This is a genomic window from Pseudoalteromonas sp. A601 (assembly GCF_002165575.1).
Lineage (GTDB): Bacteria > Pseudomonadota > Gammaproteobacteria > Enterobacterales > Alteromonadaceae > Pseudoalteromonas.
This window is the reverse complement of sequence record NZ_MXQF01000001.1, coordinates 57,672-173,014: the sequence shown is the minus strand read 5'-3', so window position 1 is coordinate 173,014 and position 115,343 is coordinate 57,672. Positions and strand designations below refer to the sequence as shown.

At 40.9% G+C, this 115,343-nt stretch carries 103 protein-coding genes and 8 tRNA genes (2 of these 111 cut by a window edge); 69 read left to right on the top strand and 42 right to left on the bottom strand.

The annotated features are described in order from the left end of the window. The 3 genes from B5G52_RS00810 to B5G52_RS00800 all read left to right on the top strand — a co-directional run. Window positions 1–1,273, top strand: partial view of a fused response regulator/phosphatase gene (locus B5G52_RS00810; RefSeq protein ID WP_087530798.1) — the 3' portion only. Its footprint begins 371 nt before the window's first position; only the last 1,273 of its 1,644 coding nucleotides appear in the window; its start codon lies beyond the left edge, outside the window; the stop codon is at window positions 1,271–1,273. 68 nt (window positions 1,274–1,341) lie between these two features. Next, window positions 1,342–2,001 carry a GAF domain-containing protein gene (locus tag B5G52_RS00805; RefSeq protein WP_087530797.1) on the top strand — a complete coding sequence of 220 codons (660 nt, stop codon included), beginning with the start codon at window positions 1,342–1,344 and terminating at the stop codon, window positions 1,999–2,001. Window positions 2,002–2,081: 80 nt separating this feature from the next. Then, the gene (locus tag B5G52_RS00800; RefSeq protein ID WP_087530796.1) at window positions 2,082–3,272 is read left to right on the top strand and encodes an amino acid aminotransferase; all 1,191 of its coding nucleotides are present in this window, start codon (window positions 2,082–2,084) and stop codon (window positions 3,270–3,272) included. Between the two features lie 90 nt (window positions 3,273–3,362). On the opposite strand, the gene folD is transcribed toward B5G52_RS00800, so the two are convergent. Then, entirely contained in the window at window positions 3,363–4,217 is an 855-nt protein-coding gene (gene folD / locus B5G52_RS00795; RefSeq protein WP_087530795.1) for a bifunctional methylenetetrahydrofolate dehydrogenase/methenyltetrahydrofolate cyclohydrolase FolD, read from the bottom strand. Between the two features lie 345 nt (window positions 4,218–4,562). Between folD and B5G52_RS00790 the strand changes: the two genes are divergently transcribed. The 11 genes from B5G52_RS00790 to ppiD all read left to right on the top strand — a co-directional run bounded on the left by B5G52_RS00790 (window position 4,563) and on the right by ppiD (window position 14,118). Further along, window positions 4,563–4,639, top strand: a tRNA-Pro gene (locus tag B5G52_RS00790). Between the two features lie 59 nt (window positions 4,640–4,698). Then, window positions 4,699–4,775 (top strand) — tRNA-Arg (locus B5G52_RS00785). A 24-nt stretch (window positions 4,776–4,799) separates the two neighbouring features. Beyond that, window positions 4,800–4,875, top strand: a tRNA-His gene (locus tag B5G52_RS00780). 17 nt (window positions 4,876–4,892) lie between these two features. Next, window positions 4,893–4,969: transfer RNA gene (locus tag B5G52_RS00775), tRNA-Pro, on the top strand. Window positions 4,970–5,041: 72 nt separating this feature from the next. Continuing rightward, window positions 5,042–5,118, top strand: a tRNA-Pro gene (locus tag B5G52_RS00770). Between the two features lie 416 nt (window positions 5,119–5,534). Next, window positions 5,535–6,839, top strand: coding sequence for a trigger factor (tig, locus tag B5G52_RS00765; protein WP_087530794.1), 1,305 nt, complete (start codon window positions 5,535–5,537; stop codon window positions 6,837–6,839). A gap of 166 nt (window positions 6,840–7,005) precedes the next feature. Further along, on the top strand, window positions 7,006–7,626 hold the full coding sequence (gene clpP / locus B5G52_RS00760) for an ATP-dependent Clp endopeptidase proteolytic subunit ClpP (RefSeq protein WP_087530793.1): 621 nt from the start codon (window positions 7,006–7,008) through the stop codon (window positions 7,624–7,626). Window positions 7,627–7,760: 134 nt separating this feature from the next. Then, window positions 7,761–9,044, top strand: a complete 1,284-nt coding sequence (gene clpX / locus B5G52_RS00755; protein WP_087530792.1) for an ATP-dependent protease ATP-binding subunit ClpX — start codon at window positions 7,761–7,763, stop codon at window positions 9,042–9,044. 150 nt (window positions 9,045–9,194) lie between these two features. Beyond that, window positions 9,195–11,555: an endopeptidase La gene (gene lon, locus B5G52_RS00750; RefSeq protein ID WP_087530791.1), complete on the top strand. Its 2,361-nt coding sequence runs from the start codon at window positions 9,195–9,197 to the stop codon at window positions 11,553–11,555. Between the two features lie 185 nt (window positions 11,556–11,740). Beyond that, the gene (locus B5G52_RS00745) at window positions 11,741–12,043 is read left to right on the top strand and encodes an HU family DNA-binding protein (RefSeq protein ID WP_290209683.1); all 303 of its coding nucleotides are present in this window, start codon (window positions 11,741–11,743) and stop codon (window positions 12,041–12,043) included. Between the two features lie 170 nt (window positions 12,044–12,213). After that, complete coding sequence (ppiD, locus tag B5G52_RS00740; RefSeq protein ID WP_087530790.1) at window positions 12,214–14,118, top strand: peptidylprolyl isomerase; 1,905 nt, start codon at window positions 12,214–12,216, stop codon at window positions 14,116–14,118. Window positions 14,119–14,512: 394 nt separating this feature from the next. Here the strand turns inward: ppiD and B5G52_RS00735 are convergent, their stop codons facing one another. From B5G52_RS00735 to B5G52_RS00720, 5 genes are all read right to left on the bottom strand, one after another. Then, complete coding sequence (locus B5G52_RS00735) at window positions 14,513–15,883, bottom strand: serine hydrolase (protein ID WP_087530789.1); 1,371 nt, start codon at window positions 15,881–15,883, stop codon at window positions 14,513–14,515. Between the two features lie 599 nt (window positions 15,884–16,482). Continuing rightward, the gene (locus B5G52_RS00730; protein ID WP_087530788.1) at window positions 16,483–17,340 is read right to left on the bottom strand and encodes an acyl-CoA thioester hydrolase/BAAT C-terminal domain-containing protein; all 858 of its coding nucleotides are present in this window, start codon (window positions 17,338–17,340) and stop codon (window positions 16,483–16,485) included. 18 nt (window positions 17,341–17,358) lie between these two features. Then, window positions 17,359–18,069 (bottom strand): LytTR family DNA-binding domain-containing protein, encoded by a 711-nt coding sequence (locus B5G52_RS00725; RefSeq protein ID WP_087530787.1) that lies wholly within the window; start codon window positions 18,067–18,069, stop codon window positions 17,359–17,361. Then, the gene (locus B5G52_RS22490) at window positions 18,063–18,338 is read right to left on the bottom strand and encodes an ATP-binding protein (RefSeq protein ID WP_369679909.1); all 276 of its coding nucleotides are present in this window, start codon (window positions 18,336–18,338) and stop codon (window positions 18,063–18,065) included. The genes B5G52_RS00725 and B5G52_RS22490 overlap by 7 nt, the downstream gene beginning before the upstream one ends. Beyond that, window positions 18,323–19,003, bottom strand: a complete 681-nt coding sequence (locus B5G52_RS00720) for a histidine kinase (protein ID WP_254911126.1) — start codon at window positions 19,001–19,003, stop codon at window positions 18,323–18,325. The genes B5G52_RS22490 and B5G52_RS00720 overlap by 16 nt, the downstream gene beginning before the upstream one ends. Window positions 19,004–19,690: 687 nt before the next feature. On the opposite strand from B5G52_RS00720, the gene B5G52_RS00715 reads away from it, so the two are divergent. Next, the gene (locus B5G52_RS00715) at window positions 19,691–21,013 is read left to right on the top strand and encodes a Fic family protein (RefSeq protein ID WP_087530786.1); all 1,323 of its coding nucleotides are present in this window, start codon (window positions 19,691–19,693) and stop codon (window positions 21,011–21,013) included. A 386-nt stretch (window positions 21,014–21,399) separates the two neighbouring features. On the opposite strand, the gene B5G52_RS00710 is transcribed toward B5G52_RS00715, so the two are convergent. The 6 genes from B5G52_RS00710 to pspF are packed head-to-tail and all read right to left on the bottom strand — an operon-like array spanning window position 21,400 to window position 27,749. Next, on the bottom strand, window positions 21,400–22,161 hold the full coding sequence (locus tag B5G52_RS00710) for an ATP-binding cassette domain-containing protein (RefSeq protein WP_087530785.1): 762 nt from the start codon (window positions 22,159–22,161) through the stop codon (window positions 21,400–21,402). Further along, window positions 22,161–23,153 (bottom strand): oligopeptide/dipeptide ABC transporter ATP-binding protein, encoded by a 993-nt coding sequence (locus B5G52_RS00705; protein WP_087530784.1) that lies wholly within the window; start codon window positions 23,151–23,153, stop codon window positions 22,161–22,163. The genes B5G52_RS00710 and B5G52_RS00705 overlap by 1 nt, the downstream gene beginning before the upstream one ends. After that, window positions 23,154–24,047, bottom strand: a complete 894-nt coding sequence (locus B5G52_RS00700) for an ABC transporter permease subunit (protein ID WP_087530783.1) — start codon at window positions 24,045–24,047, stop codon at window positions 23,154–23,156. It lies immediately after the preceding gene. After that, on the bottom strand, window positions 24,034–25,068 hold the full coding sequence (locus tag B5G52_RS00695) for an ABC transporter permease subunit (protein WP_087530782.1): 1,035 nt from the start codon (window positions 25,066–25,068) through the stop codon (window positions 24,034–24,036). The genes B5G52_RS00700 and B5G52_RS00695 overlap by 14 nt, the downstream gene beginning before the upstream one ends. Next, window positions 25,068–26,675 (bottom strand): ABC transporter substrate-binding protein, encoded by a 1,608-nt coding sequence (locus B5G52_RS00690; RefSeq protein ID WP_087530781.1) that lies wholly within the window; start codon window positions 26,673–26,675, stop codon window positions 25,068–25,070. Before B5G52_RS00690 ends, B5G52_RS00695 begins: the two co-directional genes overlap by 1 nt. Window positions 26,676–26,690: 15 nt before the next feature. After that, window positions 26,691–27,749, bottom strand: a complete 1,059-nt coding sequence (gene pspF, locus B5G52_RS00685; protein ID WP_087530780.1) for a phage shock protein operon transcriptional activator — start codon at window positions 27,747–27,749, stop codon at window positions 26,691–26,693. A 187-nt stretch (window positions 27,750–27,936) separates the two neighbouring features. On the opposite strand from pspF, the gene pspA reads away from it, so the two are divergent. The 8 genes from pspA (at window position 27,937) to B5G52_RS00645 (ending at window position 34,483) form a co-directional block, all read left to right on the top strand. Continuing rightward, window positions 27,937–28,596, top strand: a complete 660-nt coding sequence (gene pspA / locus B5G52_RS00680; RefSeq protein WP_087530779.1) for a phage shock protein PspA — start codon at window positions 27,937–27,939, stop codon at window positions 28,594–28,596. A 69-nt stretch (window positions 28,597–28,665) separates the two neighbouring features. Beyond that, on the top strand, window positions 28,666–28,899 hold the full coding sequence (gene pspB / locus B5G52_RS00675; RefSeq protein ID WP_087530778.1) for an envelope stress response membrane protein PspB: 234 nt from the start codon (window positions 28,666–28,668) through the stop codon (window positions 28,897–28,899). Next, window positions 28,896–29,297: an envelope stress response membrane protein PspC gene (gene pspC, locus B5G52_RS00670; RefSeq protein ID WP_087530777.1), complete on the top strand. Its 402-nt coding sequence runs from the start codon at window positions 28,896–28,898 to the stop codon at window positions 29,295–29,297. The genes pspB and pspC overlap by 4 nt, the downstream gene beginning before the upstream one ends. Before the next feature lie 58 nt (window positions 29,298–29,355). Further along, window positions 29,356–30,771 carry a YcjX family protein gene (locus B5G52_RS00665; RefSeq protein WP_176372476.1) on the top strand — a complete coding sequence of 472 codons (1,416 nt, stop codon included), beginning with the start codon at window positions 29,356–29,358 and terminating at the stop codon, window positions 30,769–30,771. Beyond that, window positions 30,768–31,799: a TIGR01620 family protein gene (locus tag B5G52_RS00660; RefSeq protein ID WP_087530776.1), complete on the top strand. Its 1,032-nt coding sequence runs from the start codon at window positions 30,768–30,770 to the stop codon at window positions 31,797–31,799. Before B5G52_RS00665 ends, B5G52_RS00660 begins: the two co-directional genes overlap by 4 nt. A gap of 137 nt (window positions 31,800–31,936) precedes the next feature. Continuing rightward, window positions 31,937–33,118 carry a methionine gamma-lyase gene (gene megL / locus B5G52_RS00655; protein ID WP_087530775.1) on the top strand — a complete coding sequence of 394 codons (1,182 nt, stop codon included), beginning with the start codon at window positions 31,937–31,939 and terminating at the stop codon, window positions 33,116–33,118. Window positions 33,119–33,331: 213 nt separating this feature from the next. Then, window positions 33,332–34,129, top strand: coding sequence for a phenylalanine 4-monooxygenase (phhA, locus tag B5G52_RS00650; RefSeq protein WP_087530774.1), 798 nt, complete (start codon window positions 33,332–33,334; stop codon window positions 34,127–34,129). Window positions 34,130–34,138: 9 nt separating this feature from the next. Continuing rightward, window positions 34,139–34,483: a 4a-hydroxytetrahydrobiopterin dehydratase gene (locus tag B5G52_RS00645; RefSeq protein WP_087530773.1), complete on the top strand. Its 345-nt coding sequence runs from the start codon at window positions 34,139–34,141 to the stop codon at window positions 34,481–34,483. Between the two features lie 52 nt (window positions 34,484–34,535). On the opposite strand, the gene B5G52_RS00640 is transcribed toward B5G52_RS00645, so the two are convergent. Next, entirely contained in the window at window positions 34,536–35,441 is a 906-nt protein-coding gene (locus tag B5G52_RS00640) for a DMT family transporter (RefSeq protein ID WP_087530772.1), read from the bottom strand. Between the two features lie 147 nt (window positions 35,442–35,588). On the opposite strand from B5G52_RS00640, the gene hrpA reads away from it, so the two are divergent. From hrpA to B5G52_RS00625, 3 genes are read left to right on the top strand one after another with little or no spacing between them, the layout of a single operon-like run. Next, on the top strand, window positions 35,589–39,476 hold the full coding sequence (gene hrpA, locus B5G52_RS00635) for an ATP-dependent RNA helicase HrpA (RefSeq protein WP_087530771.1): 3,888 nt from the start codon (window positions 35,589–35,591) through the stop codon (window positions 39,474–39,476). Window positions 39,477–39,509: 33 nt separating this feature from the next. After that, complete coding sequence (locus B5G52_RS00630; protein WP_087530770.1) at window positions 39,510–39,887, top strand: PleD family two-component system response regulator; 378 nt, start codon at window positions 39,510–39,512, stop codon at window positions 39,885–39,887. 8 nt (window positions 39,888–39,895) lie between these two features. Continuing rightward, entirely contained in the window at window positions 39,896–40,192 is a 297-nt protein-coding gene (locus B5G52_RS00625) for a PilZ domain-containing protein (RefSeq protein WP_087530769.1), read from the top strand. On the opposite strand, the gene B5G52_RS00620 is transcribed toward B5G52_RS00625, so the two are convergent. Further along, window positions 40,193–41,383 carry a class I SAM-dependent methyltransferase gene (locus B5G52_RS00620; protein ID WP_087530936.1) on the bottom strand — a complete coding sequence of 397 codons (1,191 nt, stop codon included), beginning with the start codon at window positions 41,381–41,383 and terminating at the stop codon, window positions 40,193–40,195. 137 nt (window positions 41,384–41,520) lie between these two features. On the opposite strand from B5G52_RS00620, the gene B5G52_RS00615 reads away from it, so the two are divergent. Beyond that, on the top strand, window positions 41,521–42,180 hold the full coding sequence (locus B5G52_RS00615; RefSeq protein WP_087530768.1) for an HD domain-containing protein: 660 nt from the start codon (window positions 41,521–41,523) through the stop codon (window positions 42,178–42,180). A gap of 1 nt (window position 42,181) precedes the next feature. Further along, the gene (locus B5G52_RS00610) at window positions 42,182–42,592 is read left to right on the top strand and encodes a VOC family protein (RefSeq protein WP_087530767.1); all 411 of its coding nucleotides are present in this window, start codon (window positions 42,182–42,184) and stop codon (window positions 42,590–42,592) included. On the opposite strand, the gene B5G52_RS00605 is transcribed toward B5G52_RS00610, so the two are convergent. Both B5G52_RS00605 and B5G52_RS00600 read right to left on the bottom strand, forming a co-directional pair. Beyond that, window positions 42,575–43,564 (bottom strand): two-component system response regulator, encoded by a 990-nt coding sequence (locus B5G52_RS00605; RefSeq protein WP_087530766.1) that lies wholly within the window; start codon window positions 43,562–43,564, stop codon window positions 42,575–42,577. The two genes, B5G52_RS00610 and B5G52_RS00605, sit on opposite strands and share 18 nt — an antisense overlap. After that, a complete protein-coding gene (locus tag B5G52_RS00600) occupies window positions 43,564–46,908 on the bottom strand; it encodes an MHYT domain-containing protein (RefSeq protein ID WP_087530765.1) in 3,345 nt (1,114 codons plus the stop codon). The genes B5G52_RS00605 and B5G52_RS00600 overlap by 1 nt, the downstream gene beginning before the upstream one ends. Window positions 46,909–47,260: 352 nt before the next feature. Between B5G52_RS00600 and B5G52_RS00595 the strand changes: the two genes are divergently transcribed. The 3 genes from B5G52_RS00595 (at window position 47,261) to tyrA (ending at window position 50,563) form a co-directional block, all read left to right on the top strand. Continuing rightward, a complete protein-coding gene (locus B5G52_RS00595) occupies window positions 47,261–47,959 on the top strand; it encodes a M48 family metallopeptidase (RefSeq protein WP_087530935.1) in 699 nt (232 codons plus the stop codon). 361 nt (window positions 47,960–48,320) lie between these two features. Next, window positions 48,321–49,190: an MYG1 family protein gene (locus B5G52_RS00590; RefSeq protein ID WP_087530764.1), complete on the top strand. Its 870-nt coding sequence runs from the start codon at window positions 48,321–48,323 to the stop codon at window positions 49,188–49,190. A 239-nt stretch (window positions 49,191–49,429) separates the two neighbouring features. Beyond that, complete coding sequence (gene tyrA / locus B5G52_RS00585) at window positions 49,430–50,563, top strand: bifunctional chorismate mutase/prephenate dehydrogenase (protein WP_087530763.1); 1,134 nt, start codon at window positions 49,430–49,432, stop codon at window positions 50,561–50,563. 68 nt (window positions 50,564–50,631) lie between these two features. On the opposite strand, the gene B5G52_RS00580 is transcribed toward tyrA, so the two are convergent. Continuing rightward, complete coding sequence (locus tag B5G52_RS00580) at window positions 50,632–52,179, bottom strand: PAS domain-containing methyl-accepting chemotaxis protein (RefSeq protein ID WP_087530762.1); 1,548 nt, start codon at window positions 52,177–52,179, stop codon at window positions 50,632–50,634. A gap of 461 nt (window positions 52,180–52,640) precedes the next feature. Between B5G52_RS00580 and gshA the strand changes: the two genes are divergently transcribed. Beyond that, on the top strand, window positions 52,641–54,218 hold the full coding sequence (gene gshA / locus B5G52_RS00575; RefSeq protein WP_087530761.1) for a glutamate--cysteine ligase: 1,578 nt from the start codon (window positions 52,641–52,643) through the stop codon (window positions 54,216–54,218). Between the two features lie 124 nt (window positions 54,219–54,342). Next, the gene (locus B5G52_RS00570; protein WP_087530760.1) at window positions 54,343–54,951 is read left to right on the top strand and encodes a transglycosylase SLT domain-containing protein; all 609 of its coding nucleotides are present in this window, start codon (window positions 54,343–54,345) and stop codon (window positions 54,949–54,951) included. A gap of 62 nt (window positions 54,952–55,013) precedes the next feature. Here B5G52_RS00570 and B5G52_RS00565 read toward each other — a convergent pair whose 3' ends face one another. From B5G52_RS00565 to B5G52_RS00555, 3 genes are all read right to left on the bottom strand, one after another. Then, entirely contained in the window at window positions 55,014–55,850 is an 837-nt protein-coding gene (locus tag B5G52_RS00565; RefSeq protein WP_087530759.1) for a mechanosensitive ion channel family protein, read from the bottom strand. A gap of 143 nt (window positions 55,851–55,993) precedes the next feature. Continuing rightward, a complete protein-coding gene (locus B5G52_RS00560; RefSeq protein WP_140394288.1) occupies window positions 55,994–57,262 on the bottom strand; it encodes an HlyC/CorC family transporter in 1,269 nt (422 codons plus the stop codon). A gap of 61 nt (window positions 57,263–57,323) precedes the next feature. Continuing rightward, complete coding sequence (locus B5G52_RS00555) at window positions 57,324–58,130, bottom strand: inner membrane protein YpjD (RefSeq protein ID WP_087530758.1); 807 nt, start codon at window positions 58,128–58,130, stop codon at window positions 57,324–57,326. 256 nt (window positions 58,131–58,386) lie between these two features. On the opposite strand from B5G52_RS00555, the gene ffh reads away from it, so the two are divergent. The 5 genes from ffh to rplS all read left to right on the top strand — a co-directional run bounded on the left by ffh (window position 58,387) and on the right by rplS (window position 61,988). Continuing rightward, window positions 58,387–59,766: a signal recognition particle protein gene (gene ffh / locus B5G52_RS00550; protein WP_087530757.1), complete on the top strand. Its 1,380-nt coding sequence runs from the start codon at window positions 58,387–58,389 to the stop codon at window positions 59,764–59,766. Window positions 59,767–60,025: 259 nt separating this feature from the next. Continuing rightward, window positions 60,026–60,274, top strand: coding sequence for a 30S ribosomal protein S16 (rpsP, locus tag B5G52_RS00545; RefSeq protein WP_058561214.1), 249 nt, complete (start codon window positions 60,026–60,028; stop codon window positions 60,272–60,274). A 17-nt stretch (window positions 60,275–60,291) separates the two neighbouring features. Then, entirely contained in the window at window positions 60,292–60,828 is a 537-nt protein-coding gene (rimM, locus tag B5G52_RS00540; protein WP_087530756.1) for a ribosome maturation factor RimM, read from the top strand. Further along, the gene (gene trmD, locus B5G52_RS00535) at window positions 60,828–61,595 is read left to right on the top strand and encodes a tRNA (guanosine(37)-N1)-methyltransferase TrmD (protein WP_087530755.1); all 768 of its coding nucleotides are present in this window, start codon (window positions 60,828–60,830) and stop codon (window positions 61,593–61,595) included. The genes rimM and trmD overlap by 1 nt, the downstream gene beginning before the upstream one ends. A 33-nt stretch (window positions 61,596–61,628) precedes the next feature. Next, window positions 61,629–61,988, top strand: a complete 360-nt coding sequence (gene rplS / locus B5G52_RS00530; protein ID WP_087530754.1) for a 50S ribosomal protein L19 — start codon at window positions 61,629–61,631, stop codon at window positions 61,986–61,988. Between the two features lie 634 nt (window positions 61,989–62,622). On the opposite strand, the gene B5G52_RS00525 is transcribed toward rplS, so the two are convergent. Beyond that, window positions 62,623–62,707: transfer RNA gene (locus B5G52_RS00525), tRNA-Tyr, on the bottom strand. A 49-nt stretch (window positions 62,708–62,756) separates the two neighbouring features. Further along, a tRNA-Tyr gene (locus tag B5G52_RS00520) sits at window positions 62,757–62,841 on the bottom strand. A gap of 112 nt (window positions 62,842–62,953) precedes the next feature. Here B5G52_RS00520 and B5G52_RS00515 point away from each other — a divergent pair. From B5G52_RS00515 to B5G52_RS00500, 4 genes are all read left to right on the top strand, one after another. Continuing rightward, a complete protein-coding gene (locus tag B5G52_RS00515; RefSeq protein WP_087530753.1) occupies window positions 62,954–63,475 on the top strand; it encodes a VC2046/SO_2500 family protein in 522 nt (173 codons plus the stop codon). Between the two features lie 145 nt (window positions 63,476–63,620). Then, window positions 63,621–63,929, top strand: a complete 309-nt coding sequence (locus B5G52_RS00510; RefSeq protein WP_087530752.1) for a DUF6172 family protein — start codon at window positions 63,621–63,623, stop codon at window positions 63,927–63,929. Between the two features lie 108 nt (window positions 63,930–64,037). Beyond that, entirely contained in the window at window positions 64,038–64,628 is a 591-nt protein-coding gene (locus B5G52_RS00505) for a hypothetical protein (protein WP_087530751.1), read from the top strand. 154 nt (window positions 64,629–64,782) lie between these two features. Further along, the gene (locus B5G52_RS00500) at window positions 64,783–65,727 is read left to right on the top strand and encodes a general glycosylation pathway protein (RefSeq protein WP_087530750.1); all 945 of its coding nucleotides are present in this window, start codon (window positions 64,783–64,785) and stop codon (window positions 65,725–65,727) included. A 180-nt stretch (window positions 65,728–65,907) separates the two neighbouring features. On the opposite strand, the gene B5G52_RS00495 is transcribed toward B5G52_RS00500, so the two are convergent. Next, on the bottom strand, window positions 65,908–66,147 hold the full coding sequence (locus B5G52_RS00495; protein ID WP_087530749.1) for an RNA recognition motif containing protein: 240 nt from the start codon (window positions 66,145–66,147) through the stop codon (window positions 65,908–65,910). Window positions 66,148–66,358: 211 nt separating this feature from the next. Between B5G52_RS00495 and B5G52_RS00490 the strand changes: the two genes are divergently transcribed. Next, window positions 66,359–67,639 carry a VCBS domain-containing protein gene (locus B5G52_RS00490; protein WP_087530748.1) on the top strand — a complete coding sequence of 427 codons (1,281 nt, stop codon included), beginning with the start codon at window positions 66,359–66,361 and terminating at the stop codon, window positions 67,637–67,639. Between the two features lie 70 nt (window positions 67,640–67,709). Continuing rightward, the gene (locus B5G52_RS00485) at window positions 67,710–68,429 is read left to right on the top strand and encodes a hypothetical protein (RefSeq protein WP_087530747.1); all 720 of its coding nucleotides are present in this window, start codon (window positions 67,710–67,712) and stop codon (window positions 68,427–68,429) included. A 4-nt stretch (window positions 68,430–68,433) separates the two neighbouring features. Here the strand turns inward: B5G52_RS00485 and B5G52_RS00480 are convergent, their stop codons facing one another. The 14 genes from B5G52_RS00480 to leuS form a co-directional block, all read right to left on the bottom strand. Beyond that, window positions 68,434–69,156 (bottom strand): hypothetical protein, encoded by a 723-nt coding sequence (locus B5G52_RS00480; protein WP_140394287.1) that lies wholly within the window; start codon window positions 69,154–69,156, stop codon window positions 68,434–68,436. 422 nt (window positions 69,157–69,578) lie between these two features. After that, complete coding sequence (gene lipA / locus B5G52_RS00475) at window positions 69,579–70,544, bottom strand: lipoyl synthase (protein WP_087530745.1); 966 nt, start codon at window positions 70,542–70,544, stop codon at window positions 69,579–69,581. Beyond that, window positions 70,541–71,194 (bottom strand): lipoyl(octanoyl) transferase LipB, encoded by a 654-nt coding sequence (gene lipB / locus B5G52_RS00470; RefSeq protein WP_087530744.1) that lies wholly within the window; start codon window positions 71,192–71,194, stop codon window positions 70,541–70,543. Before lipB ends, lipA begins: the two co-directional genes overlap by 4 nt. Before the next feature lie 19 nt (window positions 71,195–71,213). Beyond that, a complete protein-coding gene (gene ybeD, locus B5G52_RS00465; protein ID WP_087530743.1) occupies window positions 71,214–71,492 on the bottom strand; it encodes a DUF493 family protein YbeD in 279 nt (92 codons plus the stop codon). A 407-nt stretch (window positions 71,493–71,899) separates the two neighbouring features. Beyond that, a complete protein-coding gene (locus B5G52_RS00460; protein ID WP_087530933.1) occupies window positions 71,900–73,060 on the bottom strand; it encodes a serine hydrolase in 1,161 nt (386 codons plus the stop codon). 53 nt (window positions 73,061–73,113) lie between these two features. After that, window positions 73,114–73,893 carry a septal ring lytic transglycosylase RlpA family protein gene (locus B5G52_RS00455; RefSeq protein ID WP_087530742.1) on the bottom strand — a complete coding sequence of 260 codons (780 nt, stop codon included), beginning with the start codon at window positions 73,891–73,893 and terminating at the stop codon, window positions 73,114–73,116. Then, window positions 73,893–74,999, bottom strand: a complete 1,107-nt coding sequence (gene rodA / locus B5G52_RS00450) for a rod shape-determining protein RodA (protein ID WP_087530741.1) — start codon at window positions 74,997–74,999, stop codon at window positions 73,893–73,895. Before rodA ends, B5G52_RS00455 begins: the two co-directional genes overlap by 1 nt. Beyond that, window positions 74,996–76,876, bottom strand: coding sequence for a penicillin-binding protein 2 (gene mrdA, locus B5G52_RS00445; RefSeq protein ID WP_087530740.1), 1,881 nt, complete (start codon window positions 76,874–76,876; stop codon window positions 74,996–74,998). Before mrdA ends, rodA begins: the two co-directional genes overlap by 4 nt. A 6-nt stretch (window positions 76,877–76,882) precedes the next feature. After that, window positions 76,883–77,353, bottom strand: a complete 471-nt coding sequence (gene rlmH / locus B5G52_RS00440) for a 23S rRNA (pseudouridine(1915)-N(3))-methyltransferase RlmH (RefSeq protein ID WP_087530739.1) — start codon at window positions 77,351–77,353, stop codon at window positions 76,883–76,885. 36 nt (window positions 77,354–77,389) lie between these two features. After that, window positions 77,390–77,707 carry a ribosome silencing factor gene (gene rsfS / locus B5G52_RS00435; protein ID WP_087530738.1) on the bottom strand — a complete coding sequence of 106 codons (318 nt, stop codon included), beginning with the start codon at window positions 77,705–77,707 and terminating at the stop codon, window positions 77,390–77,392. 54 nt (window positions 77,708–77,761) lie between these two features. Next, window positions 77,762–78,397, bottom strand: coding sequence for a nicotinate-nucleotide adenylyltransferase (gene nadD / locus B5G52_RS00430; protein ID WP_087530737.1), 636 nt, complete (start codon window positions 78,395–78,397; stop codon window positions 77,762–77,764). A 13-nt stretch (window positions 78,398–78,410) separates the two neighbouring features. Beyond that, the gene (gene holA, locus B5G52_RS00425; protein WP_087530736.1) at window positions 78,411–79,451 is read right to left on the bottom strand and encodes a DNA polymerase III subunit delta; all 1,041 of its coding nucleotides are present in this window, start codon (window positions 79,449–79,451) and stop codon (window positions 78,411–78,413) included. After that, window positions 79,451–79,945: an LPS assembly lipoprotein LptE gene (lptE, locus tag B5G52_RS00420; protein WP_087530735.1), complete on the bottom strand. Its 495-nt coding sequence runs from the start codon at window positions 79,943–79,945 to the stop codon at window positions 79,451–79,453. Before lptE ends, holA begins: the two co-directional genes overlap by 1 nt. Window position 79,946: 1 nt before the next feature. Beyond that, window positions 79,947–82,535 carry a leucine--tRNA ligase gene (leuS, locus tag B5G52_RS00415; RefSeq protein WP_087530734.1) on the bottom strand — a complete coding sequence of 863 codons (2,589 nt, stop codon included), beginning with the start codon at window positions 82,533–82,535 and terminating at the stop codon, window positions 79,947–79,949. Window positions 82,536–82,721: 186 nt separating this feature from the next. On the opposite strand from leuS, the gene B5G52_RS00410 reads away from it, so the two are divergent. The 5 genes from B5G52_RS00410 to B5G52_RS00390 all read left to right on the top strand — a co-directional run bounded on the left by B5G52_RS00410 (window position 82,722) and on the right by B5G52_RS00390 (window position 90,154). Further along, a complete protein-coding gene (locus B5G52_RS00410; protein ID WP_087530733.1) occupies window positions 82,722–83,180 on the top strand; it encodes a hypothetical protein in 459 nt (152 codons plus the stop codon). A 72-nt stretch (window positions 83,181–83,252) separates the two neighbouring features. Further along, window positions 83,253–85,673 (top strand): Lon protease family protein, encoded by a 2,421-nt coding sequence (locus B5G52_RS00405; protein WP_087530732.1) that lies wholly within the window; start codon window positions 83,253–83,255, stop codon window positions 85,671–85,673. Next, window positions 85,670–86,146, top strand: a complete 477-nt coding sequence (locus B5G52_RS00400) for an FKBP-type peptidyl-prolyl cis-trans isomerase (protein WP_087530731.1) — start codon at window positions 85,670–85,672, stop codon at window positions 86,144–86,146. The genes B5G52_RS00405 and B5G52_RS00400 overlap by 4 nt, the downstream gene beginning before the upstream one ends. Before the next feature lie 125 nt (window positions 86,147–86,271). After that, on the top strand, window positions 86,272–86,784 hold the full coding sequence (locus tag B5G52_RS00395) for a hypothetical protein (RefSeq protein ID WP_087530730.1): 513 nt from the start codon (window positions 86,272–86,274) through the stop codon (window positions 86,782–86,784). Window positions 86,785–86,902: 118 nt separating this feature from the next. After that, the gene (locus B5G52_RS00390; protein WP_087530729.1) at window positions 86,903–90,154 is read left to right on the top strand and encodes a S41 family peptidase; all 3,252 of its coding nucleotides are present in this window, start codon (window positions 86,903–86,905) and stop codon (window positions 90,152–90,154) included. A gap of 194 nt (window positions 90,155–90,348) precedes the next feature. Here B5G52_RS00390 and B5G52_RS00385 read toward each other — a convergent pair whose 3' ends face one another. From B5G52_RS00385 to B5G52_RS00375, 3 genes are all read right to left on the bottom strand, one after another. Next, window positions 90,349–92,169, bottom strand: coding sequence for a DEAD/DEAH box helicase (locus B5G52_RS00385; protein ID WP_087530728.1), 1,821 nt, complete (start codon window positions 92,167–92,169; stop codon window positions 90,349–90,351). Window positions 92,170–92,330: 161 nt separating this feature from the next. Further along, window positions 92,331–92,594, bottom strand: a complete 264-nt coding sequence (locus B5G52_RS00380) for a GrxA family glutaredoxin (RefSeq protein ID WP_087530727.1) — start codon at window positions 92,592–92,594, stop codon at window positions 92,331–92,333. Window positions 92,595–92,690: 96 nt separating this feature from the next. Continuing rightward, window positions 92,691–93,185, bottom strand: a complete 495-nt coding sequence (locus B5G52_RS00375; protein WP_087530726.1) for a TlpA disulfide reductase family protein — start codon at window positions 93,183–93,185, stop codon at window positions 92,691–92,693. Window positions 93,186–93,302: 117 nt separating this feature from the next. On the opposite strand from B5G52_RS00375, the gene B5G52_RS00370 reads away from it, so the two are divergent. Continuing rightward, window positions 93,303–93,830: a peroxiredoxin-like family protein gene (locus tag B5G52_RS00370; protein ID WP_087530725.1), complete on the top strand. Its 528-nt coding sequence runs from the start codon at window positions 93,303–93,305 to the stop codon at window positions 93,828–93,830. Between the two features lie 225 nt (window positions 93,831–94,055). Next, complete coding sequence (locus B5G52_RS00365; RefSeq protein ID WP_087530724.1) at window positions 94,056–94,502, top strand: Hsp20 family protein; 447 nt, start codon at window positions 94,056–94,058, stop codon at window positions 94,500–94,502. 99 nt (window positions 94,503–94,601) lie between these two features. Here B5G52_RS00365 and B5G52_RS00360 read toward each other — a convergent pair whose 3' ends face one another. Continuing rightward, window positions 94,602–96,155, bottom strand: coding sequence for a cryptochrome/photolyase family protein (locus B5G52_RS00360; RefSeq protein ID WP_087530723.1), 1,554 nt, complete (start codon window positions 96,153–96,155; stop codon window positions 94,602–94,604). Window positions 96,156–96,267: 112 nt separating this feature from the next. Here B5G52_RS00360 and B5G52_RS00355 point away from each other — a divergent pair, with 112 nt between their 5' ends. Continuing rightward, entirely contained in the window at window positions 96,268–97,083 is an 816-nt protein-coding gene (locus tag B5G52_RS00355; protein WP_087530722.1) for a hypothetical protein, read from the top strand. A 3-nt stretch (window positions 97,084–97,086) separates the two neighbouring features. Here the strand turns inward: B5G52_RS00355 and B5G52_RS00350 are convergent, their stop codons facing one another. Then, window positions 97,087–97,551: a globin gene (locus B5G52_RS00350; RefSeq protein ID WP_087530721.1), complete on the bottom strand. Its 465-nt coding sequence runs from the start codon at window positions 97,549–97,551 to the stop codon at window positions 97,087–97,089. A gap of 402 nt (window positions 97,552–97,953) precedes the next feature. On the opposite strand from B5G52_RS00350, the gene B5G52_RS00345 reads away from it, so the two are divergent. The 17 genes from B5G52_RS00345 to B5G52_RS00270 form a co-directional block, all read left to right on the top strand. After that, window positions 97,954–98,030, top strand: a tRNA-Met gene (locus B5G52_RS00345). Between the two features lie 168 nt (window positions 98,031–98,198). Then, window positions 98,199–98,345 (top strand): hypothetical protein, encoded by a 147-nt coding sequence (locus tag B5G52_RS21985; RefSeq protein WP_176372475.1) that lies wholly within the window; start codon window positions 98,199–98,201, stop codon window positions 98,343–98,345. 30 nt (window positions 98,346–98,375) lie between these two features. Beyond that, window positions 98,376–98,831, top strand: coding sequence for a ribosome maturation factor RimP (gene rimP, locus B5G52_RS00340; protein WP_058561276.1), 456 nt, complete (start codon window positions 98,376–98,378; stop codon window positions 98,829–98,831). A 38-nt stretch (window positions 98,832–98,869) separates the two neighbouring features. Then, a complete protein-coding gene (gene nusA / locus B5G52_RS00335) occupies window positions 98,870–100,369 on the top strand; it encodes a transcription termination factor NusA (protein ID WP_087530720.1) in 1,500 nt (499 codons plus the stop codon). Window positions 100,370–100,394: 25 nt separating this feature from the next. After that, window positions 100,395–103,052: a translation initiation factor IF-2 gene (gene infB / locus B5G52_RS00330; RefSeq protein ID WP_087530719.1), complete on the top strand. Its 2,658-nt coding sequence runs from the start codon at window positions 100,395–100,397 to the stop codon at window positions 103,050–103,052. Between the two features lie 110 nt (window positions 103,053–103,162). Continuing rightward, complete coding sequence (gene rbfA, locus B5G52_RS00325) at window positions 103,163–103,570, top strand: 30S ribosome-binding factor RbfA (protein ID WP_087530718.1); 408 nt, start codon at window positions 103,163–103,165, stop codon at window positions 103,568–103,570. Continuing rightward, window positions 103,570–104,520, top strand: a complete 951-nt coding sequence (gene truB / locus B5G52_RS00320; protein ID WP_087530717.1) for a tRNA pseudouridine(55) synthase TruB — start codon at window positions 103,570–103,572, stop codon at window positions 104,518–104,520. The genes rbfA and truB overlap by 1 nt, the downstream gene beginning before the upstream one ends. 107 nt (window positions 104,521–104,627) lie before the next feature. Next, window positions 104,628–104,897: a 30S ribosomal protein S15 gene (gene rpsO, locus B5G52_RS00315; protein ID WP_016707659.1), complete on the top strand. Its 270-nt coding sequence runs from the start codon at window positions 104,628–104,630 to the stop codon at window positions 104,895–104,897. A 350-nt stretch (window positions 104,898–105,247) separates the two neighbouring features. Next, on the top strand, window positions 105,248–107,374 hold the full coding sequence (gene pnp / locus B5G52_RS00310) for a polyribonucleotide nucleotidyltransferase (protein ID WP_087530716.1): 2,127 nt from the start codon (window positions 105,248–105,250) through the stop codon (window positions 107,372–107,374). Window positions 107,375–107,508: 134 nt separating this feature from the next. Then, complete coding sequence (nlpI, locus tag B5G52_RS00305) at window positions 107,509–108,387, top strand: lipoprotein NlpI (protein ID WP_087530715.1); 879 nt, start codon at window positions 107,509–107,511, stop codon at window positions 108,385–108,387. 52 nt (window positions 108,388–108,439) lie between these two features. After that, the gene (locus B5G52_RS00300) at window positions 108,440–109,582 is read left to right on the top strand and encodes a tetratricopeptide repeat protein (RefSeq protein WP_087530714.1); all 1,143 of its coding nucleotides are present in this window, start codon (window positions 108,440–108,442) and stop codon (window positions 109,580–109,582) included. A gap of 212 nt (window positions 109,583–109,794) precedes the next feature. Continuing rightward, window positions 109,795–112,587, top strand: a complete 2,793-nt coding sequence (locus tag B5G52_RS00295) for a monovalent cation/H+ antiporter subunit A (RefSeq protein WP_087530713.1) — start codon at window positions 109,795–109,797, stop codon at window positions 112,585–112,587. Then, window positions 112,587–112,934: a Na+/H+ antiporter subunit C gene (locus B5G52_RS00290; RefSeq protein WP_064667620.1), complete on the top strand. Its 348-nt coding sequence runs from the start codon at window positions 112,587–112,589 to the stop codon at window positions 112,932–112,934. Before B5G52_RS00295 ends, B5G52_RS00290 begins: the two co-directional genes overlap by 1 nt. Beyond that, window positions 112,931–114,448 (top strand): monovalent cation/H+ antiporter subunit D, encoded by a 1,518-nt coding sequence (locus B5G52_RS00285; protein WP_087530712.1) that lies wholly within the window; start codon window positions 112,931–112,933, stop codon window positions 114,446–114,448. The genes B5G52_RS00290 and B5G52_RS00285 overlap by 4 nt, the downstream gene beginning before the upstream one ends. Next, complete coding sequence (locus tag B5G52_RS00280) at window positions 114,448–114,984, top strand: Na+/H+ antiporter subunit E (protein ID WP_087530711.1); 537 nt, start codon at window positions 114,448–114,450, stop codon at window positions 114,982–114,984. Before B5G52_RS00285 ends, B5G52_RS00280 begins: the two co-directional genes overlap by 1 nt. Next, window positions 114,978–115,247 carry a K+/H+ antiporter subunit F gene (locus B5G52_RS00275; RefSeq protein ID WP_087530710.1) on the top strand — a complete coding sequence of 90 codons (270 nt, stop codon included), beginning with the start codon at window positions 114,978–114,980 and terminating at the stop codon, window positions 115,245–115,247. Before B5G52_RS00280 ends, B5G52_RS00275 begins: the two co-directional genes overlap by 7 nt. A gap of 9 nt (window positions 115,248–115,256) precedes the next feature. Continuing rightward, on the top strand, window positions 115,257–115,343 hold the beginning of the coding sequence (locus B5G52_RS00270) for a Na+/H+ antiporter subunit G (RefSeq protein ID WP_087530709.1). It continues 246 nt past the right edge of the window; the window shows 87 of its 333 coding nt (coding positions 1–87); it begins with the start codon at window positions 115,257–115,259; the stop codon falls past the right edge of the window.

The following is a 115,343-nucleotide window of genomic DNA, read 5'->3' as shown; positions in this document are numbered from 1 at the left end:
TCTAAAAGCTCACGAACAAAATGCACAGCTAGAATACCATTACAATCAAACTGAGCGTGAACACGAAATTGTTGAACATATTTTTAATAATGCGTTAGAAAACCAAAATGAATTTAGTAACAACATCGACTTTCATCTCTCTCCTGCCTCTATGTTTAATGGTGATATGTTATTAGTTGCGCAAAGCCCAATTGGTAGTTTGTATTGTATGCTTGGTGATTTTACCGGCCATGGGCTTGCTGCTGCTGTTGGCGCGCTGCCTGCATCTAAAGTGTTCTACACCATGGTCAATAAAGGCATGGCGGTTAACGATATCGCTCATGAAGTCAACACGGTATTAGCCAAGTTACTGCCTGGTCATATGTTTTGCGCGGCGACCATCATTGAATTAAGTAGCTCAGGAAAAAGCATCTCAGCTTGGCTTGGCGGTTTACCCGATGCGTATGTGATTGATCAGCAAGGTAAGGTGCTAAAAACATTAGAATCACAGCATATGGCGCTCGGGATTTTGGATGCTGATGAATTCGAGCGAGAGTTAATTCATTTTGAAGTGGATAATACAACGCGAATTGTTTTAGCGACAGACGGCATAATTGAAACCGCTAATGACGAAGATGAATACTTTGGTGAGCAACGATTTATTCAAGTGCTAGGCAGCAAAACGCAAGTAAGCTGTCATGATATAATTGAACAAGTTACTAAGTTTGCTAAAGGCTCGAAACAACAAGATGACTTAAGTTTGGTGCTTTTTAATTGTTTACCCGTTCCATCAAGCAAAGCCGAAGCTGAAACTTACTCGCCGCTCCCTTTTAATTTCTCACTGAGCTTAAACTCTGCGCAAATCAAACAAACAGACCCTGTACTTGAAGTTGTTGATGTTATTACCCGGGTCAGTGGTTTAAAAGCACATCGCTCGGATATTTTTTTACTTTTATCAGAAGCGTATAATAATGCTGTTGATCATGGCTTACTTGGGCTTGATTCTGATATAAAAAATCATGACGATGGCTTTTTTGAGTTTTACCAGCAAAGAGAAGCGGCCCTGGCGAGCTTACAAGGAGCAATGATCATTATTGAGATTCGCTATTGCCCAGAAACATTATGCTTATATTTTACTATTTGCGATTCAGGCAATGGCTTTACATCAAATAATCGCGGCCACAGTTTAGCGCGTGAACATGGAAGAGGGCTTTCGTTACTGGAGGAAATAGCCGATTATGTAAGCTATAACGCTTCTGGTAACCAAATTGAAATGCGTTATAAGCTAACTTAGATTCAACACTAGTAGAGTGATTAATGACATGCTATTATTTCGCTTTATTTAGATGTTTGGACGGCTAGATGGTTTTTTCTTATTTATTACTTGCACAACTTGATGTGCCGCAGCAATTAGTGTCTTCAGAGCTTACCAAGCTTGAGAGTTATTTATCAAACAATGATCGCCCAGCAATAAACTGGGAATATCAAATACCTGAGTTAGGTGAAGGCGGCGCCTGCAGTTTATTTGGTTATCTTCAAGAAACACCATTTAAGTTAACTGATTATTTAAAGCAAGACTCACATACCACTGAAAAACTGACACAGTTACAGCGCATTGTTGACTATGTGGTTGAGAAGACGGAAGTGGATTGGTACGGCATCTATCAAAATACGGCAACCAATGAAGGTGAGCAGCTACTAAAATTGGTTTATTTTGGCGCACCTAGCAGACCATTATTTCCATTAACTCAAGAGTTTGCCGCAGGCAGTAATAATGTACAAGTGGCACTGAGTGCTAAAGGTCGAGTGATTAATAATGTTGAGCAGTATCTTGCTGCTGGTGGAGAATATTACACTTGCGATCCAAAAGTAAAATCTGAGGCATGTTTACCGTTGTTCGATCAGCAAAATAATTGCATTGGTATTGTTGATGGAGAGGCGTTTAACAACGACTTTTTTGATCAACACACATTAGCACTCTTAATTGCATGCTGTATTAAAATTCCTCACTTTTTAGTGTAAATAACACTAGCCATGCTAGTCACCTTTTATGTTAAGCTAAGTGTAACAGCTAACCCCTAAATAATGATAAGAGATAGTCAATGTTCTCAGTATTAAAACCATTACCAACAGATCCTATTCTTGGCCTTATGGCGGCCTATAAGCAAGACACCAACCCAAATAAGATTGACTTAGGGGTTGGTGTTTATAAAGACGAACAAGGTAATACACCGGTATTAAGCGCCGTTAAAAAGGCAGAAGCATTCCGCCTAGAAAATGAAACCAGCAAATCATACATTGGTTTGGCAGGTAACTTAGATTTTTGTCAAAAAATGGAAAACCTGTTATTAGGTGAGCACCAAGCACTTCTTGCAAACCGTGTTCGTACTGCGCAAGCACCTGGTGGTACAGGCGCACTTCGTGTTGCGGCTGAGTTTATTGCTCGTTGTAACCCAAGCGCCACTATTTGGGTAACAAACCCAACATGGGCAAATCACATTAGCTTATTTGAGGCGGCAGGCCTTACCGTTAAAGAATACCCGTATTACGATTATGAAAACAAAGATCTGCTATTTGATGACATGATCAATACACTTAAGCAAGTACCAAAAGGTGACGTTGTTCTTGTTCATGCGTGTTGCCATAACCCAAGTGGTATGGACTTAAACGAAACACAGTGGAATACAGTAGCAGAGCTTGCAAAAGAAGTTGGTTTTACACCACTTGTTGATATTGCTTACCAAGGTTTTGGTTCAAGCCTTGAGCAAGATGCTAACGGCTTGCGTATTTTAGCTAACGCAGTTGAAGAGCTAATCATCTGTTCTTCTTGTTCTAAAAACTTTGGTTTATACCGTGAGCGTATTGGTGCATGTTCAATTATTGCCAAAGATAGCGCGACTGCTGATATCTCTAACTCAGTAATGTTAAGTGTAGTACGTAGTATTTACTCTATGCCGCCAGCACATGGTGCCGATATTGTAAACACTATTTTAGGCAGCGCAGAGCTTACGCAAGAGTGGCACAGTGAGCTTGATGAAATGCGTAATCGTATTAATGGTCTTCGTACGTTAATCAAAGACAGCTTAGCAGCGAAAGACATTGCACAAGACTTCTCATTTATTGACCGTCAAAATGGCATGTTCTCATTCCTTGGCATTAATAAAGAGCAAATAGCGCGCTTACAAAAAGAGTATGGTATTTATATTGTTGGTTCTAGCCGTGTGAACGTAGCGGGTATTAGTCAAGCAAATATCGAATACTTCTCAAACGCTGTTGCAGACGTTTGTAAGTAATTAGGCAGTTAAAAGCAAACAATAAAAAACCGCACTAACATCAGTTGTGCGGTTTTTTTGTAACTTAAATACTTTTTGAGAATACAGTGATTAACTGTGGTATTTCTCACAGGCTTCTAGGGTGTTTTCAATTAAGCTTGCTACCGTCATTGGGCCAACACCGCCCGGTACTGGTGTAATGAAATGTGCTTTTTGCTCAGCAATGTCATACTGTACATCGCCCACTAATTTACCCGTATCTAAACGGTTAATGCCCACATCGATAACCATCGCGCCTTCTTTTACCCAGTCACCCGGAATAAATTCAGGTTTACCCACTGCAACAACTAGTAAGTCAGCTCGACGTACATGAGTTTCTAAATCTTGGGTAAACTTGTGGCACACTGTTGTTGTACAGCCAGCAAGGAGTAACTCGAGTGCCATTGGGCGACCAACGATATTAGATGCACCGACCACAACCGCGTGCATGCCTTTATATTTAACGCCGGTTGAGTTCAGTAGTGTGATAATACCTTTTGGTGTGCAAGGGCGAAGAGCTGGCATGCGTTGTGCCAAACGGCCGATATTATAAGGGTGGAAACCATCGACATCTTTTAATGGTGTAATACGCTCAAGAATTTTTTCTGCGTCAAGCCCCTCAGGTAATGGTAACTGAACTAAAATACCATCGACTGTTTGGTCGTTATTCAGTTCATCTACTAGGTCGAGTAGTGCTTGCTCTGAGGTATCTGCAGGTAAATCAAATGATTTTGATACAAAACCAACTTCCTCGCAGGCTTTACGCTTTGAACCAACATAAACTTGGCTTGCAGGGTCTTGTCCTACAAGCACAACTGCAAGTCCTGGTGCACGTAAGCCCTTGGCTACGCGTTCACTTACTTTTTCTGCTACAGCACTTCGTACTTGTTTAGCTATTGCCTTACCATCGATGATGTTTGCCGTCATGGGTGACCTTTAATTGGGGTTAGTTAACTTGAAACTGATACTTAGCAAGAGATTATCGTTTTAAAAGGGGTAAACGTGACTGATTTTACTCAGCCTAATTTTGCCTTGCTATATAGTTGTGCTATTTTCGCAGAAAAGCGCCAAAGCGCCAAGTTGCTTTTTTTATATAAACCACACTATTATAAAAAACGGTCGAATTTCAGCTTATATTTACAATATTTAGACATTGTGAACTAAAAATGACCGATTGATTTATTTTCTTAAAAAAAGGTTTGACCTAACCCAGTCAAATCACTATTATGCACCCCGTTGTCAACGAGGTCACTCGCAGACAATAGTAAGCATCGGCGATTAGCGCAGTTTGGTAGCGCACTTGGTTTGGGTCCAAGGGGTCGCAGGTTCAAATCCTGCATCGCCGACCACTTTCTTTTATAATTTTTTATAATAGAGTGGCTTATTGGTAAACTATGAAGTTTTCGATGCGCCCATAGCTCAGCTGGATAGAGCAACGCCCTTCTAAGGCGTCGGTCGAAGGTTCGAATCCTTCTGGGTGCGCCATTTCGAAAACATGTAAATGCCGTGGTGATTGTAGCTCAGTTGGTAGAGCCCCGGATTGTGATTCCGGTTGTCGTGGGTTCGAGCCCCATCAGTCACCCCAATTTACAAAAAGAATATCGGCGATTAGCGCAGTTTGGTAGCGCACTTGGTTTGGGTCCAAGGGGTCGCAGGTTCAAATCCTGCATCGCCGACCACTTTCTTTAAAGTGGTCTTAAACTCACCGTTTAAGTGTTCAAAATAGAAAACGAAGTTTCATACTTCAATATCGGCGATTAGCGCAGTTTGGTAGCGCACTTGGTTTGGGTCCAAGGGGTCGCAGGTTCAAATCCTGCATCGCCGACCACTTCTAAAAAAATTCAAAACTAATATTGCAAAACTTAATTCTAAAGCTAAAATTTTGCTAACTTGCTAACTTGCTAACTTGCTAACTTGCTAACTTGCTAACTTGCTAACTTGCTAACTTGCTAACTTGCTAACTTGCTAACTTGCAGTTGAACCGCCTACTTTTCACTCATTTACCCGCTATAATCCGTGATCTAACCAAATAATTTCCCCCTAGACTCGACTATCATAAATATTAGGTTATAATGCCGCGTCTATTGTTTAACATAGTGCCCGAAGGGCAGAGCAGCATTGGTATCGTATAGTGAAGATGGAGTTTAAACGCCCCTAAGTGGCTTTTAACGTATCAAGCGTATAGTGATCACCGTGTTTGTAAGGAAGGCGAACAGTCGCCAAAATTGAAGATTGAGGTATATCATGCAAGTTTCTGTTGAGACGACTCAAGGCCTTGAGCGCCGTCTGACTATCACCGTTCCTGCAGAGAACGTTGAGACCGAAGTAAAAAAACGCTTACAACAACTGTCTAAAACCCAGCGTATTGATGGTTTCCGTCCTGGTAAAGTACCAACGTCTGTAATCAACAAACGTTACGGTGGCGCAGTTCGTCAAGAAGTTGCTGGCGAATTAATGCAACGTAACTTCTACGAAGCAATCGTAGCTGAAAAAATCAACCCAGCGGGTACACCTACTTTCGCTCCTAAAGCGCTTGAAGCTGGTAAAGATTTAGAATTCTCTGCAACGTTTGAAGTTTACCCTGAAGTTGAAGTTCAAGGTTTAGACAAAATCACTGTAGAAAAGCCTGCTGTAACAGTTACTGACGAAGATTTAGCTAACATGCTAGAAACGCTACGCAAGCAACATGCATCATGGGCTGAAGTAGACACTGCTGCTGGCGAGAACGATCGCGTAACAGTTGACTTCGAAGGCACTATCGACGGTGAAGTATTTGAAGGCGGTAAAGCTGAAGACTTCCCATTAGAACTTGGCCAAGGTCGTATGATCCCAGGTTTTGAAGATAACATCGTAGGTAAAAAAGCAGGCGAAGAAGTAGTTGCTGATGTAACGTTCCCTGACGATTACCACGCTGAAAACCTTAAAGGTAAAGCTGCTCAATTCACTATCTCTGTGAAGAAAGTTGAAGCACAAGAGCTACCTGAACTAAGCGAAGAATTCGCAACTAAGTTCGGTGTAACTGAAGGTGGCGTTGACGCACTTAAAGAAGAAGTGAAAAAGAACATGACACGTGAGCTTGACCAAGCGGTTAAAGCTAACGTGAAAGACCAAGCAATCAAAGGTCTTTTAGCTAACAACGAAATCGAGGTGCCTAAAGCGCTAGTAGATCAAGAAATTGATGCACTACGTCAGCAAGCTGCACAACGTTTTGGTGGTGACGCTAAAAACATGCCTGAGCTTCCAGCTGAGTTGTTCCACGAGCAAGCAGTAACTCGCGTTAAAACTGGCCTATTACTAGGTGAAGTAATTAAAGCGAACGAGATCAAAGTTGATGACGCTAAAGTTGAAGCATTAATTGCTACAGTTGCTTCTGCATACGAAGATCCAACTGAAGTAGTAGAATACTACAAAGCAAATGATCAACTTATGCAGCAAATGCGTAATGTTGCAATGGAAGAGCAAGCTGTAGAAGCTATTTTAGCTAAAGCAGACGTTTCTGATGTTGAAAAAGCATTTGATGACATCATGAATCCACAGCAAGGTGCTTAATAAGTCATTGACTTAAGCCCTCGCTAACGATTAAATGGCTCGTGTTACTCTGTATTTTGCAGTGTGCCCGAGCCATTTTAGTTTGTGGCCTTCAATTTTGCCAAAAAGATAACTATGCTTTTCTTATATTCAGGATAAGTATAAGCGCATAAGGAATAAAATAAGTATGAACAACACTGGTATGACAGATCCTCTAAATGCATTAGTCCCAATGGTTGTTGAACAAACAGCGAAAGGCGAGCGCTCGTATGATATATATTCGAGACTATTAAAAGAGAGAATCATTTTTTTAACTGGTCAAGTTGAAGACAACATGGCGAACTTAATTTTAGCGCAAATGCTATTTTTAGAATCAGAAAACCCAGAAAAAGATATCTTTTTATATATCAATTCACCAGGTGGTTCTGTAACAGCGGGTATGGCAATTTACGATACCATGAACTTTATTAAACCAGATGTAAGTACTATTTGTGTTGGCCAAGCGGCGAGCATGGGTGCATTCTTACTAACAGCTGGTGCAAAAGGCAAGCGTTACTGTTTGCCTAATTCACGCGTGATGATTCACCAACCTTTAGGTGGTTTCCAAGGTCAAGCATCTGATTTTGAAATTCATGCTAAAGAAATCCTGTCTATTAAAGACAAGCTTAATCGTTTAATGGCAGAGCATACTGGCCAACCATTAGATGTGATTTCACGCGATACAGACCGCGACAACTTTATGAGCGCAAGCCAAGCCGTTGACTACGGCCTAGTTGACTCGGTATTTACTAATCGCGACAGTAAGTAAAAAGACTAAGTGAGTGCTAACGGTACTCACTTGAATTGTTTACACTGTGAAAGCCAATAATTTTTGGTATAGTTAAGCGTATTGAAATAGCTGCTAAGAAGTTTAGCAGCCAACGTATAAGATGAGGTAGCTGAATGTCTGACACTCCTACAGACGGCGACAAAAGTAATAAATTGTTATACTGCTCTTTTTGTGGCAAAAGCCAGCATGAAGTTCGTAAACTCATTGCAGGGCCTTCAGTATACATTTGTGATGAATGTGTTGAGCTGTGTAACGACATTATCAGGGAAGAGATCAAAGACATTGCGCCAAAGCACAATACGTCTGATAAACTGCCTGCACCTAAAGAAATTCGTAACCATTTAGATGATTATGTAATTGGCCAAGATCACGCCAAAAAAGTATTGTCGGTAGCGGTTTATAACCACTATAAGCGCCTACGTAATCAAAGCACTAAAGTTGATATTGAACTTGGTAAAAGTAATATCTTGTTAATTGGTCCAACGGGTAGTGGTAAAACATTACTTGCAGAGACGCTTGCACGTTTACTTGATGTACCATTTACAATGGCTGATGCAACCACACTGACCGAAGCCGGTTATGTAGGTGAAGATGTTGAAAACATCATTCAAAAGCTGCTGCAAAAGTGTGACTACGACGTAGAAAAAGCACAACGTGGTATTGTTTATATTGATGAAATTGACAAAATTTCACGTAAATCAGACAATCCATCAATCACCCGAGACGTATCAGGCGAAGGCGTACAGCAAGCCTTATTAAAACTGATCGAAGGCACCGTTGCATCAGTACCACCACAAGGTGGTCGTAAACACCCACAACAAGAGTTTTTGCAGGTTGATACCTCTAAAATCTTATTTATCTGTGGTGGTGCATTCGCAGGGCTTGATAAAGTGATTGAGCAACGCAGCCATAAAAACACCGGTATTGGTTTTGGTGTTAGCGTTAAAGAATCTGCATCAAGTCGCTCTTTAAGTGAAACATTTAAAGATGTAGAGCCAGAAGATTTAGTAAAATACGGCCTCATCCCTGAGTTTATTGGTCGTTTACCTGTTGTTGCTACGTTAACTGAGCTAGACGAAGCTGCGTTAGTGCAAATCTTAGATGAGCCTAAAAACGCACTGACTAAGCAGTACAGCGCACTATTTGGTATGGAAGACGTTGAGCTTGAGTTCCGTGAAGATGCATTACGTGCAATTGCCCACAAAGCAATGGAGCGTAAAACAGGTGCACGTGGCTTACGTTCAATTGTTGAAGCTGTATTACTTGATACCATGTATGAACTTCCATCGATGGAAGAAGTCAGCAAAGTGGTTATCGATGAAACAGTGATCAAAGGTGAATCAGACCCAATTTTGATTTATCAAAGTGCCAGCCAAGATAAAGCGGCATCAGAATAAATTTTAATCACTGATATTACAAAGAGGAGCCAATGGCTCCTTTTTTTATAATTTATTTCTTACAAATGACATAAATTGTTGAACTTTACTCAGGTTATCCCCATATACTTGAGTAATCTTTAAAATAAATGAAGAGCGAAGAGAAATATAATGACGCTTGAGAGAACAGATCGAGTCGAAATCCCCGTGCTGGCATTGCGCGATGTGGTGGTGTACCCGCACATGGTGATCCCGCTTTTTGTAGGCCGCGAAAAATCTATTAAATGCCTCGAAGCGGCAATGGATAAAGACAAACAAATTTTTCTTGTTGCGCAAAAAGACGCGACAGTCGATGAGCCAGAGCAAGACGATATTTACCGCGTAGGTACTATTGCAACTGTGCTGCAACTATTAAAACTTCCTGATGGCACTGTAAAAGTGTTAGTCGAAGGTATTCAACGCGCAAAACTTGAAAGCTTTGTTGATAACGATGATTTTTTTGTCGCAAATGCCGAGTTTATTAGTTCTGAAGAAATTGATGAGCAAGAGCAAGATATCTTTATCCGTAGCGCAGTTAGCCAGTTTGAAGGATATGTAAAGCTTAATAAAAAAATTCCACCTGAGGTACTCACCTCGGTCAGTGGTATTGATGAAGCACCGCGTTTAGCAGATACAATGGCAGCTCACATGCCATTAAAAGTACCTGAGAAACAAAAAGTACTTGAGATCGCAAACGTAACCGAACGTCTTGAATACTTAATGGCGTTAATGGAAGGCGAAATCGATTTACTGCAAGTTGAGAAAAAGATTCGTACCCGCGTTAAAAAGCAGATGGAAAAATCGCAGCGTGAGTATTACCTCAACGAGCAAATGAAAGCCATTCAAAAAGAATTAGGCGAGCTTGACGACGTACCTGACGAATTCGAAGCGCTGAAAAAGCGTATTGAAGAATCAGGCATGAGCAACGATGCACAAGAAAAAGCCAATTCAGAATTAGCTAAATTAAAAATGATGTCGCCCATGTCGGCTGAAGCCACCGTTGTACGCTCATACATAGATACGCTGATCAATGTACCGTGGAAAAAGCGCTCAAAAGTGAAGAAAGACTTAGCCGGTGCGCAAAAGATTTTAGATAGCGATCACCACGGCTTAGATAAAGTGAAAGAGCGCATTATTGAATATCTCGCGGTTCAACAACGTACTAATAAGCTTAAAGGCCCAATCTTATGTTTAGTCGGTCCTCCTGGTGTTGGTAAAACCTCACTAGGGCAATCGATTGCTCGCTCAACGGGTCGTAAGTATATTCGTATGGCACTAGGTGGCGTACGTGATGAAGCTGAAATCCGTGGTCATCGTCGTACTTACATTGGCTCTATGCCAGGTAAACTGATTCAAAACATGAGTAAAGTGGGCGTTAAAAACCCATTATTCTTATTAGATGAAATCGATAAAATGTCATCAGATATGCGTGGCGATCCTGCATCAGCATTACTTGAAGTACTTGATCCTGAGCAAAACAGTCACTTTGCGGATCATTACTTAGAAGTTGATTATGACTTATCTGATGTTATGTTTGTTGCAACATCGAACAGCTTTAATATTCCAGGTCCGTTATTAGACCGGATGGAAGTGATTCGTTTATCGGGTTACACCGAAGATGAAAAACTCAATATTGCTAAACAGCATTTAATTCCTAAGCAAGTTAAGCGTAATGGCTTAAAAGATGGCGAAGTGGTTATCGAAGACAGCGCAATTGTCGGTATTATTCGTTATTACACCCGCGAAGCCGGAGTACGTAACTTAGAGCGTGAAGTGTCTAAGTTATGCCGTAAAGCGGTGAAAAACATCTTGCTTGAGAAAGAAACAAAAGTAGTCACTATTAATGAGCAAAACCTAGAAGAGTTCTTAGGTGTGCAGCGTTTTGATTACGGCAAAGCTGAGGATGGTGATCGCATTGGTCAAGTGACCGGTCTAGCATGGACAGAGGTGGGCGGCGATTTATTAACAATCGAGTGCGCAGCTGTACCAGGTAAAGGCAAGTTAAGCTACACCGGCTCATTGGGCGATGTAATGCAAGAGTCGATTCAAGCAGCGATGACGGTAGTACGTAACCGTGCGGACACGTTCCGTATTAATAACGATTTTTACGAAAAACGTGATATTCACGTGCACGTGCCAGAAGGTGCTACGCCAAAAGATGGCCCAAGTGCAGGTGCGGCGATGGTAACGGGCTTAGTGTCTAGTTTAACAGGTAATCCTGTACGCGCAGATGTTGCCATGACAGGTGAAATTACGCTACGTGGAGAAGTACTGCCAATTGGTGGTTTAAAAGAAAAGCTATTAGCTGCGCATCGTGGTGGCATTAAAACCGTTATTATTCCAAAAATTAACGAGCGTGACTTAAAAGAGATCCCTGACAATGTATTAGCAGGCCTTGATATTCACCCAGTTACTTGGATTGATGAGGTTTTAGAACTGGCGTTAGTACACCCAGTTGAGAGTTTTTCAGTCGAAACGGCGAAAAAGCACTAAAAAACCGAAAAAAAGTGCTTTAAAGGGCTTTTCAAATCTAGATGGTATGATAAGTTAAGCACTGGTTTTCAAGCCTAGGCCTTATGTGGCCTAGGCTGAAGAAAAATTACAATCGTACGAGCATGAAATAGTTTGCTCTAAAATTTTCAAAATAGTGATGTTAGTTTAAAAAACAATCGCTCTTGATAATAACAATGAAAGAGGATGATATTGTGAATAAATCTCAATTAATCGATCAAATCGCAGCTGACGCTGACATTTCTAAAGCGGCTGCAGGTCGTGCACTAGATTCATTCATCGAGTCTGTATCGGGCGCTCTTAAAGACGGCGATTCAGTTGCACTAGTAGGTTTCGGTACTTTCTCAGTACGCGAGCGTGCAGCACGTTCAGGCCGTAACCCACAAACTGGCGAAACAATTCAAATCGCTGCTGCGACCATCCCTGCTTTCAAAGCTGGTAAAGCGCTTAAAGATGCATGTAATAGCTAATCACTGTTTTATGTGAATTAGTTTTGGCAGTGTAAGAAGCTCGTTGCTTTTTAGCACAAATAGCTATCTTTATCGCCAATTGCTTCAACAAAAAAAGCGTATCTGGTAAGATACGCTTTTTTTACATTAGCAAGGCGATTTCTGCCTCCGAATAGAATAGAGATAAATAAATGCTTGAGAAAATCAGAGAAGGTTCGCAAGGGCCGGTAGCCAAAGTTATTTTAGGCGCGGTGATTTTATCTTTTGCTTTAGCAGGGATCGGTGGTTACTTAGGTCAAACCACAGAGCAGCCTGTTGCTGAAGTAAATGGAGTTAAAATTAGCCAAACCGAATTTAACCGCGCATACCAAAATGAGCGTAACCGCTTAGAACAACAATTTGGTGAATACTTTGCACAAATTACTGCAGATCCAAATTACATGGCACAAATTCGCCAAGGTGTCGTTGACCGTCTAGTACAACAAGAACTGCAAACTCAACTAGCACACGAACTTGGTTTACGCGTAAGCGATGAAAGTGTTAAAAAAGCAATTTTAGAATTGCCATACTTCCAAATCGGTGGGCAATTTAATAACGACCGCTACTTACAAGTTATTCGTCAAATGAACTTCCAACCGGATGCATTTCGTGAATACTTACGTGAAGAAATGACTCGTAGCCAGCTAATTTCAGCAGTTGCAGGCACTGACTTTGCCCTTGATAACGAATTAACAAGCGCAGTGGCTTTACAGCAACAAACGCGTAGCATTGATTACGTGGTAGTAAATAAAGAGTCGTTACAAGAAGGGGTTGAAGTAACTGAGCAAGAAATTGCTGATTATTACGACCTAAACACGTCACAGTTTTTAGCGCCTGAACAAGTATCGGTAAGCTACATTGATTTAAATGCAGTTGACCTAGACTTACAGAGCAATGTAAGCGAAGAAGAAGTAAAAGCTTACTACGAGCAAAACAGTGCACAATACGTAGAGCCTGAGAAACGCCGTGTATCACATATCTTAATAGATAATAGCGAAGACGACGATGCTGCGAAAAGCAAAGCTGAAGACTTGTTAGCGCAATTGCAACAAGGTAGTGACTTTGCAGCATTAGCTGAATCATCATCAGATGATATCGTCAGTGCTGAAATGGGCGGTGATCTAGATTGGATTGAACGCGACATGATGGATCCAGCTTTTGAAGAAGCTGCATTTGCACTTAATGAAAAAGGTGACTTTTCTGACGTTGTTGAATCTGAGTTTGGTTATCACATCATTCAACTAACTGATGTTCAAAGCCAGCAAACAAAACCATACGATGATGTTAAAGCTGACTTACGTGCTGAACTAGAACGTACTGAAAAAGTGAATGCTTTTTATGAAAAGCAAACACAAATGAGCGAAGTTGCATTTGAAATGTCTGACAACTTAGTTGATGCAGCAGAGACTGTAGGCGTTGAAGTAACGACCACGCCACTTGTTGCTCGCAATGAATTACCAGCACCGCTTAATACGCCAGCTGTTGTCAGCGCAATCTTCTCACCAGATGTACTTGAAGATGGCATGAACTCAGAAGTTGTTGAAGTAGGTGACGAGCACGTTGTAATTGTACGTGTAAGCGAGCATAAGCCTGCGAGCACGAAACCACTTGCGGACGTATCTGAGCAAATTAAAACACGCCTAGTAAGTCAAAAAGCTTCTGAGCTGGCAAAAGAAAAAGCAACAACATTATTTGCTGAAATCTCAGCAGGTAAAAGCTTAACTGAACTTGCAACTGAGCAAGGCTTAGAGCTACGTCAAGAAGCATCATTAACGCGCCAAGCGTATGCGGTGTCTCCTGCAATCGTACAGCAAGTGTTTAAAATGGCTCACCCTACTGACACGCCAGTGGTTGATAAAGTAGAGCTGAGCAATGGTGACGCAGCAATCGTCGCACTTAAGTCTGTTACTAACGCATCAGTTGAAGGCGAGCTTGAAGCACAGCAAAAGCAAAACATCACAATGGCCCAAGTAAATAAAAACTACATGGTGTTCATCGATGCATTAAAAGCCAAAGCAGAGTTAAACTTACCAGCACAAGCAACACCTGCTGAGTAAGCTTAATTAAGCAAACTAAAAAGCGCCTAATGGCGCTTTTTTTGTGAGCGGGAGATAAAGGGTAAAGGTGCTAGGTAACTAGGTTCTAGGGGAGTGTAGCTTGTAGGCTTGAGTTTATCTCGCGCTGCTTTTATGTAACACGCGTAGGTTGGGTAGAGTGAAACGAAACCCAACCCAACGAAAAAACACCCTGTCAGTCTGCACCAATGCACTGCATTATCGAGTGTTTTATTTCTTAGGTGTATTCTGAATGTTGGCAAAGCCCATTAAGTGATTTATTCACAAAGAGATTAAGAGGCGCTGCGCTTATGAGAAAATATTAAAAACATCAATATAGAGATGCAAAATAGAGCCCATAGTGTTGTGAGGTGCCGTTGAGAACCTTAGTCAATTTTCATAACTCTAATTTAACAAGTGCATCTTGCTCACCTTGATATAAATACACTGGGACGATTTCATGCTTCCCATTGTTTTCTCTAAGCTGAAAGTAATTTTCAGTACATTCATAAGAATACGAGTTGTTTTCCCGGGGTATGATTTTTAGTTTATTCTCACCTTCATATTGAGAGTAAAGAGTACCTTCTTTGAACGAAATGGTTAAAATTTTCGAATCAGAAGAACGATAACTGCCAACTAAAGATGCTGCTATAACCTTTGCTTTTTGACTATTTACTGGCTTAGGGGATATATTTAGTTGTAGTGCTATCATGTCTAATAAAGCGGGGCCTGGGTGTTTTGTGTCTATGTTGGTTAACGCTGTAGCGGTTAAATCTTCATTTGGAAAATAGACATGCCAAGCAAAAAATCCGGGAACCTGACCTTGGTGGCTAAAGCTATCTAATCCACTTATTTTGTATATATCTAAGCCATATCCATAATCCACATGCGCATTATTATTTAATAATGCCTTGGAAGTCATTAGTTTATAGTTTTCTTTTGAAATTACATTCCCTGACTTTAATGCATTTTGCCAAAGGTGCATATCAGCAAGCGTAGAAGCAATAGCGCCCGCAGAATAGATCCAACTACGATCAACATTCCATCGTCTTTCAGTTGAATCTTCCGGGTTAATATATTTTTTAGGCTCTTTACGACTAGTAGTGTAGCCGTTTACTTTCCCAGCAGATGTTCCTTTAGTAATAACAAAAGTATTATCCATTTTCAGAGGTTTAAAAAATGTGTTTAACATGAACTGGTCATACGGAGTACCCGAAGAAACTTCAATGACTTTTCCCAGAAAGACATAACCCAAATTTGAATAACTATATTTTTTACCGGGTTCTGAGTTAAGAGGTTGTTTACTTATACTTTGTATAACTTGATCGATAGAAGCATATTTATCATAAATTTTACTTACTGAAGGGTCCCCTAAGTAATCTGGTAGACCAGAAGTATGGCTTAAAATTCTATCAATCGTTAAATACTTAAATTCAGGGTTAATATCAGGAATAAATTTCGCTAATGTATCTTGTAACGATAGTTTTTTTTCTTCCGATAGTTTCAAGATTGCTGCAGCAGTAAATGTTTTCGTGACAGAACCTATTTGAAATATATCATCTACATTGAGAGGCCTCTGTGTATTAATATTTGCCAAACCAACCGCACCACTATAAACATGCTTACCTGATTGTTCTAACCTAACAACCATGCCAGGATCTTCTGAAGAGTTATGGCATTGCATTAATTCAGTAAAGTTGTGTTGTTGTGCAATAGCTTTTATTCCATACAATCCTATACAAAGACAAAAAAATATATTTTTTCCCATAAACTATGTTCCCTTAATCATCCAGCAAAGCTGTAAATAAAAAATACGCATCGATTACGTTTGTAGTCAGTAATATTGCATATATCACTGGTGTTTGCAATTTAATAAAGAAAATCAATATTATTCAATGGTTTATTTTATGTTTTAATGAAGGCATATTTGCTCACAATTGCTAAGTGAGCGTAACAGCTTTATTAGAGAACATTTTCTATTAATAGTAGAAGGGAAAGTTCTTGCTAATTATAAGTATTATTAAAAGGGGAGGGTGTTTTTATACAAAACTATAAAGTACTATTTATCATGAACTTAGGTAGTGCGAGTTAAATCAACTAGCCACTCAATGTCTAATTTGTCGGGAGCAGTCCAGTTTCTAACCACTCGACGGAACACAAGTTAATAAGCACAAAAAGAGAAAAAAGAACGACCTAACCTCCGTCATTATTACTAGATTGTGGCTACGCTGATCAATCCCATCATATTAGAGAGTTTAATACTACCTTTCAGGTCACACCGGTAAAATACAAAAAGCTGCAGGCACAAGGCTACCTGCAGTTCAATAAACTTTGCAACGACAAAAAAAATAAAACTGGGTTAACTCATTACTGCTTATTCGCGCATCGTGCTACCAAGGTTTCGCTTAAAAATTGATTTACCTCAGTTTTCACTTTTTTGTTAAAACTGTAGTGACCCGAATTAAGTGCGATATGTTTAAATGGATGAGAGAAACGAGCTTCGTGTAAACCAGCTTCTATATATCCGGCCATTCTGTACGATGGCCAAATTTCATCGTGTTTGGCAGAGACCAGTAGCACTGGCCCATTGGTTTTTTCAACCGGGATACGGGCGGCTGCAATTGCTTCAGGAGTTGCCTCAGCCAATGCAGACTCAAAGGCAGGTGTAAACTCACCCGTTACATTCCCTTTTTGCATTTTCCATGACAATAGTGGTGCATCAATGTAGTCCAGGGCATTGCCACTGAGCGTCCAACTCGAGCGAGAAGACAAGGTCTTAACAGCATTCCAGCTTACGTGACTAGGCATGATAGACACAACATGGTTTATCTCATCAAAGTGCGCACCGAGTAACGATGCAAGCTCCGCTCCTTTAGAAAAGCCATATACCGCCACGCAGTTTTGGTTTATCTTTGGGTCTTCACTCAATGTTTTTATCCGTTTGGCTATGTCATCCAAAGATAGTTCAGCTGCACTGTTCGGTGTATTATTAGTACCATAATAACCAAGTGCCGCGATTGAGACACCAATATCATTAAAGCCATCTAAAAATGGTTGCCACTGAGGATTAGCGAGTGTATTGCCCCCTTCGCTGCCACCTAACACCACAACCAGTGGGTGAGTCTGACCGTCGTCGATAAACTGGCGCTTAACATCAGGAATAGTCGCGTTTGAACAGGCCGCAAGAAGCCCTACCAAAGAAAGTGGCATCATAGTTTTCATCATTTTCTTACCTTTTTTGAGTTAGCTGAGCCCTGTATTGCTCAGTTGTTGTTTGAGTAGTTTTGCACCGCCCCGGCTGGTCACAACTTGCAAATTGCTATCACGCAATTTGACAAGGTATCCCCCAGTAACCCAACGTTCAAACGCAGTTATCGCACTTTGGTTTACAATGGCATTACGGTGAACTCTTAAGAAATGTGTTGGCAATTGGAGCTGGATCTCCTCAAGAGAGCCATTAATGGGATACTGCTGCCCATTGCTAAACGCGATGGCTTGACCGTATTCCAACTTTATAAGTTCGATACTACTGACATCAACGAGTGATGTTTTCCCCGCCACCTTACTCGTTAAAGTAGCGACCGACCCTGTCGTTATAGCACGATTGATTCTCGATAGAGCTAACGCTAGGCGTTCAGTACTATAGGGTTTGAGCAGATAATCAACCGCGCCGAGCGTAAAGGCCTCAACCGCAAACTCACTGTAAGCCGTGGTAAAAATTACCTCACCTGAAAAGCCCACCCCTTGTAGTTCTTCGACCAAAGTGACACCACTGCATTCGGGCAAGTTAATATCGACAAACACAATATCTATCGCAAGTTCTTTATGTGAATCAAGAAATGCTAATGCCGTATTACAAGTTAGTATTAGATTGTGTTTGGTGATCTGGCCAAGTTGTTCAGTTAACTTATCAATGGCAGGTTGCTCATCTTCCACAATCGCAATGTTCAACATTCCTTTGTTCCTCGTGTCAGTGAAAAGCTGACAACTGCACCGCCAGTGTGCATGTCGTTACAAAGCCTAAACTCGGCATTTTCTTCCAACTTTAACCGTGAGCGCGTGATCGAAAGACCGAGTCCCACGTTTGACGAACCCACTATGTCCAGCTCCTTAAAGCCCATCCCGTTGTCACTAATTTTAAACTCTAACTGGTTCGCTAACTTTTTGATTAATACATCAATGTGAAGTGGCCTGCTGTTGCCATGTTTTACTGCATTTTCCAAAATCGGCTTTGCTCTATCTCACACCATTGATTTAGTGCGATAAGCTCATCAGCAACGGATACTTTGCTCGGTATTTTTCCGCTTGTCACTGAATGCGTTAATGAATACCTTAATACCGCAGCGAGATTATGAACCAAAGACTGTGCTGCTTCTGAGTGTTTTGGTACAAAGGCTGCGATTGTGTTGAGGCTATTGAACATAAAGTGCGGGTTTAACTGACTGTGTAATAACTTAATTTCAGCAAGCTGGCGAAGCTGTTTTTCTTGTTTTAGTAACTTTTGGGAAAGGTAGAACTTAATCACCACAAAAATACCGCTAGACCAAGGCAGTGCGATGGTTAGCGCCTCAAACAGTGAAAATGCATGGGTATTTAACATTTCACTTCTAAGTGCACCCCAACATAAGCAGCCCATTACCATCAACCCGTAAAAACCAATATATTGCAGCGGCCAATTGCCTATTTTGAAACGGATGATAAGTAGGTAACTTATCATCATAGGTAGCCAGTAGAGCAGCACAACAGCCAAAATGGAAGAGAGCGCGATATTCGCCGACAACAGCATGCCCCGCTGCACCCAGTCAGTAAGGCTGATAGCAAAGCTTATGGCGGCAACGATAGCTAAAATTGCGAATTGTTCATTTCGCTGCAATGTGAGATTGGCCATGATCAGTACAAGTAGTTAATGAATATGTTCATGGTACGCATTTAGCATCGAAAAGCACCCTGAATATTGCTGAATGGTCGCTTTTCAATGCTCAGTGGTTATTTGCTTTAGTCGCACTGTTACATCCAAGTAAGCGCTAAAAAAAGAAGTCACTCACTTTAAATTGTAAACACAGCAGCCTGATTGACTGGAGCCTTCTAATGGGTGGCCCCACGTTCTCTTCAAGGTTAATGGTGCTAGGTATCTAGGGGAGTTGGTTTGGAGGCTCGAGTTTACCTCGCGCTGCTTTTATGTCACACGCGTAGGTTGGGTAGAGTGAAACGAAACCCAACGAAAAAATATCCTGTCAGTCTGCACTAATGCACTGCATTATCGAGTGTTTTATTTCTTAGGTGTATTCTGAATTTTGGCAAAGCCCTTTTAGTGATTTATTCACAAAGAGATTAAGAGGCGCTGCGTTTATTAGAAAACAGAAAAAATATCAATATTAGAGGTGGAAATTAAACCGTAAAGTTAGCGTGATGCGGTCATTCGAAAAGGAGGTGGCAAAAGCAAGACGTGATCCCACATCCCTGACGTATCTTCACTTTATAAATTAAAACTGCTCTCCATGTGATTCATAAAATATGGATTTTTAAATCAAAATTTGATATATACTGATTTATAATTATCAAAGGTTTAAATCACATGTATCATTGGCAACAAAAAAATTGGCCTAAATTTGAATATGATGTGACACGCTTTGAGGCAAGTGTCAGCGAGTATTCAAATAAAGCCTACAGCATTGAAGGGGCATTATCGCAAATACCGTCGAATGACCATAACGATGCATTTGTCCACTTACTGGTGGAAGAAGCATTAAGCACCAGTGCCATTGAAGGTGAAAAACTTAACCGTGAAGAGGTGCGCTCATCGGTTGCTCGTTTCCTAGGGTTAAAAGAGCCAGAGCGTGGTGGTTACTTCCCTAAAGAAAAAGGCATTGCGGCGATGCTTGTTGATGTGCGTAAAAGCATTAAAAGCGCTATGTCTAAAACCTTACTTTGTCATTGGCACACACTGCTATTACACGGTAGTGAAGATTATTATGTAAAGCCTATTACTAAAGGCGATTATCGAGACTCGCCCATTGATATAATAAGAGAAGACTTATACGGCGACAGTGAAATCATCTACAAAGCACCAGGTAATAACCGCATTGAGGTTGAACATGAAATGGATGCTTTCATACAGTGGTATAACAGCGCCAATTGTTCAAGTCCTATAAAAGCAGCAGTTGCTCATTTATGGTTTGTCGCTATTCATCCGTTTCAAGATGGTAATGGCCGTGTTGGTAGAGCCATAGCCGAGCATGCGTTATTTCAAGACTTTTCGAGACCTCCGCTTTTTAGTATGTCGAGCATGATTAATACTAATCGAATGGATTATTATCAAAAGCTTAGAGATACTAATTATGGTTTACAAATTAATGAGTGGATAGCGTGGTTTGTTGAGCTAGTTAGAACTTCTCAAGACAAGTCGCTTGAGTCTGTTGAATTTGTTTTGCAAAAATCAAAATTTTGGGCAGAATATGAAGAGGTCAAACTCAACCAACGCCAAGAGAAGGTGATGAAAAAAATCTTCACCGTAGGCTCTGACGGCTTTGTGCGTGATGGTTTAACTAATGAAAAATATCGAGCTATTACCGGGGCGCCACCAGCAACCGCAACGAGGGATTTAAAGTCATTAGTTGATAATGGCTTACTTTACCCGTCAGGTGAAGGTAAACGTGGTTTACGTTACTTTGTGAACTTCCCGCAAGAGAAAAACCTATTTGCTGACAAAGAAGAGGTTTCTCTAGTTAATGATGTTAGCCTAATTAAGATCTTGAAGAAAATCGAACGTAATATTGAATATTTTCGTGGTGAAAAAAATTCAGGTTTAACAAAGCTTATTGATGAATATAAGGCTCTATCATTAGATGATAAAGTAGCGGAGCAAAAGTTAGAAAAGCTTTTAGGACGAAACAGATAAATATGTTTTAAATCGGCTATTCATTGCCTGATTTGATTCAACTCTAGAAATCAAATCTGGCAGTTCAAGTTAGGACTTATTCAAACTAGCTTGTCATTTTTAATTGCAAACGGCGCAATAAAACAGCCAAGCTGTTTTACCGATTAATCAGGAGTTAGCCCATAAAATTTTTATACGAAATTCACCTAATATAGCCGACGACCTAAAACGTTTTGTCCAAAAACGAGTTTACCCGACCGCCAGTTTTTCGCTCTAGAGCATCGCTCAGATCTCACACTAAATGTTGAGTTTCGTTGCTCTCAACCACAACCTACGGTGATAAGTTTAACGCCGAGCTGCTCTGGCTTTTCCTAGAACCTTTCACCTAGCACCTAGAACCTTTATCTTTAACAACTCAACAATTTCTGGGTTACGTTAGATTGTGGATCTTGGAAAATATCCTCGGTTTTGCCGTATTCGACTATTTCACCGTGATCGAGTACCACTAGCTGGTCGCTGATGTGGCGTACTAGGCTTAGGTGATGGGTGATCAAGATATAACTTAAGCCGGTGTCTTGTTGTAGCTTTAGTAATAAGTTGACTGTTTGCGCCCGTACTGATGGGTCTAGTGATGATAGCGCTTCGTCGAGTACCACTACTTTTGGATCAAGAATTAATGCACGGGCGAGGGCAATACGTTGTAATTGACCGCCGCTGAACATGTGTGGGTAATAATGTTGATGGTCGTTAAGCAAACCAACTTTAGATAAGGTTGTGGTTATTTTTTCGCCGCGGGTTTGTTTATCTAATGAGGTATTATATTGCAGGCAGTCGTCGAGCATGTCGCCAATAGTCAGTCCTGGGTTTAGCGAGGCTTCTGAGTCTTGAAAAATCATTCGAATATGACGGCATTGCTGATTGCGAATGCCATTGTTTTCGATAATGTTGCCATCGAGTAGAATTTGCCCGCTATCTGCATGATCGGCACCGGCAAGCAGTTTTGCTAGGGTACTTTTTCCAGAGCCCGTTTCGCCGATAATAGCCAGAGTTTCTCCTTGTTCTAAGCAAAACGAAATGTTTTTTAATACTGCAAAGCGTTTACGTGAAAAGATCCCAGCACGAAGGTTAAAGCTTTTTGATAAGGCTTGTACTTTCAATAGAGGTTGCATTATTTCATTGCCTTAATTAAAGGGAAATGACACGCATAACTGTGACCATGCTGTTTAGTTAACTTTGGGGTGACCACGCAAGCTCTTTGTGCTTGTGGGCAGCGAGGGCCAAGACGACACCCTATTGGTAAATGCTGCAACGTTGGGATCGTCCCTTTGAGAGCGTAAAAAGGTTCTTTATGAGCAAGCCCTTGCTCATAATCGGGTAAGCTTTTTAATAGTGCTTGAGTGTACGGGTGACGTGGCTGGCTAAATATTTTAGCTGTAGGGCCAGCTTCTACCATTTGCCCGCAATATAATACGTGCATGCCATGGGACCAATTAATAATTTCTTCTAGTTCGTGAGAGATCATTAATATCGACATGTTTTTTAGCTGGTTTAAGCTTTTAAGTAATCTGAATACCTGGGCGCGGGTGGTGCTTTCTAGAGCTGTGGTGGGCTCATCGGCAATTAATAGCTTTGGTGTACGGGCAATGGCCATGGCAATCATTACTTTTTGGCACACGCCTTCTGAGAGTTCATGAGGGTAGCTGGTTAAGACCTTTTCATGATCTTTAATTCCCACCTTATGGATCAGTGCTTTTACCCGATCTTTGCGTTGGCGGTTACGTTTTAAGAAAAAACCTTTTTCTTGAATTTCGGGAAGTGTCTCGGCTATTTGATCAAAAATTTTTGCTGTTGGGTCTAGGCAGCGGCTAGGATCTTGGTAAATCATGGCGATATCTTGGCCTACAATTTTACGGCGTTGCTCGTTTGATAAACGCATAAGGTCAACACCGCGCCAGTGCATGCGGTCGGCTGTGATATGCCAGCGTTTATTTAATACCCCAACAATGGCTTTAGCGATGAGACTTTTGCCTGAGCCTGATTCACCCACCAGCGCATGCACTTCACCTTCTTTTAAACTCAAGCTTACTCTATCTACTGCACGTATCACTGTATCGGGTGTTTGCAGCTCTATAGTTAAATTTCGTATGTCGAGTAATTGCATTTAATCTGCCTTACGTGCTTTTAACACTTGGCGAAGACCATCGCCAACTAAATTAGTTGATAACACGGCTAAAAAGAGTAACACCCCAGGTAATCCTACTGTCCACGGTGCTAAGTATATCAAGCCTAAGTTCTCTGCCAAAATAGCGCCCCATTCTGTGGTTGGAGGCTGCGCACCGAGTTTTAAAAAGCCAAGGGCTGATATATCTAATATAGCGGTTGAAAGCGCCATGGTAAAAATAACCACAATATGTTCATAAATATTAGGAAAAATTCCACGAGAGAGGATATGCCAATTAGAGGCACCATCAAGCTTAAAAGCGGTAATGTAATCTTTACCCAGCTCGGTCACAATTAAATTGCGCACCGAGTGAATAAATTGCGGCAGTAGCGCTAAAATAATCGCCCACACTGTATTCATTAGGCCGGGGCCTAAAATTGCGATTATTATAATTGCTAGCAGCAATGAAGGAATTGATAAAGTGATATCGAGTAAGTGATTCAAAAAGCTTGAACGTAAGCCGCGACTAATACCGGCAAAAGTACCGACTAACACGCCAATCACAGTGGTAATAAGTGCAGCAATAACAGACAAACCAAATGTGTAGGTTGCACCATTCATTAACCGTGATAACACATCACGTCCAAGATCATCTGTTCCGAGTAAAAATCGCACATCGCCCATTTCATGCCATGAGGGAGGAATAAGAAGAGCATCGCTATGCTGCTGATTCACACCATAGGGGGCAATAAAAGGCGCAGCTGCAGCTAATATCGCAAATGCAATAAACACCCACAGCCCGACTAAAGCTGGGTGATTTGATTTAAACTTGCGCCAAAACCGCGCCAGAGGCGCTTTGTTTGATTCTTCAGAAAATAAATTAAACTTTGCCATGTGCTTGGTTCCGAGAAAGCGGATCGAACAGGGTGTAGGTCAGTTCAGCAATAATAGTGGCTAAAATAACAAACATAGAGACCGCTAATAAACCACCTTGTATAGCAGGATAATCACGTTGATAAATACTATCAATGAGCCAGCGACCTATGCCCGGCCATGAAAAAATAACTTCGGTGATCATAGCAAGAGTGATCAAAGTACTAAACTGTAAGCCGATTTGTTTGATCACGGGTAATAAAGCATTGCGCAGTGCATGGTGCACAATTAATTGTGCGCGGTTAAGGCCTTTGGCTCGCGCCGTTTTAATAAAGTTTTGATCAAGCACATGGAGCATGGATTCACGGGTAAAGCGAATTAATACCGTGGTAGGATACATTGCCAGTACGATGGTTGGCAGAGTCAGATGATGCAGGGCATCGAACATCGCCATACCCGAATAAGGAAACTCAGCGAGTGCAATATCAATTAAAATAAATCCCGTTTGCGGGGGGATTTCATAAAGTAACCCCATACGGCCCGACATAGGAAACCAACCTAATTGCAGTGAGAACACCATGATTAATAATAACGCAAGCCAAAAAACAGGTATTGAGTAGCCTGCTAATGTGACTGAGTTGATGAGTTTATCAGGCAGTTTTTTATGATAAGCCGCGGCTAAAATACCCGCAGGCACACCAATGACTACTGAAATAATGAGCGCGTATAAGCTTAATTCGAGTGTTGCAGGGAATAAATCAATAATATGGTTAAATACGTTATCACCTGAGGCAAAAGATAGGCCCCAATCACCCAAAAAAATGCGTTCTAAAAATGCAAAATATTGAGTAATGTAATTATCATTAAAGTGATATTTTTCTTGTAGTTCGCTAGTTTGCGAAAAGCTGGTATTGGTAATGCCGCTTAAATTACTGAGCGCATCACCGGGAAACAAATAACTTAATGAAAACGTAAAAATACTCAAGGTGAGCATCATAAATAGTAACAAGCCTAGGCGGCGTAAAAAATAATCTAACACCATTATTTTTTCCTCGCATTAGCCAGTGATATTGCGCCAAATGGGCCAAGCGGGATACCTTCTACATCACTGCTACTGGCTTGAAAGCGCATGCCATGTGCCAATGGTAATAAGGGCAGCTCTTTTATCAACATAGCTTGTGCTTGTTGATAATAGCGTTTCCTCATTTCTAAATCTGTGCTATCAAGTGCTTGAGTGAGTAATAAGTCAAATGCTGGGTTGCACCAGTTAGCTGGGTTTTTACCGCTAAATGTGGCTGAACAACTTAATAATGGGCTAAAAAAGTTATCAGGATCAGGTGTATCGGCCGCCCAGCCTAGTAGTACGCTATCGTGGCGGTGCTCCCCAATACGTTGGATAAAGGTATTCCACTCATATTCAACAATACTGACATTGACTCCGATTTTACGTAAGTCACTTTGCATCAACTCAGCCATTTTTCGGGCGTTGGGGTTATAGATACGACTGACAGGCATAGCCCAAATTGTCATATCAAAGCCATTTTCTAAACCAGCTTCGTTAAGCAATTTTTTGGCAAGTTCGGGGTCAAACGCAGGCATGTTACCTTGAGATTGATAAGCCCAAGAGGTAGGCGGCAAAATTGATTGTGCACGGATACCATTACCGTAAAACACCGCTTGCATTATTTTTTCAATATCGATGGCGTGAGCGAGTGCTTGGCGGACTTTGATGTCGTTAAATGGGGGGCGTTCAGTATTAAACGCCCAATAACCTACATTAAGATTAGTCTCTTTTTGCACGTTTATATCGGCGCGGTTCGCTAAAATACTTAACTGTGCACTGCTTGGGTGTGCAGTAACATCACATTCTTTGGTGAGCATTTTGGCTATACGTGTGGTGCCATTAGGAGTGATATCGTAAACCAATTGTTCAAGGTCGACTTTGTGTTTCCAGTAGGCGTTATTGCGATAATAACGAACTAAATGATCACGACGGTATTCTTTATAAACATACGGGCCAGTGCCAATTGGGTATTGATCAAATAAATCGAGTTGTTCTTGGGCTTTTAATTGCATTGCGTATTCGCGGGATAATACTACTGCAAAATCTGTTGCCATATTGGCTAAAAAACTGCTCTCAGCATTAAATAACTCAAATCGAACTTGGTAGTCCGATACACGTATTATACGGCGAATAAGTTGATCAATCCCCACACTTTGAAAATAAGGATAATTTGCATCACCAACAAAATGATAAGGGTTGTATACATCAAATAAACGACTGAAGGTAAAAATAACGTCGTCGGCATTAAAATCACGAGTAGGTGTAAAATAGTTGGTGCTATGAAATTTAACCCCTTTACGCAGGGTAAAGGTGACGGCTTTTCCGTCAGGGCTGATTTTCCAATCGGTTGCCAGCTCGCTTTGAAACTCTGCCGTTATAGGGTCAATACTGATCAAACGGTCATAAAGCTGATTAGCAATGATATCGATTGTTGAACCTGTGGTCGTTACTTGTGGATTAAACGACACAGGGTTCGCCTCAGCACAATAAACTAAGCCTTGGTTTTTTTCTTCTAGGGTTGGTTCTTTCGTATCTAAGCAGCCTGTTAAGCTCAGCGAAAATAGCCCAAGTAATAATTTATACACCGGTTCAACCTCTGACTATTGTTGTTGATCTAGTAAATTATATTTTTTCAAATAGCCTCTAAGTTGATGATACGTCAAACCAAGTACTTCTGCAGTCTTCTTTTGATTAAATTGGCTGAATTCGAGTGCTTTTTTTATTAAATCAATTTCAAACTCGTTAGAGAGATCTTTTAAACTGCATGGAAAGGTGTGTTGCGCAGGTTTATTCACAGGGGCAACTTCGACTGTGCTTGGGGCCACTATCTCTGTTTGCTCTGATTTTAGTGGTGCTTTAATTCGCTGCTTGGGTCTAAACTTGCTTTCGAATGGGTCTAAAATAATCTGGTGAACGGGAATATGTTCATTGCCATGACGATATAAACTACGCTCCACGACATTTTTCAGCTCACGGATGTTACCTGGCCAGTCATAGGTTTGCAGTATTTCAACGGCGCTTCGGGTAAAGCCACTAAATAACTCCCACTCCAAATCGCGAGCCATATTAATGGCAAACTGTTCAGCCAGTAGCATTATGTCGTCTTGACGTTCACGTAGCGGCGGCAGAGTAATTACATCAAAGGCGAGTCGGTCGAGTAAATCACTTCTAAATTCGCCTTGTTCGGCCAAATAGGGCAGGTCTTCATTGGTAGCACAGACTAAACGGGTATCCACTTTAACCGTTTGTTTGCCCCCAACTCGTTCAAACTCGCCGTATTCAATGACTCGTAACAGCTTTTCTTGCACCATGGCAGAGGTGTTTGCTAATTCATCTAAAAACAGAGTACCGGAGTTGGCACGCTCAAAACGACCTTCATGGCGTTTACTGGCACCGGTAAATGCGCCACTTTCATGACCAAATAATTCGCTTTCAAGTAAGTTCTCGTTTAATGCTGCGCAATTGAGCTTTATATAGTTTTGCTCCCAGCGTTTTGACAAAAAATGTAAACGAGCAGCAATTAACTCTTTACCTGTACCGCGCTCACCAATAATTAGCACTGGTTTATCTAAACTTGCCAGCTGCGATACTTGATCCAGTACAGCTAAAAAGCTGTCTGATTGGCCGAGTAAGTTATCCTGTTGACGAAATTGGCTCATATTCCCTAACTCTTAGTCATTTTTACTAACAGTTAGTGTATTTCATAATTCGGGAGAACTAAAGGAATTTGTATTTTTAGTTTAACTTTATGAAAATATTACTGTATTTTATGTTTTATAAAGTTGGCAAGCATATTGTAACAGTGAGTGCAGACCAATTAAGTTAAACATCACAGAGGTAAATGTTATGGGAATTTTTTCACGTTTTGCAGACATTGTTAATTCTAATATCAATGCCATTTTGGATAAAGCAGAAGATCCTGAAAAAATGGTTCGTCTTATCATTCAAGAAATGGAAGACACGTTAGTTGAAGTTCGTTCAACATCAGCTAAAACACTCGCTGAGAAAAAAGAGTTAGTACGTCGCGTTGATACATTAAAAGCACAAGTATCGCAGTGGCAAGAAAAAGCAGAGCTGGCACTGAGTAAAGATCGTGACGACCTAGCGCGTGCAGCATTGCTTGAAAAGCAAAAATCAGCAGACGCTGTAGCCGCTGTTGAAGATGAACTGACTCATGTTGAGTCTCACATCGAGAAACTGCAACAAGAAGTGAGCACATTACAAGATAAACTAGCTGACGCTAAAGCACGTCAAAAAGCAATTATCTTACGTCAACGCTCGGCTGAGTCGCGCCTAGAAGTGAAAAAAGCATTAGATAGCTCAAAAGTTGAAGATGCATTAAATCGCTTTGAACGTTACGAAACTAAAATTGATGGTCTAGAATCTCAAGTAGAATCGTACGACTTAGGCAAAAAATCATTGTCTGATGAAATTGCTGATTTACAGCAAAATGAGAAGATTGATGATGAATTAGCAGCGCTTAAAAAGAAGCTTGCAGACAAATAAAATATAATAATTAAGGGGGAGCATTCCCCCTATGCTTAAACAAATAAACGGATTGTGCAGGAGAAGGTTATGATTGACGCAGATGTGCTGGTTGCCCCAATTATCATTTTTATGATTGTGGTGGCGCCACTTTGGTTAATTTTACATTATCGTAGCAAAAAGCAGGTAAGCCAAGGCTTGAGTGAACATGAACACCACCAGTTATTAGAGCTTGCGCAAAAAGCCGATAAAATGGCAGACCGAGTAGAAACACTAGAAGCACTACTTGATCAAGAGGCACCACAGTGGAGACGTAAAGTATGAATACTAAACGCGAACTGTTAAGAGACCCAGTACGCGGCAAAATTGCCGGTGTATGTGCAGGACTCAGTGATTATTTTAATATGGAATTGTGGTTAGTCAGAATCATTTTTGTCACCGCAGTTTTATTAGCCGGCGGTCCCTTATTTGTGGTCGCGTATATTGCAGCATGGTTTATTTTAGATAAAAAACCTGCAAATTCACCGGCAAGCTCTTATGCAACACAGCATGAAGATCCACTTGAAGTCAAATTTAAAGTATGGCAAAAAGGTGAGCCACCACGTCGCGCATTACAAGATCTCAAAGATCGTTTAGGCCGTGTAGATTCTCGCTTACAAGAGATGGAACGTTACGTTACTTCAACAGAGTTTACGGTTAGCCGTGAAATCAATAAGCTTTAAAGGATTTAATAGCACTTTATCAGACTCGTAAAGTAAGTAGATAAAGTGCTCACTCATTATGATAAACACTTCATCTGCTAAAAAAGCCTTCAATAAACTCAAAGGGAAAGCTGAAAAAGCGGTCCACCGAAGTTTAGACCAACATGTAAAGCTTGCCGTAACAGGCTTAAGTGGTAGCGGTAAAACAGCATTTATAACTGCACTTGTAAAACATTTGACCAGCCAAGCTGACGATAAAAACTTACCTTTTTTTGATGTTATGCAGCAAAAACGTCATATCGCGACTAAGGTAGTGCCGCAGCAAGCGCTAACTATCCCAACGTTTGCTTATCAAAATGCGTTAGGGGCATTACTGCCTCATGATGGCGAACCTATGTGGCCTGCCTCAACTGAACGCATAAATACCTTACGCTTGGCTATTAAATACCAAAGTGGCTCGGGTTTACGCTCGCACATTGCACCACAATCAACATTATACCTTGATATTATTGACTACCCTGGTGAATGGTTGCTCGATTTACCTATGCTTGAGCAAAGCTATCAGCAGTGGTGTGAGCAACAATACACGTTACTAGTGCAGCAGCCTCGTGTTGATAAAGCGCAAGATTTTTTATCCGCACTCAATAATCTTGATTTGAATGCACCTGTCGATGAGCATGCATTGAGTGAACTTGCCAAGCTCTACCAAAGCTTGTTAGTTGGATTAAAAAAAGACACTAAACTTGCCATGCTCCAACCGGGGCGCATGTTGATGCCTGGTGAACTGCAAGGGGCACCACTTTTGTTGTTTTTCCCTGTGGCTGAATATGACTCTGAAGTAATACCCGGCTCAAATTTGGCACATTTAAATAAGCGTTTTACCGCCTATGTAAAAGAAGTGGTGAAACCATTTTATACCCAGCACTTTCGTCATTTTGACCGTCAGATAGTGCTGGTGGATGTACTGAGTGCATTAAATGAAGGGCCTGAAACGCTGCATGAGCAAAGCGCTGTTATTGGGCAATTAATGGCGCATTTTAACTATGGTGAAAATAGCTTTATAAAGCGTTTGTTCAAACCCAATATAGATAAATTATTGTTTGCGGCTAATAAATCAGATCATATCAGTGGTGAACACCATAAAGATTTAGCCTTATTACTGGATTCATTGGTGCATGAGCAAGCAAATCATCTAAAGTTTGACGGGGTGAAAATAGAGACCATCGCGATGTCTTCTATCGCGGCGACGCAACCTCGAAAAATTACTGAGCAAGGCAACCCCCTAAATTGTATTTATGGCAAACCATTAAATGAGCAGCAATGGCTAACTTACTTACCGCCACAGCCACCATCACGTATGTTGACTAAAGCAGAGTGGCCTGCAAATGGGTTTGAGTTTTTGTCATTCTCACCTATGCCTTGCCCAGGTAAACAATTAAAGCATATTCGGTTAGATCATGTTATGCAGTACCTATTAGGAGATAAACTTACATGAGTGAATCAACTTCATTTCAAGCGGGAAGGCGTATTGAGTCAGAGCAGCCGGTTGCCGATCCTGAATTAAATTTAGTTACTGCAAAAATCGTTGAACACGGTGAATTTGAGCACCAAGAAGAGCAAGAGCCTGAGTTAGAAGAGGGTATTGACTTAGCACCGGTTTATAAAAAATCTAAATGGCAAACCCTAAAGGGCTTATTCGTTGTCAGCTTTTTAACGTTAGTGCTGATGGAATTTGCATTTTCATTAGTGGTTGCATTTCAACAATCCATTATTTTAGGCACTGTTTATTCGATTGCCGTTGTTACTGGCTTTTTGCTAATTGGCCGCTTGTTATGGCGTGAATACCGCATGTTACGCAGTTTAAAGCGCAATCAATTACACCGTCACGAAGCCGCTAGGTTACTTAACTCAGAACAAGTGGGTGGTGCATTACCTTGGCTTGAAAAGCTTAATAAGCATCAGCAATTAACAGGCTTTGCTGAATTTAAAGCAAGTGTTGCAACGCACCATACCGATAAAGAAATCATGACCTTGTACGCTGATAACTTATTAGTCGCACAAGATGCTCAAGCAAAAAAATTAATTAACCGTTTTGCGACAGAGTCAGGCTTGCTGGTGGCACTTAGCCCGCTTGCATTAGTTGATATGATGGCCGTGCTTTGGCGCGGCACTAAATTAATAGATCAAATAGGGCGCATTTATGGCATTGGCTTTGGTTACGCAAGCCGTATTAAGCTTTATAGAATGTTGATAAAGCAGGTGATGTTTGTCGGTAGTGCAGAGCTGGTCTCTGATTTAGCGGCAACCGCACTTAGCGCTGAGTTACTAGGTAAGTTATCTGGTCGCGCGGCGCAAGGTTTAAGTGCTGGCATATTTACCGCGCGTATTGGTTATAAAGCAATGGAGTTGAGCCGTCCGTTACCGCGTTTAGAGCATAAACGCAGCTTGCTCAAAGGCACCGCCCAGCTTATTGCCAGTAAAATTGTGTCTCGTAAAAAGACAAGCCAAGAGCAAGGTGACTAATAAAACTGACAACATATCTGTACAGTGGCTATTAGGTGCTTAACACTAAATAGCCATCTGTGCATCCGGCATGCTTGTTATCTACCAGCTGATGCGCTTTGATTATTATATTAATAATAATCAAAAAAGATCAAACAATGAACAAACTCCACATCGACAGTCAATGTATTCATGGGCCAAAAAAAGCGAACGACCCGCATGGTGCGTTAACATCCCCTCTATACCAAACCTCTACTTTTCATTTTACTGATGCAGCACAAGGTGCAGCTCGATTTGCAGGAGAAGAGCCCGGTTATATTTATACCCGTTTAGGTAACCCAACAACCACTGAGCTTGAGCAAAAGGTTGCTCAACTAGAAAACTGCGAAGCCGCTGCGGCCACAGCTACCGGAATGGGGGCTGTGTCAGCATCGGTGTTAAGCTTTCTTTCACAGGGGGATCACCTTGTTGCATCAAGTGCTTTGTATGGCTGCACATTTGCTTTTTTTGCTCATATGCTACCGCGCTGGGGAATTGAGGTAAGCTTTGTTGATATGACCAATGAGCAAGCATTACGTGAGGCGATAAAACCAAACTCAAAAATGATTTTTGCTGAAACCCCCATTAACCCAACAATGGCGGTGATGGATTTAAATTTGATCAGCGACGTTGCCAAACAGCATCAGCTTATTAGTGTTATCGACAATACCTTTTTAACCCCGCTGCTGCAAAAACCAACTGACTATGGCATTGATTTAATCGTACACAGCGCAACAAAATACTTAAACGGCCATGGCGATGTAGTGGCGGGTTTAGTGTGTGGCTCCGATGAGCATATCAACTTAATCAAAATGACGGTACTTAAAGACATTGGGGCAACCATTAGTCCCCATGATGCTTGGCTAATAAACCGTGGTTTAAAAACATTAGCAATACGAATGCAACGCCATTGTGAAAGCGCGCAAACTGTTGCTGAATTTTTAGAGCAACACCCACATGTCAACACCGTTTATTACCCAGGTTTGAAGTCACACCCGGGTAATAAGTTTATAGGCACGCAAATGAAAGCGGCTGGTGGGGTTATCGCATTTGAGTTAAAAGGCAGCTTAAAAGATGGCGAGCAGTTTATTAATAGCACCAAGCTTTGCACATTAGCGGTGAGCTTAGGTGATGCTGAAACCTTGATACAACACCCTGCTTCTATGACTCACTCGCCCTATACACCAGAGGAAAGAGCGGCTGCGGGTATAAGCGATGGCTTAATTCGACTATCTGTTGGGCTTGAAGATGTTAACGACATAATTAACGATCTCAACCATGCATTTACTCAGATTATGTAGAGTGTAACTTTAAGTGTACGCTTAGGTTGGTCTTAGGGTCTTTATAATTAGGGGTGTAAATATTTTGCTTTAAAATCGTAATTTTAACTTTACGATATAGGCGTTGTGGCCATTGGCTGATGTGAACCCAGCTATTAAACTTTGCCTTACATTTGCTTAGTATCTGGGTAACACGTTGATACCGATATTCGGTTTAACAGCAAGAAGGTAATTATGGCTAAAGCAAGCAAGTACACCTCTAGAACACCCGATGAAAATGGGGTGATTCATTGGAGCGATGAAGAAAATAAAATATGGTCAGAACTCGTTGCCCGTCAATTAAAATGCATCGAAGGCAAAGCGTGTAATGAATACATGGAAGGGCTAAAAAAAATAAACCTTCCTCATGATCGCATCCCGCAACTAAGCGAGTTAAACGAAGTGTTGCTAGCAACCACAGGTTGGCAAGTCGCCCCGGTGCCTGCATTGATTGACTTTGATGAGTTCTTTCGTTTATTGGCGAACAAGCAGTTTCCTGTAGCGACTTTTATAAGAACACGTGAAGAGTTTGATTATTTACAAGAACCAGATATTTTCCATGAAATATTTGGCCATTGCGCGATGCTCACTAACCCTGATTTTGCTGAGTTCACTCATAAATATGGTCAGTTAGGTTATGCGGCGCAAAAGAAAGACAGAGTTTATTTGGCGCGTATGTATTGGTTTACTGTTGAGTTTGGGTTAATGCAAACCGAAGACGGCTTACGTATTTACGGCGGTGGGATTTTATCAAGCCCTGGCGAGACACAATACGTGTACTCTGACACGCCAGAAATTAACCCAATGAATGTACTTGATGTATTACGCACCCCGTATCGTATTGATATAATGCAGCCTTTGTACTACACCATAAACTCTATCCATGATTTATTTGATATTTCACAGTTGGATATTATGGCGATAGTTGAGCAAGCAAAAGAGTTAGGGTTACACGACCCAAAATTTCCTCCTAAAGAAAAATTAGCAAGTTAAGGATTTAAAATGTCATCATTAAGCGCACAAAAGTGTGAAGCCTGTCATGTTGATGCTCCAAAAGTGTCAGACGAAGAGCTAGCAGAACTAATTAAAATGATCCCAGACTGGGTGCCAGAAGTACGCGATGGCATTATGCAGTTAGAGCGTGTTTATAAATTTAAAAACTTTAAACAAGCTATTGCCTTTACTAACAAAGTGGGTGATATGGCTGAAGACGAAGGCCATCACCCAGGTTTATTAACTGAATGGGGAAAAGTGACGGTAACGTGGTGGAGCCATTCAATTAAAGGTCTGCATAAAAATGATTTTATTTGTGCAGCTAAAACTGACGAAGTTTTTGCTGCGCTATAACTAATCCTGTTTTACCCATAGGACAAAAGGTGCATTATAAATGCACCTTTTTTTACGTGTTTTTTGGTGAGCCTAGTGGCAGTTTTTTAGGTAAAAAGCCAGTGACTAACATAGTGCCACTTATTACACACAATGCACCAAGCAAGGTGTTTGAACCAATCTGTTCATCAAGCACTATATGACCCCAAAAAATACCAAAAAGTGGAATTAAAAACGTCACGGTCAGTGCCGACGTTGGGCCTATTTCTTCAATTAAATTAAAAAACAAAATATAGGCAACGCCAGTGCAAATCACGCCTAAAGCAACAACCCCTAACATGATGTCTGAGGATGGGACTTCTCGAATCGGCATGAAAAAAACGAGCGGCAATACCAATATGCTTGCTGCCCACATCGAGCCATGTGCATTATTAAAAGGTGTTAACTTAGGTGCATGTTTAGTGTAATGAGATGCAATGGCATAGCTTAATGATGCGCAAAGTGCCGCAATAATAGCTATCAGTGAGTTTGAGCTTGGGCTAAAGTTATCTTGCCCTACAAGCAGTACAACGCCAATTAAGCCAAGCACTAAACCACAAATCATACTCTTTGTTGGTTTTGTTTTAGCCCATATTACGCCTACTAATGCTGCCCAAATAGGGGTTGTTGAATTTAATATAGATAACGTTGATGCGCTGATTGTTTGGGCTGCATACGCAAAGAGTAAAAAGGGCAGTGCGGAATTAAGTGCGCCAATAATAAAAAAATGTTTACGATGGGCTTTAAACGCTAAGCTCTTAAAAACAGATTGGCGTTTAATGTACAGTGCTACTAAAAACAATGTAAGGGCTGCAAAGCCGACTCTAAATTCAATCAGTACAGCGGGGCCTAAACTGGTTGCTGCCATTCGCATAAATAAAAATGATGCGCCCCAAATAGCCGCAAGCGCAAATAGTTGGATCAAACTTTTTAAGCTCATAGTAAACACCTTGGATAAGTAAGCGCCAAGCATAGCATTGTCTGATTAGAGGCTCAGCCAAAATCGGCACTCATAGATAAAATTTATATTGCTGCAAAGTTTGATACAATTGGGTGTCTTTATTCAAAATTATTAAGGAAGTCGCGGGTGGTAAACCTAGGTCAATTGTTTGGTGAACTCAAAACGTGTTTAAGAAAAGATCAATTCATCTTTAAAAAGCGCCTTCATGGCATAAAAAAAATATCCGATGAAGCAAAGCAAGCGGCTGTTATAGAAAAAATAACCGCAGATATAACACGTAGCCAACAGTTGCGTGAGGTTCGCTTAGCTCAACTACCAAAAGTGACCTACCCAGAGCAACTTCCGGTTAGTCAGAAAAAAGACGACATTAAAGAAGCGATTGCCAATAACCAAGTGGTTATCATCGCTGGCGAAACCGGTTCAGGTAAAACAACGCAAATCCCTAAAATGTGTTTAGAGCTTGGTCGTGGCGTTGATGGCTATATTGGTCACACCCAACCTAGGCGTTTAGCAGCGCGCAGCGTTGCTGATCGTATTGCCAGTGAAATGCAATGCGAACTTGGTCAACATGTGGGTTTTAAAATTCGCTTTAGCGACCAAGTATCAAATAACAGTTATATCAAGCTGATGACTGACGGTATTTTATTGGCCGAAATTCAACAAGACCGTTTCTTAAATCAATACGACACTATCATTATTGATGAAGCTCACGAGCGTAGCCTTAATATCGATTTTATTTTAGGTTATTTAAAAAACCTATTACCAAAACGACCCGATTTAAAAGTTATTATTACCTCTGCGACGATTGATCCTGAGCGTTTTTCAAAACATTTTAATGATGCACCCATTATTGAAGTATCAGGGCGCACTTTCCCCGTTGATGTCCGTTACAGACCGTTAGTTGAAATTGATAAAGACGATATGGAAGCAGAGGGCGATCAACTACAAGGCATTTTTGATGCAGTTGATGAGTTATGCCAAGAGGGCCCAGGCGATATTTTGATCTTTTTAAATGGCGAACGGGAAATTCGTGATACCGCCGACGCACTTAGTAAACGTAACCTTAAGGGAGCCGATGTACTGCCGCTGTATTCACGACTATCAAATGCTGAGCAAAACCGTATTTTTGCCCCGCACAGCCGTCGCCATATTATTTTATCGACCAACGTAGCTGAAACCTCTTTAACGGTACCAGGCATTCGCTATGTTATTGACCCGGGTACTGCGCGCATCAGTCGCTACAGTTACCGCACCAAAGTACAGCGCTTGCCTATTGAACCGATTTCACAGGCCAGCGCGAACCAGCGTAAAGGGCGTTGTGGCCGTGTTGAAGCCGGTATTTGTATCCGTTTATATAGCGAAGACGATTTTAATTCGCGCCCTGAGTTCACTGACCCTGAAATACTGCGTACCAACTTAGCCTCGGTTATTTTAAAAATGCTTGGTTTAGGCCTAGGCGACATGGCTAACTTCCCATTTGTACAAGCGCCTGATAGTCGTAACATTAACGATGGTTTAACTTTGCTGGAAGAACTTGAAGCGGTTAAACCAAGCAAACGCCATCAAGAAACTCGCTTAACAAAATCGGGTATGGATTTAAGTAGACTCCCGGTAGACCCGCGTTTAGCTAAAATGGTATTAACTGCACAAAAACTTGGGGCACTGCGAGAAGTGATTATCATTGTTGCAGCACTGTCGATTCAAGACCCTCGTGAGCGCCCGCAAGAAAAACGCGCTGCAGCGAATGAAAAGCATGGGCGTTTTGACGACCCAGATTCCGATTTTATTGCGTTTTTAAACTTGTGGAATTATTTAGAAGAGCAGCAAAGTGAGCTCAGTAACAGTCAGTTTAGAAAGCTTTGCCAAAAAGACATGCTGGCGTATATGCGCATCCGTGAGTGGCAAGACATTGTTTATCAATTAAGCACGGTTTGTAACGAAATGGGAATGAAAGCTACTACAAATGTAGCTGACGGCGATAAAATTCACCAAGCGTTATTGAGCGGTATGCTAAGCCATATTGGTTTTAAAGACGAAAAGCAGTTGTATAAAGGTGCACGCAATAGTCAGTTTCATATTTTTCCAGGTTCAGGGTTATTTAAAAAGAGCCCTAAATGGATTATGTCGGCGGAGCTGGTTGAAACCAGTAAGCTTTATGCGCGCATCAACGCTAAAATTAACCTTGATTGGGTTGAACCGTTTGCGCAACATTTAGTTAAACGTAGCTACAGTGAACCCCATTGGGAGAAAAAGCCGGGCGCTGTTATCGCGTTTGAGCAACAAGTGCTTTATGGACTGATTATTGTCTCTAAACGCCGTTGTGTGTATAGCAATATTGACCCAAAAGTGAGCCGTGAGCTATTTATTCGCAGTGCCCTGGTCGAACAAGAGTTGGGTCAAAATGAAGGGTTTTTACAGTTTAACCGTGAGCTGATAGAAGATATTCAAACGCTTGAGAACAAAAGCCGCCGCCGCGACATACTCGTTGATGAGCAAACGCTTTATGAATTTTACGATAAAAAAATCCCGCAAGATATAAATAACCGTGCGGCATTCACTAAGTGGTACAAAACCAAAAAGCAGCAAGATAAGCGCTTTTTGCATATGACCCGTGATGATTTAATGCAACACGGTGCTGACAGTGTCACCGAGTTTGATTATCCAGATGTTTGGCAGCAAAACAATTTAATGCTGCCGCTGAGTTATCATTTTGATCCAGGCCAAGCCGTCGATGGTGTTGCGGTGCAAATACCCGTCGCTTTACTAAATCAGGTTGAAGAAACAGGTTTTGATTGGCACATTCCGGCATTTCGTCATGAACTCATTACGGGTTTAATTAAGTCATTGCCTAAGTCGTTACGTCGTAACTTTGTTCCAGCTCCAAATTACGCCGACGCTGTGCTTGCAGCCATTACGCCAATGCAAGGTAACTTTATTGAGGCACTCAGTCATCAGTTGTTACGTATGACCGGGGTGCGCGTTGAGCCTGATGCATGGGATTTATCAACCCTCGCGACTCATTTACGCTTTCAGTTTGAAGTGCGTGATGATAAAAATACTCTGCTTGCGCGTGGTATGGACTTAGCTAAGCTAAAAGCGCAGCTACAAGGTAAAGTAACGCAAACACTGTCTAAAGTAGCTGATAAAGGAATTGAAAAAGCAGATTTAACGCAGTGGGATTTTGGTAAGTTACCCGCTTCATATGTGAAAAAACAAGGCCAGTACGAAATTAAAGCGTATCCCGCGCTGGTGGATAAAAAATCATCTACCGCAGTTGAGTTATTTGACAATGAAATCAAAGCACACGCAGCACACCAGCAAGGGCTACGCCGTTTGGTGTTATTAAATGTACCTTCGCCAATAAAATATTTACAACAAAATTTGCCTAATAAAGCCAAGCTCGGCCTTTACTTTAACCCATTTGGTAAAGTGGCTGATTTAATCGATGATTGTATTGCCGCAGGCGTAGACAGCTTACTGAAAAAATTAGGTGATGTGAGAACCGAGCAAGCATTTGAGCAAGTAAAAGAGCAAGTACGTGGTGAACTAGGTGATACCGTTGTTGCGATAGCAACGCAAGTTGAGCAAGTGCTAAGTATTGCGCACGCTTTACATAAAAAAATGAAAGGGCGAGTGGACTTAACCATGATCACCGCACATGGCGATATAAAAAGCCAATTAGAGTCGCTGGTGTTTAAAGGTTTTGTCTCTTCTCATGGCGCAGAAAAACTAGGAGACTTAATTCGTTATCTAAAAGCCATAGAAAAACGCTTAGAAAAGTTGCCAGTAGACCCAAATCGTGACAGATTATGTGTACTAGAATTAGACAAGGTCGCACAAGAATATCAAAAACAGCTTAAAAAAGTAGCGCCGGGATTACCAGTACCGCAGGCGTTGATTGATATTTTTTGGATGCAACAGGAGCTTCGCGTATCGCTTTTTGCGCAAACCCTAGGCACGCCTTATCCTATTTCAGCTAAACGGGTTTTAAATGCATTAAAAGAATGTGACTAAATTGGAATAATAAAGAAGGAACTGACACTTACTATGCGTACAACCGCAAATAAGCAGTTAAGTCTACTCGTTGTTGATGATGAGTACTTTAACTTTGAAATGCTCAAAGCAGCTCTAACGAGTAGCTTTGAGTTAAGCTATGCCGATTCAGGGCAGAGTTGTTTAGCATCAGCCATTGCTAACCCGCCGGATGTTATTTTGTTGGATGTGTGTATGCCTGGGCTAGATGGTTACGATACATGTAGAATGCTAAAAAACACCCCAGAGACGAATAACATTCCTGTTGTTATGGTGTCAGGGTTAGAATCAGAACAAGAACAACAAGCTGGATTTGAAGCTGGGTGCGATGCCTATGTTATCAAGCCGTTTTCAGTGGTTGGGTTACTTGATAAAATAAATACAGTTGTCTAGGAGCTTATATGTTTAATGAAGACCAACGCAATTTCAGACGCATGCAAGTTAATGCTAAGGCGACGCTCATTACGCTCGAGCCGATACCAGACCAGCAATATGAAGCATTGTGTGTTGATTTAAGTGCTACAGGCCTATCCTTGCATTTAGATGATTTATTAGAAGTTGGTACGATAGTAAAAGTAAATATTGATTCAACAAGCCCTGCGATTGCACCGTTAGATGCAACAGCGAAGGTGATACGTGCTTCTAAAGAAGATGATGGCACGATCACCGCAGGACTTGAGATTATGCAGTTTAACTAGCTAGAATACCTTGCAGATAAGACCTTTCAAGTAAAACCCTTCAGGATAACTACCTGCAATAGGGTGATCTGCTGCTTGATTTAAACGTTCCATAATCAATAAATCTTTACCCGCATCAAGGGCCGCATCGGCAACCACTTTTTGAAATAGGTTTTGTTCCATTAAGCCTGAGCACGAGAATGTAAGTAATGTGCCACCGGGTTTAAGTATTTGCATGGCAATCATGTTGATATCTTTGTAACCACGGCACGCGCCAGTCAGTTGTGCTTTGTTATCTGCAAACTTTGGCGGGTCCATAACGATGGTGTCGAATAAAACACCTTCTTCACGGTATTGGCGCAATAGCTTAAACACATCTTGTTTTACAAAGTCGACTTTATTTAAATCAAGGTTGTTATGTTCAACGTTGCGTTTCGCTGTATCAAGCGCAGGTTGTGATACATCTACGTTAGTAACATGCTCACAGCCTCCACGTAATGCGTAAAGTGAAAAAGTACCAGTATAACTAAAGCAGTTAAGTACTTTTTTATCTTTAGAGAAGCGCTCTAGCGCAGCACGACTATCACGTTGATCAAGGTAAAAGCCAGTTTTATGGCCTTCGATAATATCGACCTCGAGCTTTAAGCCATTCTCTTCTATTAATACTGGTTGCGCGGGTTTATTGCCCCAAAGTACACCGGTTGTTGGCTCTAGCCCTTCTTTGTTTCGTACGTCAACATCAGAGCGTTCATACACATCACAACCTGGAAAAATACTAATAAGAGCAGCTACAATTTCGCCCTTGTGGCGCTCGGCACCGGCACTTAGTAGCTGACAGACTAGTACGTTGTCAAACTTATCAATGGTTACGCCCGGTAAAAAGTCAGACTCAGCGGCACATAAACGAAACCCTGTTAAACCACCTTCTTCAATGACTTGTGCACGGGCTAAAAGCGCACGACGTAAACGGCGTTCAAAAAAGTTTTGGTCAATAACCTCTTTTTCGTCAAAACTCCATACACGTGCACGAATTTGTGAATGTGGACTATATGCCGCAGTTGCTAAAAACTTACCTTCGCTATCGTGAATAGTAACAGTGTCACCTAGACCCGGTTTGCCCTTCATTTTTTTTATGGCTTTAGAAAATAACCATGGATGTTTTCTTTTTAACGACTTTTCGCGACCAGCTTGCAGGTAAATAGCAGATGACATTGGCATACTCATGACAGATTAATTAGCGGCTATTTTAGTAAAGCAAGGTCGAACATACAATGAATGTTTTGCACAACGACCTATAACCGCGGTAAAGTAGCCGTAATATATTGTTTTACATTGAAACAGCGAAATTTATGGAACAGCAAATAGCGTTATCAGCGTCACTACAAGAACTTGAAAATGAATGTCGGGGTTTTATTTCGTCACTTATTTGCGCCGATGTAGCGCATGATATAACGCATATTGAGCGAGTTGTGAGAGTAGCCAAACAATTATGTATTGCAGAGCAGGCCGAGATGGCCGTGGTACTCCCTGCTGCATGGTTACACGATTGTGTTGCAGTGGCAAAAAATCACCCTGATCGTGCAAAAGCTTCAACCATGGCCGCAGATAAAGCAATTACCTTTTTAACTTCTATCGGCTATGACGAGAGTTACTTCGATGCAATTCATCATGCAATTGCAGCTCATAGCTTTAGTGCCAATATAAAAGTACAATCAGTTGAAGCACAAATTGTTCAAGATGCAGACAGAATGGATGCATTAGGCGCAATCGGTGTGAGTCGCTGTATGAAAGTTGGGGGCTCAATAAGCCGCCATTTATATCACCCACAAGACCCTTTTTGCCAAAACCGCGAAGCGGACGACAAACTCTATACGCTTGATCATTTTTTTATCAAGCTACTCCATGTCGCCAACAGCATGAATACACCATCAGCTAAAGCTGAAGCGCAGCGCCGCACTGATTATATGTTGGCATTTATCGAACAGTTAAAGTCAGAAATAGGTGAGTAATATGGCCACACCATTATTATCAGGTATAGATCATTGCCATCTTAATGTAGAAAACTTGGTCGAAGCTGTTGTGTGGTATAAAGAGGTGCTCGGTTTTAATATTGTGCCTGAGCTTGCCTTTTGGGATGAGGGCAAAGGCCCGCTCACGCTCGAAGACGACGCTGCAACAACACGGTTAGCATTGTTTGAACGCGCGGGTGTTAGTAAAGGGGTTGCGTTTGGTGCAACAGGTGAGCAATTTATTACTTGGCTGAGTCATTTTGAATCACATAAAATCAAAACGATTGTTGCTGATCACGGAGTGACGTTTTCTATGTATTTTAAAGATAACAGCGGCAATAATCATGAGATAACCTCTCATGATTACAGCTATATTAGCCAATCTATCGATAAATCAATCTTGATAGGCTGAGTAGACTTTCATAATGGCATCAAACTGGCCTTCAAAAAGAGCGATAAGCTGTGGATCAAAGTGTTTACCAGCTTGTTCACGCATGTGCGAGAGTGCTTCATCAACACTCCATGCTTTTTTGTAAGGGCGTTTAGAGGTAAGTGCATCAAATACATCTGCGATAGCAACAATCCGGCCTTCTATTGATATTTCTTCTTCTTGTAAGCCTTTCGGGTAACCCGTGCCGTCCCATTTCTCATGATGTTCCATGGCTAGAATATAAGCGAGTTGCAATAACGGTGACGAAGAGTTTGCTAAGATTTTAGCACCTATTTCAGCATGCTGTTTCATGTAGTCAAACTCATCAGAGGTGAGCTTGCCTGGCTTTAATAAAATCGCATCAGGAATACCAATTTTACCAATGTCATGCATCGGGGCTGCTTGTTTGAGCAGTTCAGCATGTTGCTCACCCATACCATAAGCGAGAGCTAAAATTTTACTGTACTTGCTCATTCGGATTATATGTTCGCCAGTATCCGTGTCTTTATATTCAGCCGCTCGGCCAAGGCGATGAACCAAATCAACATGAGCGAGCTTGAGTTGCTCAGCTTGCACCAGTGATAGGTGTGTTTTAACCCTAGAGCGCACAATTGCAGGACTGATAGGTTTGGTTATATAGTCAACAGCACCTATCTCAAACCCTTTAAATTCATCGCTTTCGTCAGCAAGGGCTGTAACAAAAATTATAGGTATATGCTGGGTTTGCGGGTTTTCTTTTAATCGTTGGCAAACTTCAAAGCCGTTCATATCTGGCATCATAATGTCGAGCAAAATGAGTTTAGGTGGCTCTTTTTCAATTAAGGCAAGGGCAGCTTCGCCTGATTTTGCAAACGATAATCGGTATTGGTTACTCAATACTTCACGCATAACCTTAAGATTAGCAGGCTCATCATCAACGATTAAAATTCGTGGGCGTTCGATATTTAAATCCATTAATTTGCCTCCATTGTTTGTGCTTGTTTGAGTAAAGATATTAACGACTCTAGGTTTGATTGGGCGGTATCAAAATCAAATTGTTCGAAACATTCAACAATATTATCGATATCATTTTTATAATTTGTAGGCGCATTAGTTACAATTGTTGCAAGCAGTTCATCATTAAGTTCAGCGTTTTCAGCGTCTATATATAACTGTTCACAAAGCGCTTTAAATTCAGTTGCCGACAATGCCGGTGCATCTTGAGATTCGTGCTTATTAACACTTGGCACACACGTTAAAGTTTTTTCAGCTAACAATAAAGATACAGCGGTTAACTCTACTTCTAATTGTGCAATAACTTTTTCTTGGTGTTCTTGAGAGCTTGATTTTTCAAGCTCTGAAAATAAAGACATCATAGTTGGCAAGCCTAAATTCCCAGCAAGCCCTTTAAGTGTGTGTAGCTTGCCTTGCACGTCATTTAATGCGCTAAGACCATGAGCAAATAGTACCGTACATAAGGTGTGCTGCTCATCAATAAAGCGCTGTATCTCGTTTATTTGCTTACACTTACTACCCCAAAGCTGCTTACCTTTTTTAAAGTCGATATGTTTCGCTTGAGGATCACTTTGTTCAATAAGCACTTCTTTTTTCAGGCCATAGCCGAGAACTTGAGATATTTCTTGATTTAATTGATTGATATCTACAGGCTTATTAGCAAAACCATTCATTCCAGCTTTCTTAGCTGTCAACTTATCTTGCTGTAGTACACTTGCGGTGAGTGCGATGATAGGGGTGTTTTTTAGCTGTCTATGTTGTTCAATTTCACGTATTTTTTGGGTTGCAGTTATGCCATCGCACTGTGGCATATGAATGTCCATCAAAATGACATCAAAGTCTTGCTGCTCAAAAATTTCTAAAGCTTCAAAGCCATTACTCGCCGTGCTGACTTTATGCTCATCACGAGAAAGCAATAAACGCAGCAGCTCTACATTTTGTTCAATATCATCAACAACTAATATACGCAGAGCTGGTAATTGCGTATGTAAACCGTCAAAGTAGTTAATTAGGTTTTCATCGCCAGGCTCTAACGGAAGCGCGAAAAAGAAACAGCTACCTTTATTTTCTTCACTTACTAAGCTGATAGTACCGCCCATTAGCTCAACTAATTGTTTACTGATTGTTGTACCAAGGCCTGTACCACCAAAACGGCGAGTCGTCGTGCCATCAGCTTGCTCAAAGGGCTGGAAGATAGCCTTGATTCGCTCTGGTGCAATACCAATACCTGAATCTTGCACTTCAAAAAACAGATGATTATTTTGTGTTGTACTCACTGTGACCTGGATTGAACCTTGCTCAGTAAATTTAATCGCATTGCCAATTAAGTTTGTTAGTACTTGGCGAATTCTATCGGGGTCGCCATAATAAGCTTTATGGACAGACTCTTTAATTGTTAACGTTACTTCAAGGTCCTTTTTCTTAGCCTCTAACCAAAAAGTTGAAATGATACTGTCGAGCACAGGTTGCAAATTAAAATGCACAGGTTCTATGGTTAACTTTCCTTTTTCAAGTTTGGCAGAGTCAAGTATCTCGTTTAATAACCTCAGCAGTGACCGCGCGGCATTATTAACCGTTACTAAGTGCTTTTGTTGCTCTTGATCGAGAGGCGTATCCATCAGCAAGTCACTAAAACCAATGATCGAGTTCATAGGAGTGCGGATCTCATGACTCATGTTGGCCATAAATGATTGTTTAGCTTGAGCTGCTTCCTCTGCTGCAACTTTGGCCTGTTTTAGCTTGTCTTCGTACTCGCGTCGTTCACTTATATCAACTAAAACGCCATCAATCCAAATTGCTTCGCCTTGTTTATTAAATTCAAAGCTGCCCTTTTCAAGTATCCACACAAGTTTGCCGTTACGGTGGCGCACTCTGTATTCAATAGAGTAGTGCTCTTTTTTAGTAATAGCTTGCTCAACAGCTTTGTTTATATGCGGTATATCGTCTTTGAATAGTAAATCGCCGTATTCGATATTCTTATTTATAAACTCATTAGGGATATAACCGGTCATTTCAAAGATGTTAGGGCTGATAAACATCATGCTCCACTTTTCATTAATCTCACAACGAAATACAACACCAGGCATATTATCCATGAGTGAGCGATACTGTTGCTCTTTAGTTATCAAGTTTTGTTGTAGTTTTCGCTGTTCAGTTAAGTCTGTGATGAACCCAACATAGAGTGGTTCTTGGCCCGGTTGATCTACTTCACCAACGCCAAGGCGAATAGGGAATAAGTGGCCATCTTTGTGTTTTGCCAATACATCACGGTTAACACCAATGACAGTACCAAAATCAATATGTCCTGCTTTTGATAGATAACCATCATGCTGTGCAGCAATATCATCGGCCATTAGCATTTTGACATTGTTACCTTTAACATCTTGCTTATTCCAGCCAAAAATGAGTTCAGCAGCGTTGTTAAAGCTTAAAATATGACCTTTGTGATCAATAGTGATAATACCGTCGATGGCTGTTGAAAGAATTGCCTGCAAGCGAGATTCGTTACTTGTCTTATCCTCAAGCAACATACGGTAACGAACGATGCCATTTATAATCGCCACAATTGCGGTAAGAATGATTGTAGAAAATACAACGCTAATAGCGATCAAGGTTAGTTCAGAGTCTTGACTGTCATTGAGAATCGGCGATACGGCAACAAAACGCGTCGCTAGCATGCCCATGTAATGCATGCCTGCAACTGCAAACCCTAGTACTATTGCGCTAATAAACCGAGTTTGTACTTCACTTAGCTTTGAGAAAAATTTATTAACATTAAAGCGCATATACAATGATATATAAGCCAACGCGACTGCTACAAGGATTGATAGAGCAAAAGTTAAAGGGTCATAACGTAGTAATGGGCTTAATTCCATGGCAGCCATGCCACTGTAGTGCATCGTTCCAATTCCAGCGCCAAGTAAAATGGATGGAACAATGAGTTGCAACATCGTTTTGTCACTCCTGACCAACATCGATATTGCAGTCCAACAAGCTAAAAATGCAGGAATAAAAGATAAAAAGGTCAGTGTCGGATCATAGCTAATATTTGTGCATAATGAGAACGCTAGCATACCAATAAAGTGCATACTCCAAATGCCGCCAGAAAGAACTAATGCTGCTGTTGAGTTTGCTAGTTTTTGGTAGCTTTGAAATCGAGTTGCTTTCGCAAGATCGATTAATAACGCTGCGAAATAAGCCGCAAAGATAGCTGTCATGACAGATAAAGTAACAAGATATGGGTTATAAACCCCATTGATTATGAGGCTTGGATCTTGATCGGTGATAAAAAAAGCTGACAGCATAGTGGCTCAATCTCAAAACTTTACAATCAGTGAAAGTAATGACTGTGAAGTATATTCATAGGAATAATTAATTACATATTTATGTAGGCTTTTGTTACCTTTAAGATAACCATAGGTTAACAGAAGTAAAATATCAATGGAATCAAGTTACTAAGTGTTATTGGTTATAATTGTAGCACTATTAATAACTAAAATTACAGTTTGTTTTTTAATAATTGTTTTATTTTTTTAATAATTATCGTGTCATCTGCTTAACAAAAACAACCACAAATTTATAGATTAGCAGTTATTGAGCAAGGTATTATAACAAGTAGTAAATTTCTTATATTAATCAGTTTAAGAGTTGGCATTGATCGAATACACATTAAAGCGCAGTCGCCGTCGTAAAACCGTGGCTATCAAGGTTCACCAACAATCATTAACCGTTTATGCGCCATACGGCGTTGCTATAGCATATATTGAGCAATGGTTGGCGACTAAACAAGCGTGGATTAATCAGCAAGTATATAAGCAAAGTCAGCACCAGGATCTCCGTCAGTTTCCACTGGATAGTTTACAAATTCGTTTGTTTGATGAGCTATTGACACTGCACTTTGAAATAAACAAAACAAGCTGCTGGCAGTTTTTTGCTAATATGAATCCACCGCAGTTACAGGTTAGTTGTTCCGGCCGCGTTAAAAAACATACTGCTATGTATCAAACACAGTTTGAAGACTTTATGCGTGAGCAGTTAGAAAGCTATATTGAAATGCGAATACGGCATTACTGTTCGAGGATGGGCGAAGAGCTACCGAGCAATTTAAAAATAACAACTTACAAGCGTCGATGGGGCAGTTGTAACCAACGTCGTGCATTGACCTTTAATTTACTATTGGTCGGTGCGCCACATTGGGTTATTGATTACGTTATTGTGCATGAGCTCGCTCACTTAAAATATTTGAATCACAGTCACCGGTTTTGGCATCGTGTTAGTGAGTTTTATCCTGATTATAAATATGCAACGCAATGGTTAAAGCAACATGGTGCTAGTTTGCAGTGGGTGTTTGAATAATTATACCCAAACCACCTCAAGATGCGGAATCCAGCGTTTCAACAGGGGCTTAATATCAAGGCGTTACTTTGCAACAATGGCACTCCCTTTTAAGAAGTAACAACGATGAGAGTAAGTCTCTGTGAAACGCCCAAAGGGTTGGTTTAAAAGCGATTTATACTGCGTTATTGATTTTAACAATAGAACCACTATTACTTGCAATCAATGCCTTGCCTAAATCGCTTTTAATTCCAACTGAAACACGTATCTTAAGGTGGTTTGGGTATACACAAAGCTGTTTTTATCTTTTAGCTTGGGTATACTGTCTGCGTCCGTTTACTTAAATAAGTAAAATTCTTTTCTCTTCTATAATGATGAATTAATGACTGATATTACAATAGTTACGCACGATGGTAATTTTCATGCTGATGACGTATTTAGCATCGCTGCACTTAAAATTATTTTCCCTTCTTTTAACTTAATTCGTACCCGGGATGCCAAAGTAATTAGCCAAGCTGATATTGTCATTGATGTAGGTAATGAGTATGACCCAGACAAAGGGCGTTTTGATCATCATCAACGTGGCGGAGCTGGGGCGCGCGAAAACGGTATTCCTTTTTCATCGTTTGGCTTAATTTGGCAAAAGTATGGTTTAGAGCTATGCCAAGGAAATCAAGCAGTCGCCGATTCAGTTAATGCTGGGTTGGTGTCTACAATTGATGCTATCGATTGTGGGTATGTTCAAGGTGTAGAGCAAGGGATCAGCTTAAGCCAAACTATTTCAATGTTTAATCCTACTTGGCAAGAAAGTAGCGATTTTGATAGTTGCTTTAATGAAGCTGTAGAATTTGCAGTGCGTTTACTTAAACGGTTTATCGCTTCAGCAAATGGTAGTGCGGACGCTAAAAAAATAGTTGCTAAGGCTATTGCTGATGCGGATGATCCTCGTGTCATTGTGCTTGAACAATATACACCTTGGAAAAAAACAGTTCACAGTTTATCAAATGAAGCCCTGTATATGGTTTATCCATCTCATTCGGGTAAGTGGATTATTCAAACCGTTCCTGTAGAGCCTGGTTCTTTCGAAGATAGAAAACCGTTACCACAGCAGTGGGCTGGTTTATCTGGTGATGAATTGCAAGCTGTGACGGGCTTAGATGATGCAACTTTTTGTCACAATGGTTTATTTATTGCGGGTGCAGAGTCGTTTTCCAGTGTTATGGTTATGGCATCAATTGCACTGCAAGATTGATTTATCTAGGCATTTACTGAGCCCAGACACTTGTTGCGTGAGTAAGCATGCCCGAGGTTAACTTCTTCCTCTTTATTTGGTTCACCTTGCAGTTATAAATCTCTTCTTCATACCCGTTGTTATTTTTACTTCTTTCACTTTTATCAAGTAAGCGATCCTGTTAGTATTCATCGTATTGATTAGTTTACTTTTATGTAAACTTAAGTTTGCGTTTGGGTGTTTTATAGGTGGTAGAGTTCGTGGCAGATATAAGAGATTTAGATCAATTAAGAGCAGGGATTGATGAATGTGATGCGCAGTTAGTGGCATTACTGGCGAAACGTAACAGTATAACTGGGCAAATCGGCGCGATTAAGCAACAAACTGGTGCGCCTTTACACGCGCCTGATCGTGAAGCTGCACTCCTTGCTGCACGCCGCGAAGAAGCAATAAATCAAGGTGTGAACCCTGAATTAGTCGAAGATATATTAAGGCGCATGATGCGCGAAGCTTATCAAAATCAACAGGCTAAACTTGCTTGCGCTGCACCTAACTTATCACCGATCGTAATTGTGGGTGGCGAAGGCGCTATGGGGCAATTATTTGCAAAGCAATTTCAGCGCTCTGGCTATGAAGTAAAAATACTCGATAAATCACAGCAACATAATGCTACTGAGATCTTGCGTGGTGCTAAATTGGTTATGGTCAGTGTGCCAATCAATGCATTAGAGACCGTAGTAAAGGCACTACCTAAGCTTGATGAAGATTGTCTGTTAGTTGATATCACGTCAGTGAAACAGGCACCGCTAGCCGTTTTAAAAGCCGCCCATAATGGTCCCGTTGTTGGATTACACCCAATGTTTGGTCCTGATATATCACATTGGGTGAAGCAAACAGTCGTGGTGTGTGAAGGGCGAGGGCATCACATAGCGAAAGGCTTACTTGAGCAGTTACAAGTTTGGGGCTGTCAATTAGTAGAGCTTAACGCAAAGAAACATGATGAAGCGATGCAGATAATTCAGGTTATGCGTCACTTAACTACATTTGTTTATGGACAGTTTTTAGCAAAACAAGGTCATACACTTGAGGAGCTTCGCAGTTGTTCGTCGCCTATTTACCAATTGGAATTAATGATGGTCGGGCGTTTATTTGCTCAATCACCAGAGTTGTATTCAGATATTATGCTGGCGCAGTTTGATAATGTGGAGGAGTTATTAGCTCAATACCAAGATACCTTCGCACAAACTTTAGAGAAGTTAAAAGCAGGAGATAAAGAAGCATTGATGAATGCATTTGCACAAGCAAAAGCGTATTTCTCAGATTCAACGGCGCACTTTTTAACTCAAAGCCGCAGCTTACTTAATAAAGCAAATGACGCAAAAGTACTCGATTAATATAAAGGAGCAGTAGGCTGATTTTTTATTAGCCTACTACAATTGAGCTAATTGATTAGTAACACACTTTATACTTTAAAAGTAAGTAAAATGTCTTTCACCTTACGTGAACCTTCTACCAAATGAGCTGCATCTTTAGCGACATTAAAACTCAAATTTAAGTTTTCATCACTAAAGCCTTTAATTTGCTCTACATTAATACCAATATCACTACTCACTGTTTGTTGTTGCTCTGCGGCAGTGGATATTTGTGTTGCTAGTTGTGATATTTCACTGATTTGCGCAAAAATGCTATCTAACTCAACTTGAGTGTGTCCAGTGGTATTAACACATTCATCAGCTTGTGCCTTGGTGTTTTTCATCACTGTAGACCAATTAAATAAGGTATCTTGAATTTCTTTAATTGAACTGTGGATTTGTGAAGTAGCGCGTTGGGTACGAGACGATAATGCACGAACTTCATCAGCAACAACAGCAAAACCTCGGCCATGTTCACCCGCTCTTGCGGCTTCAATGGCTGCATTGAGAGCTAATAAATTCGTTTGTTCAGCGATACCTTCAATTTCAGTCATTACTTGACCAATTTTATCCGCTTCCGTGGCCAGCGCATTTGCAGTACTCGCAGCTTGCTCCACTTGAGAAGCCAGATCTGAGACCATGGAACTATTATCAGCTATGTGGGCTTTTATATCAGAGCAACTTTGATAAGTTACATTTACTTTCTCGGCGGTGTCTTGAGTACTATTAGATATTTCACCAATGGTGGCACTCATTTGCGACATCGCGGTAGCAATTTGGCTTAAACGCTGACCTTGTGCTGAGATACCTTGCTCTGTAAGCGATGATTGATTATCTAAGTTTTGGGCTATCGCATTAAAGGTTACCGTGGCATCTTTTACACGACCAAGTACGGTTCGTAACTTGGCGTTTAGCATTTCACGGTTATACTCACTAATGCTAAAAGGGTGAACACCAACGTAAATATAGCGAGAGACTGAGTCAAACTCTGCTTTTTGTTGCTTTAAAGCCTGTGGCGTCACAATTAGCTCGTCGTAATTGAGTAAAATAATTAAACCTAAAAAAAACGTCGCAAAAAGTGCTACTGCTATAGATGTGTAAACAGCGAGTGCTAGCAAACTTACGATGGCTAAAATAACGCAAAGTAGCTGTCTGATTCCAACTTGCTCTCTGAATGAGGTGACGGATTTACCTTCATTTATTTTTTTGTATAGCGCAATGGCTCGTTGTTTTAGTTGTTCTGAAGGTTTCGTTCGTACTGATTGGTAGCCAACAAGTTGGCCGTTTTCGAAAATAGGCGTTACAAAAGCATCAACCCAATAATAACGGCCATCTTTGCAGCGGTTTTTCACCATGCCACGCCATGAATGACCTGCTTTTAGTTTTTCCCACATTTCTTTAAATGCATCTTTGGGCATATCAGGGTGACGGACAATGTTATGGTTTTTACCTACTAACTCTTCTAATTTGTAACCTGCAATGTCACAAAAAGCCTCATTAGCGTAGGTGATTACCCCACGCAAATCCGTTGTAGAAACGAGCTCTTGCTGTTGTGAAAAAGAAACTTCTTCATTTATTAATTCGTGACCCCGACGCATGGGCTTTCCTTAAACATACTTTTTTATTAACGCCAATTATAAAGTTAATACTTAGTTTATAAAGTAAAAATACCTAAATATAATGCTTTCAAGTAACTAATTGTAGTTTTACTGATCTGAAACAATAAAGGAGTAAATTTATTTAGCTCTCGTAGTAATACTTTGAACAGTTATAGGTTATTACCCGGTCTGTCTTATCTAGATAATTTTAACGCATAGCAGTGGTGCAATTAAAGCAATTGTATAATCACCTTTTCAATGGCAAGATTACTACAATGAAGCAAACTGCTCTGAATGGTTTTGGGTATTGTGTTGGCAATGTCAGTATTTTGCTGTAATACGCATAATAGTTATTATGCTAAATAGTGGGAATGAGAGTGTTCTTAACTATTAAGCCTTGAGTATTATCATTTTGCCCCCATAGACTTAGGATTAAGCCACGTGGCTCGAGGAAACATTTTTTGACAACACATGATCTAACTTCAACGTTAACAGCGTTATCTCCAGAACAACATAAATACGCAATTAAAGGTATTCAACGTGGCATTGAAAGAGAAGCTCTAAGGATTAAGCCTAATGGAGTTATTTCGCAGCAAGGTCATCCCAAAGGCGTAGGGTGTGCATTAACAAATGGCCATATAACCACAGATTTTTCAGAAGCGTTATTAGAGTTTATTACCCCTGTTAGTGAGTCTGCCCAAGAAACATTAGCGCAGTTGCAAGACTTACAAAAATTCACCTTATCGCAAATGGGTGACGAATTACTTTGGCCGATTAGCATGCCATGCTTTATTGAACATCAAGATGATATAGTTCTGGCGCAATTTGGTGAATCAAATATTGGTCGAATGAAAACCTTGTATCGTGAAGGTTTAAAAAATCGTTATGGCAGTATGATGCAAGCTATTGCTGGAGTGCATTTTAATATCTCATTTCCGACTAGTTTCTGGCAAAGTTTACAAACAATTAAAGCTGATTCAGGCTCTTTAGATGATTTTATATCAGCGGGTTACTTAGGCCTTATTCGTAATTTCAAACGAGAGCTTTGGCTTATAAGTTATTTATTTGGCGCATCTCCTGCGCTATGTAATTCCTTTTTACAAGGGCGTAAAACCAATTTGCCATTTAAGAAATTAGGTAAAGGTACTTTATACTTAGAAACAGGCACTGCTTTGCGTTTGGGAGACTTAGGTTATACCAATAGCGCACAATCGTCGTTAAAGGTTATGTATAACTCTTTAGAAGAGTATGTCGCAGGGCTTAAACGTGCAATCAATACACCGTCTGATATCTACGAAAGTATTGATGACTATAAAAGCGAGCAACCCAAGCAATTAAATAAAAATATTTTGCAAATAGAAAACGAATTTTACTCGCCAATTCGTCCTAAGCGCAATGCAAAAAGTGGTGAAACACCAACAGATGCATTACTACGCGGTGGTATCGAGTATATTGAAATCCGAGCACTGGATGTTAACCCATTTAGTGAAACGGGTATTTCATTAGAGCAGATTCACTTTTTAGATGTGTTTTTAACCTATTGCTTGTTAAAAGACTCTCCAGATATGGATTGGGATTCGCAAACTCGAAGCACTGAAAACCTTGACTCCGTTGTGAACAATGGGCGCGATAGCTCATTAGAGTTAAATAAATCAGGTGTTGCAACGAGTTTAGTACACTGGGGTGAAGAAATATTTAGCCAGTTAGCTGATGTTGCTGCATATATGGATAATGCATATGGTACCGAGCATTATGTAACAACCGTGAACCGTTTAAAAACATGGTTACATGATTCATCTTTAACTTATTCAGGCCAATACGTTGATCAGCTAAAAGACGCAAACATTGATAATGGACACTTTGCTTTAGCGCTTGCCCAAAAGTATAAACAAAGCCATCAAGTAACGCCTTATCATGTTTATTCCGATGCTTATTTACAGCAACAAGCTATACAATCAATGGCCGATGAGAAAGCGATTAGCGCGGCTGATAGTGTGTCGTTTAAGTCATTTTTAGCGGATTATTTTAAAGCTAATTAACAGACAAAAAAACGCAGCCTAAGGTGGCTGCGTAAAAATTCTTCAGGGATGAAACAATGCTAAACTGCGCATTCAAAAAATAAGACTCATACTTTTACAAAAAGTTCAGCGAGTACTCAAAAAAATGAAAAAAAAATTAATTATTTTATCGCTGGGAGCTATTTTAACTGGTTGCGCCACAGCTCCCCCCAAGCAACCTAATGATATCTGTAAAATTTTTGAAGAAAAAAACGATTGGTATTATGATGCACGCGATGCTCAAGATAAATGGGGATCGCCAAAACATGTACTTATGAGCATGATGTACCAAGAAAGCTCGTTTCGTCATGATGCAGCGCCACCAATGGAATACTTTTTGTGGATAATTCCAACCGGTCGTGCAAGTTCTGCCTATGGTTATTCACAAGCAAAAACACCGACGTGGTCTGATTATATTCGCGAGACGGGGAATAGTGGGGCTGATCGTGATGACTTTGATGACGCTATCGATTTTATGGCATGGTTTGTTTATAAAACCAATAAGGTAAATGGGGTATCAAAATGGGACGCCTACGCTCAATACCTTAACTACCACGAAGGCTGGGGTGGTTATAAGCGTGGCACTTATAAAAAGAAAAAGTGGCTGATGAGTGTGGCTAACAAAGTTAAAAATCGTGCCAGCCGCTACGGTGCGCAACTACAAAAATGTGAAGATGATTTAGATAAAAGCTGGTTAGAGCGTTTATTTAGCTGATTTATCAAGTTTAAGTTAACGAAAAGCCCGCAGTTGCGGGCTTTATTATTATCCTAGTAAAATTACTTACCAGGGAACTGGTGGATATGCACATCTCGTTGTGGGAATGGGATGGTGATATTTTCTTTATCGAAGGCAATTTTAACGCGTTCGTATAAACCAAAATAGACTGGCCAAAAGTTATCAGAATCAACCCAAGCCCATACCAACATACCTATATGACTGTCGCCATGTTGGCTAACGTGTACCACAGGTTGTTTATTCTCTTCCTTTAGTACTAAATCATAGTCATTTAATACGCTCATAAGTACTTCACGAGCTCTTATAATATCGTCGCCATAACTGATACCAAACTCAATATCAATGCGGCGGGTAGGCTCTGCAAACTTGTTTTTAACGCAGCCATTTGATAGTGCTCCATTTGGAATGATGATTTTTTCGTTATCATAAGTTAGTAACACAGTAACAAATATTTGTATTTCAACCACTTTACCCATATGACCCTGCGCTTCAATAACGTCGCCGACTTTAAATGGTTTAAAGAACAATATAAGAACACCACCGGCAAAGTTAGCCAAGCTACCTTGTAGCGCCATACCGACTGCAAGCCCAGCAGCACCGAGCATCGCTATAAATGAGGTAGTTTCTATGCCAATCATAGAGGCAACTGAGATCAGCAATAATACTTTTAAGATAACAGAGATAAACGACACTAAAAAGTGTGTCAGTCCTGCTTCAAATTTAACTCGCGCCATTGATTTTTCAGCCATATTTGAAATGCGACCAATAAACCACCAACCAATAATTAAAACAAATATTGCGAGTAAAAATTTAGGGCCATACAACATCAGCATTTCGATAGCTTGGGTGTAAATGACTTCGATAGAAATTTCGTCCATTAAGGATTCTCCGTTAAGCATAAAATTAGCAGAGTCTATAATAGTCTAATATTTATGACTTAAATGAGTAATTGGATCGGAAAATTCAGAAATTTTAAAGTGAAGAGGAGTAGAGTAGTATTTCACTACTCTACTTTAGAGACTTATACGTTACGTTTATTGGCTTGAATGCGTACTAACTTGATCATGTTTTCTTTAACTTCAACGACTTCAATAGGGTAGCCTGAAATACGTAAACTTAAGTTAGTATCTGGAATGTCTTCTAAGTATTCAATAATTAAACCACTGAGAGTTTTAGGCCCATCAAGCGGGAATTCCCAATCCATTTCTTTATTCAGATCACGTACATTGGCACTGCCATCCACTAAGAATGAGCCGTCTTCTTGCGGCACAATTTCTTCGCTAGGGGTTCGCGTTTGTGTTGTAGTAAAATCACCAACCACTTCTTCTAATATGTCCTCAAGCGTAACGAGGCCTTGAATATCACCATATTCATCAACCACTAAGCCAATGCGTTCTTTTGATTGTTGGAACTTAAACAGCTGTGTATTGAGAGATGTACCTTCAGGAATAAAGTAAATTTCACGAACAGCCCGTAGTAAAGAGGGTTTATCAAATTGTTCTTTAGTTAGTAGGCGTAGCGCATCACGTGAATGAATAAAGCCAACAGCGTCATCAATTTGATCGCGGTATAACAGCACGCGGGTATGCTGGGCGTGTGTTAACTGTTTACTAATTAGTTTCCAGTCGTCATTGATATCGATAGCAATAATTTCATTACGCGGGATCATAATATCTTCAACGGTGACTTGCTCTAAATCTAAAATAGAGGTCAACATGCTCTGGTGGCGAGCGGGGATTAGTGCACCGGACTCATTTAATACAGACTTTAACTCTTCTTTACTCATGCTGTGTTCGTCTATTTGTTCAGCGCTAATACCAAATAAGCGTAACATTCCGTTGGTCATCCAATTGACTACGACAACAAACGGGAACAAAATTTTAAGTAACCCTTTTAGTACTACCGAGCTTGGGAAAGCGACTTTTTCTGGGTAGAGAGCAGCAAGGGTTTTTGGCGTAACTTCAGCAAAGATAAGTACAACAAGTGTAAGTACACCAGTTGCAATAGCGATACCTAAATCACCGTACAAACGAATACCAATGATAGTGGCAACCTGAGCAGCAGCGATATTAACGAGGTTATTACCAATTAGGATCAAGCCGATGAGTCTGTCAGGACGGCTCAGCAGCTTATTAACGCGTTTGGCAGCACGATGATTTTCTTTAGCGAGGTGGCGCAGACGAATTCTGTTTATTGACATGATGCCCGTTTCAGAGCCAGAAAAGTATGCAGAACATAAAATTAGAATACCGAGTATTATAAATAAAACACTCGTCGATATGCTGTCCAAAGAAGGATCCTTTTATTATAAATCAATGCGTATTAAGCGGTAGTGAGCAGCCTGAGTCAAGTTAAAACTTATTCAGAATAACTTCTTGTATAAAACGGCTGCCAAAATAAGCGAGGGTCAGGACAAATGCCGCGACCATAATAGCCAGTACAACTGGTTTTCCACGCCAGCCTTTAACTATATGCCCTAGCGTTACAATAGCAAATATTGCCCATGCAATTAATGACAAAATAGTCTTATGGATAAACTCACTAGCGAACATGCCATCTAAAAATAAAAAGCCTGAAAGCAGTGCTGCGCTTAATAAAACAGTGCCCAATGTTAGCAAATGATAGAGCTGGCGTTCAACCACCATTAAAGGCGGCAAGTGGCTGTGAACAATCGCTAGGTCTTTGCGTTTTAAGCGCTTATCAATAAAGTAAAATTGCACACCGTATAAAGTCGCAATGATCAGGACGCAATAGGCTAATAAGGACAGTGATATATGGGTGACTAGAGCGATTTCTACTTCAATGCTTTGCAGTAAAATGTGGTGAGGAATAAACAAACTAGCAAAGGTCAGAATTGCCGCAAAGCCATAAACAACGGGGAGTAAAAGTGTTGCAGGAAATTTAAGTGATACAGTTGTGACCGAAACCACAATGACCCAACATGTAAGCAGAGCAACATTAACAATACTTAAATCTTGCCCATCAGCACGAAACACAGAATTAACTAACAACAGCATATGCGCTAAGATTGCCACTGTACTGAGTATGACAGTGAGCTTTTGGCTCGGTCCTTGTTGATGAAACAGCCGAGACAACACATGAGATGTCGCTAATACGTAAAATAAACTGGCAATAATAGTTAAACTAATAATCAGCATAGTGCTTTGGCCACTCAATTTGAGTCAAATAATCCTTGTTAAAGTTAGCCCATTGTATTTTATAGCAAGGCAAAAGCCTAGACTTTGTAAAAAGAAACTCAAACAGAGTACTTGAATACTGTATTGTGCGCCTAGATTTACGGTATACTGTTTTTAATTAAAATTTAAATTAATACTGATAAGCATAAATTTTGGCTCACAATTTGAGCTACATGATTCACATGCTATCGGTATCACGTTTTATCGGACCCTTTATATGTTTGAGAATCTCCAAGAACGACTAGGTAAAACCTTAAAAAATATTAGCGGCCGCGGACGCCTAACAGAAGATAATATCAAAGACACGCTGCGTGAAGTGCGCATGGCTTTTTTAGAAGCTGACGTTGCGTTACCTGTTGTTCGTGAGTTTGTAAAACAAGTAAAAGAACGTGCTGTTGGTGTTGAAGTCACTAAAAGCTTAAGCCCAGGCCAAGTTTTTGTAAAAATAGTACGAGAAGAACTTGAAAAAGCCATGGGTGAGGCAAACGAAGAATTAAGCTTAAATGCCCAACCTCCAGCAGTCGTAATGATGGCAGGCCTTCAAGGTGCGGGTAAAACCACCAGTGTGGGTAAACTGGCGAAGTTTTTAAAAGAGCGCAAGAAGAAGTCTGTTCTGGTAGTGAGTGCCGATGTGTATCGTCCTGCGGCGATTAAACAGCTAGAAACATTAGCTACTGAAGTTGATGTCGATTTCTTCCCCAGTGATATTTCACAAAAACCGGTCGATATTGCCAATGCGGCAATTTCTCATGCGAAAAAGAAATTCATTGATGTTGTATTAGTCGATACCGCGGGTCGCTTACATGTTGATAGCGACATGATGGATGAAATTAAAGCGCTGCACAGTGCGATTAATCCTATCGAGACCTTATTCGTTGTCGATGCAATGACAGGTCAAGATGCGGCAAATACAGCTAAAGCATTTGATGAAGCATTGCCGCTGACTGGTGTGATTTTAACCAAAACCGACGGTGATGCACGTGGTGGTGCTGCTTTATCTATTCGCCACATTACCGGTAAGCCAATTAAGTTTATGGGTGTGGGCGAGCGCACTGATGCACTTGAGCCTTTTCACCCTGACCGTATCGCGTCACGTATATTAGGTATGGGTGACGTACTTTCATTAATCGAAGAAGTCGAAATGAAAGTCGATAAGGAAAAAGCAGCCAAGGTTGCTGAAAAAGTATTTAAAGGAAACGGCTTTACCCTGGATGATTTTGCAGAGCAATTAAAGCAGATGAAAAATATGGGTGGCATGATGTCAATGCTTGATAAATTACCAGGAATGGCTAATTTACCTGATGCAGTCAAAGGCCAAATGGGTGATAAAACCTTAATTCAAATGGAAGCAATCATCAGCTCAATGACAAAACAAGAGCGTGCGCGTCCAGAAATCATCAAAGGGTCGCGTAAAAAGCGTATCGCAGCAGGTTCAGGTACGCAAGTACAAGAAATCAATAAATTGCTCAAACAGTTTACCCAAATGCAAAAAATGATGAAAAAGATGAAAGGTAAGGGCGGTATGCAAAAAATGATGCGCGGTATGAAAGGCATGATGCCACCGGGTATGATGGGCGGCGGCGGACCTAAATTTTAATACAGTAGTTAATTTTGCATAATAAACAGGCAAATTAATTTTAAAAAGAGGCGAAACGCCTCTTTTTTTGTGGATAATTTATGCATTCAATTGCTTACAACTCCTTATTTGACGCACAGATCAGTGTTTAATCTACTAAACTGGAATTTTAGATCACTTCTTACTTGCATTGTTGCTAAAAACTCGTACAATTCCCCAGCTCCCCATACTGGGGAGTAAATCTTATTAATGAAAACAGTCAATCTATTTAGAGGACGGTATGGTAACTATTCGTTTGCAACGTGGTGGCGCTAAAAAACGCCCTTTCTATCAAATTGTGGTTGCGGATAGCCGTTTCTCGCGTGACGGTCGCTTCATCGAGAAAGTAGGTTTCTTTAACCCAATTGCTTCAGGTCAGGAAGAAAAAGTTCGTTTAGATTTATCTCGTGTTGATCACTGGGTAGGTCAAGGCGCAGGTCTTTCAGATCGTGTAGCTAAGTTAGTTAAAGACGCTCGTAAAGCGGCTTAATAGGCGTAAGTGTAACCATGAGTCAAGAGAACACCTCATCAATAATTGTCGTAGGAAAGCTCGGTGCCCCGTATGGTATAAAGGGCTGGCTTAAGGTACATTCATTTACTGATGATCCCCAAGGGATCTTCGATTTCAGCCCGTGGTTGATAGGGCAGCAAGGTAAATGGCAGACCTTAGAAGTGGTCGACTGGCGTCGCCACAACAAAGGCTTTATCGCTAAGTTTGCGCAAGTAAACGACAGAGACCAAGCAATGGCGTATACCAATGTTGAAATCTCTGTGGATTCAGCGCAGCTACCAGAATTACCGCAAGGTGAATTCTATTGGCGAGATCTCATTGGCATGTCGGTTGTAACTGATAAAGGTTATAACTTAGGCACTGTTGATGACCTGATGGAGACAGGCTCAAATGACGTATTAGTTGTGAAAGCAAATAATAAAGATGCATTTGGCCAAGCTGAGCGTTTAATTCCATTTTTAACTGATTCAGTTATTAAAGAAGTTAAACACGAAGCGAGAAAAATTACCGTAGACTGGGATCCTGGCTTTTAATGAGTCAAACGAGTTCGTTGTGGGTAGGGGTTATCAGCCTTTTCCCGGACATGTTTGATGCCATTACACAGCAAGGTGTAACAGGTCGTGCAGTAAAAAGTGGTTTAATCGACTTTAACTGCTGGAATCCGCGAGACTATGCAACTGATAAGCATAGAACCGTTGATGACCGTCCTTACGGGGGCGGGCCGGGTATGTTAATGATGGTTGAACCATTGAAACAAGCCATTCTTGACGCAAAAAAAGCGGCAGGTGATGGTGCAAAAGTAATTTATATGTCCCCGCAAGGGCGCAAATTAGATCAGCAAGGAGCGAGCGAACTCGCAAACTCTGAAAAGCTGATTTTGATTGCCGGTCGCTATGAAGGTATAGACGAGAGAATAATAGAGTCATACGTTGACGAAGAATGGTCAATTGGTGATTTTATTTTGAGTGGTGGTGAACTACCAGCCATGACATTAATTGATGCAGTAGCGCGATTAGTGCCAGGTGTGTTAGGGCATAACCAATCAGCAGAGCAAGATTCATTTTCGGATGGCTTGCTAGATTGTCCTCACTATACACGGCCAGAAACATTGGACGACAAACAGGTTCCTGCTGTATTACTCAGTGGAAACCACCAAGAGATAGCTAAATGGCGGCAAATGCAGTCACTAGGCAGAACTTGGTTACGACGTCCTGACTTGTTGCATAACCTAGCTCTGACTGAGGAGCAAGCGGTATTACTCGCAAAATTTCAGCAAGAGTACCAAAAAGCTTGTGGCTAGAAGACAGTTACACCTAGGAAAGTGAGAAACATAATGGCAAAAGTAAACCAAAATATTATTAAAGCGCTTGAAAATGAGCAGCTAAAAACAGACGTACCAGCATTCGGCCCTGGTGATACAGTAGTTGTACAGGTGCGTGTAAAAGAAGGTGCTAAAGAGCGTCTACAGGCCTTTGAAGGTGTTGTAATCGCTAAGCGTAATCGTGGTCTTCACTCAGCATTCACAGTTCGTAAAATCTCGAGCGGTGAAGGTGTTGAACGTGTATTCCAAACGCACAGCCCTCTTATCGATAGCGTAGCAGTTAAGCGTCGCGGTGCAGTTCGCCGTGCTAAGCTTTACTATCTACGTGAGCGTTCTGGTAAATCTGCACGTATTAGAGAAAAACTTAACTAATACGCGCTGTTTATCAACGCAGATAAAACAGGTTGTAGCCTTCGGGTTACAACCTGTTTTGGTTTTTGGGTGCGAGAGTAAAGTTAGCGAGTTGAAATAGCCCCGTAGGAACAAGCTTTAGCTGTGATTGTTAAAGCAGTTAGCGAGAGTAAAGTTAGCGAGAGTAAAGCTAGCGAGTTGAAATAGCCCCTCTGTAGGAACAAGCTTTAGCTGTGATTGTTTAAAGCAGTTAGCAAAAGTAAAGCTAGTCGAGTAAACCACATCTATTCCATCAATTAATATCCACTAAATACGTAATACGCTTTTAAGCTGTATTTTATCCCCGTCCGTTTTTTTAAATTAGAACCAACCAGTGTCTCAAATGTAAACTCAGCCTCAGAGGCCGTGTGAGACAGATTAAAGTAATCGTAAAATAGAATATAGCAAACTAGGCATAGAAAGGCTTAGGGTGGTTTTGGTGGCGCCATTTGAGTGAGTTAAAACATATGCGCTTAAGAAAGTGTTTCAATTGTTTAGTTGCAATAGGCTGGCTTAGAGAACTGATTGAGGGATGTACTAAATAGTTAATTAATTAATTTTTTTGAGATATAAAATAGAAGAAGTGAATGATAATAAATAATACTTAGTAGGAAAGTGGTGGAGGGAGCTGGATTCGAACCAGCGAAGGCTGAGCCGTCAGATTTACAGTCTGATCCCTTTGGCCGCTCGGGAACCCCTCCACACTATTTTTGTTACATTTGGCCCCACTTAACTTAGCGGTAAGAAAAGTGGTGGAGGGAGCTGGATTCGAACCAGCGAAGGCTGAGCCGTCAGATTTACAGTCTGATCCCTTTGGCCGCTCGGGAACCCCTCCAATGCAACGGCGCCGATAATAGCAAACTTATTATTTAAGTAAAGAAAAAAGCTAAAGAAATATCAAATAATGCCGATAAATATCTATTCATGAACATAATCGGCTAAAGTCTATGCAAATCGATGGATTGTTAATCACAGAGAGTCAACTCGACAATCGCCTCGCGAAAAGCGTGAGTGAATCACGTCGTGGCGAGTTTGCGTTACTTTTAGCAATGTTATCTCATGATGCTCTGGATTTTTGTCAGTTTCATTTACCTAAAACCCCATTTGGCGCTGATGTAAAAGAATATGATGAATCACAACTGCGCGCAGAATTAGGGGCCGGACCTAAACAACCACTTGCCCCAGATGAGTTTGATATGCTCATTGGTGAGCATAACGCGCAACGTTTGCAACAAGCAGGCATGAGTGACATACGCTTACGTAGTTGTTTATCACCAGAACCACTTGCTGTTCGAGACGATAAAAATCACATCCCACTTCATATCATTGATAACTGTGAACCCGTGGTTCGTAAGCGCCACCTTGATAAAGAAACCCAACTAGATAACCCCCAGATGGACGCAGCAGCCTTTTATGATAGCCTCAATAATGATGCCCTACATCAGCCCCTTCACTTAGCGCAAGCATGACACTGTATTGTAATAATTAGTCGTTAAAGTAATTTATTTCGTTAAGTGTAAAAAAAGCACCCAAATTTATATGCAGTTGCTATAATGCCCTTAAATGGGATTCAAAAATGCCATTATCATTAAACCAAGGTAATTTAGGAAAGTAATGAAGAAAACATTCACGCTGAATCACGAGAAAATCAAATACCCTCGCATGGTCGACGCTGCAAAGCATGAAGTGAAAAAATATTTGAAAAGAGAGCGTAACAAAACGTTGCCGTTCGATGCTGATTATTGGGCATTTGATTGTAAGTTTGGTAACACAGCAGAAGAAGCGCAAATTGTGCATGTTGCCGAAATTAATAATTTTATCAGCGAAATTGAAAAGCAGGGTTTATCGTCTTTTTATGTCGAAATCATTGCAAGGCCAGCACAGCGCCAGTCACATGATTTTGATGACGAAGCAGATGATTAAGCAATAACTGCTTTCATTGCTAAAGGAATGGGCTTGAGTGCCCATTTTTTGTGTCTGAAATAAAACCGAGTTTAGGGTAAGCTTGTGAAAAATTGAAAAGGAATTGATATGCTCATTAGAATTTTACCTGTGTTAGTTTTGAGCTCGCTGCTTCCATTCTCAGTAATTGCCAAACAAAGCTGTGGCTTTACTAAAAACAATAACCAACCCCTCAATGACAGTGACTGGCGCTATGCGACAGACCCTCATGGTAGTACAGCATCCATTAAAAAAGCATTACTACACGAAGAACAAGTATGGATAGCTTTTAATCGGGTGCCGCGAGTCGACGCTAAAAATAACTCCTGGGTTGAATTGATTTATGACTTGGTGAATAAAACGCTCGCAGACCAATCAAGCATTATGCTTGAATATAAAAGTAGTACCGATCTCGTCGTTAAACTATCACAACAAGACTATGGGAGTGAGGGTGATAAAAGCTATGCTCATTATCAATATACATTGCCGGCACAAACTCATTGGCAAACTAAATGTATTAATCTGAGCGACTTTTCTCGTCCGAGCTGGACGCCTTCCAGCTCAGTAGATAAAGGTATAATAAAAGAGCATGTTAGCGCCGTTTATTTAGTGCCAGATTTAAAGGATGCGCTGGGTGGCAAAGCGGTAGTTGCAGTTAAAAATATCAGTATTGGGCCTTAGTCTATCTGCGATAATGAGTCATAGCCGCACAAATACGGTGCAAAATGGCTCTATACTTTCACTTTTATAAACTTAACCATATGATTTGTTTGTGTTTAATAAAGTTGGTTCTGTTATTGCTGGGTCCTATATACAGCGGTTTGGAGAAGCAACTATGGCAAGAATGAGTTACATAACGAGTGTTGAGCGTTACCAAGAATATCAAACGGTGATCCATGATTTACTGAACTCGATTCTCGCCACCTTAGAAGATGGCATTAAAAAGCAGCAAGATAACCGTTTGTTGGTAGCCCAATACCCGTTTTTAGAATTACAATACTGTTTAGATAAGAAGGGGTTACAACAAGGCGATAATGTTTGTTTTAAACGTGAATATATGAAAGTGCTTAATAACAAGGGTAATGCGCAAGATTTAAGTGATCGCCCATACTTTCAAGAAATTCTCGCACATCAGCAAACCTGCTTTACTGCGCCTTATATTTCCATTGCCACACAACATTTATGTATTTCTGCAATAAAGCCACTGCGTGCACCTCAGAGCGAGCAAGGTTATTTGGTGGTGGATGTGTGCTTAACGCAATTAATTGAATTTATAATGGGGGATCGTACGCGTGCCAATATGACTCCATTTTTTAAGGCTGGTTACGGTATTATCGTTAGTTGTTTGTTTTGCTTAGTGCTGTTTTTACTTTATAAAGTATTTGGTGATATATATACCCTCTTATTCAATAGCTCTATGGAGGATGACCCACTAGAGGCGTTTAGTATAATAATTTTTATAACACTGGCTTTGGCTATTTTTGATTTAGGTAAAACCATACTTGAAGAAGAAATTTTGATGCATAAAGATATCTTTAGGCATAGCTCAACACGGCGAACTATCACACGATTTATTTCGACTATTTTAATCGCCGTCTCCATAGAGGCATTACTGACGATGTTTAAAGCAGCGTTGGGTCAATCTCAGTATTTGCTGCCTGCTATTTATATGATGCTTGCAGTGGTCGGTTTACTCGTTGCTCTAGCCGTTTACGTTTACCTTGGCGCTAAGGCTGAGACATTACTGCTTAACTCTCAGCGCCAAAGTAAAGCTAATTAAATAAATTAACTTTTCCAGCAAACGTTGTTGACGTTCAAAGTGGGGTCAAAGCTGGATGAGCCAAATATAGTCGATGGGGATAAAAGAGTTCAACAAACTGCTCTCATGTTTTCAGTGCGCTATCAAATCGAAGAGATAAAAAAAACCAGCTTAGTGCTGGTTTTTATCGTTTCTAATCTATTAAGAGTCGGCTAACTTTACGCGGATTTTGTTTTTATCAACATTACTCTGATTTAGTGCTTTTATAGCACCTGAAGCCTCGGCTTCATTTGGCATTTCAACGAACGCAAAGCCTTTTGATTTACCCGTTTCTTTATCAAGTACCAGTGTGCACTCCGCTACTTTTCCATAAGCGGTGAATAAAGTACGAATATCTTGTTCAGTTGTTGTGCGGGCAAGGTTTCTAACTAATAGTTTCATAATAAACCATGTTTTAAAATAATTGCCCTAATTATCTCAAGGAAAACGTAATTGACCTAGTGATTAATTAAAAACCAACTAAATACTTTACTGAAAACTCAATGTTGTAAAAAATACGATAAATTGGTTAATTATTTGTGGTTATTTGAATCACGGATTGGTAACTTGTGTTTTCGGTTTTGTGTTTACCAATATCACGTTAAGGTTGCTTATGACTAACTATAAATCTAAATTACAAACCGCTATCAGCGCATTGTTTATAGCGAGCGTTTTACTTGGTTGTGGCAGCTCTGGCTCCTCAACATCAGCTAAAGTTGAAGACTCGGAGCAAACACCTGCGATCATTACGGGTGATTTGAGCTCAAGTATTACCACACAGGCTGAGCACACTACTAACGGTACATTACAGGTGAGCGATGAGCAAAACGATGAAGCACTTTTTATAGAGCAATCTAATTCAATTACTGAGTATGGGCTATTTAGTCTTGATAGCTCAGGTAATTGGTCATACAACTTAAATGTTAATGATAGCCGTATTGTACAGTTACTCGAGGGGGATACATTACAAGATACTATACTCGTTAGCTCGCTTGATGGCACAACGGCAACAGTGTTAATTACTATTAATGGTAGTAAACAACTATCAGCAACGGGGTTTGTAATGTCATCAGAAGTGACGCTTAATTCCGATGGGGCTAATACTGGGCTTGATGCATACACGCTTATCGAGAATGTATTTTCACAAGGCGCGATAGAAGCCCCTGATATGTATGAAGGCAATCATCAAGGTGTGCTGCACATTATTGAAGATACAGATGATGTAATTGGCAATCACTTTGTATTTTTAGCTCACAGAGATACAGATCAAGACAAAGATAAAGGGCTAAGTGACAGACAACGTAATGAAATAAAAGCGTACGATAAATCCCCCCAAGAGACCTTGGCTTATAAAGGAGATACTTTTCAGTATAGTTGGAAGTTTAAAGTAAGTAGTGAGCTTGAACTGACGAGTAAATTTAGTCATTTTTTTCAACTAAAAGCCCGTAATGACAATAATGACAACAGCAACGGAAATGACGACCAGCCAATCATCACACTCTCTGGTGCACAAAAAAACAGTACAGGTAATCAACTGCAGGTCCGTTATAGTGCTGGCTTTGATGAAAACGGTAACAGTACTGGGCTTGATAAAAACCTTATTGAAACTGACTGGTCACTTATTACAGACGAGTGGGTGCACGTTTTCGTACAAGCGACTTTCAGTGAAGATGGTAAGTTTGATATGACATTAACCCGGCTAAGTGATAATGAAGAAATATTTAATATCAGTGAGCAGCATATTGATATGTGGCGTGGTGTTTTAGCGCAAGACTTTGCTCGCCCTAAGTGGGGTATCTATCGCTCTATTGTTGAAACAGATAGCCTCAGAGCAGAAGAAGAGCAAGTAAGGTTCGCCGACTTTTCGATTAAAAAAGGTACCTTGGCACAATAGTGATAGCTTGCTAAATAAAATGCGCTGTCAGCCGATATAAACTAATAGCGATATTAACAAGGAAAATAATATGGAAGTTAATTCAAATAATACCAATTTAGCATCGCAGTTTATATCGACTAATTCAGAAGTGAAAGTCAATAAATCTGTCAATAGTAAAGAGCAGTTAAATAGTGAAATGGAGCGCCTAGCGAAGGATACATATCATAAAGATCAGCCTAAAGAGCCTGAAGCGACCTATGATAAGCCAATGACTATTGCAACAAATCACGTTCTAACATCTAGAGCTGCAGAAGAAAAAGCATTAACTGATATTCGATTCGCTACTGTCAATCTTTATATGCCTGGTGGTGAAGTATCTCAGTCTGTGGAAAAGATGTTTACCCAGTATGGCAATATTATGGCTGAAATAGCAGCCGAACACCCATCAGTAGCGAGTAAAGATTGGGGGTTATCAATCAGTCAATCGGGCGAGCTAGAAGTTACAGGTTCCATTAGTGATAAAGAAAAAAGTCTTATATCTGAAATATTAAATGACAACGGGGATTTTGTGGCCGCAGCTAAGAAATTTAAATCGAGCATGCTAGAGCACATTGACATGGGCGTTCGGGGGTGGTCAAGTTACGACGTAAACGAAGATAATTTCTCAAAAACATTTGATTTAAAAGAAATTCTGGATAATTCACAAGGCACTGAAAGCTTTAAACAGGCTTGGAATAAGGACTTTAGCTGGCTTGAGTTAAACGATAATATCTCATCTCAACTTAGAAGAAATGCAGAGCGAAAGTAATTTATCAATAAGCATATTTAACTTCTGCTTTACTTGCTAATTGGCTGCGCAAATTTTCTTGGTATGAAAATATATCAAAACCATTATCAAATGCTTTTGCATTGGGTCCGTATGAACTATCTAAAAGTGCCTTTATATCAATATTGTCTTTAAAATTTTCTTGGGTAACATCATATTTTCCCCAATATTTCCCTTTCCCATCATACCCACGGTCATACTCTTGGCCTTTTATTAAAATGTCAGGTAATTCTTTAACTAAACTTACTACATCTTTATCTGCATTGAGCTTGTCCTCAAGATAGGATTTTTCCTCATCAGTAATATCACCTGAAACAACTAATTTATCATCACTATTAATAGAGAACCCCCAATCTTTTTGAGCTAATGATGGAGATAATATTTCTAGTTCTTTCAGGAAACTTTCATATTTAGGTCTAAGTTGACTTAACTTTTTGGGTAGTTCACCAAAACTTATTGTATTAGTCATTTTATCTAAAAGTTCAGATTCAGATTTATGGGCAGTTATACCAAGGGGCCTCTCATAAGTGCTCTGATTTTTTGGGATATGTTCATCTTTGTGATAAATATCATTAGCAAATTTTTTTTGCTGTTTATTAATTTTTTCATTTAAGGTGTTATCAGACAATTTTCCCTCATTAATAGCAATAGTTCTATTTTTTAATTGTGCTGATGCAGTGTTGGTTAAGATATCGTGAGTTATTTTCATACCTAATTCCATCTATCATGAAGAAACAATTTATAACTAGTACCTGTATCGGCACATAACTTAATAACTTGAGTGATTTTTACTCATAAAATAAAAAGCTAATAATGTCACCATCATTAGCTTTAAAAGTAAAAGTTATGAAGAGTTACTGCTGACTGACTTTTGATCACACAAGTGCCCGAGCACAACGTATTCAACACTATCTCCTCAAATAACTAATTCTAATTTGCTAATGTTAGTTTGGTTTTTAAAATGATGCACAATAAGTAGAAGCTTGTTGCGGCCCAAGTCAAATTACGATAAGTGAGTATAAGTTAGTTGCGTTGGATTAATAGGGAAGCAGTTAGAATGGTTAGTACATAAAAAAGCCGTTAGCTATAAATTAATAACTAACGGCTTTTTTAATGCTTATTAAAAAGTAATTATTTTACTTCTTTACCAGCGGCTTGTTGATCCGCATGATAGCTTGAACGAACAAACGGGCCAGAGGCTGCATGGGTAAAGCCAATTTCATCAGCGTATTCTTTAAGCGCGTCAAACTCTGCAGGTGGCACGTAACGCTTTACTGGCAAGTGATGTTTAGAAGGTTGTAGATATTGACCTACAGTTAGCATGTCGACGTTGTGTTCACGTAAATCACGTAATACTTCTTCGATTTCGCTAATCTCTTCACCTAGGCCTACCATTAGACCCGATTTAGTTTTCACTTCTGGGTGCGCTTCTTTAAAGCGACGAAGTAACTCTAATGACCATTTATAATCCGCACCTGGTCGCGCAAGTTTGTATAAACGCGGCGCAGTTTCAAGGTTGTGATTAAATACATCAGGTGGCGTTTCAATCAAGATCTCTAGTGCACGTTCCATACGACCACGAAAATCAGGCACTAAGATTTCGATGGTAATAGTTGGATTATGCTTACGAATTTCACGGATACAATCAGCAAAATGTTGTGCACCACCATCACGTAAATCATCGCGGTCAACGGATGTGATAACGACATAGCTTAGCTTCATATCTTTGATAGTCAGGGCAAGCTTTTCAGGTTCAGCTGCATCAGGTTTCAAAGGGCGACCGTGTGCTACATCACAAAACGGACAACGACGAGTACATATTGCCCCTAAGATCATAAATGTTGCGGTACCGTGGTTAAAACACTCAGACAGGTTAGGGCATGACGCCTCTTCACACACTGAGTGTAAGCCGTGCTTACGCATTGCTTGCTTAATGCCGTCGATACGTTCAGTTGATTTTGGTAAACGTATTTTTAGCCACTCTGGCTTGCGCAACATTTCAGTTTTTTCAGTCGGTAATACTTTTACTGGGATCAACGCCATTTTTTCTGCGTCGCGTAGTTTTACCCCTGGTTCCATCTTGACTGGTTTATTCATTCGTTTTCAAACCCTTCAGTATGCTTAACCTGTGTTGCGTTAAGCTTTTTGATCATATGTTTAACTAATCCATTGCCCGCTTGTTCTAGGCTTTGTGGACCGTTTAAATCAGTTGTTTGCACCATGTTCATACCTGCATAACCGCATGGGTTAATACGTAAGAATGGGCTTAAATCCATACTTACATTTAAGGCGAGGCCATGAAATGAGCAGCCGCGACGAACGCGAAGACCCAGCGATGCTATTTTACTATCGTTTACGTACACGCCAGGCGCATCGGCTTTTGCGTATGCATCGATGTCATATTCTTTTAATGTATCAATGATACATTCTTCAAGCCAAGTTACTAATTCACGCACACCAATTTTTAAGCGGCGTAAATTAAATAATACGTACATCATTTGCTGACCTGGACCGTGATAGGTTACTTGACCACCACGATCAACTTTGATCACTTCAATATCGCCCGGGGCAAGTAAGTGTTCTTCTTTACCTGCTTGGCCTTGGGTAAATACAGGCTCGTGTTCAACTAGCCAAATTTCATCGGCAATTGCGTCATCGCGAGTGTCGGTAAACTCTTGCATTTTTTGCCATATCGGCATGTAACGCTGGCGGCCTAGTTGGCGTACGATTAGCGTATTTTCGCTCACTGCAAACTCCAATTATGGCTTAAAGCATGTGACGGACGTCATCGATATTGCTGATCACGTTGTAGATTTCTTCGATGTGCTTGCCACTTGTTACCGTTGCAACGAGGGTCACTGATTCATAATTACCTTTGCTACTTGGTTTTACTTTAGGTGCATAATCACCTGGCGCAAGCGGCTGTAATTTTTCAAGAATTTGGTCAGTTAAATTAACATTTGCTAAGCCCATGATTTTAAATGTAAATGGGCAAGGGTACTCTAAGTACTCATCAAATTTAGTATTTTCTACAGGTGTAGCCACGACGATGACTCCTCACTTAATGCTCTAATAACTGACTAATAAACCTACACTCGACCTTGTAGGTTAGATATGGTGCGCATTCTAGCATTTTTCAGGCAAAAAAAAACGCCTTGCAGTGCAAGGCGCTTAGATTGTTTAGATATGAATACCCAAGCCACCTAAAGATACAGAATTCAGCGTTTCACAGGTGCTTAATATCAAGGCGTTACTTTGCAAGAATGGCCATCCCTTTTAAGAAGTAATAACGATGAGAGTAAGTGCCTGTGAAACGCCCAACGGGTTGGTTTAAAAGCGATTTATACTGCGTTATTGATTTTAATAATAGAACCACTATTACTTGCAATCAATGCCTTGCCTAAATCGCTTTTAATTCCAACTGAAACTCGCATCTTGAGGTTGTTTGGGTATTACATTATTTGTAAACGTAAGTAATCATAAATTTTGCTAAAGAAACTACCTTCTTCAACTTCTTCAAGCGTTACAAGCGGATACTGAGCTATTTCTTCGCCTTCTAGCTGTAAGAACAAAGTACCTACCTTCGTGCCTTTAGCTAGAGGTGCCTCTAGCGTTTTGTCTAATTCGAAGTTAGCCTTTAAGTTTTTACGTTGACCGCGTGGTATCGTAATAGGTGTATCTTCTAAAATACCCAGCGACACATTTTCTTTGTTACCCATCCAAATACGTTGCTCGGCAAAACTATCACCCGCTTTATAAGGAGTGGTTGTCTCAAAAAAGCGGAAGCCATAATTTAGTAATTTTTTACTTTCAACTTTACGCGCTCGCTCACTCGAAGTGCCCATAACAACGGCGATTAAACGCATGTCGTCTTTGGTTGCTGAGGTAACTAAGCTGTAGCCTGCTTCTGATGTGTGACCCGTTTTAATACCATCAACATTTAAGCTTTCATCCCATAACAGTGAGTTACGGTTATACTGCTTAATGCCATTGAAAGTAAATGATTTTTCAGCGTAAAGTGCATACTCTTCAGGCACATCACGAATTAGTGCAGCACCTAAGGTCGCCATATCACGTGGTGTAGTAAAGTGCTCGTTAGTATCTAGGCCGTGGCTATTAATAAAATGAGAGTTACTCATGCCTAACTTTTCAGCGTGGGCATTCATTAAATCAGAAAAAGCACTTTCGCTACCAGCAATGTGCTCGGCCATAGCAACACAGGCATCATTACCTGATTGAATGATAATGCCACGGTTTAAATCTTCAACACTAATTTGTTTACCTACTTCGATAAACATTTTAGAAGAATCAGGGAAGTTTTTAGCCCATGCTTTTTCACTCACGGTGACCATGTCAGTAGGGGTAATGTTGCCGGCTTCAATTTCGGTACCGATTACGTAGCTGGTCATCATTTTTGTTAAGCTAGCTGGTGCTAGACGAGTATCTGGCTCACCTTCAGCAATGACTTTACCAGTGGTAAAATCAACAAGGAAATAACCTTTTGCATTAACTTGTGGAGGCGCAGGGATGATTTGTGCAGTTGCGGAGAAAATGGCAGCAGAACAGACTAAGCCGCACACACCGTTGAGAATTTTGTATTTAAATGATTTCATCATACTCATTAATGGTTAAAGTTAAAGATTCGCGTAGAGCTATTCTAAAGGTGTTATTGACCGTAAAGCAAGAACGCGTTTTGAAATTGGTTTTGTTTTAATTTTTCGAGCACTAGCTGAGCTTGTTCAGCGTCTTTAATTGGTCCTAGTCGCAACCTATAAATGGCATCTTTTTCTACAATACTTGTAGGTAAATGGTACTGCTGACGCAAGGTTGAGGCGAGGGCTTCAATATTTGCTAATGTACTGCCCGCTGCAACTTGGATATAACTTGGACGTGTGGGCGAATCCGATAGTGTAATAGCCTCAAGCTTAACCTTGGCTGTACCATGGTTGTAATAACCAAGCTTATAAGCTGCAGCGTATGATAAATCTATGATTCTATCATCATGAAATGGACCACGATCATTCACTCGTACAATGGCTGATTTACCGTTAGCCGTATTGGTTACCCGAACAAAACTCGGTAGGGGCAGTGTCTTATGTGCGGCAGTCATGGCAAACATATCATAGGTTTCACCATTTGATGTGTGGTAGCCATGAAATTTGCGCCCATACCAAGAGGCTATACCTTCTTCTTTGTAACCAGTTTCATCCAGCATGGGGGTATAATTTTTACCAAGTACAGTATAAGGGCGGCCTGCGCTGGCACTTTTTATTACTTCAGTTACAACAGCATCTTGCATCTCTAACACGGTTGGCGCACGTAAAGGTGCAGCGTCATGTTTCATGCTGTAACGGCTGCTGTGATCCGTTTTACGGCCTGAACTACTACAGCCACTTAAAACAATGCTAAAGAGCACTAAACTAATATACTTCAACATCCACTTCATTATTTTAAAAGCATCCTTTTATCGGTTGCAATTGACATGATTATGCCAAAGCCAGCCATGAGTGTAACCATTGACGTACCACCATAACTAATGAGTGGTAAAGGAACACCGACAACCGGTAAGAGCCCTGATACCATGCCAATGTTGACGAATACGTAAACGAAAAATGTTAGCGTAAGTGCACCTGCCAGTAATTTGCCAAAGGCGTCTTGGGCATTCACAGCAATGTATAAGCCGCGACCAATGATAAATAAATACATACACAGCAATAGGCATACGCCAAATAAACCAAACTCTTCGCTGAGTACGGAGAAAATGAAATCAGTGTGGCGCTCAGGTAAAAATTCTAATTGTGATTGGGTACCTTGTAGCCAACCCTTACCTTCAATGCCACCAGAGCCTATCGCTATTTTAGATTGAATAATATGATAACCAGAACCAAGTGGATCGCTTTCAGGATTGAACAAAGTGAGTACACGTTGTTTTTGATAGGCATGCATGCCGTAGTGCCAAAATGGCCATGCTGCAAGGGCAACTAAGCCAGTTAAAAAGCCGATTAGCCGCCAACTCAAGCCAGATAAAAACAGGACAAATACGCCAGAGCTGGCAATTAATATCGATGTGCCCAAGTCAGGTTGTTCTTTAATGAGTAGGGTTGGTAACATTACAATGGTAAAACCAACCACCAAATGTAACGCTCTTGGGGGTAAGTGGTTACGTCCTATGTACCAAGCTACCATCATTGGTACGGCGATTTTCATCAGTTCAGACGGCTGAAAACGCGTCACCCCCAAATCTAACCAACGCTGTGCTCCTTTCGAGCTAACACCAAATAACAATACGCCAACGAGCATCAATAAGCCTGCACAGTACATTGGAATGACGAGTCGTTTAAGAGTTGCGGGGCTAAATTGAGCTAAAATAAACATGCCAATAATTGCGCCGGCCATTCGTGTTGCGTGACGTACCATCATCGCGGAGTTTTGCCCACTAGCGCTATAAACAATGGCAAGGCTTGCCCCCATCATGGCCAGCAGGGCGATGAGCAATGGCAAATCTAAATGCAGTTTGTCCCAAATTGAGCGCTTATCGTTTAATTGCATTATTGTTTTGCACTCCCAGCAAGGGTTACAGGGTTCGCTGAAAAATAGTAATCCATTAATTGGCGTGCAATTGGTGCACCGACAGAACTACCGCCACCGGTATTTTCTACCACCACAGATACCACAATTTGTGGGTCGTCAAATGGCGCAAAACCAATATAAATGGCGTTGTCGCGTTGGCGTTCCTTGAGAGATTTAGCATCATAGCGTTCACCTTGGGCAATACTCACCACTTGAGCTGTGCCGGTTTTTCCTGCAGGGTCGTAGTTTGCGCCCTTAAAAGCTCTATGGGCAGTACCGGTTACTTTTTTTACCGTGTTATGCATAGCGTCTAGCGAAATACGCCAGTGATCTGGGTTCTTTAAAACAACAGGGGGCTTTTCGTCATTGTTAATTTGCGTTACTTCGTTTTCTTTTTTCGCAACCTGGACTAAATGAGGGGGATGATTAAGCCCTTTATTAACTAAAATGTTGGTTGCATTGGCTATTTGCATTGGTGTGGCTGTCCAATAACCTTGGCCGATGCCCACAGATATCGTATCGCCACGCCACCAAGACTCACGAAAACGGCCTTCTTTCCACTCTTTAGAGGGTAAGATTGCTGTTGTTTCTTCGTGTATGTCAATGCCCGTTAAATCACCAAAACCAAATTGCGCCATAAAGTCACTGATTTTAGTAATCCCCAATCGATAAGAGACATCGTAAAAGTAAGTATCGCAGGATTCTTCAATTGCTTTATAAACATCCACATGGCCATGTCCCCAACGCTTCCAGTCACGCCATTTGTGTTCTACATTCGGGATTTGAAAAAAGCCCGGATCCCACATTTTTGTATGCTCAGTGACTAAGCCCTCTTCTAAAGCAAGAATGGCCATATGAGGCTTAACTGTTGATGCAGGGGCATATCGACCCTGCGTAGTTCGATTTATTAATGGGCGATCTGGATTGAGTAAGGCTTTATAATTTTTACTACTAATACCGTGCACAAATAAATTTGGGTCATAGCTTGGGTTTGAATACAAGGCGAGTACTCCGCCATCTTTTGCATCCATAACCACAATTGCACCGCGCATATCTTTTAGCGCGTGCTGGGCTATTTGCTGTAAGCCAATATCTAGAGTGAGCACGAGGTCGTGACCAGGCTCTGGCGGGGTCATACTTAAAGTGCGAATTACGCGCCCACGGTTATTTACTTCAACACGTTGGGAGCCCACTTGACCATGCAGCAATTGCTCGTAGTATTTTTCGATACCTAGTTTCCCAATATCGTGGGTAGCACGGTAATTAGTTGCTTGGTCTTGTGATTCAAGTTTAGTGAGCTCTTTACGGTTTAGTTTAGCCACATAGCCTAAAGCATGGGTGAGGGTATCGGCATAAGGGTAATAACGAGCTAACCGTGCTTCGATACTAAAACCAGGAAACTTATGTTGATTAACCGAAAACTTTGCGACTTCTTGCTCGTTTAAGCGAGCTTTTAATACTTGGCTTTTAAAACGGCGGTTGTGCTTTATATCCTTTATAAAGTCATTACGTTGTTGCTCTGAAATATCAATTAGCTTACTCATTTCGCTAAGAGAAGTGTCAAGATCATCAACGTCTTCGGGTATTACTTCAAGGTTATAAACCGGTTTGTTCTCTGCCAGTAATACACCATTACGGTCATAAATAAGCCCACGGTTTGGCGCGATAGGAATGACTTTTATGCGGTTGTCGTTGGAACGAGTTTGGTAATCTTGATGATCGTCAACCTGTATAGTGTATAAATTAGACAACAATACAGCGACTAAAATAGTAACAAAAACAAAACCCACAAAGGCGCGACGAGCAAAAAGATTAGCTTCTGCTGAGTGGTCTCGAATTGTGGGTCTTCTTTTGAGCATAGACGGCTACTCGCGATGATAAGGATGGTTGTTGTTTACACTCCATCCTCTATACAAGCTTTCAGCCACTATAATGCGTACTAAAGGGTGTGGTAGGGTCAAGTTCGATAACGACCACTTTTGCTCAGAAGCAGCAATACATTCAGGTGCCAGCCCTTCTGGGCCTCCAATAAGCAAGCTGACATCGCGGCCATCTAATTGCCACTTTTCCATGTTTTTTGCTAGTTGGTGGGTATCAAGAGCTTTACCTGTTACCTCTAAAGTAACAATCCGATTGCCTTTCGGTATCGCAGCAAGAGTTTTTTCACCTTCGATATGTAGAATCCTTTTTATGTCGGCATTTTTGCCGCGCTTACCTGCTGGGATCTCAATTAACTCCAATGCCATATCTTTTGGAAAACGGCGCTGATATTCAGCAAAACCCGTTTCAACCCATGCTGGCATTTTGGTACCAACGGCAATCATTTGTATTTTCACGCGTGTACTTCCAAACTCAGATTAAAATAGCTGCCGTTAGCTCCAAAGCTTTTCTAGATCGTAGTAGCTACGTGCTTGATCTTGCATAACATGCACAACTACATCACCTAAATCAACCAGTACCCATTCGCCTTCGTTTTGACCTTCATATCCCAGCGGCTCTTCACCTGAGTGGCGGGCTTCTTTGGCAACATGATCAGCAATCGATTGTACATGGCGTTTAGAGTTACCAGAGCACACAAGCATGTAGTCAGTAATGTCAGAATTGCCTCTTACATCAAGCTGAACCACATCACGGGCTTTCATATCGTCAATTTTGTCTAAGGCAAAGGCGAGTAGTTGTTTCGAATCCAAAGTGTTATCTCATTAAAAAAGGGAATAGTTACTATTTTATCACGCTGATGAGTTTTATTCATCACTTAGATAAAGTTCATGGCTATGTATATAGTGACTCACAGTACTTGGCAGAAGTTCCCGGCAAAGTTGGCCTTTTTTTATTTTCTGGCGAATATCACTCGATGCCACATCCATAACTTGACCAGGTAAAAAATACAGTCTGCCAGCAAGCTCACTGTGCAAGGTATCTAACGAGGTGGTTTGTGCGTTAGTTTGGTATTGTTGCAGTTGTGCACTTAAATTGGTTGTTTGATTTGGCCGTTGATACACCACAATGTGGCATAGTTGTGTAATTGCTTGCCATTCAAACCACTTATCTAGGGTGTTAAATGAATCAAGGCCAATTAAAAATAGAATAGGCTCGTTGGGATATTCATCGCGCAGCTCTTGTAAACTAAGCAATGAATAAGAAGGCCCTTTGCGCTTTAGTTCGCGTAAATCCAATGAGAAGCTGGGAAAAGGAGCTATAGCGGCTTCTAACATGGCAATACGATGTGAGTTGCTAATGCCCGGTTGGGCTTTATGAGCGGGAATAGCGCAGGGCATAAAGCGCAATTGTGAAAGCTTTAGATGCTCAACACATTGCTGCGCCATGTTAAGGTGGCCTAAATGAACTGGATCAAAAGTGCCACCAAATAGTGCAATCATCTTCAGCTCCTGGTTATGGATCTAACGGGTGAGCAGGAAGTGCAACAGCAACGGGTTGGCAAAAAACCAAACATATATGAGCCAAGGCTTGATAGGGTTTAATTAAATTACCTTGCTTATAGCTGGCATCAAATTGTGCTAATAAACTAATAATATGTTCAAGGGTGTGTACTGTTAAACGATTAAGCGCTTGGCTAATTGGCCCTTGTTGGTTTTTCCAAATTGCTTTTTGTTTAAACAAGGCCGTTAGGTTCTCGCCTTGTTGCAACCCTAATTGAAGACTCAATAGGGTGTTAGCTTCTTTATTAATAGTCCATAAAATGCTGACTGCCTCGGTGTTATCACCAGAGAGTTTAGTCAAAACTTTAATTGCTTGGCGGCTATTTCCCTGAAGCAGAGCATCGCTTAAATCAAAAATATCGAACTTAGCTTGATTAAGTAAGCCTTGCAGTACTCGTTGTTGGTCAATTAAAGCATTCCCATGCAGTAAAGACAGTTTTTCGAGCTCTTGAAAACAGGCCAGTAAGTTACCTTCAGTGGCGTCAATTAAGGTTCGCTTTGCATCAGGTTGCATATTAATAGCGAGTCGCGCACATTGTTCATCTAACCAACGCTGCAAATGATTACCGCTAAGCGGGTAGCAAGGTACAAATACACCGTGTTTATCTAGCGCTTTAAACCATGCACTGCGTTGAATATCTTGGCTTGCTTTAGCGCCTGTGACAATTAGTAGGGTATCTGGATTTGTTAGTTCAACGAGCTTTTTAAATGTTTGGCTGCCAACAGTGCCTGGCTTTTGACCATTGAGATCAAGCTCAATTAAAGTACGGGCACTAAATAGTGACATGCTTTGATATTGCGCGATCAGCTCTTGCCAATCAAAGCCGGGCATTAATGTAAACTTTATTACTTCGTCAAAACCGTGCTGTTTTGCACATGTACGAATTTGCTGGGCACATTGTGCTATTTGAAAAGGTTCTTCACCAAACACTAGATAAAAAGGCTGTAGCGCTTTTTTTAACTCATTAGGTAGTTGATTAGCGTAACAGCGCATTATAGTTGCGAAAGCTCTCGTACTATACGACGACTTGCCTGCATACGAATTTCATTTAGCAGCAAATCAAGCTCTTTTGCTTTTGCCAAAGCGTTATCAGGATCGTCTTGATAATTACGATACAGCTCAAAGCTTTGATTGATAGGATCAAGGCCTGGGCGTTTTAATGTGTAAGCAACACTGTATGCAAGTTCGTATTCAGCCACTTGTCCGTTTTTAAATAGCGATAAAATTTGGCGCTCTAAACGGTCTTTTGATAAATACAGTTGTGCGACATTGTTTTCCGGCGCTGAAAGTAACTCCACTTTACTGAGGGTAAGTTCTTTTTCAAGCATGGCGAATAGTGCTGATTTTTCATCATCACCGCTGAGGGTAATAATTTTTAGATCATCCGGCAAGCTCGATGCTTTTTTTAAGTGAAAGCCACAGCTGGTAAGTAAAAAACAGACTAGCACTAAGGCTAGTCCGTTTTTAAAGGCATTGAATGATGCCATATTAGTTAGCAACCACGTTAAGTAGTTTACCCGGTACGTAAATAACTTTACGGATTGTTACACCGTCAGTAAATTTAGTCACGTTAGGCTCTTCAAAAGCAAGTGCTTCAACTTGCTCTTTAGTTGCATCAGCCGGCACGGTTAATTTTGCACGTAACTTACCGTTTACTTGCACGATGATAAGCTTCTCATCTTCAACCAAAGCAGACTCGTCAACTGTTGGCCAAGCGGCATCAAGAATGTCGCCTTCTTTACCAAGCTCTTGCCATAATTGATGTGACAAATGCGGTGTAATTGGTGCAAGCATTATTAATAGTGCTTCAAGTGCTTCGTTAGCAATCGCAACATCTTGTTTATCAGCCAGTGGGGCTTTTAACAATTTGTTTGAGATTTCCATGATAGCGGCAATCGCGGTATTAAATGTTTGACGACGCTCAACATCATCAGTCACTTTTGCGATTGCTTTGTGCAGCTCACGACGAAGTACTTTTTGTGGGTTTGTTAGCGCTGATTTATCAAGTGCTTGGTAACCGACTGTGTTTACATCTACCGCGTATTTCCACACACGTTTAATGAAACGATGCGCGCCTTCAACACCCGAGTCAGACCATTCAAGTGTTTGCTCCGGTGGTGCGGTAAACATCATAAACAAACGAACAGTATCAGCGCCATATTGAGCGATAACTTGTTGTGGGTCGATACCGTTGTTTTTCGACTTTGACATTTTGCTCATGCCTGATGAAAACACCGGTTCGCCATCGTCTTTGTGCCATGCTTTTGTTACACGGCCTTTGTCGTCTGTTTCGGTTTCAACATCGCTTGGCGAAATCCACACATCGCCGCCTTTCTCATCTTTACGATAGAAAGTTTCAGCCAGTACCATGCCTTGGCAAAGTAGGCGGTCAAACGGTTCATCTGAGTTTACTAACCCAAAGTCACGTAATAATTTATGGAAAAAGCGCGAGTACAATAAATGTAAAATTGCGTGTTCAATACCACCAATGTATTGGTTAACTGGTAGCCAGTAATTAGCAGCTGCTGGGTCTAACATGCCTTCATCATGACGAGGACTACAGTAGCGTGCGTAATACCAAGACGACTCCATAAAGGTGTCAAAGGTATCTGTTTCATGAAACGCAGGTTGTCCGTTAACCGTGGTTTTAGCCCACTGTGGATCAGCTTTGATTGGCGATGTTACACCGTTCATTACCACGTCTTCTGGTAAACGCACTGGTAGCATATCTTCAGTAGCAGCAAGTTCTTTACCATCTTCATCGCTAAGCATTGGGATTGGCGAACCCCAGTAACGCTGGCGGCTTACACCCCAGTCACGTAAGCGGAAGTTGACTTTACGCTCGCCTACACCCAGTGCTTCAAGCTTATCTGCAACCGCGTTAAATGCACCGTCAAAGTCAAGGCCATCAAACTCACCTGAGTTCACTAATATGCCTTTTTCAGTGTACGCTTCTTGATCAAGGTTTACTTCAAGTTCAGAACCCGCAACAGGCGCGATAACTTGTTTTATATCTAGGCCGTACGCTGTCGCGAATTCATAATCACGTTGATCGTGTGCAGGTACTGCCATTACAGCGCCAGAGCCGTAATGCATTAATACAAAGTTGGCAACCCAAATTGGTACTTGCTCACCCGTTAGTGGGTGGGCTGCATAAAAGCCTGTAGCGATGCCTTTCTTTTCCATGGTTGCCATGTCTGCTTCAGCAACTTTGGTGTTTTTACATTCTTCAACAAACATTGCCACAGCGTCGCTATTTTTAGCCGCTTCTTGAGCAATAGGGTGCGCACCTGCAACCGCAAGATAAGTGACACCCATGAAAGTATCAGGGCGAGTCGTATATACGCTGAATTTTTCGTTGTTATCAGTGCGCGTGAACTCGATATCTAAACCTTCAGAGCGGCCAATCCAATTGCGCTGCATGGTTTTTACTTGCTCAGGCCAATCTTCGAGTTTGTCTAAGTCGTCAAGTAGCTCTTGTGCGTAGTCGGTAATTTTAATAAACCACTGTGGGATTTCTTTTTGTTCAACCACTGCACCAGAACGCCAACCACGACCATCAATTACTTGCTCGTTAGCAAGTACTGTTTGGTCAACTGGATCCCAGTTTACCGTTGACATTTTTTTATACACTAAGCCTTTTTCGTAAAGCTTGGTGAAAAACCATTGTTCCCACTTGTAGTAGTCAGGGTGGCACGTTGCGATTTCACGATCCCAATCATAACCAAAACCTAATTGCTTAAGCTGGGTACGCATGTAATCAATGTTTTCGTAGGTCCATTTTGCAGGGGCTGTTTTGTTTTTAATAGCCGCATTTTCTGCTGGTAGACCAAACGCATCCCAACCCATAGGTTGCATTACATTTTTACCTTGCAAGCGTTGGAAGCGAGAAACAACATCACCAATGGTGTAGTTACGCACATGACCCATATGCAGTCGGCCGCTTGGGTATGGGAACATAGAAAGGCAATAATACTTTTCTTTGCTCTCGTCTTCGGTGGCTTTAAATACTTGGTTTTCTTCCCAGTAGGCTTGGACTTTTGACTCTATGTCTTGCGGGTTATATTGCTCTTGCATCAACGATTCCAGACTTCTTGCAAACTAATAAAAAATTGTTGAATAGGATAACCCAAAATAAACGCTAATCACAGCAGCAAATAAACGGATTTTATAATTTCACTACTAAATTAGTTTTCAGGGCAGGTTAACCTATACTCAAGTATGTTGATTACTTGATTTAACGCAGTTTTGAAGGAGTATAAAATGGCTGATTATAAAACTTGGTTAACCGATTTAACTGACTGGCTTAAAGATGTAAAAGATCACGAGCTTAAAGATGCAATGGACAAATTTGTGGAATCTGAGCAAGCGCTAAAAAGCCTTGGCCAAGAAAAACTGGAATTATATCGCAACTATTTAAAGCGTGATATTGAGCATATTCAAGAGCACGATAAACATTACGATTCTCTTGCATGGCAAGAGCTTAAAGAGTCTTTGTGGTTTGAATTGTCACATATAGAAGATAAAACCCAGTTAGAATGGCACGCATTAAATCAAGATTTTAAACACAATGGTGTTTATCACCAAGGTGAATGGATAGCCATGGGCACATTAGTGTGTAAGAATTGCAGCCATAGTTATGATATTTATCATGCCGCGCAAATTAGAGCTTGTTCAGAATGTAACGGCATCTATTTTACTCGCAGGGCATTACAACCGTAAAATAGTGCGCAACAGATATGTTGAGCACATTTAAATAAATCAGCTAATTAGCTGATACAAAAAGAAGTTAGAATGACGAAAAAATTGCTGCCATTACCTGTGTCTGCCCTTGCGCCGACGATCTCACTCAATCACGTGCAAACTTGCATGAGTAACCCTTACCCTGAAACTCTGACTTTTATTGGTCAACAGCGCGCACAAAGCGCGCTGGACTTTTCTTTAGGCATGGAACTCCCTGGTTATAATGTTTATGTTATGGGTGAAGCTGCGCATGGTCGTTTTACTTTAGTAAAAGACAAATTAGAGGCACACAGTAAAGGTCGGCCGACGCCAAACGAGTGGTTGTACGTTAATAATTACGACGATCACCGAGAGCCAATCGCGATGTTTTTACAAGCAGGGCAAAGCAAGCAATTGGCCGATGATATCGACTCGTTTATCGACGAGGTACTCGACACCTTTCCAGCAGCATTTGATAACCCTGCTTATCAGCGCAAAAAGAAAAAAATAGACCGTGAATTTAATGACGCCTATGACGCTGCAATCACCGAAGTTGAAATTGCTGCACTTGAACAGAGCGTTGCTCTGATTGAAGAAAAAAGCGTTGTTGGCTTTGCGCCATTAATTGATGGTAAACAATTAAGTGATGCTGAATTTGCAGCTCTTGATGATGACTTACGCGAGCAATTTTATGAGGTTATCGAAAAACTCGAAGATGCTTTGATTGAAGCGTTAATTGAATTACCACGTTGGAAGCGTGAGTCCTCAGAAAAACTACGTAATTTAAAAAAATCCACCGCAGAGCTTGCGACTAAACCGCTGTTAAAAGATCTAGAACATAAGTATGCCGCCCATATTGGTGTACTACGTTATTTAAAAGATATTCGAGTTGAAATTATTGATGCAGTTCTTGAGTGGCTAGATGACGAAGATGTAAGCGACGAAAACAAAGAAGATTTTGATAGCAAAGGTATGTTGACCGACTTTTTTGCGCCCAATATCTTAGTAGAATTTAAAGAAGGTGATGCCGCACCGGTCGTCTATGAGCCCAACCCAACGTTTGGCAATATTTTTGGCAAAATAGAGTATGCCGCGTCGCAAGGCTCATTGATCACTAGCTATCGGTCAATCCAGCCCGGGGCACTTCACCGTGCTAATGGCGGTTACTTGATTATGGACGCCGAAAAAGTGATGGCAAACCCACAAGTGTGGGATGGACTAAAGCTGTCACTAAAGACTCATCAAATCAAAAATGATTTACCGTATCAAGACAGTGCAGTAGGCAGCAGCTTTACACTTCGTCCGCAGTTGATACCCCTTGACGTGAAAATTATTTTGTTAGGTTCGCGTGATTTGTACTACACCATTGGTGAGTATGATGAAGAGTTTGCTGAACTATTTAGAGTACTGGCAGATTTTGATTACTACTTACCTAGTAGCGATAAACTGCAATATCAGTTTATTACTAAAGTAACTGAGTACTGCCAAAATACGCTTAAATGCAGCTTGACTGAATCTGCTATGGCACGGCTACTTAAATTTAGTTATCGCCAAGCTGAGCACCACAATAAACTATCAGCGCGTTTTGCTGATGTACTAGAGCTGGTAGCAGAGGCAAGTTTTTACACCAAACAAGATAATTTAAGCTTAATTGACGCTCACCATATTGATGAAGCGATTGAGGGGAAACAGTACCGCACAGGGCAAATTAGCGAAAACATGCTCAGCGATATTAAAGAAGGGCACACCTTAATCGCCACTGACGGCCAAGCCGTTGGTAAAGTGAATGGCTTAACCGTGTTGCACATTGGCGATACATCGTTTGGTACGCCTGCACGTATTACTGCCACAGTGTACGCAGGTGCTGATGGCGTGATTGACGTAGAGCGTGAAGCCGAGCTCGGTAAAGCAATTCACTCTAAAGGTGTGATGTTACTTACGGGTTACTTGGGTAATAAATACGCTCAGCAATTTAGTTTAACGCTCAGTGCGAATATTGCTATCGAGCAAAGCTATGGCTACATAGATGGAGATAGCGCGTCACTAGCTGAATTATGTGCACTGATTTCGGCTATTACTAATTTACCAATTAGCCAGTCAATTGCGCTGACAGGCTCAATAAACCAACATGGTGATGTACAAGCCATTGGTGGCGTAAATGAGAAAATAGAAGGCTTTTTCAAACTGTGTAAAATGCGCGGTTTAACCGGTCAGCAAGGCGTAATTGTGCCCAAATCTAACCAAGTTAATTTAGTACTCGATGACGAAATACTTGCAGCGGTCGAGCTAGGTAAGTTCCACATTTATGCCGTTGAAACGGTAGATCAAGCTCTTAACGCGTTAATGGATATAGACGCCGGTGAGCTGGTTGATGGTCATTACCCTGAAGATTCAGTAAATGGCATTGCCTTAGCACGATTAAATAATATCGCCGGTATCGTAAATGGTGATAGTGATGAAGATGAAAAAGAACAACAGGGTGAAGAGTCATGATTAATATTATTTTAGTGATAATTATCGCTATATTTTGCTATTTAATCTTTCAAAATAGTAAAAAAGCTAAGCAGCAAGCCCTAGCCAATGCGCAGCTTAGTAGTGATTTTTTAGCCACCAACAGTAAAGTTGAAGGTATAACAGAGACCGCTTCAGGGCTACAATATAGAATTGAGCACAGCAGTGGCTCTGATGTAAAACCAAGTCCTACAAGCATGGTGAACGTTCACTATCACGGTACTTTGCTTGATGGCAGTGTTTTTGACAGCTCTGTTGAGCGAAAAACCCCCATTAGTTTTGGTCTGCATCAAGTAATTAAAGGCTGGACCGAAGGCTTACAATTGATGAGCGAAGGCGATAAATACACTTTTTATATTCCGCATCAGCTTGCGTATGGCGAAAAGCGAGTAGGGAGCATTCCACCCGCGTCATTGCTTATATTTGAAGTAGAGTTGCTGAAAATAGAATCTTAACGGGTTTTTAAAGGCGGCGATTTAAATCATTGCCTTTAATTTTATTGCTTAGTGGCAAAGTAGTTATCTTAAAGTTTTGTTATTTAATGCCGATACCTTTATTAGGACCATTTCAGGATGAAATAATGAAGATATCACCCGTAATAAACTTACCTAAAACTGAGGGCTTTCAAACTAATAGCGACAAGCGGTTGGAGCAAAAGCAATCCAAGGATGATCAGCCTGAGTATGTTTTATCTGAGTTTTTAGATGCCAAAGCGCAACAATTCAGTGACGAAGATGCCAGCTTTGCAGGTCATTATGAGAACTTAGAAAAAGTTTACGATGATTTAGAGCGCAAGATTAATGTGCTGCAAGAGCAAATTAGTAAACTCAATCAAGACCCTATCCAGCGCCAGTTACAGCTTAAAAGTCACAACCAAGTCTCGCAAAGCAGTAATAAAAGCCAAAGCCTAACAATGCAGTCTGAGCACGCCGGCGTTAAACGATATCGTGATTCTCAACAACAAGAGCAAGTTGATATTTTGCTCAAGCAGCTCAATGAACTGCAATCTAAACAAGCACAAGTTAAGCAACAGATGATCGATATGGTAATCACTGAGCTGAAGCAGCGAGATAACGAAGAGTATAATTTTTAAAGCGAGCGTAACGACATTTACACTCTGTTACAGTATTTCGTCGAACAAAGCTGCAATCCATCTTTAAGTTGTTATTATGATATAAAATAACAACAGCTCATTAGTTGAGCATAGAAGGATGGTCACGTTGAAACTACGTACTTTATTAACGGCAATCGCTGTTGCAGTTACGCCTGCAATCTCATCTGTCGCGCTCGCCTATGAAACGCAAGATACGCGTTTATTACGCTTTCCCGACATTCATAAAGAATCGGTCACTTTTGTCTATGCGGGCGATATCTACATCGCTAATACAAAAACGGGCAAAAGCACACGCTTAACTGATCATGTTGGCTTTGAAACGTTTCCGAAGTTTTCGCCTGACGGTAAGCGTATCGCGTTTTCAGCGCAATACAACGGCAGTCGCCAAGTGTATGTGATGAACCGTGACGGTTCACAGCTAAAACAATTAACTTATTATAATGATGTAGGCGTTATGCCACCGCGTGGTGGGTTTGACTACAGAGTGCTTGATTGGACGCCAGACGGTAAGCATATCGTGTTCAGAGCTAACCGCACACCGTTTGGTAAGCGTGTTGGTAGGCCTTATATGGTGCCTGCTGATGGTGGGCTAGAACAACCGTTAGCAATTCCAGAAACGGGCGGCGGTATGTTATCGCCAGATGGTAAAAAATACGTTTATACACCAATAGACCGTGAGTTTCGTACATGGAAGCGCACCCGTGGTGGCCGTGCTCAAGATGTTTGGGTGTATGATTTAGAGAACAATAAATCTCAGCGGCTAACCACCAATAGAGCGACTGATCAGCAACCAACCTGGGTGAATAATAATATTTATTATGTCTCCGATAGGGATTACACCTTAAACCTCTATAAGCATCAAGAAGGCAAAGCGCCACAAAAAGTCACCAACCATAAAGACTTTGACGTACTTTGGCCATCAGCAGGGCCACAAGCTATCGTGTATGAAAATGGCGGCTATTTGTATCGCTTTGATGATGCAACAGGGCGCAATGAAAAGCTGACAATCAATGTGCAAGGCAACCGAGAATACACCATGCCTTATACTAAAAACGTGAGTAACTTTATTGATTCGATGGACGTATCACACGACGGTAAACGCGTGGTATTTAGTGCCCGAGGTGACGTTTTTTCAGTGCCCGTTAAACATGGACCAACTCGTAACTTAACGCATACACCAAAAGGACGAGAAATTGCTGCGTCGTGGTCGCCTAATGGCCGTTATATTGCTTATATGAGTGATAAGAGCGGCGAATATGAGATTTATCTGCAAGATAGAGCAAACAATAATAAAGTAAAACAGTTGACCAGTAATGGCAGTATCTGGCGCTTTGATCCTCTCTGGTCGCCAGACAGTAAGAAGCTATTGTTTGCTGATCAAAATCACACGCTTTGGTGGCTTGATATAAAAACTGGCAAGCAGCGTAAAATTGATACTGCAAAATTTAATGAAGACAGTTTAACTTCGTATATCTGGTCACCAAATAGTGAAGATATCGTATTTGTTAAAAATAACGAAAACCGTTATGCATCATTGTGGCATTACAATATTAACGACAAAGACGTGACACGTTTAACCGATGATATGAGCAGCGAAAGAAATCCAGCGTTTTCGCCGGATGGTCAGCACCTGTATTTTACCTCAGAGCGTGATTTTAATTTAACCTTTAGCAGCTATGAGTTTGATTATATGTTTAATAATGCAACCCGTTTATATTCGGTTGCAGTAAATAATAAAATTAAACCACTAAATACGCCACTGACAGATGAAACCAGTATTGTTGACGCTAAAGCGAAAAAAGACGACAAAGAGTCAGCAAAAAAAGCCAATACACAGTTTGAAAGTAAAGGCTTTATGGAGCGCGTTGTAGCACTTAATGCACCAGCTGGAAACTATAACGCTTTAGTAGGCGTAAAAGACGGCGTATTAACACTCTCTGGGGGGGAGCTTAAATTAATCCCGCAGGCAGTTGATGGCGAGATTACAACGGTGGCCGCTGGCGTTAATAGTTATAAAGTGTCAGCAAATGGTGAGCATATTATTGCCCGTGCAGGGAATAAGTTTAGTGTTATTAAGCCCGCAGCTAAACAAGATTTAAAAGCTTCAGAGCTAAACCTCGAAGACATGGTATTAAAAATAGATCCACAAACTGAGTGGGCACAAATGTACCGCGAAGGCTGGCGTACTTTGCGTGATTGGTTTTATGATGAAAACCACCATGGACAAGATTGGGACGCTATTTTAAAACGCTATCAACCTATGGCTGATGCAGTCGCACACCGAGCAGATCTTGATTATGTACTAAGTGAAATAGCAGGGGAGATAAACTCCGGCCACATTTATGTAAATTCAGGTGATATGCCCCGCTCTGAACGCTTACAGCATGGCTTACTTGGTGCAGAAATTAGCGCTCATAAATCAGGTTTCGTGAAAATTGAGAACATCTTTAAAGGTGAGAACTGGCATGAGAACTTCCGCTCTCCACTTAACGAAACCGGTATTAATGCAAGTGTGGGTGATTATATTATTGCAGTGAATGGCCGCTCGGTAAAAGACGTGGTTAACTTTTATGAGCTACTTGAGAACACCCAAGGAAAGCCTGTAGAACTATTACTGAGTAAATCACCTAGTTTGAAAAAAAGCTGGAAAGTAACCGTTAAACCAACCGCTAGTGAAACCGGTTTGCGTTACTTACAATGGGCGCAATCGCGTGCTGATTACGTAGATAAACTGTCAAATGGTCGTATTGGTTACGTACACTTACCAAATACTCATTACGAGGGAAATCGTTCGTTATTCAAAAACTTCTTACCGCAAACCACTAAAGAAGCGATGATAATCGACGACCGTTATAACGGCGGTGGCTTTATTCCTGAGCATATGATCACTTGGCTTGCGCGTAAGCCACTTAATTATTGGAAACGTCGTGGTGTTGAACCTACCAAAACCCCCCAGTTTGCCCATGATGGACCTAAAGCCATGTTAATTAATGGCTACTCAAGTTCTGGTGGCGATGCGCTACCGTATTACTTTCGTCAAGCGGGTTTAGGTAAGTTAATTGGCACTCGCACATGGGGTGGGTTAATCGGTATTTCAGGTAACCCAGGTCTTGTTGATGGTGGCTCTGTGATTGCAGCGACCTTCAGAATACTTGATAACGATGGTAATTGGATAATTGAAGATGAAGGCGTAAGCCCTGATATCGAAGTGATTGACCGCCCTGAGCTTATTCAAGCAGGGCAGGACCCATCGATAGAGCGTGCTGTGAAAGAGCTGCTAAAAGAGCTTAAAGCGAACCCGAAAAAGCCGCTAACAGTGCCTGCTGCACCTTCTGAGTTTGGTAAATAGTTATAATCGTAAGTTGTTACAACTGAGCCCGCAATTGCGGGCTTTTTTATATTTATAACCCTTAGATTCGCAGTAATGCTTGCAAACTTGATCTCTAGTGGCTTTACTCTCGCCAACTCGCTCTTTACTCCAAACACAAAAAAACCTCGGCATTTACATGACGAGGTTTTTAACTTTCTATCTAAACGGTGGGTTTAGTTAGAAGTAAAGCTCACTGGACGACGTTCTTTACGAGGACCGCCACGCTTATCACCGCGTTGGTTGTCTTTGTTAAAGTTACGTTTTCTGTCACCGCTAGGGCGTTCAGAGCGTTCGCCACGTGGTTCAGATGGGCCTTGATCTTGAGTCAATGTCATACCCATTGGGCGTTTACAAATAAACACCTTTTGGAAGTGATCAAGTACATCTTTAGGCATGTTTTGCGGTAATTGTACCGTACTGTGACTGTCGTGAAGACGAATGTCACCAATAAACTTGCTTGAGATATCAGCTTCGTTAGCGATTGCACCCACAATGTTCTTAACTTGAACACCATGCTCACGACCTACTTCGATACGGTAAGTATCCATAGGGCCTGCATCACGGCTATTTCGCTCGCGAGGTTTACGCTCAGCGCGCTCACCACCACGTTCGTTACGACGACCACGGTCACCACGTTCATTGCGTGGGTTACGCTCATTGCGCTCACGTGGTTGAATCTTAACTTCTTCAACTTTGATTGGCGATTGTTGCTGTGCTAAACACAGTAATGCACCCGCTAAGTCTTCAGGAGCAAGGTCAAGTTTTTGTGCCATGTTAGCAGCAACTTCATTGAAGAAAGTGATATCTTTATTTTCAAGAGCAAGGGTAAGCTTTTCTTGTAATGCATTGATACGTTTTTCTTCAACAACTTTAGCTGTTGGTAGTTCAACTTGGGCAATTTCAGATTTAGTATGACGAATGATATTTTTAAGTAAATAACGCTCGTTATGCTTAACGAATAAAATTGCTTTACCAGTACGACCAGCACGACCTGTACGGCCGATACGGTGAACGTAGGCTTCTGAGTCTTGTGGAATATCGTAGTTGATAACTAAGCTTAAGCGGTCAACATCTAGACCACGGGCTGCTACGTCTGTTGCAATAACAACGTTTAGCATGCCGCTTTTTAAGCGATCAACAGTACGTTCACGCGCTTGCTGGTTCATATCACCATTAAGAGGAGCTGCAGAGAAACCTTCGCGCTCTAATAATTCAGCAAGTTGAACTGTGTCGTTACGTGTACGTACGAAAACAATCGCACCTTCGTATTGTTCAGCTTCTAAGAAGCGAACGATAGCTTTGTTCTTATGTACGTGAGCATTCCAAAATACTTGCTCAACTGAAGATACAGTCGAGTTACGTGCAGAAATATGAACCTGTTCAGGGTTATTCATATATTTGCTACTGATGTTTTGAATTTGCTTAGGCATAGTCGCAGAGAAAAGACATGTTTGCTTTTCACGCGGCGTTTTTTCCATGATGTTTTCAACATCATCGATAAAGCCCATACGTAACATTTCATCGGCTTCATCAAGTACAAGTGCTTGTAAAGCATCAAACTTGATTGTACCGCGGTTAATGTGATCGATTAAGCGACCCGGTGTAGCGACAATGATTTGCGCGCCACGACGAAGTGCACTTAATTGGATGCTGTAGCTCTGGCCACCATAAAGTGCCAATACTTCTACACCACGAGTGTGTTTTGCATATTGTTCAAATGCCTCAGCAACTTGGATCGCAAGCTCACGTGTTGGTGTGAGTACAAGGATCTGTGGCTGTTTCACAGACGGGTCAATATTGTTTAGTAATGGCAGTGCAAATGCTGCTGTTTTACCTGTACCCGTTTGTGCTAGTCCCAGTACGTCCTTTCTTTCTAGCAATAACGGTATACATTGAGCTTGGATTTCAGATGGTGTCTTGTAACCCAACTCTTCAACTGCTTTTAAAATTGCAGGAGAAAGATTTAGAGATTCAAACGTGACTGGTTCTGACATTAATACGCCTCAACGAATTTAAAGAGGCGCGCATTGTATAGGAAATACGAGGCAATTGCTTGTATAAATTACAACTAATTTGTATGTGCTTGATGTTGATTGAAATTTAACCAGCTCAATATTCGCTCAAATTAAGCTGGTTAATAATGATAGCGCAATACTTATTTGTATAAGCCAAGATTTTCTTTTGCGTAAGCTTCAAATTCAGTGAATCCGCCGATGTGTTCTTGATCAACAAATATTTGTGGAACTGTCGGGCACGGCTTACCAGCTGACTGCTCTAGATCCGCTTTGCTAATGCCTTCTTTGATAATATCAATATAACGGAATTTAAAGTCATCACGTTCATCAGCTAGTTTTTGTGCAACGTCTTTTGCACGAACACAAAATGGGCAGCCTTCACGGCCAAAAATTACAGTTAACATATCGCTCTCCTCGATTTGGTTTTGTCTATCTTATCTAACTAGAGCAAAATAAACAGTGTAAAAAAACGATTAGTTGATTCTATTTAAATGATTACACTACAACGTTCTTAATCTAATCCCTAATTGGCTGGAGTAACCCATAGAGCTGGCACTAATCTGCAGTTGTTCATTGATAATATAATAGGTAGGAAAAGCGGATACTTTATAGTTAGCTTGAGTCTGATCATTGCCAAGCAATATTGGCATTGTCAGCGCTAAATCACTGACAAACTCTTCTACTTGCGTTGTACTTTTATAATCAAGTGCAATACCAATTGCATTAATGTCACGGCCTTTAATTGCAGCTTCTAAATTTGGCATGCTGTATTTACAAACCGTGCACCAGGGCGCGAAAAAGTAAATAACAGTTGTTTTGCCTTTAAGTTCAGCGATACTCACACGGTTATCGATGTTATTGAGCAATGCCAAACTAAAGTAGGGCGCGGGGCTATTATCTGCTTTTAGTAAATTACGCTCTTGGAATGCGCTAACCAGAAAAAAGATTATTGCTGCTAAAACTATGTTTATCAGTGTACTGCGAATGAGCTTCAAGCATATCTCCAAACTGAGTTACATTTTCGTGGTTGAATTATGAAGTTTAACCCTAAGCTCTATTAATGGAAACCATGAAGATGTTTAGATTTATACTTTACAAAGGAGATCATGATTATGAACAACTCTACAGCACCAGCAAACATAATGCCTACATTGACGGCAAATGATATTGATGGCAAATCTGTTGATTTAACCGAGCGACAAACTGAGCTTCCTTGGAAGATGATAGTTATTTATCGTGGTAAGCATTGCCCGTTATGTACTAAGCAATTAAACGCTTTGGCATCTATAAAAGATGACTACACTCAGGCTGGTATCGAGATTGCCGCCGTCAGTGCTGATAGCCAAGAGCAGCTGAGCGGACATTTGCAGGACTTAGAGGTTAATTTCCCGCTTTATTCTGGCTTAACACTTGAGCAAATGACAGATTTAGGCGTTTATATTAGTGAGCCGCGTAATGAAAATGAGACCGATCACCCATTTTCAGAGCCCGCAATATTTGTACTTAATGAAAAAAATCAAATTCAGATTTTAGATAAGTCGAATGCACCATTCTCACGTCCTGATTTGAGTGCGCTGCTTTCTGGTATTAAATTCATCCGCGAAAACGACTATCCAATTCGTGGCACATTTGCGTCATAACTAGCGCATGAGGCATGTTTAAGCATGCCTCATGATTATTTTTAAACTTTTTTTATTTATTTACTTGAAAACATTTTTACCGTCCATATATAGTTTAGTGAGGACGCCTGATGGGTCCCAAATTAAACAGAAGTAATTGAAATTTATATTATTAATTTAACTTTGCCTGCGCTTGTTCGACAGAAAAGCACATGCAATATATCGCTTAAATATGAGGATATTATTATGCGTACAGTAGACTTATCACCACTTTATCGTTCATTCATTGGTTTCGATCATTTAGCATCTTTAATGGATGCCGCGGCTCGCACAGACAAGCAGCCGAGTTTTCCTCCATACAATATCGAAGCGCTTGATAAAGACAAATACCGTATCACTATGGCTGTAGCCGGTTTTAGTGACAATGAGCTGACCATCGAGTCAGAAAATAACACCTTAAAAGTTGCTGGTATAAAAGCCGATAAAGGTGAATCTGATGAGCGTAAATTTATTCATCAAGGTATTGCCGAACGTAACTTTGAGCGGAAATTTCAGTTAGGCGACCATGTTAAAGTACTTGGCGCAGATTTAGCTAACGGCTTACTGAGTATCGACCTTGAACGCGAAATACCAGAAGCATTAAAGCCACGCAAAATTGAAATTGGCAGTGGTAACTTGCTAGAAGGGAAATAACCAACCCTTAAACATTATTTCCCCTAATTGACTTGTTATTTTTAGTAGCCGCCTCATTTGAGGCGGTTTTTTTGTTACTGGTTCAGTAATAGATATTGGCTATAAGCTTTCAATATTATCTAAACACCATTTAGCTCTGTCTAAGGTGGCTTGGCGTTGTTCTGGAGCTTGCTTCTGCCAATTTTTATACACCATACCGATACGCGGGTTTCGAGATAATCGTTCTTCATGCTTATTCATAAAGTGCCAATACAAGCTGTTGAATGGACATGCAGAATCTTCAGTTTTTTCTTTTACGTTATAATGACAGCCCTTGCAGTAATCGCTCATTTTATTTATGTAATTACCACTGGCCGCATACGGTTTAGTTGCAATAAGGCCTCCATCGGCAAACTGACTCATACCTCGGGTATTAGGCATTTCTACCCATTCAATAGCATCTATATAAATGCCCAAATACCAACTATCTACTTGGGCTGGGTCCATCTCAGTTAATAAACAAAAATTACCGGTTATCATCAAACGCTGAATATGATGGGCGTATGCGGTATCTAAACTTTGGTTAATTGCATGTTTCATACAATTCATATTGGTTTTCCCATGCCAGAAATAATCAGGCAAAGAGCGGCTAGCGTTTAATTCGTTTTTAGATGCGTAGTCGGGCATGTTTTGCCAGTAAATACCACGTACATACTCACGCCACCCTAGGATTTGCCGAATGAATCCTTCAACTTGTGCAAGGTTGATATCATCGGGACGCGATTCAAATTCTTTAAGAACTAGGTCTATGACTTGCATCGGGTGGAGCATTTTTGTGTTAAGCGCAAATGATATTCGGCTATGATACAAGCTCCATTGTTCTGTACTGTGACAAGTCATTGAGTCTTGGAATTGACCAAAAGATGGCAATAAATGTTCGCAAAAATATGCCAATAATTGCTTGGCCTGACTACGGCTTGTCGGCCAAAGCAGGTTTTCAGGGCAGTGGCCGAAGGTATTAATATTATGGGCTTCAATTCGTTTGATAGTTGTACCAACTGGATTGCGGAACGTTTTTGCTTTTGGTATTTGAGCTAAATCAGCTTTTTTGAGTTTGTTACGGTTAGCTTGATCAAAGTTCCACTGTTCACCGAGAGGGGAGTCGCCGTTCATTAATATATCAAAGCGCTTGCGCATCATGCGGTAAAAAAACTCCATTTTTACATGTTTATCTTTTTTAAAGTGCGTTTTAATTTCATTAAAGGGCAGTAAAAAATGTTCACTGTCGAACCCTATGATTTTTATGTTGCTGGTAGAGTGAAGTTGATTCATTTGCTGTTTTAAGCGGTATTCGTCAGGATATTGGTAGTGAATTTGTGTGCATTGATATTGATCTGCTAGGTGTTTAAGTAAATCACTTAAAGATGTATATTTGTGGGTGTCATCTAAGGTCAAATGCAGAACATTCAAATTAGCTTGCTGTAACGCCGAGGCAAAGTTTTTCATGGCGCAAAAAAACGCTGTAATTTTTTGGATATGATGTTTTACATAGTCTGTTTCTTGTTTTAGCTCAGCAATGACGTATAAAACGTGTTCTTGATTCGGCTCTTTGTACCAACTATGGCTGGGGTTTAGTTGATCACCAAAAATAAATCGTAAGGTTTTGTATGCCATAAAATCTGACCAAATTTAAATTATACGCCATACTTAGTTGATTAGATCTGATTTATTATTATTTTTAACCGTGCTATATCTAGATCAGTTTCAAACAAAGGACTGTGTTTCAGTGAAAAATATATTACGTTTTAACCACCATTTAACTATTTACTCACTCATTGCTTTTACACTTTTTGGCGCTACTAATACCAATGCCAATGTGTACAAATGCGAGAAAGAAGGGGTAGTTGAGTTCAGTCAGTTTCCGTGCGGTAAAGACGCTAAAAAAATTACTGTGGAAGAACAAAATCCAGGCGTGCCAAGTGAAATTGTGACTAATGGAAAAATGGATACCACGCAGATTGATAGTTATATTCGTATTAAGCAGATTGATGTAGATATTAACCAACATCAAGACAAGATAGATACTTTAACGGCTAAAATGAATAAAGAGATCGGTGGGTTAAAAAATCAATCAGATGCTCAGTTGCATAATCTAACAGGCGCACAAAAAGAAACGGCTATTGCCAACCAGATGGTGAATGTGACACAAAGGTACGATTTACAGATTGAGCGGGAGCAACGCGATATTGATAGGCTGCAAAAAGAAAAGTTACGATTACAGCAAGGCCAAGCTCAGGTTGATACAACTATTGAACAAAGCGAAGAGAGTAAAGAAATAGATTCATTCATTCGTAGACAAGCTATCAAGCGTGAAATTGAAGAAAGAGAGTCTAAAATTGATACCTATCAAGCTCAAATGAATCAGCAAATAAATACTCTAGATTCAGAGGCTAAAAATCAACCGAGTAATTTAGCTGATGCTACTTATGATAATTCATTATCCAGGAAAATGACGGCCTTGACCTCAAAATATAATACTTTAATTGAAATTGAGCAGCGCCAAATCGACAGGCTTCATGATGAAATGGCGCAGCTACAATAGCAATTAGGAGCTAAGTTGTTTTTGCGAGTAGTCAGTTAGTGACACCACGTTACTGGTTTTAAACAAATAGCTTGTTATTATATTAGTAAAAATACGTATTGCTCGGCGCCAATTTTGTTCAAGTGTTGGCGTCATATAATCTTTTAAGTGAATTTTCAAACTTGCTAAAAATGCATTACACAATAAAGTAACGTCTTGGTGGCTTATTCCCAATTTACTTAAATTATTTGCATGATGATGAATAAACGGTGTCACTGAGTGCAAATTATCTATATGCATAATTGTTCGCTCTAATGCACAGTACAGTAAATAACTATTTTCATTCAATGCCTCACTAGATGGACATTGCATTAACAGTGGCTGTCGTTTTAGCTGCATCTGAAAAGTAAATGTAAAACAATGAAAGTTTGGTTTGATTATATTAATACTTCTCAGTAACTGTTTTTTAATTTCTGTATTAAATTTCATAATCCCCCCGCTAGTTAGGCTGTTTCAACCTCGCTAATTATAGCTTGTAACTCTTAAAGTGCTGAGGTTTTTTCAGTAATAGCGCATCTTAGAGCTGGTATTGGGAAATATCGTCTTGTTTAAAAACTAATTTTATATTCACAAATCTTTACATTTTAGGTAATACCTCATTCGTTTCGTCTTTCAATTTCTTTATCTGTTGGGGGGCTAAATAGGGTGAGTAGGAACTAGGTTGGCGTTATTTTGTACTATTAAGAGGGCCTTAAAAGAGGCTAATTCTTTACAGGTTTTTGGTTGCTAATTATGTCAATAGTCTTTATAATAGCCGCCATTGTTTAGCTTACTTTGTAATTGCTAAATAGATATCAAACAGCTTTTTAAAGCGATATTGATATCAGTTGGCGCGGGATGGAGCAGTCTGGTAGCTCGTCGGGCTCATAACCCGAAGGTCGTCGGTTCAAATCCGGCTCCCGCAACCAATTTTTTATTTGGTTAGCATTAGAATGTTTTAAGATTGTTATGTTGTTTTACTACATAAGGTCATATTTTAAAACCAAACTTTTGAGTAGCGATTTTATTGTTACCAAATTGAAGTCGCGCATTCTAAGTAATGCGCGTTTTGCGTTTAAGCTATTAGGTTTATTTAGGTGGCGTTAGCTACCCGCAGCCAAGCTTGGCCCATGGCCACACAGTTTTATGCTTTAGGTGTGACGCCCCGCTTGGTTCGGGGCGTTGTTGTATCTGCACCACTTGGTTTTTTACCAAGAAATAAGCTAAGTATTTTAGGGCTATAAGCCCTTTTTTTGTTTGTATGGAGGATTTTCGTGACAAAACTTGAGCAAGATTTACTAACCATGCTTTCACCGTCTGTTGAAATGTTAGGCTTTGAACTACATGGTCTTGAGTTTGTACAAGCTGGTCGCCATTCTACGCTTAGGGTTTATATTGACCATGAAGCGGGGATTTCGGTTGATAACTGTGCTGACGCAAGTCGTCAAATAAGCGCAATCTTAGATGTCGAAGACCCGATTACAAATGAATATGATTTGGAAGTATCGTCTCCTGGTGTTGATCGTCCATTATTCAAACAAGATCACTACGAGAAGGCGCAAGGAGAGGAAGTACGTGTACGTACTAAGCTTCCACAAGATGGTCGTCGTAACTTTAAAGGCGACTTAGTATCAGTTAGCAGTGATATGATCACACTATCAAGTGATGGTGCTGAGCATATGATCATGCTTAGTAACATCGAACGTGCGAACATCATCGCAAAGTTTTAGTTCGAGTGCGAAGGAATAGGGCAAGCGAGGCATTACCCATGGCAAAAGAGATATTATTGGTTGCTGAAGCCGTTTCCAATGAGAAAGCGGTTCCAAAAGAAAAGATTTTCGAAGCGTTAGAGTTCGCATTAGCGACTGCGACCAAGAAAAAACACACAGGTGAAATCGAAGTACGTGTAGCAATTGACCGTAAAACCGGTGACTACGACACATTCCGTCGCTGGCAAATTGCAGAAGTACTTGAAGATGGTTCACTAGAAAACCCATACAGTGAAATTACATTAGAAGCTGCGCAAGTTGAAGATGAAAGCTTGCAGCTTGGTGATTTTGTTGAAGAGCAAATCGAGTCAATCAAATTTGACCGTATTACAACACAAATGGCTAAGCAAGTAATCGTACAAAAAGTACGTGAAGCTGAGCGTGCTTTAGTTGTAGATGCATACAAAGATCAGCAAGGCGAGCTTGTAACGGGTGTTGTTAAAAAAGCAACACGTGATGCAATCGTGCTTGACTTAGGTAACAACGCAGAAGCGGTTATTTACCGTGACGACATGTTACCACGCGAAAACTTCCGCCCAGGCGACCGTATCCGTGGTCTACTTTACGAAGTAAAACCAGAAGCACGTGGCGCGCAGTTATTTGTAACGCGTTCGAAGCCAGAAATGCTAATGGAACTGTTCCGCATTGAGGTGCCAGAGATTGGCGAAGAGATGATTGAATTACGTGCAGCGGCGCGTGATCCAGGTTCTCGTGCTAAAATCGCTGTTAAATCTAACGACAAACGTATTGACCCAGTTGGTGCGTGTGTTGGTATGCGTGGCGCACGTGTGCAAGCTGTTTCAACAGAGTTGGGCGGTGAGCGTGTTGATATCGTACTTTACGATGACAACCCAGCACAGTTTGTTATTAATGCAATGTCACCTGCAGAAGTGGCGTCTATCGTAATGGACGAAGACACGCATTCAATGGATATCGCTGTTGAAGCAGATAACCTAGCGCAAGCAATTGGTCGTAATGGTCAAAACGTACGTCTTGCTAGCCAGTTAACTGGTTGGGAACTAAACGTTATGACTGTTGAAGACATGCGTCAGAAGAATGAAGCTGAATCTGATAAGTTAATTAACTTATTCACTGAAAACTTAGATATCGATGACGACTTTGCAACATTGCTTATTAACGAAGGTTTCTCAACGCTTGAAGAAGTAGCCTACGTACCAGCGTCAGAGTTTTTAGAAATAGACGGCCTAGATGAAGAAACAGTTGATGTGTTACGCTCTCGTGCAAAAGATGCGTTAACAACTAAAGCATTGAAAACTGAAGAAAGCCTAGAAGGTGCTGAGCCTGCTGAAGACTTATTAGCACTTGAAGGATTAGAGCGTCACCTTGCATTTGTAATGGCAAGTAAAGGTGTAGTAACGCTTGAAGATTTAGCAGAGCAGGGAATTGACGAATTAGTTGATATCACTGAGCTGTCACCTGAACAAGCAGGTGAACTGATTATGGCTGCGCGTAACATTTGTTGGTTCGCAGACGAGTAATTTATTAACGGAGGTATTAGAAACTATGGCAGAAGTAAATGTTGAAAAACTAGCCGGGGATATTGGTACAACTGTTGATAAATTACTTCAACAATTATCGCAAGCCGGTATTACCAAAAAAGCAGGTGATAATGTAACTGAAGCAGAAAAAGCAACGTTACTCGATCATTTAAGCAAGTCACATGGTGGCACGGGCTCTGAAGGCCCAGCTCGCATGACGTTGCAACGTAAGAGCAAAAGCACATTAAGTGTGACCGGCTCTACAGGTCAAGCAAAGTCAGTGCAAGTAGAAGTACGTAAAACACGTACTTATGTTAAGAAGAGTGCAATTGAGCAGGAGCAAGAGCAAGCACGTATCGCCGCTGAAGAAGCAGCACGTCGTGAAGCTGAGCAAAAAGCTGCTCAAGCAGCCGCTGAACTTAAAGCGAAACAAGATGCAGAACGTAAAGCTAAAGAAGAAGCTGATCGTAAAGCAAAAGAGGAAGCTAAACGTAAAGCAGATGCTGAACGTGTAGCAAAACAGAAGCAGATGACCCCTGAGCAAAGTGCTAAGTCTGAGAAAGATCGCATCGAAGCTGAGCGTCTGCAAAAAGAAGCAGAAGAGGCCGCATTGAAGAAAGCTGAAGAAGAAGCGAAACGTCAAGCAGAAGAGGCAAGAAAGCTAGCTGAAGAGAATTCAGCGCGCTGGAAGAAAGAAGAAGAAGAACGTAAGAAACGCGAAGAAACCGCGGATCACCATCTTACGACTTCTACCTACGCACGTGAAGCAGAAGATGTTGCTGATGCGCGTGATGAGCAGGGGTCACGCCGTGCGAAGAAAAAGAAAAAGGCGCCAGCAAAAGATAAGTTTGCTGCAGCTAAAGGCCGTAAAGGCAAGCTAAAAGCACCAACGTCGTTACAGCATGGTTTCCAAAAACCTACTGCTGACGTTAAAAATGAAGTGCGTATTAGCGAAACAATCACAGTTGCTGAGCTTGCATCACGCATGGCAGTTAAAGGCGCTGAAGTTGTTAAAACAATGATGAAAATGGGTGACATGGTTACCATTAACCAAGTGATTGACCAAGAAACAGCACAGCTTGTTGCTGAAGAAATGGGTCACAAAGTTATCATCGTTAAAGAGAACGAATTAGAGCAAACAGTGCTAAATGACCGCCATGAAGATGGTAAGTCAGAGCCACGTGCACCAGTTGTTACTGTAATGGGTCACGTTGACCATGGTAAAACATCAACACTTGATTACATTCGTTCAGCGAAAGTTGCATCAGGCGAAGCCGGTGGTATCACGCAGCACATTGGTGCTTACCACGTTGAAACTAACGGCAACATGATCACGTTCTTAGATACACCAGGACACGCCGCGTTTACATCAATGCGTGCACGTGGTGCAAAAGCGACTGATATCGTAATCCTAGTGGTTGCAGCAGATGATGGTGTAATGCCACAAACTAAAGAAGCAGTACAGCATGCTCGTGCAGCTGGCGTTCCTTTAATTATCGCTGTAAACAAAATGGATAAAGAAGGCGCAGATCCAGATCGCGTTAAGAACGAATTAGCACAGCTAGACGTTATCCCTGAAGATTGGGGCGGTGATACGCAGTACGTTCATATCTCAGCTAAAACAGGCTTAGGTATTGATGAGCTGTTAGAAGCTGTTCTTATGCAATCAGAGCTTCTTGAGCTATCTGCACCAAGTGAAGGTATGGCAGCAGGTGTTGTAATCGAATCACGTCTTGATAAAGGCCGTGGTCCGGTTGCATCTATTCTTGTTCAGTCAGGTACGCTTAACCAAGGTGATATCGTACTATGTGGTTTAGAATACGGCCGTGTACGTGCAATGAAAGATGAAAACGGTAAAGACATTAAGTCTGCTGGCCCATCTATCCCAGTAGAGATTTTAGGTCTTTCTGGTATCCCAGCTGCAGGTGATGAAGCGACTGTTGTTAAAGATGAGCGTAAAGCGCGTGAAGTTGCTCTTTATCGTCAAGGTAAATTCCGTGATGTTAAATTGGCTCGTCAGCAAAAAGCGAAGCTTGAAAACATGTTTACTAACATGGCTGAAGGCGATGTATCAGAAGTTAACGTGGTACTTAAAGCTGACGTTCAAGGTTCAATTGAAGCAATTTCAGATTCACTAACTAAGCTTTCTACTGATGAAGTAAAAGTGAAGATTGTTGGCTCTGGCGTAGGTGGTATCACAGAAACTGATGCGACACTTGCTGCGGCTTCAAACGCAATCGTAGTTGGTTTCAACGTTCGTGCTGATGCATCAGCGCGTAAAGTAATTGATACTGAAAACCTAGACCTTCGTTATTACAGCGTAATCTATGCCTTAATCGAAGAAGTTAAGCAAGCCATGTCTGGTATGCTTGCTCCTGAGTTTAAGCAAGAGATCATTGGTCTTGCTGAAGTACGTGACGTATTTAAGTCTCCAAAAATTGGCGCAATTGCTGGTTGTATGGTTACTGAAGGTACTATTAAGCGTAGCGCACCAATTCGTGTATTACGTGAAAACGTGGTTATTTACGAAGGTGAACTTGAGTCACTTCGTCGCTTTAAAGACGACGTTCAAGATGTTCGTAATGGCATGGAATGTGGTATCGGCGTTAAGAACTACAATGACGTTCGCGTTGGTGACCAAATCGAAGTATTCGAAACAGTTGAAGTACAACGTTCACTTTAATTGTTAGCATATTAAGATGATAAATGGGGGCTCAGCCCCCATTTGTGTATCCATTATTAAATTAACTTATTTATATTTCTCAATAAGTTATAAAATTAGAGTAAAAAGCAATGAGAGAATTTTCTCGCACTGATCGTGTTGCTCAGCAAATTCAAAAAGAAATTGCTGTTATATTGCAACGCGAAATTAAAGATCCACGTTTAGGCATGGTGACTGTATCAGCCGTTGAAGTATCACGTGACTTGTCTTACGCCAAAGTGTTTATTACGGTATTTAATACTGAAGATGAAAACGCCGCTAAGCAAAGTGCAAAAGTACTAAACGAAGCAACAGGGTATATTCGCTCGTTATTGGGCAAGCGTATTCGTGCTCGTATTATGCCTGAGCTTAAATTCGTGGTTGATAACTCACTAATGGAAGGGATGCGTATCTCTAACTTAGTTGACTCAGTTATCCGTGAAGATAACGCTAAACACGTAGATGACGAAAACGACAGCGAAGAAGGCACTAAAGACTAATGGCAAGACGCAGTAAGGGCCGTCCGATTGATGGCATTTTGTTGTTAAACAAACCACAAGGTATTTCATCGAACAGAGCCTTACAGCAGGCAAAAGGTATTTATTTTGCACAAAAAGCTGGGCATACCGGGGCACTTGACCCTTTAGCCACAGGTATGTTGCCGATTTGCTTTGGTGAAGCGACCAAGTTTACCCAGTTTTTACTCGATACAGATAAAACCTATGTGGTACGAGCAAAACTAGGTGAGCGCACTACTACGTCAGATTCTGATGGTGAAGTGGTTGAAACACGTGATGTAAACGTGACAAAAGAATTGCTAGAGCAAGAAATTGCCAAATTCTTAGGTGAGTCTGATCAATACCCGTCAATGTATTCAGCGCTTAAATATGAAGGTAAACCTTTGTATAAATATGCGCGTGAAGGTATTGAAGTCCCACGCAAATGTCGAAAAATCAATGTATTCAGTTTAACGCTTGATGAGTTTGATGAAGCGAACAACGAAGTACAAATGACCGCTCATGTATCTAAGGGCACCTACATCCGCACTATTGTGGATGATTTAGGTGAAAACCTAGGCTGCGGTGCGCATGTCATTATGTTGCATCGCTCTGCTGTTGGTCATTACCCTGCAGATAAAATGGTTTCGCTTGAGCAGCTTGAAGCATTGTTAGCAAAAGCTAAGGCTGAAGATCTTGCGCCTTCGAATTACCTTGACGAGCTGCTATTGCCTATGGATACAGCACTGGTTGATTTACCGGTTGTTGAGATAACTAAAGAGCAGGGCATGTCGTTTAGTCATGGTCAAGCTGTTGTACTGGGCAAAGTCTTGCCTGAAGGGCCTATTAAAGTACTAGCTGATGGCGTGTTTATCGGCACGGGTGAACGTAACCCTGATGGTCATTTAAAGTCTAAACGCGGTTTATCGAATCAGCAACAGAACACAGACTAACTTTATCTTGTAGTTATTACTAAAACTGGTAGAATACGCCCGCTTAATCGTTTTGGCTGAATTAGTGATCGGCTAAGACACCTTTTACATTTATTTTTGGAGTTACTATGTCACTAAGCAATCAAGAAAAAATCGATATCATCGCAAAATTCGCACGTGCAGAAGGCGACACTGGTTCACCTGAAGTACAAGTTGCACTTTTAACTTTTGATATCAACAAGCTTCAAGGTCACTTCGCTGATCACAAGCATGACTTCCACTCACGTCGTGGTCTGCTTCGTAAAGTAAGCACTCGCCGTAAACTGCTTGATTACCTTAAAGGTAAAGACATTGCACGTTATACTGCGTTAATCCAAGAGCTTGGCCTACGTCGCTAAGAACTAGATTTCATAAAAAGGAGCTTATTAGCTCCTTTTTTTGTGCCTGAAATTTGTCAAAGAATTTGCTGCTTTCATTCTAAAATGCTTGAAAAACAAGCTTAAATCCCCATCATTACTTATAGACTATGCGTGTAAGCAAAGTGACATCAAGAGTCTGTATTATCTAGTCGCTAGACTCGCATTTTTATGTGGCTTTGGTATATACTATGCCCGACATTAAAAAGGTTTAATGTCTTACAAAACATCATTGCCAATTGTAGTACTTAATTGATTTCCAACTGAATACAATTATGTACTGTAATTGGTACTTTGATGGAACACTTATTTAGATTTGAAGGATATTTTAAGTGCAAGCAATTATTAAAGAATTTCAACTAGGTCAACACACCGTTACCCTAGAAACAGGTGCAATCGCACGTCAAGCAGACGGCGCAGTATTAGCAAGCATCGGCGACACGTCAGTATTAGTGACTGTTGTTGGTAAGCGTGAAGCACAACCAGGTCAAGATTTCTTCCCACTAACAGTTAACTACCAAGAGCGTATGTACGCTGCGGGTCGTATCCCAGGTGGTTTCTTAAAGCGTGAAGGTCGTCCTAACGATGGCGAAACACTTATTGCACGTCTAATTGACCGTCCAATTCGTCCACTTTTCCCAAATGGTTTCGTAAACGAAGTACAAGTTATTGCAACGGTTGTTTCTGTTAACCCTGAAATCCAACCAGACATGGTTGCGATGATTGGTACTTCAGCAGCACTTGCTATCTCTGGTATTCCATTTAGTGGCCCAATTGGTGCAGCGCGTGTTGGTTATATCAATAACGAATACGTACTTAACCCAACACTAAAAGAACTTGAAGAAAGCCAACTTGATTTAGTTGTTGCAGGTACTGATAACGCGGTACTTATGGTTGAATCAGAAGCAGACGTTCTTGCTGAAGACGTAATGCTGGGTGCGGTTGTGTATGGTCATGAGCAATCTCAAGCTATCATCAACGCTATCAACGAATTCAAAGCAGAAGCGGGCAAGCCTACATGGGATTGGTCTGCACCTGAGAAAAACGTATCTCTTGAAGAGAAAGTAGCATCTTTAGCGGCTGATAAAGTAGGCGAAGCTTACCGCATCACTGATAAAGTAGCGCGTAAAGAAGCATTAACTGCAGCAAAAGACGCTGTTGTTGAAGCACTTACGAGCGAGCTTGCTGAAGACGAAACACTGGATAAGCAAGAAGTGGGTAAAGTATTCGGTTCACTAGAGAAGAAAATCGTACGTGGCCGCATCACTGCTGGCGAAAAACGTATCGATGGTCGTGAACCAGATATGATCCGTGCTCTTGACGTAATGACTGGCGTATTACCGCGTACTCACGGTTCTGCAATCTTTACTCGTGGTGAAACTCAAGCACTTGTTACTGCTACACTTGGTACAGAACGTGATTCACAGTTAATCGACGATTTAACTGGCACACATAAAAACCACTTTATGCTTAACTACAACTTCCCTCCGTTCTGCGTAGGTGAAACTGGTTTTGTAGGTTCTCCTAAGCGTCGTGAAATCGGCCATGGTAACCTAGCTAAGCGTGGTATTTCAGCTGTAATGCCAACACTGACTGAGTTCCCATACTCAATCCGTGTTGTATCAGAAATCACTGAATCAAATGGTTCATCTTCAATGGCATCTGTATGTGGTACATCACTTGCTCTTATGAATGCAGGTGTACCAATTAAAGCATCTGTTGCAGGTATCGCAATGGGCCTAGTTAAAGAAGACGAGAAATTCGTTGTTCTTTCTGACATCTTAGGTGATGAAGATCACTTAGGTGACATGGACTTTAAAGTTGCGGGTACATCAAACGGTATCACTGCATTGCAAATGGATATCAAGATCGAAGGTATCACGCAAGAAATCATGCAAATTGCGCTTAAGCAAGCAAAAGCGGCACGTTTACACATCCTAGGTGTGATGGACGAGGCAATTGCAGCACCGTCTGAAGAGCTTTCTCAATTTGCTCCGCGTATCTACACGATGAAGATCCCTGCGAAGAAAATTGCTGAAGTTATCGGTAAAGGTGGCGCTACAATTCGTCAACTTACTGAAGAGACGGGTACAACGATTGAAATCGAAGATGACGGTACAATTAAAATTGCTGCAACAGACGGCATGAGCGCACAAGATGCAATCACGCGTATTGAGCAATTAACAGCTGAACTAGAAGTGGGTACTATCTACCAAGGTAAAGTTGTACGTATCGTAGATTTTGGTGCGTTCGTGAACATTTTACCTGGTAAAGATGGTCTAGTGCATATTTCTCAAATCAGCACTGAGCGCGTAAATAACGTTGCAGATCACCTTAGCGAAGGCCAAGAAGTGAAAGTCAAAGTACTAGAAGTAGACCGTCAAGGTCGCGTACGTTTAAGCATTAAAGAAGCAATGGAATCAGCAGCACCTGCAGCTGATACATCAGCTGACGCTTAATTGTTGATATTTAGTCCAGTTAATTACTGGATTGCATAAAAAGGGGCTGTTTAGCCCCTTTTTTTATGCTTTAATGAAACCTCTTTATATACAACTTGTCTATATTGCTTACTTTTGAGGTATTAAGGATTTTAATGATTTTTAAACATGTAGCGTTTGCAACAGTGGCTTTATTGTCTTTAAGTGCGTGCCAATCTACCACGCAAGCGGAGCCGACTCCTATTATCAATGTGCCTTTCACTGCGCCTTTAGCTTCTGATTTTAGAAGTGAAATTGCCATTGCGCGTTATTCTGAATTATTAAACCGCACAGATTTATCTACAGAGCAACAAGCGAAGCTTTATTATGACCGCGGCGTGTTATTTGACAGCCTCGGTATGGCTACCTTAGCGCGTATTGATTTTAACCGCGCCGTGCAAATGAAACCTGATTTAGCTGAAGTATATAACTTTTTAGGTATTCACCACACCTTGATGCAGCAGTATGAAAAAGCGTATGAATTTTTTGACTCAGCGCTTGAACTTAATGAACAGCATGAATATGCGTATTTAAACCGTGGCATTGCTTTGTACTACGGCGATAGACCTACTTTAGCTACTGCTGATTTAGCTGAGTTTTTACAGCGCGCTCCAAGCGATCCATATCGCGTATTATGGCTTTATTTAGCGCAATCTCACGATAATTCAGAGCAGGCATTAATTGATTTAAAAGCTAAAGCCCAAGGGCTTGATGAAACACAATGGGCGTACGGCCTTATATCTTTATATTTAGGTGATATGAGCGAACAAAGCTTCTTGGCGAGTATCGGTGAGGGAGTTAGCTCAAACGAAGAGTATGCTCAACGACTCTGTGAAGCCTATTTTTATTTGGCGAAGATGTATCAAGCGCGAGGCTTGGATTATGAAGCCGCAGATTTTTTTCGCCTCGCTTTAGCGACTAATGTGCATGAATTTGTAGAGTATAAATATGCTCGCCTTGAGCTTGAGTTAATGGCTGGTGATAACCAGAGTTAACACTCGGCTTCTTTGTGGTTTATTACTGAGCCTTTACGTACTAACAGGCTCAGTGAACCACAGCTCTAAGTTAGCTCTGTGGCTAGGCTTCTCGGATGCCAAATCTGCTATTGCGGGCTTTTATCAATTCCCTCGTGCTTTTAATAACTCCCTTTCAAGTTTTCCGCAGCCAATTGTCAAAGCGCTTGCACTGAATGGTTTTGCTAATGCGCAATTTAACTGGGCGCTTGTATTATTAAGGCAATCGCACGCGGATAAAGCTAAGTTATTTTGGCAGTTAAGTGTTACTCAGCAACCAGCTAATAAACGTGAACAATTAGCTCAATTACTTGTAAAGCAAAAGCGCTGGGCAGAGCTAGAACTGCTTGCAAAGCAAGGTTTAATACCTATCTCTGATGCGCTTGAAACTTTAAAGTTACACCTAAGCTACCCCAAGGAATCTATTTCTAGTGAGTTTGCTAAACGCACGGGGATTGCTTTATTTACGCACAGCCAAGTTGCAGAACAGCGGTGTAGCTACAATGTACTTATGTTGAGCAATCATCTTGAAGGGTTAACTAAGTTAAACGCTTTTAAACAAAAACATCTGCTTTCACCACAACCAGCTAGCAATAGTTTTTGTTTTTCTACGCCTGTGTACTTAGGTGATTCAATAGAGTGCCAGTCTAACCCTCTTAAGGCGGCTAATTGTCATTGGCAACCGCTTATCAATAAAGTGCAGTGGCCCCGTGATTTTGATTTCATTGTAATGATGCCGCGAAATGGTAAAGGCAATGTTCGCTCTGGCATTATGCAATTGGGTTCGCAAAGTCACTATGGGCTTTTTTTGCATGAATTAATGCACTTTGATGGTTTTGAAGATGAATATGCTCTGCCAACAGCGAAACAAGCATGGTTATGCAAGCAAACAGGCTATGTGGCGCCAAACCTGTTTATAGCTAATGGCATATCACCTCCGCAAGGTTGGCATTTAAGCCAAAGTTGCCAAGGTAAAATAAAAGCGTATAAACCCAGTAAAAATTGGTCAATTATGCAATATCAGCAGGTTGCTTTATCAACGCAGTACAAAGTACTCTGGTCGAAGCAAATAAAGAGTAAAGACAATCAACCATTACGTTTTGTCGATTATTTTAGCAAACTGTCGGAAACGGTAAATATTATTGACAAAATGACGAATAATCATATCAGTGAGTAAAGTTGTTTATATTATTAAATTGACGTTAAATTAGTTTAAAATTTGAGCAGGTAGGGAGGCTTGCTATAGACAAAATGTCCCTCAGTCAGTATAACTATACCTATATATAATATTCATTTAAGCTGAATTAAATACCATTTCAATGACCAGTACACAACTAAAATTAATTATTAGCGTATTGATATTCTTATGACTTTAAAAGGTTCCTCATTATGACTTTGCTCTGGATACCCTTGTTATCCTTAATTGGCAGTGTTATTTCTTCATGCACCGGCAAATTATCTCGTAATCAAACCACGAGCCTGACCTTAATAGCACCTTTGTGTGCGTTAGCGATTGCAATTTACCATACCCCAGCCGTATTAAGTGGAGAAACAATCCGTTATACCCTTAATTGGATCCCGGCATTGGGGATGGAGATCGCATTTCGTTTAGATGGTTTAAGCTTGCTATTCATTTTTATGATTTTAGGCATAGGCTCACTCGTTATTTTCTATACGCGTTATTATTTAAGTAGTAACGACTCTATGCCAAAACTGTATAGTTATTTAATGCTGTTTATGACTGCAATGCTCGGTATTGTTATGTCTAATAATGTTATTCAATTATGGCTGTTTTGGGAGCTAACCAGTATAAGCTCTTTCTTATTGATCAGCTATTGGTGGCATAAATCAGAAGCGCGTAAAGGCGCGCGCATGGCGCTCGCGGTTACCGGTGCTGGCGGCTTGGCGCTACTGGGTGGTTTATTGTTACTGGGTGATATTGTTGGTAGTTATAACCTTGATACCATTTTAGCCAGTCGTGTATTAATTCAATCACATGATTTGTATGAACTTGCTTTAGTATTAGTATTATTGGGTGCGTTTACTAAATCCGCTCAATTCCCATTCCATTTTTGGTTACCTCATGCCATGGCTGCACCAACACCGGTAAGTGCTTATTTGCACTCGGCAACTATGGTTAAAGCGGGTATTTTCTTAATGGCGCGTTTTCATCCAGCGCTTGCGGGGAACGACACCTGGTTTATTTTAGTAGCGATGAGCGGTTTGGCAACATTGTTAGTGGGTGCTTACATTGCTTTATTTAAACATGATCTAAAGGGCCTCTTAGCGTACTCTACAATTAGCCACCTTGGCTTAATCACTTTATTATTAGGCCTAGATACAGAGCTTGCTACAGTTGCAGCTATCTTCCATATAATCAATCACGCCACGTTTAAAGCATCACTGTTTATGGCAACGGGTATTATCGATCATGAAACAGGGACTCGTGATATGCGTAAACTCAATGGTATGTGGCGGTTTATGCCATATACTGCGACTTTGGCGATGGTTGCTGCTGCAGCGATGGCGGGTGTGCCACTGTTAAACGGTTTCTTATCAAAAGAAATGTTTTTTGCTGAAACCTTACATCAGCAGGTGCTGGGTTCTATGTCTTGGTTAATTCCAGTGCTGGCAACTCTAGCCGCTGCGTTTTCTGTTGCCTATTCAGCTCGTTTCATTCATGACGTTTTCTTTAACGGCGACCCAATTGATTTACCAAAAATACCTCATGAGCCGCCACGCTATATGCGAGTACCTATCGAAATATTAGTGGTGCTGTGCTTATTAGTGGGTATGTTTCCGAACTTTGTAGTGGATGGTATTTTATCAGCAGCGTCACTTGCTGTGCTCGGTGATGCAACCCCTGAGTTTAAACTGTCTATTTGGCATGGTTTTAACTTGCCTTTATTAATGAGTTTTATTGCTTCTGCATGTGGTGTGTTTATTTATATTCAACGCAAACATTTATTTCAATTTCAGGCATCTCTACCGGCATTTAATGCTAAAAAGACATTTGAAAGAGTTCTTTATAGTGTTATTAAGTGGAGCCAAGATAAAATCCAAAGCACAGAAAATGGCTCATTACAGCGCTATATAGTAATAATGCTGGGAGTTGTATTGCTGTGTGCAGGTTGGCCGTTATTTGAAATGGGCGCGTTAGCAGGCACAGCACCAAGCACGCCAATAGATTTTCATAATGCAATAGGTGCTGGTTTATTAATTATAGGTGCCATCAGCACTGTACTTTGGCATCGCTCACGCATGGTATCATTATTAATGATATCAATAGTGGGCTTAATGGTATCTGTTGCCTTCACTCGTTTCTCTGCGCCTGACTTAGCATTAACGCAATTAACGGTAGAAGTAGTGACGGTCATACTGCTTATGTTGGCATTGTTTTTCTTACCTCAACGTACGCCAAAAGAGTCAAGCTCTTTACGTATTTTACGTGACTTAGGTATTGCCTCTGCTGTGGGGGTCGTGGTCGCGAGTATTTGTTATGCACTGCTTACTCGTCCGCTTGAATCAATTTCGGATTTCTTTGTTGCCAATGCTAAAACAGGCGGTGGGGGTACTAACGTTGTAAACGTTATTTTAGTCGATTTTAGGGGCTTTGATACGCTAGGTGAAATCACGGTATTGGGTATTGCTGCTCTGGGTATTTATAAGTTACTTGCTAATTTACCGCTGTTTATGCCTGCCAGTGATAGTGAAGGACGTCCGTGGGCTCGCGAGCGCTACCCGATACTACTATCGAGCATTTCACAGAGTTTATTACCTTTGGCTTTATTAGTATCGGCCTATATCTTTTTACGAGGTCACAATTTACCAGGTGGAGGCTTTATTGCAGGGCTAGTGACGTCTATTGCATTTATTTTGCAGTATATGGCTCGCGGCTCGGTGTGGATCACCTCGCGCTTTGATGTAAATTACCGCAAAATTATTGCATCAGGTATTGCTATCGCTATGTTTACAGGGCTAGGTAGTTGGGCGTTTGGTCGACCGTTTTTAACCACATGGTTCGACTACTTTGATATCCCATTTGTTGGTGAAACTGAGCTGGCAAGTGCCATTATATTTGATTTAGGTGTGTATTTAACGGTTGTTGGCGCTACGCTGATGATTTTAGCGAGCCTTGGTAAGCTGACAGCAGATGCACCAAAAGAAGAGGTTAATATTTAATGGAACTGTTATACGCATCGTGTGTAGGTGTATTAGTGACTTGTGGTATTTACTTGCTCCTACGAGCTCGTACTTTTCCTGTTGTACTGGGGCTGACCATGATTTCCTATGCTGTAAACTTGTTTTTATTTTCAGCTGGACGCTTAACAATTAATAAAGCAGTGGTATTGGGTACTGGTGCTGATTATGCAGATCCTTTACCGCAAGCTTTGGTTTTGACCGCCATAGTTATCGGGTTTGCTATGACCGCATTCGTGGTTATTTTAGCTATACGTGGCCGTGCTGATTTAGGTAACGACCATGTCGATGGCCACCTTGTTAAGAGTAATAACAAGGAGCACAGATGATTCAGCATATAGCTTCATGGCCTGTATTGCTCCCTATGCTGGCAGCAATACTTTTGTTAATGCCTCCGTGTGGTAAAAGTATTCCAATTCGTCGGGTGGTATCGATTGTCATGTCAATCATCACTGCCTGTGTAAGTGTCGCGCTACTAATTAGTGTTTATAAAAATGGCCCAATAGTATATGCCATTGGTGATTGGCAAGCCCCATTTGGTATTGTGTTGGTAGCCGATTTATTATCAGTGTTAATGGTAGCTTTAACCTCATTTTTAGCTTTAGCAGTGGCCCTATACAGCAGTGTAGGTGATGATGAAAAAGGCAGCTTTTTTCATCCACTAGTGCACTTTCTTGTGTTAGGTGTAAATGGCGCGTTCTTAACAGGCGATCTATTTAACCTATTTGTTTTCTTTGAAGTCTTGCTAATTGCATCATATGCCTTACTGATGCATGCGGGCGATAAACATAAAACCCGTGCTGCTTTGCAATACGTTATTTTAAATTTAATCGGTTCAAGTGTCTTTTTAATCGCTTTGGGGATTTTATATGGTGTATTGGGTACGTTAAATATTGCCGATATGTCACTTAAAGTTGCGCAACTACAAGGGGATGACGTATATCTTGCTAAGATTGGTGGTTTGTTATTACTGGTTGTGTTTGCCTTAAAAGGGGCGTTATTACCTCTTCATTTGTGGTTACCTAACACCTATGCTAGCGCAATGCCGGTAGTTGCTGCTTTATTTGCGATTATGACTAAGGTAGGCGTGTACGCTATGTTACGTGTTTACACAGTTATATTTGGTGAAAATGCTGGACTCTTAAATCATATGGCGCAGCCTTGGCTTTGGGGGTTAGCAATAGCAACCATTGTTATTGGTGCTATTGGTGTGCTTGCTGCACAAGACTTACGTAAGCTCACGGCCAACCTTGTCATTGTATCTGTAGGCACCTTGGTTGCTTTAGTGGCCATACAGCATGTAAGCGCAACAGCGGCACTCCTTTATTATCTAGTTCATTCAACATTAGTGTGTGCGGCACTGTTTTTATTAGCTGACTTAATATCACATCAGCGTGGAAAAGTGGCTGACAGATTGGCTCCAGGGCGAGGTGTAGCACAACCAGTATTATTAGGAATATGCTTTATTATTGCTGCTCTTGCTGTAGTGGGCATGCCGCCTTTATCTGGTTTTGTCGGTAAAATTTGGATTTTGAAAACAACCTTAGACAGTGAACGAGCTTTAGTGTTTTGGCCGGTATATTTGATTGCTAGTTTTGCTTTGCTTGTTGCATTAACACGAGCAGGGACCAGTTTATTTTGGGAGCGAAAACATCAAGATCGTGAGCACCCAGATGAAGACAACGCTAAACCTGTGCAAGTAATTGCGATAGTAGGCTTATTAGCAGGATCGCCATTAATGGTAATATTTGGCGGTCCAATCAGCGAATATATGATTGCTGCTGCCACTCAATTACATGATATTAGTACAAGTATAAATACAGTGCTTAAGGGAGGTTTATAATGCGCTTAGAATCCCGTTTTCGCTGGTTGCCAACACCATTTCGAAGCCTCTTGTTGTTTGTTGTTTGGTTGTTGCTTAACAACAGTGTATCGCCCGGACACTTAGTGCTGGCAACATTATTTGCTTTTTTTATTCCTATTATTACGTTTCCGTTTCGCGAGCCGCAACCGCTTATCATTAAGCCAGGACTTGCGATTAAACAGTTATTACTCGTGCTTTACGATATTGTGACTGCTAACATGCAAGTGGCACTGTTGATTCTCGGACCTGTTAAAAACCTACGTCCAGCCTTTGTCAAAGTGCCACTGGACTTAAGTCATGAAATGCCAATTACTATACTGGCAAGTACGGTTTCGCTCACCCCAGGTACTGTAAGTGCAGAGGTTTACCCTATCCCTGAGTCACTTCCTGAGGGGGAAGAGCCTACACAACGTTATTTATTGATCCATGTTTTAGATTTAGCCGATGAGCAAGAGTTGATTAACACAATCAAAATGCGTTATGAAGCACCGCTTAAGGAGATTTTTCAATGTTAGAAACGGTATTTTTAATCGTCTTTGCAATGATTGGTTTATCGCTATTACTTAATTTATGGCGGCTTGTTGTTGGTCCTTCAGTGCCTGATAGAATTTTGGCGCTTGACACCATGTATATAAATACTATTGCTTTGATCATACTGTATGGTATGAATATGGGAACTGGGCTGTATTTTGAAGCAGCACTACTCATTGCTATGCTCGGTTTTGTAAGTACAGTCGCAGTATGTAAATACTTGCTACGTGGCGATATCATTGAATAAGGTAATTGTATGTACAGTGAATGGATAGTGTCTATTTTATTGCTGATCGGTGGCGCATTTATCTTAATTGGCTCTATTGGCTTGATAAAAATGCCT

Excerpts from the sequence above, each read along its gene's own strand:
- B5G52_RS00275 (WP_087530710.1), top strand. The coding sequence starts at position 114,978 with ATGTTAGAAACGGTATTTTTAATCGTCTTTGCAATGATTGGTTTATCG.
- infB (WP_087530719.1), top strand. The coding sequence starts at position 100,395 with ATGGCAGAAGTAAATGTTGAAAAACTAGCCGGGGATATTGGTACAACT.
- rpsP (WP_058561214.1), top strand. The coding sequence starts at position 60,026 with ATGGTAACTATTCGTTTGCAACGTGGTGGCGCTAAAAAACGCCCTTTC.
- B5G52_RS00290 (WP_064667620.1), top strand. The coding sequence starts at position 112,587 with ATGGAACTGTTATACGCATCGTGTGTAGGTGTATTAGTGACTTGTGGT.
- B5G52_RS00490 (WP_087530748.1), top strand. The coding sequence starts at position 66,359 with ATGACTAACTATAAATCTAAATTACAAACCGCTATCAGCGCATTGTTT.
- B5G52_RS00800 (WP_087530796.1), top strand. The coding sequence starts at position 2,082 with ATGTTCTCAGTATTAAAACCATTACCAACAGATCCTATTCTTGGCCTT.
- B5G52_RS00515 (WP_087530753.1), top strand. The coding sequence starts at position 62,954 with ATGCAAATCGATGGATTGTTAATCACAGAGAGTCAACTCGACAATCGC.
- nlpI (WP_087530715.1), top strand. The coding sequence starts at position 107,509 with ATGATTTTTAAACATGTAGCGTTTGCAACAGTGGCTTTATTGTCTTTA.
- tig (WP_087530794.1), top strand. The coding sequence starts at position 5,535 with ATGCAAGTTTCTGTTGAGACGACTCAAGGCCTTGAGCGCCGTCTGACT.
- B5G52_RS00715 (WP_087530786.1), top strand. The coding sequence starts at position 19,691 with ATGTATCATTGGCAACAAAAAAATTGGCCTAAATTTGAATATGATGTG.
- phhA (WP_087530774.1), top strand. The coding sequence starts at position 33,332 with ATGGCTAAAGCAAGCAAGTACACCTCTAGAACACCCGATGAAAATGGG.
- lptE (WP_087530735.1), bottom strand. The coding sequence starts at position 79,945 with ATGGCATCATTCAATGCCTTTAAAAACGGACTAGCCTTAGTGCTAGTC.
- B5G52_RS00590 (WP_087530764.1), top strand. The coding sequence starts at position 48,321 with ATGACTGATATTACAATAGTTACGCACGATGGTAATTTTCATGCTGAT.
- B5G52_RS00720 (WP_254911126.1), bottom strand. The coding sequence starts at position 19,003 with ATGGCCAATCTCACATTGCAGCGAAATGAACAATTCGCAATTTTAGCT.
- B5G52_RS00495 (WP_087530749.1), bottom strand. The coding sequence starts at position 66,147 with ATGAAACTATTAGTTAGAAACCTTGCCCGCACAACAACTGAACAAGAT.
- truB (WP_087530717.1), top strand. The coding sequence starts at position 103,570 with ATGGCAAGACGCAGTAAGGGCCGTCCGATTGATGGCATTTTGTTGTTA.
- rplS (WP_087530754.1), top strand. The coding sequence starts at position 61,629 with ATGGCAAAAGTAAACCAAAATATTATTAAAGCGCTTGAAAATGAGCAG.
- B5G52_RS00580 (WP_087530762.1), bottom strand. The coding sequence starts at position 52,179 with ATGCGTCGGGGTCACGAATTAATAAATGAAGAAGTTTCTTTTTCACAA.
- nusA (WP_087530720.1), top strand. The coding sequence starts at position 98,870 with ATGGCAAAAGAGATATTATTGGTTGCTGAAGCCGTTTCCAATGAGAAA.
- B5G52_RS00660 (WP_087530776.1), top strand. The coding sequence starts at position 30,768 with ATGAGTGAATCAACTTCATTTCAAGCGGGAAGGCGTATTGAGTCAGAG.
- B5G52_RS00385 (WP_087530728.1), bottom strand. The coding sequence starts at position 92,169 with ATGTCAGAACCAGTCACGTTTGAATCTCTAAATCTTTCTCCTGCAATT.
- B5G52_RS00565 (WP_087530759.1), bottom strand. The coding sequence starts at position 55,850 with ATGGACGAAATTTCTATCGAAGTCATTTACACCCAAGCTATCGAAATG.
- pspA (WP_087530779.1), top strand. The coding sequence starts at position 27,937 with ATGGGAATTTTTTCACGTTTTGCAGACATTGTTAATTCTAATATCAAT.
- trmD (WP_087530755.1), top strand. The coding sequence starts at position 60,828 with ATGAGTCAAACGAGTTCGTTGTGGGTAGGGGTTATCAGCCTTTTCCCG.
- pspB (WP_087530778.1), top strand. The coding sequence starts at position 28,666 with ATGATTGACGCAGATGTGCTGGTTGCCCCAATTATCATTTTTATGATT.
- B5G52_RS00645 (WP_087530773.1), top strand. The coding sequence starts at position 34,139 with ATGTCATCATTAAGCGCACAAAAGTGTGAAGCCTGTCATGTTGATGCT.
- B5G52_RS00735 (WP_087530789.1), bottom strand. The coding sequence starts at position 15,883 with ATGGGAAAAAATATATTTTTTTGTCTTTGTATAGGATTGTATGGAATA.
- B5G52_RS00605 (WP_087530766.1), bottom strand. The coding sequence starts at position 43,564 with ATGGATTTAAATATCGAACGCCCACGAATTTTAATCGTTGATGATGAG.
- folD (WP_087530795.1), bottom strand. The coding sequence starts at position 4,217 with ATGACGGCAAACATCATCGATGGTAAGGCAATAGCTAAACAAGTACGA.
- B5G52_RS00350 (WP_087530721.1), bottom strand. The coding sequence starts at position 97,551 with ATGAAATTTAATACAGAAATTAAAAAACAGTTACTGAGAAGTATTAAT.
- B5G52_RS00390 (WP_087530729.1), top strand. The coding sequence starts at position 86,903 with ATGGTCACGTTGAAACTACGTACTTTATTAACGGCAATCGCTGTTGCA.
- lipA (WP_087530745.1), bottom strand. The coding sequence starts at position 70,544 with ATGAATAAACCAGTCAAGATGGAACCAGGGGTAAAACTACGCGACGCA.
- mrdA (WP_087530740.1), bottom strand. The coding sequence starts at position 76,876 with ATGCTCAAAAGAAGACCCACAATTCGAGACCACTCAGCAGAAGCTAAT.
- B5G52_RS00570 (WP_087530760.1), top strand. The coding sequence starts at position 54,343 with ATGAAAAAAAAATTAATTATTTTATCGCTGGGAGCTATTTTAACTGGT.
- B5G52_RS00630 (WP_087530770.1), top strand. The coding sequence starts at position 39,510 with ATGCGTACAACCGCAAATAAGCAGTTAAGTCTACTCGTTGTTGATGAT.
- B5G52_RS00370 (WP_087530725.1), top strand. The coding sequence starts at position 93,303 with ATGAACAACTCTACAGCACCAGCAAACATAATGCCTACATTGACGGCA.
- B5G52_RS00555 (WP_087530758.1), bottom strand. The coding sequence starts at position 58,130 with ATGCTGATTATTAGTTTAACTATTATTGCCAGTTTATTTTACGTATTA.
- B5G52_RS00360 (WP_087530723.1), bottom strand. The coding sequence starts at position 96,155 with ATGGCATACAAAACCTTACGATTTATTTTTGGTGATCAACTAAACCCC.
- B5G52_RS00610 (WP_087530767.1), top strand. The coding sequence starts at position 42,182 with ATGGCCACACCATTATTATCAGGTATAGATCATTGCCATCTTAATGTA.
- B5G52_RS00805 (WP_087530797.1), top strand. The coding sequence starts at position 1,342 with ATGGTTTTTTCTTATTTATTACTTGCACAACTTGATGTGCCGCAGCAA.
- B5G52_RS00620 (WP_087530936.1), bottom strand. The coding sequence starts at position 41,383 with ATGTCATCTGCTATTTACCTGCAAGCTGGTCGCGAAAAGTCGTTAAAA.
- B5G52_RS00480 (WP_140394287.1), bottom strand. The coding sequence starts at position 69,156 with ATGAAAATAACTCACGATATCTTAACCAACACTGCATCAGCACAATTA.
- B5G52_RS00625 (WP_087530769.1), top strand. The coding sequence starts at position 39,896 with ATGTTTAATGAAGACCAACGCAATTTCAGACGCATGCAAGTTAATGCT.
- B5G52_RS00460 (WP_087530933.1), bottom strand. The coding sequence starts at position 73,060 with ATGAAATCATTTAAATACAAAATTCTCAACGGTGTGTGCGGCTTAGTC.
- rpsO (WP_016707659.1), top strand. The coding sequence starts at position 104,628 with ATGTCACTAAGCAATCAAGAAAAAATCGATATCATCGCAAAATTCGCA.
- B5G52_RS00405 (WP_087530732.1), top strand. The coding sequence starts at position 83,253 with ATGACGAAAAAATTGCTGCCATTACCTGTGTCTGCCCTTGCGCCGACG.
- leuS (WP_087530734.1), bottom strand. The coding sequence starts at position 82,535 with ATGCAAGAGCAATATAACCCGCAAGACATAGAGTCAAAAGTCCAAGCC.
- B5G52_RS00710 (WP_087530785.1), bottom strand. The coding sequence starts at position 22,161 with ATGCAACCTCTATTGAAAGTACAAGCCTTATCAAAAAGCTTTAACCTT.
- B5G52_RS00730 (WP_087530788.1), bottom strand. The coding sequence starts at position 17,340 with ATGATGAAAACTATGATGCCACTTTCTTTGGTAGGGCTTCTTGCGGCC.
- megL (WP_087530775.1), top strand. The coding sequence starts at position 31,937 with ATGAACAAACTCCACATCGACAGTCAATGTATTCATGGGCCAAAAAAA.
- B5G52_RS00700 (WP_087530783.1), bottom strand. The coding sequence starts at position 24,047 with ATGGCAAAGTTTAATTTATTTTCTGAAGAATCAAACAAAGCGCCTCTG.
- B5G52_RS00380 (WP_087530727.1), bottom strand. The coding sequence starts at position 92,594 with ATGTTAACTGTAATTTTTGGCCGTGAAGGCTGCCCATTTTGTGTTCGT.
- B5G52_RS00455 (WP_087530742.1), bottom strand. The coding sequence starts at position 73,893 with ATGAAGTGGATGTTGAAGTATATTAGTTTAGTGCTCTTTAGCATTGTT.
- clpP (WP_087530793.1), top strand. The coding sequence starts at position 7,006 with ATGAACAACACTGGTATGACAGATCCTCTAAATGCATTAGTCCCAATG.
- B5G52_RS00510 (WP_087530752.1), top strand. The coding sequence starts at position 63,621 with ATGAAGAAAACATTCACGCTGAATCACGAGAAAATCAAATACCCTCGC.
- B5G52_RS00400 (WP_087530731.1), top strand. The coding sequence starts at position 85,670 with ATGATTAATATTATTTTAGTGATAATTATCGCTATATTTTGCTATTTA.
- B5G52_RS00725 (WP_087530787.1), bottom strand. The coding sequence starts at position 18,069 with ATGTTGAACATTGCGATTGTGGAAGATGAGCAACCTGCCATTGATAAG.
- B5G52_RS00600 (WP_087530765.1), bottom strand. The coding sequence starts at position 46,908 with ATGCTGTCAGCTTTTTTTATCACCGATCAAGATCCAAGCCTCATAATC.
- B5G52_RS00500 (WP_087530750.1), top strand. The coding sequence starts at position 64,783 with ATGGCAAGAATGAGTTACATAACGAGTGTTGAGCGTTACCAAGAATAT.
- pspC (WP_087530777.1), top strand. The coding sequence starts at position 28,896 with ATGAATACTAAACGCGAACTGTTAAGAGACCCAGTACGCGGCAAAATT.
- clpX (WP_087530792.1), top strand. The coding sequence starts at position 7,761 with ATGTCTGACACTCCTACAGACGGCGACAAAAGTAATAAATTGTTATAC.
- B5G52_RS00285 (WP_087530712.1), top strand. The coding sequence starts at position 112,931 with ATGATTCAGCATATAGCTTCATGGCCTGTATTGCTCCCTATGCTGGCA.
- B5G52_RS00640 (WP_087530772.1), bottom strand. The coding sequence starts at position 35,441 with ATGAGCTTAAAAAGTTTGATCCAACTATTTGCGCTTGCGGCTATTTGG.
- B5G52_RS00395 (WP_087530730.1), top strand. The coding sequence starts at position 86,272 with ATGAAGATATCACCCGTAATAAACTTACCTAAAACTGAGGGCTTTCAA.
- holA (WP_087530736.1), bottom strand. The coding sequence starts at position 79,451 with ATGCGCTGTTACGCTAATCAACTACCTAATGAGTTAAAAAAAGCGCTA.
- lon (WP_087530791.1), top strand. The coding sequence starts at position 9,195 with ATGACGCTTGAGAGAACAGATCGAGTCGAAATCCCCGTGCTGGCATTG.
- nadD (WP_087530737.1), bottom strand. The coding sequence starts at position 78,397 with ATGATTGCACTATTTGGTGGCACTTTTGATCCAGTTCATTTAGGCCAC.
- B5G52_RS00665 (WP_176372476.1), top strand. The coding sequence starts at position 29,356 with ATGATAAACACTTCATCTGCTAAAAAAGCCTTCAATAAACTCAAAGGG.
- ffh (WP_087530757.1), top strand. The coding sequence starts at position 58,387 with ATGTTTGAGAATCTCCAAGAACGACTAGGTAAAACCTTAAAAAATATT.
- B5G52_RS00505 (WP_087530751.1), top strand. The coding sequence starts at position 64,038 with ATGCTCATTAGAATTTTACCTGTGTTAGTTTTGAGCTCGCTGCTTCCA.
- rimM (WP_087530756.1), top strand. The coding sequence starts at position 60,292 with ATGAGTCAAGAGAACACCTCATCAATAATTGTCGTAGGAAAGCTCGGT.
- B5G52_RS00365 (WP_087530724.1), top strand. The coding sequence starts at position 94,056 with ATGCGTACAGTAGACTTATCACCACTTTATCGTTCATTCATTGGTTTC.
- B5G52_RS00705 (WP_087530784.1), bottom strand. The coding sequence starts at position 23,153 with ATGCAATTACTCGACATACGAAATTTAACTATAGAGCTGCAAACACCC.
- B5G52_RS00615 (WP_087530768.1), top strand. The coding sequence starts at position 41,521 with ATGGAACAGCAAATAGCGTTATCAGCGTCACTACAAGAACTTGAAAAT.
- B5G52_RS00295 (WP_087530713.1), top strand. The coding sequence starts at position 109,795 with ATGACTTTGCTCTGGATACCCTTGTTATCCTTAATTGGCAGTGTTATT.
- pspF (WP_087530780.1), bottom strand. The coding sequence starts at position 27,749 with ATGAGCCAATTTCGTCAACAGGATAACTTACTCGGCCAATCAGACAGC.
- rbfA (WP_087530718.1), top strand. The coding sequence starts at position 103,163 with ATGAGAGAATTTTCTCGCACTGATCGTGTTGCTCAGCAAATTCAAAAA.
- B5G52_RS00410 (WP_087530733.1), top strand. The coding sequence starts at position 82,722 with ATGGCTGATTATAAAACTTGGTTAACCGATTTAACTGACTGGCTTAAA.
- ppiD (WP_087530790.1), top strand. The coding sequence starts at position 12,214 with ATGCTTGAGAAAATCAGAGAAGGTTCGCAAGGGCCGGTAGCCAAAGTT.
- B5G52_RS00695 (WP_087530782.1), bottom strand. The coding sequence starts at position 25,068 with ATGGTGTTAGATTATTTTTTACGCCGCCTAGGCTTGTTACTATTTATG.
- B5G52_RS00280 (WP_087530711.1), top strand. The coding sequence starts at position 114,448 with ATGCGCTTAGAATCCCGTTTTCGCTGGTTGCCAACACCATTTCGAAGC.
- B5G52_RS00485 (WP_087530747.1), top strand. The coding sequence starts at position 67,710 with ATGGAAGTTAATTCAAATAATACCAATTTAGCATCGCAGTTTATATCG.